The sequence below is a fragment of the Paenibacillus sp. G2S3 genome (assembly GCF_030123105.1).
Classification (GTDB): domain Bacteria; phylum Bacillota; class Bacilli; order Paenibacillales; family Paenibacillaceae; genus Paenibacillus_AQ.
Window position 1 is genome coordinate 6,572,435 of record NZ_CP126095.1, and the last position, 115,343, is coordinate 6,687,777.

Sequence of the window (115,343 nt, forward strand, 5' to 3'; positions counted from 1 at the left end):
TGACAACACAATAAGGATCGGAACGCCAATAATTGTGAACCAGAATGTATTCCCCGCCGCCTTTTGAAAGGACGAACTTGCTAATAGGCTCTGGTAATTGGCAAGCGATATCCCTGCCTCACCACTTGGATTCTCAAATGAAAATACAACACTTTGACCAAACGGAATCAAATAAAATAGTGCAAAACCAATCAAACTCGGAGCAAGAAAGCAGAATGCCACAAGAATCTCCTTGCGAGCCAAATATGAAATTCTCACAGCCTCAACCCCCTTTCGAGCTTGTTCCATACAAGCAACATATTTACCGTACAAATAACTATTCTATAGATCAGCTTCGGTATTAATTTGGAGCAATTGTGGAAAAAGTATGGAAAAGCCCGCTTGAAAGAACAACTTTGTTAGAATAATAGATGTATGGGTTAGGAGGTCTGCCTGATGAAGAGCTATCAAATCGCAATCGTTGAAGATGATTGTCATATAAGAGATATCGTTGAGACTTATTTACAGAAGGAAGGCTACAGAACTATATCTTTAGGGTCAGCAGAAGAAGCGCTCATGTTATGGAACATAGAGCGCCCGGATATGTGGATTCTAGATATCATGCTTCCAGGTATGAATGGCTATGAATTCTGCAAACAAATTCGCAAGGAAGCCGAAGTTCCTATTATTATGATCTCTGCCCGTGATGAGGAAGTAGATAAAATCCTTGGACTTGAGCTTGGAAGTGATGATTATTTAACTAAGCCCTTCAGCCCACGTGAGCTGGTCGCACGAGTAAATCGTTTATTCCATCGGCTTAACTCTCTTACTGAAAAATCAGAACAGAGTATAGTCTTTTCAAAATCAAACGACCTCATCATCGACGATCTCCGTCTAGTATTAGATAGTCGTCTGGTGTACTGGCAATCTAAAGAGATTGAAATGACGGTGAAGGAATTTTCCTTGCTTCATACCTTAGCAGCGCAGCCCAATCGTGCTTTTTCACGCAATGAGCTGTTAACATTAGTGTGGGGGGATGACTATTTCGGCAGCGATCGAGCCATTGACGATTTAGTCAAAAGACTTCGTCGTAAAATGGAAGACCTGCCTCTTGAAACCGTTTGGGGCTATGGTTATCGAATGCGCGTGGATGGAGTGAAGACATAACATGAAACTAATCTATAAGCTTCATTTATCATTTGGAATATTACTGGTGTGCGTACTCGTGCTTACAGCTACATTCGTTTATCCCTTACTAATGGACACGCTGATCAATAATCAAAGAGAAGAACTAAGATCACAAGGTAGTGCAATGATGGAGTTGGTCAATTCGTTACCTGTTCAAGACCTAACACCTTCTCAATCAGCAGCAGCTATCGTACAGCCAGCTCAAGAGATTAATAGATCAGTAGATGCGTTACTCATAGAGCCGAATCGTAATATATTATTTAGTACAATGACTGAAGCGCAGACACAGACATGGTTACCGCTCATTGAACAGTACTCAAGTCACAATCAGCAGGGCTTCTGGCAAAATGGACAGGAGAAATATATTGTTGAGACCTTAACTTCTAATCCACAGAGTCTTGATCCAGCAAGTGCTGTGGCCCCAGCCACACTTGTCTTGTCTACACCGCTAAGCAAACTTAAATCATATCAATCAGAGCTTTTTACAAGAATGATGTTCATTATGGTGATTGGGGGAACTATTGCCTTTGGCCTAAGTTTATTTATTACCAAACGTCTAGTTACTCCTCTTGAGAAATTAAAGCTTGAGCTCAAAAAAGTTGAAAAACGTCATTTTGATGAGGTGCAGCTTATTCAAACTGGCGGAGAAATTGGTGAGGTAGCCCAAAGTGTCCATCATCTCGCTGGAGAACTTAAGCAATACCATCATGCTCAAAGGCAATTTTTCCAGAATGCTTCTCATGAGCTTAAGACCCCACTAATGACTATTCAAGGTTATGCTGAGGGAATTCGAGATGGTATTTTCACCGGGGATCGTGCTGACAATGGTCTCGATGTAATCTCGAGCGAATGTGAACGGCTTAAGGGCATTGTCACAGAGATGATCTTGTTAGCCAAGCTTGAAAGTGAAGATGGTATTTTTGATCAAGAAGAAGTGTCGGTTAAACAATTAATCGATAAAACCGTCGATCGAATACGTCCATTAGCTATAAATGAGAAAGTTGACATCAAGGTAAGGTACGAAGTGGATAACCCGAGCAAACTTCATATTCATGGAGATTCGGAAAAACTATTACAAGCGGTACTAAATATTATGAGTAATGCGATCAGGCATGCATCACAAGCCGTGGATATAGAAACTTCAGAGCAGGATGGACAAGTGCAAATCGATGTCATTGATGATGGTGAAGGTATTCCTGATCATCTACTGCCTCAGCTATTTCAGCGTTTTATTAAAGGTAAGAATGGAGAAACAGGACTTGGCCTCGCCATTTCACGTGCAATTGTTGAACGGTGTGATGGGGCTATATCCGCTCATAACGGAGAGCATGGTGGGGCTATATTTCGAATGAGTTTTCCTTCAAAATAAATGTCATTCTGATACCTAAAGACTGTCGTCGAATCGAACGAATTGTTTCTATAATGCCGCCACACAGCTCCATACTTTGCATGACTTTTTTGGTAAAGAGCCATACTAACCCTCACAGACTATGACTATCCCGAAGGAGAGTACTGATGAGCGAACAACAATGGCTGATTCCAGCAACCAAGGGATTGGGCTTCAAGTTGGACAAAGGACAGATTGTCCGGGTAACCGATGTAGAGGGAGAGCAGGTAGCCGATTTCGCTGCTTATAACGCCGTTCGCCCTAATGAGCGGATTGACCCCGGTGTAACGATAGATGCTCTAGGCAAGATGAATGTGCTCCCGGGGGACATCCTCTATTCCAACCAATATAGACCACTGCTTACGATTATTAAGGATACTGTGGGGCGCCATGATTTCATTAATTCCGCCTGCCGTCCCGAGATGTATGAGGTGCTGTATAACAAAAAGGATCACGCCAGCTGCTACAATAACCTGAATGAGGCACTGGGAGAGTTTGGACTGCCTGCTCCCGATCAGCATTATCCATTTAACCTCTTCATGAATACTGTCATTGATCCTTCTGGAAAAGTCAGCGTGGAGCGTCCTCTCTCAAAAGCCGGCGATTATATTGAGTTGCGGGCTGAGATGGATCTGATCATTGCCATATCGGCATGTCCATGCTCCGAAAGTGTCTGCAACGGGTACAAGTGTACACCGATTGCCGTGGAGATTGTTTAGAGTATGTCGCAAAGAGAATAGCGCCCGCCAGGCTCGTCTTCTAACTTACCCACTTCTTGAATAGAATGACTTGTACAAGTTAACATCTCATTCAAGGAGCGATGACCATGAATAGCTTTATCACCTATATAGTACTCGGCATTTCATTATCTGCACCTATTGGTCCCATCAATGCAGCCCAGCTTGACCGGGGAGCGCGGATGGGATTTTTCCAATCCTGGATGATTGGACTGGGGGCCATGTGTGCAGATTTAGTGTATATGCTACTCATTTACTTTGGATTAGCTCACTTTCTGAATACCCCGTTTATGAAAACCTTCCTGTGGACATTCGGCAGCTTCGTTCTCCTGTATAGCGGAATTGACACTTTGAAAAATATCAATGCCGTGCCTGGATCCGCCTCGCGTGGTGCACAGACCGGCACTAGCGCCTTCCGTTCTGGATTTCTAATGGCACTGATGAACCCACTCAGCATTCTTTTCTGGTTAGGCATTTACGGCTCCATTCTGGCCAAAAGCATAGAAAATCAACATTTCGATCAGGTACTGTGGAACAGCATGGGTATCTTTGTTGGCATCCTACTCTGGGATGTGGTGATGGCGATGCTGTCTAGCTTCTTTCATCGGTTCACCGGCCCTTCTATGCTCCGGTTCATTTCCCTTGCCGCGGGAATTTGCCTTCTTGGTTTTGGCATCTACTTCGGTTCTCAGGCATTTATACAGTTGTTTGGCTAATAGGTTCAACCAGCAAGAGCCTTCCTGGGCCTTCACCTATCTCCCTCCCTTCGCATAGGATGTTTTGAACTTAACGAGGAGGGTGTTTTTGAATGGCCCATTTGAATACAAAGGTCTGGCTGGATGAGCATCTAGCTGAGCTGCCGTACTGGCAGCAGGATGCTTTTTCCCAATTTACATCTATGATTGCAGATCCCGAAGGCAAATATCCCTGTATCCCGGGACGGCAGGGGTTTCTGTCCAATAATTTACGTTTTGGCTTCGTAGCTGATCCGCGAAACGAAGATTCGACTATGGAAGTCGCTCATTTCCTTCGTCAATATGGCGAATGCTCGCGGGATACCGGTAAATATGCCTCTCTTGTCCTGTTTTTTGAAACACCGGCAGATCTGGCAGAAGGCTACTCCATTGAGGAATATGAGAATTTGTTCTGGTCCATTCTGGGCCGCGTCAGTGCGGTGGACACGGTGCCCTGGCCGGATGAAATTTCTACAGATCCCGCACATCCTTCGTGGGAGTTCTGCTTTGATGGACATCCTTATTTCGCGTTCTGCGCAACCCCGGCACATGAGCTGCGGAGAAGCCGCCATACCCCTTATTTTGTCATTGCTTTTCAGCCGCGTTGGGTGTTCGAGAATATTAATGATTCTACCGCATTTGGCCGCAACATGAAGAAGCAGATCCGCAAGAAGCTCGCTGACTACGACAGTGTTCCCGCACATCCTTCCCTTCAATGGTATGGGCAGGAGAGCAATTTAGAATGGAAGCAATATTTTCTGCGAGATGACGAAAGTGCACCGTCTAAATGTCCATATACTTATATGAAAAACAAGTTCAAAGCAATAGGAACCAAATTCCACTCTTAAGCGCTTATGAGGTTTGTCTGCGTTTTTTCAAGAGGTGCTCCCTAAACCAGGTAATCAACGCAATGACACAGATGATCACAAGGCTGGACCAGAAGCCGGGACGGCCACCTTTTTCAAAAAGTGTACCTGCCACGGCAGCAATGATCAGCACCATAGCGACTATGGATCTAATCCAACCGCCCATCTTTGGTTTCAATAACTTAAGGAATGAGGCAAGGATGAATAGCCATGTGTACAAAATAACTAGACCTGCCGCTGTGGTGATATGCTCAAAAATTTGCTTTGGCAGAAACAAGCTCAGTACAATTGTCACGCACAGGCCCAGCATGTTGATACCAAGTGCGTAGAGCGGCATCTTTCTTTTGCCTTTGGTCACCGCCAGCCAAGAAGGAGCATCTTTATCCTCAGCCAAGGTCACCAGCATAGTCGAAACCGCGTACAATGAAGCCACTAAAATGGAGAACCCGGCCACGATCATTACCCCGTTCAGCACATATACAAGAATAGGTAGTCCCATCGCTTCAAGCGCAGCAATAATTGAGCTTTGGTGAGGCGTAACTTTCTCAGGGCTTACGAATAATAGGGCGAGTCCAATCGACAGTACATACAGCAGGGTCACGCCTAGCAGCATAAACCTGCCTGCTTTTGGAGCTTCTTTCGAGTCCCGGAGATCTGAAGCCATAAAGCCCATGACCTCAATGCCGCCAAAAGCATAGAACGCATAAAGTAATCCTTTCCAGGCACCCATCCATCCTTTATTCAGCCATGCTGCCGAACTGTGAATCGTATCCCAGTTCCCCCTTCCTCTCAAAAGGGCAACTACGGCGACCACGATGAACATCAGCACCGCGGCGATTTTAATCATGGCGAATAGATTTTCCGCTTTGTTAATCCCTTGGCTACCTAGAATAATGACCAGCAGACCCAGCACGGCATAGACGGCAGTAAAAATCCAAAGCGGCCAACTCGGAAACCATACCCGCGAGAACAGGCCTAAGGCAGTCAAGGTGCTGCCAAGTATTAGAATTTCTGAACACCAATACATCCAGCCCATGCCGAACCCGGCCCAGCGGCCAAAAGCCTCTTTGGCATAACTACGAAAAGAGCCCTTTTGAGGATTCTGCATAGTCATTTGGGCCAGCGCCTCATAGACGAACAGAGTTGCCACAGCAGCCACCACAAAAATAACCAGCACCAATAATCCGCTTTTACGGATAGCGATGCTGGAACCAAGAAAAAACCCCGTGCCAATCGTGCAGCCTACACCAAATAAAGTAAGCTGCCACCAGGGTAGCTTGCCAGTTGGAGTACCCATATGTATATCCTCCCATCTGTTCTTACTATGCGTTTTAGGGTGTTATTTTATTCTGGTGTAGGCTTAGGAAGGCAAAAGAAAACCCGACTTCTGTTCAATAACGAACGAAGTCGGGTATTTTACAATTTTGAGATCCGTAGTACCCTAGTTGTTTAGGGGCATCTGTGGAGATCCGGCAGCCGGAACATAAGCATCCAGCATCTGTTGTATTACTGAACCCTGAAGCTGCGGAACCTGATAATAGGCATGTTTGTTCTGATAAAGAAACAACTCATATGCCATTTCAATAAAATGCTGCACCTGTGAAGCCAATACCCGGCGCAGCGCTGGGTTCGTCACTTCAGGTGACGACATGGCCAGCAAAGAGGCATGGGATTTGATTAGACCAAGCATATACCCGCTGACGCCCCCATCTTTCACATCCGCTAATGACGCGTTGGGCTTCTTCGGCTGAGCAGGCTGGAGACCGTAAACCGGCTGTGTCATATTCGGGATAAGATAGGTAGCCGTTTCCTGGCTTGGCTTTTGCCCTGTCTTAAAGCATTGGCAGGTCAAGTTGTATTGTTCCAGCATGAAATTGTACTGTCGATCCAAGATAGACAGTAGCTCTTGATCCTGAACAAAGGTTCTGAATATCATGAACTGATCCAGTAGATTGATCTGGCAGGACAATACCTCGTGCACATCGAACATTTCGTGGGCGCCGTGATCTTGCTGCTGTCCCCCCATCGTTATACTTCCTGATAGTGGTTGCTGCTGCAAATTACATTCTCCTTTGCTCTTAGATGAGTACCCTCTATAATATGAAGGACAAGATAGCCAATTATGCATGCAGTTATATTTACATCCCTCCATATCTAAGTCAAAGTGACTCACTTACTGCAACCTTCTTATTTTGAACCCGAAGATTCCTTCTATGTGTCGTGAATAATCCGAAGTAGCCTAGCGTTACGAGGATACAGATTATAACATCAACAACAATCAAGTTCTGATAATTCCCAAAATAATCGAAGGATAGGCCTCCGATTAATACACCTACTATACCGCCGCCCTGGTGCATGAGAAGTAGAATACCGGTATGTTTTCCTTTACCCTTTGCAAACTCATTAATGACAAGCATTCCACCTGGTAATGCACTTAAGTAGGTAATTCCGAACGCTATAGCAAAAAGAATAGGTGAACTTCCCAAGTGCATAAAGAGGAAAGCAAAACCTATAATACGTATGCCATACAATAGAGACATCATCATTAATTTATTGTATCGGTCCAGAAAATAGCCGCAAATGAGTGCCCCCGTGATTTCCATAATACCAAGGATGCTCATAGATAAGGCGATCATGCTTGGTGATACATCTGCCAACTGATGTATGGCTACCAAATTCATCTCGACGGATCCCATATTGATACCGCAGGTGAACAGCGCAATCGCGACTACGACAAAGATAGGAAGAGAAATAAATTTTTTGGACGGTGGAGTTACTCTAGGTGATGTATCTTGACCTTCGACTTCTATTGAACGATCCGAAGGAGCTCTCTCCGTATTTTTCTGTTGTAAACTCTTAATTCCTAACCAAATTACGGGAAGTGTTACACAAACACCTAGGATAAAAGAAGCCATAAAGGCGTTTTTCCAAGTCAGCCAGTCCATGGATACGAAAATGGGTGTAATAATCGCTAATCCTACAGAAGAGGCACTCGCCAGCAAAGCCATTGCTTTAGCCCGATGATGCCGAAACCATTCAAACATCAATATATAATTCGTCGTCGCCCCAATACCTGCCAAACCAGAGATAACACCGTATCCAATAAAAAAGACAATAGGATGGTGGTCTAACACGACAATACCAGTACCCAAAGTACTCATGATTGCACTTAACATTAGTATCTTCTTTGTGCCATAACGATCCACGAGCCAGCCCCCCAAAGGCGCGCATACGGCTACGATGAATAAATTGGTGGACCATGCCATTGAGATGAATCCCCTGCTAATCTGTAAATCCGTCGATATTTGCACCTGAAAAAAAGACAAGCTGAAGCGAGTCAATGCACCAATAAATCCAATAACCCAGAGAGATCCTAATCCAATCCATGCATACCTGGATTCCTTAAACCATGTCGTTTCCATTATGGTTTCCACCCCTGTCTATTATAAAAGATACCGATCGGTATCTTTTATAATAGCATAGATGCTTTTCTTTGCAACAGAATAATTTCATTTGATATACTACGTGTACATATACAATTAAGGACGGAGGATGACAATGGAAAAGGGTGAGAAGACTCGCAATTACATCATAGCTAAAGCCGCTGAACTGTTTAACCAGAAAGGATATTCGGGCTCATCCTTATCTGATATAACTGAATTGACAGGCATTAAGAAAGGTGGAATTTATCGTCATTTTTCCAGTAAGGATGAGATTGCATATGAAGCCTTTAGCTATGCGGGTAGTATTGTAGGGGCCCAACTAGCTCATGCCATTAGTCAGCAAGAAACGGCCTCTGGCAAGCTATTAGCTTATTTACATGTGTACGAGAAAGTAGTTGAAGCGCCACCCTTTATTGGGGGGTGCCCGCTCCTCAACACGGCTATTGAAAGCGACGACAGCCATCCAGGCTTACGTGAAAAAGCCCAGCAAGCCCTAATAGGCACACTGGAATCCAAAAAGAAAATCATTTCTGAAGGTGTACAAAGTGGTGAATTCAAAGCAGATCTCGACATTGAGGCACTAGCTACCTTCTCCCTTTCCATCATGGAGGGCGGCATCATGATGAGTAAGCTCGAGGGCAATAATCGGCATATACGGATGAATATCAAGAGCTTTGCTGCTTATTTAAAAAAAGAGTGCCTACGTGAACCTAGTTAGTTCATTCAAATTTTTTTTAACATACAAAGATTTTAAAATAAAAAGGAGCTTCGTCACTACTCACGAGGCTCCTTTAGCTTATTCTTAGTTCCTTAACTTTATTTATGCTCCAACCACTGACATTCTGTGATTTCTATTTCTGTGAAAGTTGCTTTAAATGAAGAATCCTCTGGGCTACAAGCATATAAACCGAAGTTGATATGCTCATTCCCTTCAAACAAATGAAAAATACGCATCTGCTTAAAGGTAATTCCATCTAAAGAGCTTTCAACGCAGAAGTCACTCTCACGTCGACTTAATCTGTAGTACATTGTTTTTATTGTTGCGTCGAGATCTGTTGTTGCCCAGTCTGAATATCCGTGATTCGTAACCACACTACCCAATCTTTGATATTCTTCATTCTCGTATTCAATCGATGCCTTGAACCAATTGTCACTGTCCTGATAAATAATTACTCCACACTGGTCAAATCTATGAGCGCTGTCAAAATCAGTTTTCACTATAAAAGAAAAGTATTTCTCATCCGTCTTCATTAGCAGCGCAGGTGCATTATCGTTCCTGAACCCATAATAGGTGCGTTGCCAAAAATCCGTATTAGGCTCAGTTATAATTTCAATCTTCTCATCTGTAATAGAAAAAGTGTTTACTGGATACTGCCAAAAAAGATTTTCTTTTATAAAATTCATTTCACCGCTCCTTATCTAACATGTCTTATAATCACTTTAACGGAGTGACTTTAGCTTTACAACTCTCCTTCAAGAAAGTTAATAAGCTGAAAATGCTTCAACTCACGTTGAATATTGCATACACATTCAAACAAAGGGAGATGTTCCGACAATGAGTGCTTATGATGTACATATCGGCAAGCTAATCAGTGGAAGACGGGAATTGGATGGCAGTGGAGGCTATATCCTCTGTACCCCCGATAAGAAAATCATTGAGATGGATTCGATCAGCTCGACTGATGGTATCGTTGTGAGTTCCAAAGACATTGAAGACGCCTTATATGAATTTTGTAAATCTGCTTTGAGGAATTATATCGCGGAGGGGAACAACAAGGATGTCTACACCTTTTCCATTTATACGGATACGTATCACGGAGACTATCTAATATACATCAACAATCTGGAATGTTTGAACCAAAGTGTAGAGGAAGCCCTTGAACATAATCGTCAGCGGTATCTTGAAAGAGAAAACGACCACTATAACCTGGCCCGCGAGCAGCTTTATCAGGAATTCAAATACGCAGAAGGTGACTACACATTCATGTATGAAGAAATACCTGAGCGGCTTCAGAAGTGGCTGAGTATTCTCTACTGTATCAACATGGAAGAGCCCCGATATCTCGCAATCGAAGAAGACTATATGTTGGAGAAAACACTTGGAGATTCCCAGCTCTTCCTGATAGCCATTGATGTGATTCATCGTTTGGAGCATGACCTTCAGCAGCTCAATCGTACCGATGATTTCATCGCCTACGTCTCTGCGGCGGATGGTGTCGGAGGAGATCTTCTCACCACCAGTCAGTTGCTTCGAAAATGCGTTAGCGAGGAGCAGCTATATAAGGCGATGCCTAATGTAAACGAGAAGGACGAAGCCTTCCGGATAGCCGTCAACGCAGTGCAGCAGAAACCGCTTAAAGGGCAAGTTCTTCATTGGGTTACCGTCATCGAGCAGGGTGAATTCGGTGAGGGCAGCCCATACAGCTTCTGGAAAACCGACTACGAAGCGTACGAGCAAATGATTGGACTCGGCGAACCGGCTGTCTCTTATATCAGAGAGCATTTGAATGGCGAACTGAAACAGGATACGAGGATGATTCTGAAAATGGTGCTAGAGGATTTGGATAAGGGATTTTAAAATAAAAAGGAGCTTCGTCCCTACTCACGAAGCTCTTCTTTATAATCTATGATAATTGTCCCTCTTTACCCTTGAATGTCTCTCCTGGCATCTTGCTCGGCGAGAATCTCTTTGTCCTCCGCGTTATCTCTCGTCACTTTCTGAACGCCAACGGCGCTATATGAGATCAACACAATAACAGCTATATAATACCCCTTTACATTCAATTGAAATGGAGCATTGTACAGACCAATAAAGAACATTACATACCCAATAACCAAGCCTGCAAAAGCCATAATTGTGAAAGCCCCTGTATTTCTCATCCTGTGTTTCGGATTTTCTAGCTTAATTTCTTTATCCTCTGAGTTGTCTCTAACGACCTTTTGCACAACGATACAGCTAATCGTAATTAACACCATGCAAAGCAAATAATACCCTTTCACGTTCAATTCCCAATCGTCGTTGTACACCCCCAAACAGAATAGAAAAAGACCTGCAGCCAATGCAAAATACGATACCCCTGTGAAAGCAGCTGTGTTGCGTTTACGATACCTCTGATTCATCCGACGATTCCTCTCCCAATACAGAATTGAATGGTGTTATAACCTTCTTCACTATACCGTGGAACATCGGTAAAATTCTACCATTAATTAGATTGTTTTGGGAAAATACAAAGAGGACGGTCTCCGTCCCAGGCAATTCAGGACTAAAGCCGCCTCCTATATTTTCTGCAACTTTATGATTTAGAAAAAATGCTACTCCCTCTCCTGATCCACCAATTGCTGCTGTGCGAGACGAATCATCTCGCGGACCATCGACCCACCAATTTTTCCGCCAATCTGACCCACTGATTCTGTACTCAAATGTCCATTCTCACCGTGTTCTAATGGGATACCAAGTTCTTTTGCGACTTCATATTTCACATCATCAGGCCGCTCCGGATCTACATCATAACCCTCGCGCCGCATCACCTCGGCTTTAAACGTTTGCATTCCGCGATTGACTCCTGGCACGGCATATTTCCTGTTTCTTCTGGACATCCCTTATCCCCTCCTAAAACATGTTGTAAGTAACATGCCCGGAAATCGGAACCTCCACCCCTGTTGATTTGCTCCGATTATTTCCAAGAGGGCGCTGAAAGGCCAACTGTTGTCAGGGTGCTTGCCCTCTGTTTCTTATACATAAATTTTGCTTGAAGGTGACGTTACGTCACCTGCTATACTAACTGAGAACAACATGCTGGAGCAATCGATTGGATGTGAGGAAAGGATGTACAAAGAGAACTATTTAACGACAGGGCAGCTTGCAAAGCGTACAGGAATAACGGTCAGGACATTGCGATATTACGATCAGATTGGGCTTCTAATTCCAGAAAATCATCATGCGGGATCGATAAGATCTTATAACATGAAAGACCTAGAAAAATTGCAGCAAATTCAAACGTTGAAATACTTAGGGCTATCACTTCAAGAAATAAAAGACATCTTAGATGCAGAGTCGCTATCCATAGGGGAGATCAGACATTCATTACAAGCACAGCTCGATGTTCTACAGAGAAAAATCACTCATACGGAGCATGTAGTTCATGCAATACGAGATGCTATGCAAATGTCGGTCAATCGGTCTGATTGGAACCACTTAGCAAATGTTATTCAAACCTTACAGAGTAAGCAAGATTGGGGGGAACAGTATCGGACGGCAAGCCGCTTGCAAACGCGGATACATCTTTATGACAAGTTCAGTACAAATCCGCAAGGCTGGCATAATTGGGTGTTTGAACAACTGGAGGTGCACCCTGGAGCCCACATTCTAGAGTTAGGTGGCGGCGATGGGACCTTTTGGATAAGAAACGCCGAACGAATTCCAAGCAGCTGGCGCATCACACTTACTGATATTTCGAGCGGGATGGTAGAAGAAGCACGTTGCCGCTTAGGAAGTAAAAGTTCACAGTTTAAGCTCTTATCTGTTGACGCGCAACAAATCCCCTTCCATGATGAGCATTTCGATGTGGTTATCGCTAACAACATGCTGTATCACGTGCCGGATATCCCTAGAGCGATCCACGAGATACACCGCGTCCTAAAGCGAGGGGGTATAATATGCACCTCTACAATGAGCACTCAACACCTACAAGAGATTGAGCACTTGGCGGTCTCGTTCGACCCCGACCTTCATGTATTGGATCAAGCTATTAAACGATTTAATCTGGGTAACGGAGGAGACCTGCTATCTTCTTGCTTCTCCGATCTTCGGTTACTACGTTACGACGACCGTCTGTTAGTCGACGAAGCTGAACCCCTGATTGAATATATGATATCGACCCCGATGAACGCAAAAGAGCGACTTGTCGGTGCGGCTATAGACGAATTTCTAAAACACGTCAATCGGCTTCTACAGGAGAATGGAGCTCTCGAAATGACTAAAGAAAATGGGGTTTTCCTAGGGAGGAAATGAGATGAAGGCACAGCATTACAACCCAAGAGTACGGATCGTAAAAGAGGAACTTCTATCAGATAACTGGTACACCTTAAAGAAGATCACATTCAAGTATGAAAAAGAAAATGGACAATGGGAGACACAATCCCGTGAAGTGTATGATCGAGGCAACGGAGCGACCATTCTACTCTATAATCGACACAAACAAACCATCGTACTTACGAGACAATTCCGAATGCCTACTTATCTAAACGGCAATGTGACTGGAATGCTTATCGAAACCTGCGCGGGGCTACTCGATAAAGAAACACCAGAAGAAAGTATTCTGAGGGAAACGGAGGAAGAGACGGGGTACCGTATCGATCGAGTGCAGAAAGTTGGCGAGGTCTATATGTCACCAGGATCTGTTACCGAAACCCTGCACTTCTTTGTAGCTGAGTATAGTGATGTCATGACAAAAGGTCCGGGTGGGGGACTTGAGGAGGAACAGGAAAATATTGAAGTAGTGGAACTTCCGTTTGCTCAAGCGCTTGACATGGTCCAAAGCGGCGAGATTCGTGATGCTAAGACGGTAATGCTGCTCCAATACGCTCAGATCCAAGGTCTCTTGAAGGTAAAATCGAAACCGCTGCACATCCTCATCGCTGGCCCATATCGTTCTGGAACCAATGATGATCCAATATTAATCGAGGAAAATGTCAAATACATGAATAAAATTGCTCTTCAAGTTTACGAGGCTGGGCATATGCCTGTGCTGGGGGAGTGGTATGCTTTGCCTCTTATTGCTACAGCCGGTTCCACTAATCTAGGAGACGACGTTTTCAACCGAATTTTCCATCCATCTTCCATTCGCCTGCTTAATTACTGTGATGCCGTGCTTCGAGTTGGAGGATCATCTCAGGGTGCCGATGAAATGGTACAGGTTGCGCAAGAGAAAGGATTGTTGATTTACGAACGGCTGGATGAACTTCCGTTAATTTGATAACAAGCCTTTGTTCCTGTCTGATGATGCACTTCTTGATTTAAGTCAATGCCCGCCATACTACTCCTAATTACAATGAAAATAAAAAGTCCTTTAGGAGGCTATATTAAGGCTATCTCAGAAAAAGACCTATCGAATCAGCGAAAATCCGCTCTAACTGCTGGAATCTCTCTTATCATCATGACCCTTGCCTCATTTTTTTCGTATGGCTTTGTCCATGGGAATCTTGTAGTGCAGGGCGATGCCAGCGCCACATTCAACAATATCGTATCATCAAACAATCTTTTCAAAGGTGAAATCTTGGGTTGGATCATCATTATGATTACTGACATCCTGGTCGCCTGGGCGTTTTATGTGTTTCTAGAACCGATTAACCAAAAGCTATCATTACTCGGCGCCTGGCTTCGTCTAACCTATTCCGATATATTGGGAGTCTCTATACTTAACTTGATAGTTGTGCTGCTGCTCACGGGAAATACAATCGACTTTCCCTCATTAAAAATCGAACAGACTCAAGCATTTATAATGTTATTTCTGGATGCATTTCAATTGATCTGGTCTATGGGGTTGGTCGTTTTTGGCGGGCATCTGGTAATTGTGAGTTATAGAACTAGGTTTTGGGATATGGCTACTGCTTAGAGGAGGAAAACTCCCCAAAAATGTATGACTTTCTTTTTAGTTACCACTGGAATGAACCCGCTTCTTAATTCTGCTCAACGACTCTGGTGTCATCCCCAGATAGCTGGCCAATTGATGCTGAGGTACGCGAGTGAGTAAGTAAGTGAGGTCTTTTTTTGCAACAAGGCTTTATAACGTTCTTCAGGATTGGAAGCGATAAATGAAGTTAATTCGTCCTGCACCTCACCTAAGTTCTCCTCTACCATTTTGCGGATCATCGTTTCCAATTGCGAGTGTTTGTGAAGCATATCTTGTTCCGCATTAAGTTCACCAACCACCAATGTACTATCTTCTAGACAGGTTAAGGTGTATGCAGAGGGCTTATTTTCTTGATGCCGATTAAAAATCGAAGCCGCTTGCTCTTCCGTGTAGAAATTAGATGTGACTTCTTTGCCCGATTCATCTATCGAGTACTGCCTAACACAACCTTTTAACACGAAAAAACATTTTGTGGGAACAATCTCTCTCCAATCTTCCGAAGCTAATGGCCCGCTTATGATGCGCTTGAAGCTATTTAGGCTCCCGTGAGGGAGTCTCTTTCCTAATTATACTAGCTCATACTAAAACAAATCCAACCTCTCAACTCTTTATACGCCGCTCGGCTGTGTCCGCTAGCACCTTCATATACGATCCATCTCAAAAAACAGGGAGGCCCAACAGCCATTTCATGACTGTTGGGCCTCCCTTATCGTGTATATTACTTGTTCGCTAAGAAAGCATCGATTTGCACTTGCAGCTCGGCTTGGATCTTATCAATGCCAGCTGATTTCAGCTGTTTGTTCAAATCTGCAAGGCCTTTGTCGATATCTTTAATTACGCCGTACTCAAGCGGAATGGCATAGCGGAGCATTACATTGCCCACATTGGCAATTTCCGTCTTCACTTTGCTATTGTCGAATACAAAGGTTTCAAGGGCATAGTGGTAGACGTTAGCTTCCCAGCCCTTAGCCAGATCGTTAGCTTCTTGAGGGAATGCTTCATTGTCAAGGTTGAGTGGCGAGTTGAAGTTCCAATTAGAGAAGCCGGTAAAGTTCGGATTTTTGTCGAGTGCTTTATATTTGGTGTCGCCAACCGGTTCATAGTGCACGCCACTAATTCCGTACATCATCAGGTCGTGCAGTTCTTTATCGTTTTGCATCAGATCGATCAGCATCAAGGAACGTTCTACATTTTTGGAAGTCGCATGAATCGACGTACCGTTTTGTGTAGAAATCGCCACTGATTTTTTCTTCCCTTGGTTAATATCAGCCAACGCAACTTCATAAGGAGAATTTTCTTGGCGCATCAAGGCCATGAGTGCTCCAAGTGTTCCGTTATTATGCGTAATTGAAGCGGTTTTGCCTGCTTTAAAATCCGCTTGATGATCATTTTTACTGTTCAGAACGTTTTTCGACCAAGCATTGTTATCAGCGAGATCTTTGTAATACACGAGTAGATCTTTGAACTCTTGCGTTTCATAGACGTTAAAGACTTTACCTGTTTCATCGGTCAATTTGAAGGCAAACGGAAGATCTAGGTCAAACATATTCCATTCGTTTTGCTGCTTCAATAATACACGGTCCAAGTTATGATACTTCCAGTCCCCCGTTTCCGGAGTGAACGGTGTAATTCCTTTTTCCTTTTCTGCTATCGTCTTCAAATAAGTAGCATATGCTTCCGGGCTGTTGATTTCGGGAAGATTGTATTTCTTACGTAAATCTTCACGATAGAGAATCAGCTTTTCAACAGATTCCCCTCTGTTTTGTGGAACCATGTACAGTTTGCCGTTTACTTTTGCCTGATCCCAGCTCACATCTGACATAGCTTCCTTAGTTTTTGGCATATATTTGGTAATTAGCTCATCGGTTAATTCTAGAAATCCGCCTTTCAGCGCCTGATCATTATAACCGGCCCAGTTTGCTGAATAGATGAGGTCAAAATCTTCATTTGCCGCTAGCTTCAGTGGATATTTTTGAGCCCAGTCAGACCAGTCCAAGAACTCGCCCTCAAGGGTCGCATTAATTTTTTCTTTCAGTTTCTTGTTAATTTCAGCAAAAACACTATCATAGTCTACGGGTTTAGGCCCTACAAAAATCATTTTTAGCTTTACTTCTTTAGAGGTGTCTATGGTATCTGAAGCTTCGGCTGCATTCGTTGCACTCGCTGTTTCTGTAGGCTCACTTGTTACCTCAGAGGCATTATTTGTAGCCTTAGCGGGCGCATTGGCCTTGTTGTTGCCGCCACATGCGCTCAAAATCATTACGAAGGTTAAAACGAGTGCGAGCATAATGAATCTATTTTTTCTCAGCATTTCAAGCCTTCCCCCTTGTATTAATTATATTGATAAACCGGATATCCCCGGGTTCATCCTTTCACAGCGCCAATCGTCAAGCCTTGGACGAAATATCTTTGAACGAATGGATAAGCTAGCAAAATCGGACCAGTCGCCACAACCGTCATTGCCATCTTCAAGCTCTCGCTTGGGATCGATGTGGTTACGACTGCACCTGCACCCATCATGGCTTTTCGCATGCCGTCCATATTTCCAAGCATTTTGTACAAATAATATTGAAGCGGCATCAGCTTCTCATCGGAAATAAATAGAAGGGCATTGTACCAGTCGTTCCAATAGGCAAGAGCCAGAAACAAACCAATAGTCGCTAGCGCCGGCTTGGAAAGAGGCAGGATTAGACGAGCGTAGATCTTAAAATCGCCTGCACCGTCAATTTTAGCCGATTCTACGATTGCTTCCGGAATGCTGCCCATAAACGACTTCATAACAATGATGTAGAAGACGTTGAGCATCATCGGAATCACTAAAGCCATCAGTGTATCTTTGATATGGAGGTAGTTGACCATAAGCAGATACCAAGGAACCAGACCCCCGTTAAATAAAGTTGTAAAGAAAAAGAAGAACGAAAATTTATTACGCCATTTAAAATCTTTTCTGGATAGCGCATAAGCCGTCATCGAAGTCAGAAACAAACCAAATAGTGTGCCTATTATAGTAACCCCTATGGTCACCATATAGGCTTGAATCATCTGGTCGGGATACTTAAACAAAATGCTGTAGGCTTCTGTTGAGAAGGCCGTAGGTATAAATTGATAGCCATCTGTTAATATTTTTGACTCTTCCGTCAGCGATGAAGATACGACAAGTATAAACGGGAATATACATAAAATTGCGAGAAAGATTAGGGATACATAACCAATACCCGAGAATATTTTACGATCGAGCTGCTTCATATCGTTACCTCCATTATGAAAACTGTACCTCTGATGCGGTTAGAATAAGGCGCGGTCTTTATCGTATTTACGAACAGCATAGTTTACAGTCATGATCGTTGCGAAGCCAAGAACGGACTGGAAAACGCCAGCCGCAGCCGACATGCCGATATCATTCGAAGTAATCAGCGATCTGAACACGAAAGTATCGATAACGTCCGTCGAAGAGAACAACAAACCGTTATTGCCGATCATGTTATAAAACATCCCGAAATCACCGCGGAAAATATTCCCGACCGCCAGCAGCACCAAAATAATAATTGTCGGGTAAAGATTTGGAATCGTCACTTTCCGGATCCGCTGAAAAATATTGGCGCCATCGATTTCAGCTGCCTCATACTGTTCAGTATCTATGCCCGTAATCGCGGCCAAGTACATTACTGTTCCGTATCCAAGGCCTTTCCAGGCGGACACGAGAACTAGGATATACGGCCAGTAGGCAGGCGTATTGTAAATATCAATAGGTTCTAGCCCGAGTCCTCTAAGGAGTGCGTTCACAGTACCAATATCATAATTGAGCAGGTTATAGGCAATCGCGCCGACAACTACCCATGAAATAAAGTAAGGAAGAAATAGCGCCGACTGCGTAATTTTGCGGAACCATTTGCCGCCGACCTCAAACAACATAATCGCTGCAAAAATTTGCAAAGAGTTATTCACTACGATAAATGCAATATTGTATAAAGCTGTATTTCGTGTTACCCGCCAGGCATCTCCTGATTCAAAGAAAAAGCGGAAGTTATCGAACCCGTTCCAGGCACTTCCAAAAATACCGCCCGCGTAATCATAATGCTTGAAGGCAATAATAATACCCGCCATTGGGACATAGGCAAACAAAAGAAAAAAAGCAACCGCCGGAGCCAGCATCAGCAACAGAACCCTATAGTTTTTTAAATCGCTCCAAAATGTATGCCCTTTCATCTTTGCACCCCTTTCTTCTCTATATCTCTCATTATAAAAGGACGGCGGCGGTGAGATAATTCAGCGAAACAACTAAACATAATACTAATTCAACGATTCATAAACAATTTCGATAAAAAAGAAGCCCCTGTTCCATATAGAACATGAGCCTCCCCAATAAGTAATCGATTCAGATTTTATTTTTCTTCCGATATTCCCCTGGCGACATCCCCATATATTGCTTAAATTGCCTATTGAAATAAATAATGTTCTTATACCCGGCTTGTTCCGCAATCTCATATACTTTTTTCGTTGGATCTTCGAGCAGCTCGCATACCCGCTTCATACGTAGTTCACTTAGAAAATCGCTGAAGAGACTGTTGGTTTCGACCTTGAACAAATGCCCCAGATAGTTAGGCGTAAAATCGAAATGTGCCGCGACTTCGTTCAGCGTTATTTTTTGATCTAATCTTTCTTTCACATACTCCGTTATTTCATCAATTAACTTACGCTTTTGCCTTTGGCGTTTCAAATAAAGCAGCTCCGACAGTTCAAAGAATCTTCTTCTCAGCCACGAGAGGATATCATGTACCGTTTCGAACTGGAACAACACAAAAGGATGATGAGAATCCCAATTCAAAATCTCGTACAAATGCTCATTCATTTGCTGCAGATCAGCATGAAGCTTAGAGGTAATCCGGATAATGATATCGTAGATGTCATTTTTCTGGGAGATCGGGCTGTCTCCGGCAAATAGCTGAAGCAGGCAATCATCAATAGTGGTAAGGTCGTAGTCGAGCATAGCTTTAAGCATACGATCCACAATAACCTCTAAGTCCGAAGCCATTTTTTCCTTTGGAGACCATTCCGAGGCATCTTGGATCAGTCTATTCTTCCCTACGATCCATTTAATGCTTAATGCGGCCTGAGCCTGTCGGTAGGAGTCATGCAGCTTGATCGGGTCGGTTGTGTACATTCCTCTTCCGATCGTAATCGAACAGGAGAACTCCTGATAGAACACCCGAATCAACTCTTCCAGCAAAGCTGTAAAATATTGTTCCTGAACTGCAGCAAGGATCACAAAGTGATAATCATATGTCGTAATCACCATGCCCAAATTTTGATCCTGAGCAAACTTTCGGATAAACTGATTGGCAGTGCTGCTCCATAAACTCCGCTCTTCTTCCGTCCAGGTTTGGATTTTCCGCGCCATGTCGTCGATTTCAATGATGGCAACCGCCGATGCACCTTGTAAGTATGGCGTGAGAACGTTGTGAATGTGCGTCTCAACCTGTCCCGGTGCAGCCTCGTTAAACCAACGCAGCAGCAACTCCTGATTAACAAGCGTTAGCGTTTCCGACAAGGAAGTACGCTGCGTCCTCTCTTTCTCAATCTTGGTACAGAGTTCGGTCAGCGTCTCGTTCAGCTCATCATCATCCACAGGCTTAAGCAAATAACTGTATGCGTTCAATTGAATTGCTTCTTTGGCATAATTAAAATCCTGGTGTCCGCTAATAAAAAGAATATGGACCTCAGGATTAATCTCCTTCGCTTTCCGTGCAAATTCCACGCCTGACATAATCGGCATACCGATATCAGAGAGAATGATATCAACAGGGTGCTGCTCCATCATTTTCAGAGCGGCAAACCCGCTCGTTGCCGTTCTCACGCTATGCAAAGGCAAATGATCACTGCCGGCTACACGCCGTCTAAGCCATTCCAAATCGATTACTTCATCATCCACCAGCAGAACATTGATCTCCATCGCCATACTCCTCACTCCCCCATCACTTCCCTGATTTCTGCATTTTCCACCGGTAAAATAATTTGAACTGTCGTTCCCGCTCCAAAATAACTGCCGATTTGAATGCCGAAATCACTGCCGTATCGCAGTTTAATTCGCTCTTCCACATTTCTCAGGCCGTAGCTACCTGGTTGGTATGCGCTTGATCGCATGTTTCGAAGTGTCTCCGGTCGCATGCCGATCCCGTTATCAATGACCTTGAGTTCGATACGGTCACCCAGCCGCTTTCCAGTAATACGGATCGCAATGGTCTCCCCGAACCAGGCGTGCTTGAATATATTCTCCACAAACGGCTGTAAAATCAGCTTAATAATAGGCACCTGTAAAATTTCCGGATCGACATCATAATAAACCTCAAAAGCATCCGCATATTTTACTCTCTGAATTTCCAGATACATCCTCACCTGCTCCAGCTCATTTTCAAGAGAGATATATACATGCCCATCGTTCAATGTGAGTCGATAAAACTTGGATAGGCCTTGTACCATCTGCGTAACCTTCTCCACTTCCCCCATATTGGCCAGACTGCCGATGGTGGACAGTGTGTTGTATAGGAAATGTGGACTGATTTGGGCTTGAAGCACATCCAGCTCCGCTTGCTTTTTCTGAATACCCTGCACATAGACGTTCCGGATCAGTTCCTGAATACTCGTCGCCATTTGATTAAAGCTATTAGCTATATAGACAAATTCATCGTTGCCCGGAAATCCAATTCTTTTATAAAAATTGCCCTCCTGAAACGATCGAACCAAATACACAATCCGCTTAATTTTTTTGCCAGAAATACGTGCAACTAGAAAACCGATAATAGCCATTACCAAAAAACTAATAGAACAAACGGTGCTAATTACCTTCCGCATTCTACTAGCGTCTTTGTTCAAATAAGAGTGCGGTACCCGCGCCTCAATGACATAGCTAGATACCGGAATATCTTCACTAATGATCAAATAAGCGTCTTGTTTCCTTTGTTCATCGACAACACCCTGTTCATACAGCGTCAATCCTGTAGCCCTATCCATTAGACGGAGGTTAATCCCCTGTTCAGTAGGAAAGGTATCAAAATTACCAAAGAGCTCATCAATCCTCGCCGTAACGCGAATATATCCGATAATAGCAGGTGCTGCCTTGGAAGACACAAGCTTGCGAAAATATGAAATATTACCGAGTTCACGGTCCTTGTCCGCTTGAAGCCACAAGCTGTCTTTGTTATTTGCAATGATTGACTTAAACCACTCCGTATTCTCGATCACCTGATCAGAAAGAACATAATAATCACTTCTACCGATGGGCGTCGACATATCATCACCGGTAATTTCAAGCATCGTCTCATTGACCGTAAAAAGCGCAAGTCTCAGCTTATTCCCATACAATTGCAGAGGTGCTTTCATATAAGGAACGATATCATCTCTCATTTTGAGCATATTTTCCAAAGGATCTCCTCTGAATTGAAGAGCATTCTGGAAATTCGTATTCAGAAACAGCGAGTTGGTCATACGTTTGATTTCATCTGTCTGGTATTCAATGTTGTTCCTTGTCTGCTTTAATGCGGTCCGGACATTCGTTTCCGCCATTTCAGTCCTGGACTCTACGAGCATTGTATAGGCTATATAGCCAACCAGTACATCTGTCAGCAATACAAGAATGAGATACGGAATCATCATCTTATATGTGAACGGAATATACTTTTTACTAGACAGTTTCCTCTCCATGCGCATGCTCCCTTATATCCGTATCCATGACAAATGCTATTTTCACCCATTCTACAACGAAAAGAAAGCGGTTACTATATCTTGTATCTGGAAACTTTGCTTTATAGTAGCACTCTGTTTTCCAAAATATTTTTCAAGCTGATATGAGATTTGGAAGGTCCAAACTTTATCAGGTGATCTTGAAATTCAGCAAGCGCCTCAATCGATGAGGTCTGTACCTTAATAAGATAATTATATTCTCCACTAATGCGGAACAAATCGGTAACTTCCATAGCATCGCTGCAAAAATCAGTGAGCTCTTGGCAATGTTCTGTTTTGATTAGAATAAAAGTAGTCGTCCCCCGGTTCAGATCCCGCAAATTAAAAGCTGTATGATACCCCGAGATGATGTTCCTTTCCTCCAACTTAATGATTCTTTCTTTAACGGATGGTTGTGACATCGAAACCTCTTTGCTAATTTGTGAAATGGGCATTCGAGCATTGTACTGCAGTAATTTCATAATCTTTTTATCAATATCATCCATAAGATGTTCCATAGCAATCGCCTCCTCGCCCTATTTTATAAAATAAACCCGTTCAGTTAAAATACCTTATATTCAATAACCATGTGAGTATAAAACACTTATCTTATATATGTATCTCCTATTTTAATCCAACTATAATAAATAGTACATTAGATATAGGAGTGATTAATAATGAGCGTAAAAGGTCTTGCACATATAGCGATTCAAGCCAAAGATTATAAAGCAACAATTTCATTTTATATCGACGTTTTAGGGTTCAAGTTAGGTCATCATTGGAGTCTGCCCTCCTTTCAAATCAAAGAAGCATGCATGTTGATTTCACCTGACCAAAAGACCTGCATTGAGATTTTTGATAACGATGCAGTCATTGCCGCCCAAGGAAAAAAAGCCTTGTCTGAGGAAGAAGTAGCTCACGGAGCACTCTTACATTTTGCCTTCTACGTGGATAATGTCGATGAAATGTACCAAAAAGCCCTTGCTCATGGAGCAAAGGCTTTTATAGCACCAGATTCGCTTTCTCTTGGTGAACCACCTCTCCTGATCAAGAACGCGATCGTTCACAGCCCCAATGGGGAAGTTATCGAATTTCTTGAAGAGGTTGATTTTGATATGTCTAGTACGACCAATGTAAACTAAAATGTATCCACTCAGCACATTGGCAAATAACAAAATACAAATAAGGAGCCTTCTCATGTTGAGAAGGCTCCTTTCTACTAATTATTCAGTTGCTCTCTTGCTTAAATCATTTAGTCTTAATTTTAAAAATTCAAACTATTATTGTGTGCGATCCGTCCTAAATACTCGGCGCTTTCTTTCACTTTACGTTCTTGTGTGCCTCTATCTACTCCAATAATCCCGAATGTCATCGAATATCCTGAGTTCCACTCAAAGTTATCGAAGGATGTCCAGTACATGTACCCTCTTATGTCGATCCCCTCTGCCAAACAAGCCTGTACGCCTTCTAACCCCCTACGAATAAATTCAATCCGACGACTGTCATCATCTGTAGCAATTCCATGCTCCGTAATAATAATGGGGATATGTAGCTCTTTCGCTACTTTTCGAATGACATTCCCAAGCGCTTCAGGGTAGAACTCATATTTCATTTGTGTGAGCTTTGCTCCATCCGCAGGCTTGACCAGACCATTCGGACCGTAAACCTCCCTGGTATAGTTTTGAAGCCCAAAGAAGTCATCCCCTTTCACTATATCTGCATACTCACCAAAGTTATCTTTCCATTTCTTCTCGGCGAGTGCTTCACCACCCGGGATCGACTGAAAATCGGAAAGGGCCATGGATAAGCCTACCTGAATGTTAGGCTGTATACCCTTGATAACTTCACGTGCTTTCAGGTGTGCCTCCTTAAGGATGCTGATACTTGCTTCATCAGAGATCATATGAAACGTGAAGTATTGGTCCACTGTAGTTCCACAGAGCTTAGCCGCCGATTCTCTCCATTTAGGCGAGGACCAGGATTTGGTATCAATTCCTACAGGGGGAATAACTCCGATATTGGAGAAAACATCCCGTAACATGATCGGAAGATTTACTTCATTGAAAGTCAATACATAGGGGATTAAATCGCCCAGTTCACGGATAACAACCTCACAATAGGCTGAGAAAAGGTCAGGAATATTCGGATTAGCCCATCCTCCTAGTCTCATTAACCATTTGGGAGAAGAAAAATGGTGCAATGCCACAATCGGAGTAAGTCCAAACTCATGACAGGTCTGCAACACATCTCGATAATGAAGGATAGCAGAACGTGAAAATTGTCCGGATTCCGGTTCAATCCTCGACCATTCCAAGGAAAAACGGTAGGCTTTCAAGCCTAAACTAGCCATAAGGGCAATATCTTCTCGGTACAACCGATAGTGATCAACAGCATCGCCTGATTTATCCAAATAAGGAGAACCCTCTGCGTGTTCCTCTGCCCAAAAATCACTGTTCGTATTGTTACCTTCTACTTGGTAAGCTGCCGTAGATGAACCCCAAATAAAGTTTACAGGAAATAAATTCTCCACAATCAACACTCCTAATCCTAATTTATTCTATATTTTAAAGTCCCGATTCGGACAACTACACGAACCTTACCACGTGAATGGCTCTTGCAGTTTCCGTTAAGGTCTAGGACTTCTTATCATTAGCCAAAGCTTGCAGCTCGGCCATAATTGCAGGATATTTCTTATCCAGACTATAAATAGACATCAACACGATTTGCAGTACAGCCAATACCATTGGAACATATATAAACAAATTCTTAATGGATAATAGAGCCATATCCGATTGAACTTCAAGCCCACCTACATATCCTCCGAAGGCTAATGTCCATCCAACAACCGCTCCTCCCAGCCCACTACCGACTTTCGATGCTACGCTGTGTCCGCTATAAATTAAGCCTTCCGTGCGAACTCCGGTTTTCCATTCCCCGTAATCCACAGTATCAGCAAGCATGGCTGCACCTGTGGCAACGGCTGGAGCTATTCCAAGTGTCTTCAATATTGTACTGATCATAATGACTTGAAAGCTTGTTGGGTCTACAAGAATCAGTAACGATCCAACCAAGGAGATACAAGCTCCTATTAGAGCTGCATTTCTTTTTCCAACCTTCTTAATGAGAGGTGTTGAGATGATCATGCCGACCACAATTGGCACCAACCCAGCAAGAGATAAGGCTCCGACAAGAGCCGGATTATGCAGAATGTATTGCGCGTAATAGATATTTAGCGCCCCGCTAACCCCCGAGCTTAGGAAAATCAGCGTGGAGAATGGAATAACAATTAACCAGAACTTATTCCGCAGCAAAGCCTTAAAACCCACTCGGAATGGAATAGCCTTCTGTACAACAATTGGTTTTACGCGCTCCTTCGTTGTTTTGTACGTAATGGCATATAGGAGTGGAGAGATAACCCCGATGATCACAAAGGTTAAGAACCAACCCATTTTTCCACCACCGAATGTGTTTATCATAGGCATGGCGAAAAAACTAATGAGAACCCCTCCTGAAATGCCTAAGACCATCCGAGTTATACTAAGCAAAGAACGTTGATAAGGGTCCTGTGTCATAAGCGAATTCAAAGCACCATAGGGAATATTAATGGATGAATAGATTAAACTGACAATGAAATACGTGAGCGACGCATAGACAATGGCACCTGTGTGGCCTAATTCTGGTGCTGTAAACAAGATCATGACCGACAAGCCGAACGGCACAGCCATCCATTTGATCCAAGGTCGAGCCTTGCCATGCTTACTCTTCGTCCGGTCAACCAAAGCACCGATGCCTACATCAGCTACCCCATCTAGGAGTCGAGTAACCAGAAGGATTGTACCTACAATACCTGCTGAAATTCCAACAATGTCTGTATAAAAAAAGGTGAGAAAGGTTGTAATAGCCGTCCAAATAATATTTGTAGAAAAATCACCTATCGCATATCCAAAACGTTCTTTCAACGATATCTTTGTATAAGCATCCTGAGCTCCGTTATCTAATATAATCGCTTCGGTTCCCATCGCCGGTGTAGCCATCTTTTGTCCCCCTAAAATCATGATTAGCTTCAAATTGAACCTTTCACCTCATGTGATTAAACCCTCCTTCACCACCTATTTTAGCAAGCGTTTTCATTTATTTTAATGCTAAAATCCAACCACATTAGTGCTCGTTTCAAAGATTTAATTTTCACTGTTCTGAAGCCATTCATAAAAATAAAAGAAGCTCCTCTCTTTCTTAGGAGCTTCCAAGTAAACTAATTTATCACGCTATTGAGGTAAAACATATATTGAACTATAATTTAAAAAGATATATCATGCTGGTTTCAAAGAATAGGAGCCTTCCAATGAATAATAGTGAATTACGATCCTATTTGATATCCAACAACCTTAGAGATGTGCCAGATTGGGAACTTATTAAAAACACATATAACGCTGAAACGATAGAGGTAGATGGTCAGACGGTTTATATATTTAACTTGAGTTTTGATATGGCCTATACACCCATTGAGGATAACATTGTTATTTTTCAATCCGTGCCTTCCTCGGTAGTCCCGCTGCATATTCATCAATACATCGAATTGATTTACGTCTACCAAGGAAAATGCACAGTGGTCATGCAAAATGGGGAAATCAACATGCATGAGGGCGGAGTCATCATCATTGATAAGCAAACCCCTCACACACTAAAAGGAATGTCAAACTCGGATATTGTCATCGATATCAAGCTAAAACATGATTACTTGACCTCAGGTTTTCTTAGCCGTTTCACAAAAAAAAGCACTATCTCTCAATTGTTGATAGACTCTCTGATCGATTCTCGAAGAGCAAATAATTATCTCCACTTCCCCTTAGAAAACGGCTCTAAAATCGTAGAAATCATGCAGAATATAATGTGTGAATATTTCGATCGAGATTTTTGTTCCACGGATATGATTGACTCTTATTTATTCGTTTTTTTTACAGAATTGATTCGGAACAGTAACACCAAGACCAGTATCGAGGCCGGAAATATAAGTCAGAAAGATTCTATTGTTATTGACTTTCTAAGATATATTGAAAAGAATCATCGTGATTGCACCCTCACCAAAATGGCTGCGCACTATAAATATCACCCTAACTATATCTCAGCTATGCTCAAAAGAGCGACCGGGAAGTCGTTTAAGGAACTTCTCCAGATTGAACGGTTGAATAAGGCCGTCATCTATTTGTCCAATTCAGAACTTCCCATCCCTGATATCGCAGAGGAAGTCGGGTATTCAAGCGTCTCCTTCTTCTTCAAAAAATTTAAAGAAGTCTACTCCCAAACACCCAACAAGTATAGAGAAAATAAACACTAAAAGAACCTGACATCCGGTCATCAACAGCAAGCCGTGCGGACAATCTTATTACACTTCCTCATACAAAGAGGTATCCAAGGCTTGAATAAAGTGTGACCAATGGCCTGTCGTGTACAGCAGAAGCCGATGCATCGCGCGCGTACAAGCTGTATAAAAGAGTTTACGTTCGCTCTCCCGATGATACGTCTGCGTAGAAGCATCGTAGATTAGCACAGCGTCGAATTCTACGCCTTTAGCAAGATACGCGGGAATAATTAGCGTTCCCTTCTCAAAGGTGAGCGTCTCCTTCGTAATAAGCCGCAGATTTTCGCCCCCCTGTGCAAGCAATGCTTCATAGGCTTCGCGGCTTTCCGCAGCAGTTTTAGTAATAACGGCAATGGAGTCGAGACCTTCGGCCATAAGCGCCGCAAGATTCTCTTTTATCTGTACCGCCCGCTCCACGTCATTGCTAGCCTTCACTAGGTGCGGCTTCTCGCCGCCCCTTTCAAAAGGTACAATCTCTTCACGAGGTAGCAGCGCCTTCGTAAACTCCACAATCTCGCGAGTCGAACGATAGCTTCGGATTAAACGAAACAGGTTCGTTTCCTCTTCACCATAAAGCCGGATCAAAGGAGAATTCACCTCTTGCAGATTCGTCGCTTGCGGGAAAATCGCTTGACTGAAATCGCCGAGTACTGTCATGCTGGCACGGGGAAACAATTGCTTGAGAAACGCGAATTGGAACGGCGAATAATCCTGTCCTTCGTCAATAAATAAATGCCGCACCATTGTATTCGTGCGTGAACCCTCGATAAGCTCTTTTAAATACAGGAATGGGGTCTCATCCTCATAAAACAGCTCGGTACGGCTCAACTTTTCCTTCGTCTGCTTGCAGATTTCTGGCCACTCCTCAGGCACTTCGATCTCACCCGTCATTTTCTGATAAGTGCCTTCATCACTAAATAACTGCTCGTATAATCCAATCGTATCTATGAACTTCAACCGTTTGGCATCTCGTCTCAGCGGTTTGAAGTGCTCCTTCACGATCATGCGACGCAGCAGCTCATCTTCCTGCGAACTAAAATCAAAGACATTCTCTTCCCCGTCCTTCTGAGTACGAAAATCACCATAGATTTCAAGATACTGCTCTGTAAAATCGAAGACAGCTTCTTCTCGCCGGTACTTCTTAAGCACCTCACTGTAAGCTTCGGCATATTGATCGTTGTCGAGGTAATCGACCTCATCTTGAACCCACGGTGCCTCCATTTCCTGACGCTCTAGCTTAGTCAGCTCGCGCAGCAGCCACTCACGTAATAAAGCGACGCGATTAGCCAATCGTATAGAGCTGTCGTAGCTGTAAAACTGCGATTTCATTTGCTCCGCAGTAATCAACTCACGTTCCCGAAAACGGATACTGTGGAACAGCATACCTTCTTTGCCTAACCATAACGCGTAGCTTTGGAGAGCATGCAAGAAAGCCTCAGAAGCCTTATATTGCATCCCCGTTAACCGTGCTTCATACCCCTGTGAGGATTGTGATGTCAGTACATATTCAATCTGCTCGAAGGGGTCCTCTAGTTGAACTGTGGATCCAAGCCAATAAGCAAGGTACTCCTGAAAGGTCGTTTGCTGCATATTCTCTTCACCCAGCTCAGGAAGCACCGTCGATACATAACTGTTAAACATCGGATTTGGCGAAAAAAGAACGATTTGGTCCGCCTTAAGCCTATCGCGGTGTTTGTATAATAAATAGGCTACCCGTTGCAGCGCTGCGGACGTTTTTCCGCTGCCAGCCGCTCCCTGCACAATAAGCATACGGCTTTTGTCATTACGGATAATGGCGTTCTGTTCCTTCTGTATGGTCGCCACAATGCTCTTCATTTGTGAATCTGCACCTTTACCAAGCACCTGCTGAAGCAATTCGTCCCCGATCGTTAAGCTCGTATCGAACACGTTCTGGAGCTGACCGGAACGGATCTGATATTGCCGCTTCAGCATCATCTCACCTGTAATCTGTCCTCCCGGTGTTTCGTAAGTAGATGGTCCTGGAGAATGATCATAGTACATGCTTGCAATAGGCGTTCGCCAGTCATACACCAGAAAGTCCACACCGTCTGCATCAACGAAAGAAGCCACTCCGATATAAATTTTCTCACTCAAGCTCAAACCGTCTTCTTGAAAATCCATTCGTCCAAAATAGGGGGACGGCAGTAGCCGTTTCATATTCTTAAAACGCTGCACCCGTTGCCGGTGGCTGCGCTCCCGCTCAGATAACAACGCTTCTTGCTGCTTTATACTGTAGAAGGTCTCTTCGAAATCTTCGTCTGTGCTCGTATTGACCGTGACTTCTTCCCAAAACCGCTTGCGAATGTCCACCACTTGATCACGTAGCCCAGTCACTTCTGGTTCTAGTTCTGCGATTCTTGATTGCAGCTTTTCCGTAACCAAATCAAGCCGATCTTGTTCTTGCTGCCAATCCATTACGTTTACCATCTTCACGAACACGCTCCTTTTCATTCTTGTTATAAAGAAGCAAAAATTAAATTTGACAAACTGTTAATCCACATGGTATTATAATATTGTAGATAAGATGTTATACTTATGTTCAAATATGTGAAATAAACAGCGATTATCTTATAATATCACGAACTTTCTTTGCATGCAAATTATTTATATAAGTTAGAAGAACCAGCAGTCTCTGCTGGTTCTTCTTTTTTTGAATGCCAACCTTGGGCGCACATAGAGAATAGACAAAAAGACCGTCCTTAGGACGGTCTTTTTTCTTACTACAGTAAGTTTACTATTTAGTTTGCAGCAGATTCATAATGATGGTCACTGCCTCCGCTCTTGTTGCGGTCTCATTTGGTGCAAATACATTGCCGTTACGTCCGCTCACAATGCCTGATTTCTTCACGGCCGCAACCGCATCCTTTGCCCATGCAGGAATTTGGCTATCATCAGCAAAGCCTGTTGATGCCGCCGTTGTTAATTCTACTCCTGCTGCTCTAGCGATCATAGCTGCTAGCTCCGAACGTGTTATGCTCGCTGCCGGACGGAAAGTAACATCCTCATAGCCGCGTATAATCTTCGCCTCTAAGGCTTGTGCAATGGACTTCTCGGCCCAAGCAGGGATTGTATCTGTGAAGCCCAGCTCCACACCGTTTCCAGTAGGCTTCAGCGCATTCATCAGCATCACCGCAAATTCAGCGCGTGTCACCGCAGCATTTGGTTTGAACGTTCCGTCGGTATAACCCTTGACGATCCCTTCGCTCACCGCTTTTTTAATATTAGCCTCTGCCCAATGTCCCGAGATATCGCTAAATTGAGCCTCAGTTGTCGGTTCAGTAGATGCATTTGTTACCGGTAATCCAGTCGCTTGATCCACTACGAGTACAGCAAACTTCGTAAAGTGATCCACATCTGCAGCAATGCGATTTCCATCTATTTTGCCGCCATTAACTTTCACCCAGCTCTTCTTCACTTCATCATAATAAAAGATCGCTACAGTTTGGCCGCTCTTCACTTGTCCTGAATCGAACACAAAGGTTAGCGTGACTGGTTTACTAAAGTTCTCCGCGAAGTTTTTTAGAACTTCATAGATCGGGCTTACGAGAATCTCATGATTGCTGAGAAGACTCTGCGAATCGAGCAATTTCTCAATCGTTAATGTTAATTGCTTGCCTGAAGCATTAGCTGGAATAGAAATCACAAGCCCATTATCCAATCTGACTTCACCCGCTTGACCTGCAGGAAGCGTCAGTTTCCCGTTGGAGGAGATAACCGGAATTACGACATTAGAGGTACTACCACCATCATTACCACCGTTTCCATTGTCATCAGAACCGTTATCTTGCGCAGCTCTCGTTATTGTTGCTGTGTATCTCGTACCTGTGCCATCTTGGGCAATTACGAATAACTCCAATCGGTTACTACCTACTTCAAGGGGAAGCTCTATGCTTGTTGCCCCACTTACCAAACTTATCGGACCAGCCACAAGTGTATTGGCACTATTGTACACATTCAATGTCAAGGTACCATAAACAGCATCGCTGGCCGTTGCCATCACTGTGAAGTTAGATAAAGAATACGGTACACTCGCTGTATAATCGTATACACTTCCGCTCACTGTTTGATCCAATGTTATGCCGCTCAAATTCAAGCTATTCAAGCTTGCACTAGAACTTAATGTTGTAAACGTAATCTCTTGTCCATAGCTTACTCCGGTTGCATTCACTGCATAGGCACGTACATGATAGGTAGATCCAGCTTGAAGTCCTGCAAGAATTACTGAAAAGGCTCCTGTTCCACCTGATTCAGCTATAACTTTACCATCCTCAATTGTCGGATTAGCACTAGTAGAATATACGATTCCTCGCTCTGTAACCTTAGCGCCACCGTCCGAAGTAATGTTTCCTCCAACCGTAGCTGTCATAGAAGTGATATTTTGTACTTCTTTATCCGTATCAACAATAGCAGGTTCCTCAATCCCTTTGACAAAGCTTAGATAGAAATCATCAATCGATCCCCAGGCACCGCCATCTGCTTTGATATTAGCTCCGATGGTAAGGGTTCCATCGGTAACGAGAATATCCTTGATCTCGGGATTATTCCACTGTGCCCATCCTTTCACACCGGTGTTTACTTTCACTTCCTTACCATCTGTTACAGCAAATAGATTCATATCGGGGTTGGCAGCATCTCCCCCTTGAATAAACATCGAAAGATTATAATATCCCGGCTTCAGACCAGATATAGTCTGCTCCACTCTAAAATCCACTGCTTTCGCAGAGTAGAAATGTAGTGAATAGTTGCCCGTTTTGGCATCTGTAACTTTATTTTGGTAGTCTGTATGTGGAGCATTAACGTCAGCATAGGTGATTTTCCACATGCTTCTATCGCTATTTTCAAAGCCTGCGTTGACGATAAAGTTCTCTTTTTTAATAACTAGAAAAGCCTTTACCACCTGACCGCCTTCCACCGTTCCACCGATCACATAGCTGCCCGCGCCCTTGCTAATGGCTTGCTCAAGCGCAACTTGATCCCAAACCACTGACATCTTGCCGGAACTTCCATCATTGTAAGTAACACTTACGTCTGTTGGCAGATGGATTGGCTCCCCTGCAATCACCGTTATCGAGACATCCTTAATTTCATCTACAGCAATAGGGGCCACTGCGCCTGTATTCACATATTTGAACACATTCAGAGAGGCAAGCGGATGTCCATTAAAATCAAACAAAGCCTGGTTATCAACGGCGCTTCCGCCATACCATTCCCCTGCATCATCAGGGTCATATTCCTTTGCGTAGCTGGATGCCCAACCGGAACCATACTGTTCCCAAATCAACTTATTCTGCTCCAGGTTCTCTTTCGGACCTACCGGAAGCCAAGCAGGCTCCCAATAAAACACGCCAATTCCCGCTTTACCCACATTGGCAACCGCTTCGATCACGTCTCTAACTGAGTTAGCCTGACCTTGAACGCTGATAGGGTAGTTTAAAGTTTGACCTGAGCTTTGCGGCGCTGTATTTCCGTGTCCATCCCCGTCTTCTGCGGTATACGCGTAAGAGGTTTCGGCTACCATTACTTTTTTTCCATAAGTATCGGCTACCTGCTTCAGCACTGCTGTCAAATTGCCTAATGTGCCGTGCCAGAACGGATAATAAGAACTTGCAAACACATCATAGTCCACATTGTTATCTTGCAAATTCTTCGCTATAGTGGCATATCTGCCTGCTGACTCCGGATTTGTAAAATGCAGAGCAACCAGAATATTAGGATTGATCTCCCGAATGGCTTTACTTCCCTCATTAAACAATTGGCTCATCTTCGTCCAATTAGATTCACCAACGAATTGTCCATTCGTTTCATTGCCTACCTGAACCATACCAATATCAATACCTGCATCAAGCAGAGCTTGCAGACTTACTTTGGTATATTCGTAAAGCGCTGTCTTCTTATCTTCAAAACTCAAATTTGCCCATGCCTTAGGCGTATGCTGCTTGGCTGGATCGGCCCAAAAGTCGGAATAATGGAAATCCACTAGCAGCTTCATGCCGTTTGCGGTCGCCCTTTTTCCGATTTCAATCGCGGTTTCCAGATCATTATTGCCACCACCATAACCATTTCCAGCTGTATCAAAAGGATCATTCCATATCCGTACCCGAACGTAATTGACCCCCGCCTCATGTACGGTTGTAAAAATATCCTGCACTTCTCCGTTTTCATTGTAAAACTCGACTCCGCTATTCTCTAAAGAAATAATACTGGAGATATCCACGCCCTTAATAAAATCAGGCTGGAGTCCTTCCACCTTCTTCACAAAAATATCCGCCGGCACCGGCAGGGTCGTATCCGTACTCAACTGTTTCAACTCAAAGCTGTCCAGAAATCCATATGCGCTTGGAGCACCGCTTATGTTCGCACCAACCTCAAGACTCGGGGTATCCTGCTTCAATATAAATTTCAGGCTGAGCGTTCCCCAAGCATTATAGCCAGTGGTAGCAACGGCGGATGCCTTCTCGTCACCCGCAAACAATTCAACATTGCCCGTTTCATTGTCAGTACCGCCCATCGACTTAACTGAGAGCTCATAACTTCCCGCAGGAAGGTTCATTACGGTCTGCTTAAGCATGATTGTCTGCTTCTCAGTAGCGGCTTTGTTCACCCAATATTTGAAAGCATGAGCTCCTTCATCTGGGTTTAGCCAAGTATCGTCGGCATATGCAAAATGCTTAATTTCTACTTGTTCCCAGTCGTAATCCACACTCCATGATCCATCATTCCAAAAACTGTCCTCGAAACCGCCATTTACTATTAAAGAACTGCTCGAATCTGCAGCCAAAGCACTCCTCATATTGAATGAGAATGAACTTAGCAGCAACAACACTGCCAAAAATGCAGAGATACCCTTTTGATTAACTCTCACGTTCTGATCACCTTCCATTCTAAATTTTCAGATGCATATGTGTGCGCCCTAAGTTATGTAAGCACTTACAAATTAATATACCAATAGTTAAAATATTTAGTAACGGATGAAAAGATAACATTTTGTATGCTTAAGCAAGCTTTATAGGATTTAATCTTCATTTTCCATTATTCTGGAATAGATGATATTAAATAGATTTCAGATTTTTTTATTCAAATATAACTTTTTGTATGCCTTCTCCATCTAATCATACAGAGGGCCCTCAAGGAGGAAAAATCATTTGCTGGAAAACGAACTGGATATCAAAAAAGCGCAGAAAGGCGACCACGAGGCGTTTACCCGTCTTTTTAGGCAACTGGAATCCCAGTTGTACAGATTAGCCAAAACCATTCTGCTAAAAGATGAAGATTGCGCGGATGCTCTTCAGGAAACGACACTGAAGGTGTATAAAGGGTTGGCCAACCTTAAACAGCCTAAGTTTTTTAAAACCTGGGTTATACGCATCCTGATTAATGAATGCAATCAGTTACTTCGTATGCGAGAGCGAACTATAGCTGTGGCGGAAATTCCCGAAGAACCGGTCGATTCCTATGTGCATTTTGAAGATTCAGGCAACGTAGACCTGCAAAGCTTCATTAATCAGTTGGACGAATCCCTGCGGCTTGCTATCGTGCTTTTTTATTATGACGATTTATCCATTAAGCAGATTGCAGATGTGCTCGACATCTCCGAAGGAGCGGTCAGGGCACGACTTCATCGCGCACGGAGATTGTTGTCCAAACAGATACATCCTGTGCGGGGGGAGGGTCTTGCTAATGAATAATAACAATTTAGAAAAGCAGATCAGGGAGCTAGGAAAAGCTAATATACAGGAGCTTCCTCCTTTACTACGATCGCGGCAGGATTCGATTTATGCATCGCTCGCCACCATTGTCCAGGACCCTGTGGAAAAGGAAAAGAAAAAACGGATATATCCAAAAATCGCAGCTGCTGTATCTGCAGCGATAGTGGTAAGCGTTATGCTAACGGCCGTCTATCCGCCAGCGTTGGCCAATGCGCTCAAGCAGCTTCCAATAATAGGTGGAATTTTTGAACGGGCAGATGATATAGGATTGCAGGCCGCTCAGCGTCTGGGTCTGATCACCCGACCGAATAGCAGTGATACGCATGATGGAATCACCTTGTCTGCCGAAGAGGCTGTATTCGATGGAAACCGATTGGCATTCTCAGTGAAGCGTGAGGGAGAAGGGCTGGACGGTAAGCTCGCCGGAGTGACGATTGGAGAGGATGGGAAGCCTTTCCTAGGGAAAGGTTCGATAATGTCTGCAGAAGTATTGATCGACGGGGCTTCCCTAGAGCAATTTTCAGATGGTCTCTGGAAAGCTATGCCGTTTCTAAGCTGGATGGAAGGCACGGAGCGCAATACTGCTATTTTTAGACTCGTGGATTACTCGAATTCGGGTATTTCCACCAAACCTTTTCCTGATCGATTTGTATTGACCGTAACCCTTGGCTTAAACGGTATTGATGAACCGTTTGTTCTCCAAATTCCTGCGCGGAAGGCTACCGTCAATAAAATTTCCACACCTGATATACGCGCACAAGTTGGAGGATGGAGTTTGATCCTGCAAAAGCTAGAATATAGTCCATTAACGACTCGTCTGTCGCTCATGCTTGAACAGGACTCAGACAGAGATCACACAGCTTTGAATTTAGTGGGCTTTGAAGTAAAGGATCAGCAAGGACAGGTACTGAAAGATATATCACAGAAAGTCCTCTCGACTTCCAATAGGTCACTTAATGTCGATTTGCTTACTGAGCCGTTTGAGAAACACCCTAATATGCTCACAATCCGTGGCTACCTTTATGAGTTCGAGGATCCAAAAAGTAAGAGTGGCGCATTCAAAACAGACAGTGCTGGAAATCCTGTGAAGCATTATATCGATGGTCTGGAAATAAACGTGCTAGTTAAATAAACACTAAGGAGATTGATATCATGAAGAAAACGACTACGAAATTGTCTGTAATTTTAAGTGCGGCTGTATGCCTTGGAGCGTTGGGAATGCCAGCTTTAGCCCAAGCATCCAGTGTTCAACCCGCTGCTGAGGCTTCCCTGAATACAACAAAAGTCGCCGATTCACACGATCAGCTTACTTTAAAGGGCAGTGCACAGTTTGATGGTAATTATATTAAGATCGATCTGAGCCGTGAGGGATCCCTGTTCTCAGGAATGCTCGCAGGAGTAACCTTGAATGACAAAGGCGCGCCTTATCTTGCAGAAGGAACCATTGTGGGAATAGACGCCAAGATCACTCAAGCAGGAGGAATTGATTTAAAATCACCACGCTGGATCAGTGATGGTGACGCCAACAAGGCGGTTGTTGTATTGCAGACCGGATGGCTAACAGAGCAACAAAAGACAAGCCTGGCTTCCTCTGAATTGAGCATCAGTGTGAAGCTTAACGGAATCGAAGATCCGTATGTCCTAAAGTTTTCTCTCAAGCAAGCAGGAGTAGCGCGTAACATTCAGCTACCAGCTTTGAAGAAAGACAACCAGTTTGAAATCAAAACCACTCGTGTTGCTGTGGGAGAGACTTCTGTGCGCGTTGCTTTAGCAGTTAAAGGGGTTGCTACCCAAGCTCAGGCTTTAGGATATGATATTTATGATAATCTAGGAAATGAATTAGAATATATTGTACGGGAATCTGTTGCAACAACCCAAAATACGGTTTCTGAAGATTTATTGTTCGAGGCGCCTCGCCCGGCCGCAGAATATCTGATTATCAAACCTTATCAAGCCGTATTTGAAAAAGGTACTGCCGGGGCTTATAAAGTAGATGCCAAAGGTAATGTAGTTAAAAATTACAACAAACAACTGGAGATCAAAATTCCTCTGAAATAATAATCGTTATCGCTGCAACAGATCCATATTTATGAGGAAAAAGGAGATTACCTGTTGGCCGTAAGGCCTGAGGTAATCTCCTTTTGCATGGATGAAGCGTAAATGTGCAACTAGTCATTCATAGACAAATCCAGTGTATTCCCTTTACTAATGAAGACCTTGTAATTAGCAATTTTGTCGTTCAGCATCTTCTCTGTCTCTGTTAAATGTCTGATTTGATCTTGAACTGAGCTTCTATGATCTTCCAGAAGATTCAAGCGGGCTTGGCTTGTATGTTCTCCTTCTAAATATAACTGAGCATATTGCCTGATTTGTGAGATGGGCATTTGGGTTTGTTTCAACCTCAGTACAAATCGCAGCCAAGCAAGATGGCTTTCCTCATATACCCGTTCTCCATTCGCATTGCGTACTGGAGTAACGATCCCTTCTTTTTCATAATATCTCAGTGTATATGTGGTTATCCCCAATAACTTAGATACCTCGCTAATCGTGTACATACCAATCCTCGAATCTATTTTTATTTAAAAGTCATCCTGATTATAAAAAACATTTGCCTTAGAGTAAACTCTAACCTATATAATCAAATCGCTGTTAGATCCAATTACATTCTCGTAGAAAAAATAGGAGGAACTCACATGAAATACACTGTAATTACCGGCGCTAGTTCAGGAATAGGTTATGAAACTGCCCTAGCTTTTGCTTCTCGTGGAAAAAACTTAATCCTTGTGGCCCGCAGAAAGGAACAGCTAGAGGAATTACAGTCTAAAATCGCTCGTATTCATCCTAATGTAGAGGTTGTCATTCAAACGACTGACTTATCGGTTATCGAGAATGCTCATACGTTGTATGAAAGCCTACAAGGATACCCCATCGAAACCTGGATCAACAATGCCGGATTTGGGAACTTTGCTTCTGTGGCCGAGCAAGATTTAAATAAAATAACTACAATGCTACATCTGAACATAGAAGCATTAACCATACTTTCCTCTCTATTCGTTCGTGACTATTCTACTATTGAAGGAACACAATTAATTAACGTTTCATCTGGTGGCGGCTATACGATTGTGGGCAATGCCATAACGTACTGCGCGACCAAGTTTTATGTAAGTGCATTTACTGAAGGACTATCTCATGAGTTGAAGAGTCAAGGTGCACCTATGCAGGCTAAAGTGTTGGCACCTGCCGCAACAGAAACAGAATTCGCGAAGCGTGCTTTCGATGTCACGGATTTCGAATATCACGGCGCTGTACGAAAATTCCATACCGCGAAGGAAATGGCTGGATTCATGCTTAATCTGTATGACAGCAATCATGTGGTAGGACTTGTGAATGGCGTGACCTACGAGTTTGAATTGAAAGATGCTGTATTTAATTATGTGGAGAGTACGCGATAGGCTTAGCTCATAAGAAATATGGCCGTCCTTCCACAGACGGCCATGCATACTAACCAAGATATTGACGCTTCCAATCGATTATCTCATCAACAGCTTGGTGAGACCCGCCGGATGTTCGAAAGGAATCTCTAATCGCTGCAACAGCTTTTTGGAATGACGGATGGGTAAGCACACGTTCTACAGCTTTACGTAGTTCAGTTGCAGTTAATTCTTCCATTTGTAATTTAATGCCCGCTCCAATATTGACGACTTGCTCCGCAATGATCGGTTGATCCGCGCTTTGTGGAATAACAATTAGCGGAACCCCGTAGTAAAGACCTTCATGCGCACTGTTCATTCCACCATGTGTAATGAATATTTTGGTGTATTGCAAGACATCCATTTGTGGAACATAATTTTTCACGATGAAGTTTTGAGGAATGTCTCCCAAATCATAGATTTGAGCTTTATTCCCAATCGACATCACAATCGTATAATCCGAATTCCCAAATGCCTCAAAACAAAGCTTATAGAAATCAATGGCTTGGTTGAAGACCGTACCCATTGAAATGTAAATTAGTTCTTTCCCCTTCATTGCAGAAAGTTCAACATGTTCTGGAGTTAATCGCGAGGAAATAGAAGGACCCACAAATTTATACGTTTGGTCGAAGGCCTCTCCATAAGGCTGAAACTCCCTTATCGTATAAACGATGTTAAGTGGTGCAGGATTACAGAACGCTTCGTAAGGAGAGTGAATTTGAACACCATATTGTTCCTTTATTTTTGCGGTCAAACTATGAAATCTATCTTCTACAGCTTTTACTATTTCTGCAGGAGCTTCTGTGTAAAATTGCTCCATGAGTTGATCGAATGATTCCTTTGTCTGTACAAAAGAAGTACAGGAGTTGATTGCAGGAAGCTTAAGAATTTGAGCTATTAAACGTCCACAACCAAACATCGAATCATGGATGATGTAATCAAAATGCTCCCCTTTAATCTGCTCAAGTACACTTGGTATAACTATATCCGCGGTAAGTAAAAGCCCATTGACTCTTTCGAGCAAATAATCCCTTCCACCTGAAATAAAGGCCTTTATAAATTGCTGATCGTCCAATGTCCGTACTATAGCGCCAGTCTCCTCAATACGCTCCCGAAAAGCTTCTATCGAGAAGTACACTACCTCTTCTCCACGAGAAATAAGCTCCTGCACAACGCCAATCGTTGGGTTGATATGACCCTCTGATCCTGCATTAATAAATAAGACACGCGCCAATGTTCTCCCCTCCTCAGCTTTACTATTTTCTAAATTGTACATCCCCTATCTTTCTCAAATCTACGTGTTTCTGCGTGCTTTATTATACAAATAGAAGGAGGCGACGAAAGCGCCCGATGTTCCGCAGATCATATCCATCATCGTGTCGCTCAAACTACCGTTTTGTGAATTTAATCCGAATAGATGATCCACCGTAAACTCATAAATCTCCCACATTCCAGCCATTGCAACAGCAAAAAAGAGTGCGAACCAAATGATGATATTGGAAGGTAAGTCGCCCAGTCCTTTACGCTTAACCATCTTGATTAAGATGAATTGTCCTACGAAAAATAGGATAACTCCAGAAAGCAGATGCTCAATCTTGTCTAAATAAGGGATAACTCCATACATATTGAACAAATTGGCGAGCATCATCGTAATCGCAATAAAGACCAGCACCGAGAATCGTAGTGCAGGAGGCAGTTCACTTTTGGTCCATGTGATTAAGCCCCTAAAGAGTATCAGGACGACAATGATAAGACCCGCTTGAAATGTTTTATCATAATTCCCAATCAGGGCAAAATAAACAATCGATACTCCGCAAATGAGGTAGAGAATCATTTCAAAAAAATAATTGAACCTAAGGTTTCTAGAAGTCTCTTGCATAGCAGTTCCTTTCTGACTAGACATGTTTAATTAATTATCACCCGTTCAAAGCCCCACCATACGACAATCATATCATTAGTTACAAAAAGACTCCCGCGTATTCCCTTAAGCAGGAATATACGGGAGTCTTGAGCGACTGAGAACCTTACATCGCCTTTTCAGCCAAATCGTTAACTAAATTTCTCATCCACTTGCGAGAGTAAATCCGAGCGTAGCCGAAGCCAAAACGGACAACCTCCTCCAGCGAGATAACGAGATACACAAGATAGATAGGCTGCTTCCAGACGTATGACAGTAGAAGCCCGGATGGAACACCGATCAGCCACGTTGCGGTGGACTCCATACTGAACACGAACTTGCTATCTCCCCCACTATTTAGAATGCCGCCAGCTATAATCATATTGGATACTTTAACCCAAAGAAATCCAGCGAACACGATGACGATAAATACACCCATTTGTTTGGCATCCTCGGAGATATTGAACGCCGAGACATACAGCTTTGAGCCTGCCGCAACGATAACCCCGACAATCAAAGAGATAATGACGCCAAGACGAATGAACCTTTTCGCATGATCGAGTGCGATATCCGTTTCATTCGCGCCCAAACGGTTGCCAACCAGTACTCCGGCTGCACTAGCCAGTCCAGATAATAAGCCGATACAAAGTCCTTGCAGTGGAAAGGTAATGGTCATTGCTGTCATTTCCGTCGTCCCCATGCGGCTATAGATGATTGCATATGCTGTTTCGCCCAACACCCAGATCAATTCAGTCAGCAGTAGTGGATAGGTTGTTCCAAAAAAATTGCGGATGAGCGGTTTAGGAATGATGAACAAATTCTTTATCCCGACAGCTCCCGGTAACAGATACCGGTACACGGCACCGATGATTAACAAACATTCAAAAATCCTGGAAATAAGAGTGGCAATGGCCGAGCCCTTCAAGCCAAGCGCAGGAGAGCCGAAATGGCCGAAAATAAGCACGTAATTCAGTATAAGATTCAAAACAACTGTAATTAAGCTCACATACATCGGCCATTTGGCATGCCCCGTACTGCGCAAAATCGCGGAATACATCATGGTGAGCATGACAGGCACAAAGCCGAGCGACATGACTTGAAGGAAAATGAACCCGTCATTTATTACATTCACGTCTGTAGTGAACATACTCAGAAAGAACGGGGAATCGATGAAGACAGCCGCAGAGAACAGGAACGAGAACGCGAAACCGATAATCAGTCCGAGACCCAGCACCTGGGAGACGCTTTTAGAATCTTTCTTCCCCCAAAACTGGGCAGCATAAATGGATACCCCCGTCGATAAGCCGGCCAAGACAACCGCGATGATCCCGTATATTTTGGTGGACATCCCCACCGAGGCAATCGCCACATCTCCAAGCTGCCCGACCATCAATTGATCCGTCAGATTGAGCAATGCCATCAGCAAGCTCTGAAGCGTAACGGGCACAGCGATTTTATACACACTTTTATAGAAATCTTCCTTCTCTGACATGAATCGTTCACAGCCCCCATATTCTCGATTTTCCCAAAATCCATAGCCATTCGCAGTCTATGACTTCGTGTGAAGTTATATCACTTTTTTATAGCGCATGAGTGTGTAGTTATCTTTTGGCTGAATTTCAACGACCTTGAACTTTTTAGTAAAGCTCAATTGCTGATACCCATCTCCATCCACTAAAGTAATGTTCGTAGAACCGCCTATGATGATCGGAAGCTGCATTAGAATAATCTCATCGACGATGTCCTGATTGAAAATATGCCAGTTTAAAAATCCGCCGCCTTCGACCATCAGACTGGTAATCCCATAGTTCTGCTCCAACTGACGCTCAAGCTCCACAAAATCGACTTTATCCTCGCCGCAGATGAGGCAATCCTTCCCTCTTTCCCGGATCTGCTTGATTTTTTCCTCATCCCGTCCTTTCTCGGTCGTGACAATAATCGTCTTCCCCTGATCCGAAAGCACATTGCAATCTAGCGGAATATCCAAGGTAGTGGTCGGAATGATACGGATTGGATTTTTATTCTCCTCATACCGATTAGTAAGAAAGGGATTGTCCGTTAGGATTGTATTTTTGCCAACCATAATGCCCTGCACATTCCCCCGGAATAGATGGATGAATTCCATATCCTCACTGGAAAACAAAGAAAAAAGCTCCTTACTCGAGTTACCGGCTCCCATAGTGAGCTTTCCATCAATCGAAATTTGGCTGAATATCGTTGTTTTCATTTGTTTTCTCCCCGTCTCTTATTAGCTTTTATATGCGCCCCAGGATGCTTGAAGGGTCTGTTCTATTTTGTTCAATGCTTGTTCAGGATTGCTCAAGGGCAACTCGGTCAGACCCGCATTTAGCGCCTCCCATACATGAATCATGAAGGGGTACGTCGGCATTGGCCGTGCGTGATCCAACAGCGATAAAATCTTCTTTTTGTTAGGCGTAGCAGAGGCAGCTAGACGGTTCAGCACCTCTTCCTGAGCCGGAATTCGCTGCACACCCAGCGTCCACATGGTTTGGCACTCATCACTCAGCATAAAATGCGTGAACGATAAAATATCTTCCCGCTCCTCCGATGTTAACGAATGATTCGGGTAAATCAGGCCGATAGAAGAAGACATGGATAACGATTGCTGGTCCTCTATGACCGGAAGCTGGCAGACCGCAAGCCTGTTGTTCATCTGCTTGTCCAGATGGTTATAAATCCACTCTCCACAAATAATGGCGCCGATCTTACCGTCAATGAACTGCTCTAGCAGTCCTGTAGAACCGTCGAGACTGACTAGCACGCCTTGATCCATCTTGTCATGGATGAACTCAAGTGCTTGCTTCATTTCAGGGGTAGCGATATTCGGATTTCCATGCTGAACAGGCCAACCACCGAAAGCCGTAAGGAACGGAATAAACCAATAACCCTGCTGTAAATCTGCTCCAATCGGTACGATACCTTGAGCGGACAACCTCTCTGCCGCCTCTTCGAACGCGTCCCATGTCGTCGGCGCACTGGCGTAAATCTCCGGATTGTAATACACAACCAGATGATTGCCCCGCAATACCGGAATACCATATTGAACACCATCCAGTTGCATCGTTGAAAGGGCCCCTTCGGTCAGTGCATCATCAAATAGCCAGCCCGGTACTTCAGAGTAAAGGCCATTCTCAACATAGGAGGACATATCCGCAGGAACCATCGCCAGATGCGGACCTTGCTGGGTGTCCTTAATTCGGTTCAGGCGCGCAGTCAGCTCCGTAATATTCATCACTTGTGGCGTAATTTGTACGCCGAAGCTTTCTGTATACAGCTTACAAATTCCCTCCAGCACCTCGATCGAGGTATCTCCCGGACCGTCAAATTCATGCCATAACACGATTTCTTTGTTCTTCTTTTCCATCGTTGCCTCTCTCCCTTAACTAACTTGTCTATGATTGTTTACGAGCACCAAAGCCTGATTTGGCCCAAGTAGTAAGCTGTCTAACGTCTGCCCTACAATGCTGCCCGTTAAGGAACTATCCAGCGTCACGGTCATTGGGCACCGCCCAGGTATCGCAGCCTTCAAATCGACTTGGCAGGAAGCATCCGCACTCAAGTTAAAGCAGCAGAGCAGCATCTGTTCCCCATGCATATACCCATACAAAACGGTACCTTCAGGGGATTGAGCCACGAAAAAGTTCTCTGGCTTCACTAGCTGGCACCAATCTTTCTTGAATTCACTTAGCTCCGTCAGTAGCGGTAGCATCGGTGCAGGATTAGTCCAATTAATTTGCATGACGTTAAAAAAAGCGCGAGAAATCTCTTCACCGTTCGTGTTGTCGCCAAGACCACAGTTGAGAGGCTGCTCCTCATTCATTTCATAGCCCGTCGTCACGTAAGGAATTGCGTTCGGAAGAAATTGATTGAATACCGCAATCATCCGAGCAACCTCGACACCACCACGGCTCGTGATCCGGGGAGTATCTGCCGTTTCTGCACAGGCAAACACATGAATATTTAACTCAGGCAGCTCCTCTAAGAATGAAACCAGATTCTCCTTAGTAATCTGAGTCATGACGTTCCATCCGCTGCCAAGCATAATGTTATAGCCAGTGCTCGCTGCCTTCTTGTGGTTACGGTTAAATAAATCCTCGCTAATCAAGATCGCATTCGGATTCATCTCTTTAATCGTGTCAAAAATACGAGTCAATAACGGAATAGGAAGCACATGTCCGATGTCGATGCGAAAGCCGTCAATCCCATACTTTTGGAGATTAAACCGTACTGCTTCCTCCAGCACATCCCACAGCTCCAGATTCGGCTCCTCTCCCGGGTAGTCATTGCATTTTATCGTATCAAAAAGGACATATGGAGCCTGATCCGGACTTATAAGATGTCTCACGTGCGGAGAGAAGTCCTTGTACAGTCGTAAGAACGTAATGTCTGTCCAAATTGGCTGTACATCGTTAATCCAATCCGAATGCGCAGGAGCCGTCGTTATCCCCATCTCTTGCTCCACCAAAGTTAATAGCTCATTTCCAGTTTTAGCAGCCTTCTCCTTTAACTGCTGCCAAAGGATTGGATGAAGTTCATTAGGCGGCGGCGAAAACTTCCGCAGAAAGTCTGCGGTTTCCTGGCTGCGGTAGACCGTCTCCAATTTGTCAGGCGTACACTCCTCAAAAAATCCAAGCTCGGGAATCGGGGGCGGTGCAAAGCCTTCTAATTCCTGCATTTTGATCCAATACACCCAATCAGGATGTTCGTTAATGAACGCACTGTTTTTCGCCGTTACACGGGGAATGAAATCAACAACCGTTTTTATATCAAGTAAATGGCAAGCTTCTACCAAAGCGCTAAGCTCATCATGAATCGTGAATTCTTCCATACCATCCAACAAGCTGTCATGCAGGTTCTGGTCCAAGTGGAATAACGATTGCACAGCGTAAGGTGACCCGATATCCCCCTTCAGATTCAACTTGCTGTACTGGTTGACTGGAAGCATGTATAGAATATTGATGCCCATTTTTTTAAGCAGTGGCAGAATAATAAGAAACCTTAAAAAAGTACCAGATTCGATAGTCCCATCATGGTTGTAATCCCAAGCCGTCGAATAACGAATTAACGAGGAATAGATCGCGCTGTCGTCTAAATTCGTGTGTTGCTTGAGCATATACCTCCACGAAAGCTTGTCTACATACTTCAAATGTTCTGTCATAAAATCATACGGATGCACACAAATTTCACCGTCTTTTTCGAAGAGAACACGTTCATACTGGCACTCGTTCCACACTGTCGGTATCCAAATTGGCTCTACGTCTTTATCTTTGTATGTAGACAAATAGTCCTGAACAAGTCTTAATTTGCTATCTTTGCTCATTAGCAGATCCACCTCTCGTTGATTGTAGTATTACATTTAGGGAACAAAAACCGTCTTAACGGTTTCACTCCCAACCACCTTCAAAGAGTTCAATTCATAGCCGATCAACTCGTCTATCGCAGCTTCATGCTGGCTGAGCCTAACTTTTCTGGTTACCAGTTTTTCAAGTCCAGGTGTTTCAGCGGCAAACCGCAAAGCTTCCTCGAACATGTAGCGGTATTCACCTGCTGCGATAATTTTGATCGCCTGCTGTACGAATTTGGTAGGAGAAAAGGTGTACCGATACTTCGCATTAATACCAAAAGGAACGATGCGGCCTCCACGCTCGATCCACTTCTCCGCCATTTCGAGCTGAGTGCCCACCGTGTCGATAATCACATCAAACTTACGTCCCGCGCAAATTTCGTCTACGGTAGCTTGATTTAATTGGGATGGAGTTAGCGCAAAATCTGAGATTTCTCTAGCAAAAGCCAGCCGATAGGGATTAATTTCCGTCGCTACCGTGAGCGCAGCTTTTGATTTACTCACCATTTGACTTAACAGTCCCATTGGACCCGATCCAAGAATGAGGACCTTATCATCTGCTGTGACATTTGCCTCTTTGAAATTGTGCAGCACACAGGCAAGAGGCTCAATTAATACCCCCGTCTCCCAGCTCATATGATCTGGCAGAAGGTGTGCAAACGTTTGTGCAGTAGAGTAAAAAAAAGTGAACGTCCCATTTCGATTCAAACCAGCAATAGGCATCCCATTTCCATCGGTGCCCGTACATAAGTGCGGCTGTCCCTTCAAGCAAAAATAGCATTCATCACAGCTTAGATTCGGATCGATAACTACGCGGTCCCCCACCTTGACACGGTCAACATGACTGCCAATTTCGATTACTGTCCCTACGGCCTCATGGCCGCGAATGACCCCTGAAACTCCTTCCTCTTTACCGGTTATGACTGCTAGATCTGTTCCGCAAATGCCTGTCATCTCAATTCGGATCTTAACTTCATCCGGAGCTGCAATCTGTGGTTCTTCCCATTCACAGAGCTCCAGCTTATGATTAGATGTCCACACCAGCGCTTCCATACGCATTCTTCCTTTCATTTTTACTAATATCCATTTTCAACCAGAATATATCATACCTCCCATGTAAAAGTAAGGTGAATAATGTCGTAAATTGTTATTGTTTACATTTTAATATAATAATCACATAAGTAAGCGCTTTAAAATGTGGGTAGTATAAACACCTTCCCCGTGAATCAGAGAAGGTGTTTCTTTACTAAGCCTGTTTTTCAGGCTCTTGTTTGAAAATGATTTTAAAGATAGGGTAGAATATCAAGAACGAAATTGTACTATTGATTATCATTGTAATAATATCCGCTATTGTCTCCCCCATTGAACCCATTCCCCATGTGTTAATTAATAAATTATAGATAGGAGCCTTGTAAAATCCTTGTGCCGCGGCAGCACCAATGGTTATAAGAATATACGCTAATACATACCAGAAAGCAGCCTTCCATACGTTACTGTTTGATTTAAATGTAATGGTTCTCTGTGCGAAGAAGTTAATGATCTGTGCAATGCCGAGCGTGATTTGAACGGCAAGAAAATAGCCAAGTCCTCCTCCACCTCCTGATGCAAGTGAACCAGCGGCATAATCGAATACATAATAAGCACTTCCATCAAAGTTATGTCCCAACTGAAAAACTTGAAGGCTTGTAGATAGTAATGATGTCTGTGCAAATATAAGTTTAAATAAAGGCATTAAAACAAATTGTAATACCGTCATTCCAGCACTCAGTATAAAAAATACTATGAACTGTGCAATATTTGGATGCAATCCTTTAAATTTATTCCAAACACCCATCATTCCTGTATTTTTCTCGATATTTACTTCGCTCATACTCTTCTATTTCTCCTTTGAAGCCTAGAAAAAGGAGATACCGTGGTATCTCCTTATCTACACTTCCTATTTGTCTATCGGTTTATCCATTTCAACACCTTCAGGATTTGCTTTCGACTAATTTTCCCCCCAGTAAAACGGTCAATTTGACGAAATGGCATATTCAGAACAAAGTAGACATTATTCGCTAGCAGAGGTTTATTGACTGCTTCGAAAAACTTGTTAAAGAAAAGGACAATATGATAGATTGTCTTTCCCAGTGCGTTCTTATATTTGGCTTGCGCAATCGTGTCGTTTAACCCCAGATCCTGCTTCGGATCCCAATAAGGAGAAGGAGGTTCATAACCCAACAGCCCCTTATATTCCGCTGCCGTTACTTCATGAACATGTCCGCTAAAATAATGCGGGAATTGATCCTTGGTATGTTCACAAGAAACGGAATCTCCGACAAGCGTAATACGTTCCTGCAAAAGAATAGACTGGATCGAACTGCCGATTTGAATGTCGTAAGCGCCAGGCTCAACCGCCCAATCGTGAATCGTCGGATTATAATACGAAAAATCACGTTCCTCCAGCAAGATTGTGACACGCTTACTTTCACCCGGCTCTAAGCTCACCTTTTCAAAGCCTTTTAATTCTCGTTTCGCTCTAAAGATGGACGAATCTTGTTTCTGGATGTACAGCTGCGCAACCTCTTCCCCTGCAACTGTCCCTGTATTGGTAATGGTAAACGAAACCTGATGCTGATCAGCCGTTAAATCCGTATATGCAAAGGTTGTATAGGACAGTCCATATCCAAACGGAAATAACACAGGTTTATTCACGGTATCAAAATAACGGTAACCAATAAAAATGCCTTCAATATGTTCCGCGGTTGCCTCCTTACCCGGATAATAAGGAGCAGAAGAAACATCGCTATAATTGATCGGGAATGTCTCACTAAGCTTGCCACTTGGGTTGTACTCTCCAAGTAAAACACTCTTTAACGCTTCAGCGCTTCCTTGTCCAGATAAATAGGTATGAACGATTGCTTTCACATTTTGTATGAACGGCATTTCAATGGCACCGCCGCCAGCGAGAATTACCACTATATTGGAATTGACTTCTGTTAATGAACGAAGCAATTCGAGCTGGTTCTCACGTAAGCTAAGATTTACGCGGTCAACACCTTCGGCTTCGCTGCCTTCGTCCAGCCCCAAGAACAGCAGAATGGTATCTGCTTTCTTAGCTAACGTAACAGCTTCCTTTAGTAACCGATCATTTTTTCCGCCCATTCGCTTGAAGCCTTTCGCGTGCCCAACAATCGATAAGCCAGATTGACTGAGCACATCGCAGGCGTTGGATAGCTTGGCAGGATTAATAAGCGAGCTTCCAGCACCCTGGTAGCGAGGATTACTGGCGAAATCACCAATAATCGCAACGTTTTTCCCGTGCCTAAGCGGTAATATCTTGTCGTCATTTTTCAATAACACAATCGAACGTTTGGCAGCTTCTATCGCTTTATTGTGATGCTCCTCATAATCAATGCGCAGTGTGTCTTGATCATGCAGTTGGGTAGTAAAGACTAACTCCAACAGACGATCGACAGCGTCATCCAACACTTCTTCCGCCAGCTCATTATTTCTAATCGCTTGCACGATTTCCTGATCCGTAATTCCATTGGTTGAAGGCATTTCCAATTGATTTCCTGCTTTCAACCCTGCAACACGGTCATTATTACCGCCCCAGTCCGTAACGACTACGCCATTAAAATCCCATTCACCGTATAGAATATCCTGTAACAAATCGTTATTTTCATTGGCGAACGTGCCGTTCACTTTGTTGTAAGAGGTCATGATGGTTTTGGGTTGACCCTTCTCAACTACACGTCTGAATCCTTCTAAATACAATTCTCTTAACGAGCGTTCATCCACGACTTCATCAATCGTCATTCGCATATGCTCTTGGCTATTGACCGCAAAGTGTTTAGGACATGCAGAGATGCCGTTCACCTGAATGCCTTTGACCATCTCGCTCGCTAATTCTCCCGTTAAATAGGGGTCCTCGGAAAAATACTCAAAATTTCGTCCGCATAACGGATTCCGCTTGATGTTCAATCCAGGACCAAGCAACACGCTCACTTTTTCGCTAGCTGCTTCTTTTCCAATCGTTTGACCAACTTCATAGATCAATTGTCTGTCCCAGCTATTAGCCAAGGTTGCCGCCGTCGGAAAACAAGTGGCAGGCAGGCTTTTATTTAAGCCTAAGTGGTCTGCCTTTCCGCCTTGCTTCCTCAAACCATGCGGTCCATCGGTCAGCATAATGCTTGGAATCTTCACTCGGTCGATTGCTTTTGTATTCCAAAAGTTTGCGCCAGACATTAAAGATGCCTTTTCTTCTACGGTCATACTTTCGATTAATGCTTTATACTTCAATCTCTTCACCCCGCATGCTTACGCCTATTTTTCGAATAAGTAGGTTTGCAGGATCGTGTACAACACATGATGAACACTTGTGCGAACCCCATTTGTGATTCCTGCAGGATCCTTCTTGTATGCTTGTTTTAATAATTTCTCGTTTTTAATTGGTGTCATAATATCGAGCATGAGGTCATTGCCAGCTACAACCGCATCCGGCGCTTTCATAAATCCAAAGACTGCATCGCTCGAAACAAATCCATCAAAGCCCCATTCTTTACGCAGAACATCATTTAACAAGACGGAATTCGCTCCAGCCCACTTTGTTCCGATGATCGAAAAGCTGGACATTGCGCCTAGAGGGCTGCTGTCTTTGACCGTAATCTCAAACGGCTTCAAGTAAATTTCACGCATCGCTTGTTCGTTAGCCCATATCAGATTACCTGAACGAGCATTTGTTTCTTGGTCATTTAGCGCAAAGTGCTTCATAAAGGCAATAATGCCTTGGTCTTCTGCGCCGTTTATCATAGATGCCGCTATTTTTCCCGAAAGCACAGGATCTTCAGAGAAGTATTCGAAGTTACGGCCGCCTTGTGCTGTACGGTGGATATTCATCCCTGGTGCATACCAGCCTTGAATACCATACGCACGCGCTTCTTTACCGACCGCTTCTCCCATTTGATATGCTAGGTCATTGTTCCATGTTGCAGCAATGACGATTTCAGACGGATATGACGCGGCTTCGATTGGCTTAAAGAAGTAACTAAATCCAGCAGGTCCGTCCATCAACAACGTTTTAGGAACACCCAAACGCTCTACTGCCATCGTTCGATAGGCTCCGTTTGCTACATAATCAATCATTTCGTCCAATGTAAACTGATCCATGAAGTCATTCCATTTCGGATCATCAAAGGCTAAACCTTTCAGATCCTCCAGTACTAAGCCATTATCAGCGCCAACAGTTGGCATTTCCAAATTTGATGCTTCTGGCTCTTTTGAGAATGCGTCGACCACATTTTGCGGCGCTTTATGACTAATATTTTCATCCGAAGGATATGTCTTTTCCCAATCATTCCGTGACAAATACGTTAAATCGCCATTTGCTAGCTCAAAACGATTCTCGTAAGGTGTTCCAGTATCCTTATCCTCTTTGAAAATCTTTTTCTCAGCCAGCTCAAGGTCATAGCTTGCCACGATATCATGTACATTGTGAGCCACTTTAATCGTATATCTGCCTGGGTCTAATACATATGCTTCTTCTACGTTCATATCATAAGAAGCCATCTCTTCCGTTGCGAACGAAAGGGTAAGCACCTCGGATTGACCCGCTTCCAGCAGAGACGTCTTTGCATAAGTGGCCAGTTCGATGGCCGATTTTTCAATGCCGCCTGCAAGATATGGAGCTGAATAATAAACTTGAACAACATCTTTTCCGGCTTTGTCGCCAACATTTTTCACTTCGACTTGTAGTTCAATCTTATCTTCCGACAATGACTGATTCAGGACCTTCCACTCAAAATCCGTGTAGCTTAATCCATGTCCGTAAGGATATAACACGGTATCTCGATAGCCTGCTTCATCATTTAAAAAGAAGGTTTCATAGAAACGGTAGCCCACATAGATACCTTCTTGATAATTGAGGAATGAATACTTCAAATTATCGTATTTGTAGTCTCCAAAGTTCTCACTTGCTGGAGCCGATGAATTGTCATACACGTACGTATCCGTGATGCGCCCCGATGGGTTAATATTTCCTGCAAGAATATTTCCTAATGCGTTGGCACCATAAGGACCAGGTGTTCCTATCCACAATACAGATTTAATGGATTTAAATTCATTTACGAAACCAAGCTCTAAGGCATTCCCCGCATTTACAACGATTGTGACATTTTCAAAGGACTGTGCAACCTTTTCAATCAAAGCGCGCTTATTAGCTGTCAATTTCAACTGCTCAGCGGTCGCATCACTAGCTTCTGTGCTCTCACTAGCAATAACAATAATTGCATTTTCCGAATAGGATTTCGCTTGTGCGATCGCTTCGTCCGATAAATAATCGATTTTAGGTTCATCGCTAGAGTTTCCGCCTAACATACCTTTTACAACTTGAATGACTCCGGTACTCGCCTTGCTACCCACTCCTGCTTTTGCACCAACCTCTTGATACAAGTCATGAAGCTCCGTATTGTACGAAATACCGGCATTTTCTAAGCCTTTAAATAAATTAACTGCACGGGAAGTATCCCCCGCACCCGATCCTCCGCCTCCATAACGTAGCTCTAATGCAGCTAATCCGAAGACGTTAACCTTTTTATCTTTCAAAGGCAGCTGTTTATCATCATTCTTCAATAGAACAATGCCTTCATTCGCAATTTCTTCAGCTATTTTCCCACCTTGATCACGTGCTGCAAGCGCCTCAGGGGTATCCGTTACGGCTGTAATGTGCTTTCCTGTGAGCGCATCGATGATGCTAGAAGCGGTTGCACCAAACTGTACGAACAATAATATGACAACAAGCGCTACGATCGACCAGCCGGCGAAGCGCCTTGGTCTATTTTTAATTTTCTTGTAGCGTTTCTCTTCTTTTTTCATCGCCCTACGATCTTTGCGACTTAGAGCTTTCATCTCCATTTTTGTTTGTTGCTTTTGCTCTTTTCGTAATTGTTTGTCCTGTTCAATCGCTGCTGTTCGTTCCGCTTCCGGTAGCGCTTTAATTTCTTGCTTTCGCTCACGTAGTTTAGCTTTATCTTCCTTCACCTTTTGTACGATTTCACTTTTTTTGGTTTGTTTAGCTTTAAAATTGTCCATCACGGCGACCCCCTCCGGTATCGTCTTTCTTTTTCACAATCATAATATAGCGCTTACATTTTAACTATGAGGATCTTGTCGAAAAAAAAGCTAAATATTGCGATCATCCGATTTTCAAAGAAATCGAAAGAGCAACATTTAGTACTAATCGTTAGTCTTTTCTAGGTCGATCATAAAGATTCCGAATATCGGGACTTCGAACTCAAGTGTATGATTTCCCTTTATTTTCAGTTGCTCTACGCTTCTCGAAGGTCGATTAATCGCATTCCAATACGCAATATCTTCGAAGGACAACTTTTTACATTTTCTTAAATCAGCAAGATCTAATCGCTGATCTATCTGCTCAGTTGTTAATCGTTGCTTGATCAATCGGTATGTCCCTTCAAGGTTTGTAAGTTCCAGCTTCACAAAAACATAGGGACTTTTTGCCTTATGCCAAGCTAATTCCAGTTTTTCCTTATTTTCATTGATAAACAGATGTTGCTCTTCTTCTGGATAAACAGTTAAAATGCGGTAATTATCTTGCTGTTTTGTCACGATACATGAGTTGTTTTTGAACACAATCTCATCAAACAAGCGACTCACAAACTCTGTCGCATACCAATTGTCCTTGTAACGACCATCCGGTGTAAGTAATGAAAGCTTACTTGCCAGCTCATCTGGAAAATACTCAAACAGCTTCGCTGAATCGAGTGATAATGGGGGGAAATAGTGACCTGCAATTTCGTTTTGATTCATTAGGTTTATATATTGCCAGATGCTTGCATTTGCTTGCGCTAGATCCGAATAGGCGTGCAGATAATCATCCTGATCGTAAATCAGCATTCGATCCAAAATACGGTTCTGATCTTGTATGTTTGTATTCTCACCAATGACCCGAATGTAGTCTTCATCAAATAGATAATTAAGCGCAGTTTCAAGTGGGATCTTGCGCATACGGGTCCAGTCATCTATGCAATAAACGGCATTATGGCAGGTTATATCGAGCAACATCGCATCTTCTGGCGGTATGGGAAAATGAATGACCACGTTCTTATAGTTCTTAAAAATTGAAATGGCATTCACTAGCGACAGACGCAATTGCCTGCTATTTTTCATTTCATAGAAGCAGCGGAACTCATACATCCAATCCTGACTTGTCATATAATTTTGCTGCAGATGGAGATTCAATTCAGTCATTACCGTTTGAAACCATTCATTATTATGAAATCCCCGCTCCTCCCAATCATCCAAATCTATAGATTGAAATTGAAGGTAGGGAAACATGCCAACAGACACGATCTGCTGCAACATTCGATCCAACTCACCAAATGAACAGACCAGCTTCCCTTCGCTCAACCGTATATCCACTTTTTTAAAAATACGATTGACCGCTACCCACTTCACGCCTAGGCGCTGACGCACTTCGAGCAAACGGCTATCCATAAGTTTACCTTTTACTTTAAGTACATGATTTACCTTTGAGTACTGGCCAATCGTTTTATGCAAATCTAGTTGAACCTCGATGCGATTGGGGGCAATAGATGGGCCAGCCGGTAATTCACCTAACGGCACATACGGCGATAGCAAGGCTAATACATCTTGCGACAGCTCCGCATCGACACGATTCTGCACCGCTCTTATTTGACGCTGTTCACGAAATTCAGCAGGTGAAAGCTCATACCTTATTTTAAATGCCTCGTTAAATGAACGTACATTGGGAAAGCCGTTGGCTAAAGCAATCGTGACAATCTTATCGTTCGTATTTTCCAGCATACGTAAGCTATGAAACAATCGCACTTCTTTGATGTAATTTCCGATTGAAATCCCTAGCTGATTTTTAAAGGAATGCGCCAAGTAGTATTTGCTACTATAAGACTTTTCAGCAATCTCATCCAGGCTGAGTTTGTCCGCATAATTAACATTGATATATGATACAATTTCTTTTACCTTGTCCGAAGTAGCGTGTGCTTGCTCCTTTTCTTCTACCGACCCAAGATACCGGTGCAGTAGTCCGATTAGATGCTTCGAATACCCTTCGATGATATAATCAGAACCGACTCCCGGATAAACCATTTCGACGTACAGATACGCCATACAATTCTTCACAAGCTCATATCCATCTTTTTTGTACACCATCGATAATGGAATGTTAAGCTTAAATGGAGAAAACTCCTCTTGATACTCATTGGTTAGAAACTTTACTGTGAGCGTCGCATTCTCTTCACTGCTAATCACACGAACGATATCACCTTTATTCAAAACGAAAATATCGCCTGTCCGAATCAAAATATCCGAACCGTTTCGCATAATTTCCAGATAACCAGAAAGAACAAACCATGCCGTTAACTCCGTCATAAGTAGAAAATCCACTTCCTCAATCGTTTCGATTGCGGCCAGTACGATTTGATCTGATCCATTTTTCTTCTTATTCAAAATCAACAATCTCCTCTTCCAACATGAAAAAATATGTTACTCTTACTGAGTACGTGACCATGTGTTCATAATTATTGATTATAAACGATTGCTCTCTGAAATCTAATGAAATAGGATGGTGCATCAGATGGTATTTGCATTTTTGTTTATATTCGCTATGTACGCGGCAAGTAATTATTACATCGCGAGAAAGATTTTTAAATGGTTACAACATATATTTCCAAATATTAATGGGATTATATACGGAGTCATCTACAGCTTATGTGCGTTAACAATCATTATTAATTTGCTATTGTCTTCTTCAGCTATTACGACTGATTCAAGTATTGTTAATTTTATTGGTCAATTCGGGGACTATTGGATGGGGATCTATTTCTATATGTTCTTGCTGTTGCTTCTTTCCGACTTAATCTTACTTATTAGTAAATGGATCAAGATCATCCCCTCTCCTGCACCAAAACGTGTTATTTTCCATACAAGATCGGTAGTATTTATTCTAGTCATAGGATTGGTGTCCTATGGAATTTATAATGCGAATCAGATAAAAGAAGTATCGTATCCGATCCAAATACACAAAAGTACCTCATTAGAGCATTTAAATATTGTTCTGATCAGTGACTTACACTTAGGCTACATAAATGATGTGAATTTTCTTGCAGAAGTTGTTGATCGCATTAATGACATGCAGCCGGATATTGTGTTGATGTCAGGAGATATATTTAATGGTAACTACTATGCGCTCTCTAATCCTTCCAAAGGAATAGAATTATTAAATACTATTCAGTCCACCTATGGGGTTTATGCTTGTTTAGGTAACCATGATGCAGGACGATCATACGATGAAATTGTGAACTTTATAGACAAGAGTAACATTAAACTTCTAAATGATGAACATGTCGTTATAGATAATCAATTCGTTGTAGTTGGCAGGAGAGATTCATCCCCTATTGGTGATCAAGGAAATGCTAGAGCAGTGACTTCCGAAGTGATGAGTAACATAGATACAACTATGCCCGTTATCGTAATGGATCATCAACCCACAAATATGATTGAATATGGAAATGATGTCGATTTAATACTTAGCGGACATACACATCAAGGACAAGTATTCCCTGCAAATCTAATCACCAATGCTATGTTCACAGTAGATTACGGACACTATCAGAAGAATTCAAGCAGTCCTCAAGTTATTGTTACATCTGGTGTGGGTACCTGGGGACCGCCATTACGCATTGGTACGAATAGTGAGATAGCACAAATTAAAGTTGATTTTAAATAGACTGAAAATTTTAGACTGATTAAAAAGCGACCAGCCTTTGGACGAGATGTATCGTCATAGACTGCCGCTTTTTTTTGCTCAATAATATAAAAAACATGGAAGAATATCCCGATATTATGGATATAAGAGAATAAATGGAATAAATAAACGAGATAGGGGCGCGTTAATAATGAAGATTCAAGGCTCAACCCAGCTTGATTTAAATGCATACATAAGTTCGAAAAAGCTCGCGGATAAACCGTCCTTAGTCAATTGCACAATACCCGAACTGTCGCATGAGACCGACACTGTGGAAATCAGTTCGGCTTCCAGACAGTTGGCAGCATCCGATATTGTAAATCATTCGGCTACATATTTCGGAACTACCCAAATCAACGATTCGCTTACCCGCCTGCTGGCAGATCAACCCTCGGAAGTGAAGGAAGCTGTCTACGGCATCATTCAATCCAACTTCATTACAGACGTAACCGGAGACGAGGAAAGATCAGCGTTATTAGAATTGGGACTAACTCAAGCGAAGTATATCGCAGACAATTACATGAAGGATGATAAAGCGGCAGAATTTATGAATACGATCCGTCAGATCGGAGCGATCTCTACAACAAGAACGGTAGATCCTGAAACGAAACAAATCCAATACGATACACCACCGCAAAGACCTGTTGGAGCTCCAGATGATTATATGGATTTAAACTATATGATGAAAAAATTCGAGCCCAAAACGCTGGAAAAGCTACAGGAAGCTATTGTGAACGGGAAAGACTGGAGTAGCATCTTACTGAACTTCGCCAAAAATGCAGCAACTCGTAAGGATTGGATTCAGGAATATAAAGAAGATGTAAACAAACAGATCGGCAGTATCCCCAGCGAGAACAGATTCCAAAATGCTTCCACTTCCAGCCTGAGTGTGTTTGTAGGAGATATCAAGGATATGATTACCCAGGCAGGATTTCAAAATAGTGGATTTCTAACAAACAATATAGAAGCTTTTATGCGTACATTGGGAAAGACGCTCTAGAGTTTTGACCACAATAATGAGAAAAATCCACCACCGCATGAGGTGGTGGATTTCTATGCAAACAAGGCCTGAGCAACATAATTCACAAAGGGTGTAAACGTTGCTTTAAATTTTAGATAAGCTTATAAATACCTTCTTTTATACATCAAGGTAATTTGGCCCGCTATGTATTCCGCACTATATTGGCTGCCATCCTTAATCCACCACATAATAATCCCCAGTAGTGATGATGCAATAATATCAAGGGAGACTACTTCTTTAGTGGAATCTATGTTTCTCACGTTTCTTCGTTTCTCGATAGTATTTTTTAATAGGTTAGTCAATTGGTTTTTGAAACCTTTGTGCTCAACCAATACAGCAAAGATTTGCCGGTATTCATAAAAATAGCTCAAAAATGTGACCAGCTGCTCCTGTTCGATGCTGCTCTTCACTTGTAATAGCGGTTCAACCTTCATGGACAGCTCATCAAAGATTTCATGTACAATCTGGCGCAATAAATCTGTAATATCCTCATAATGCAAATAAAACGTTGCACGATTCAGCTCAGCACGTTTGGCGATTTTTTGGACAGTCAATTGAGAAATCTCCACATTCTCGGCCAATAATGAAAAAACAGCATTTTTCAGCATCTTTTTTGAGCGAATGGCTCGTGGATCAACTCTTTTATGTTCGGACATTTCATCCCTCTATTATCGTTTATATAGTTTTTCATCAACTAATTTACCCATTCTGTCGATTAGTCGACATTTTCAATAAAATTGCAAATAGGAATACCGTTTAAATGCTGATAAGATTTATTTTATCGACACTATGTCGAAAAAGCAATGAAGAGAGGCCTGCACCATGCAAAAAGATATTAAGAAAATAAATAAAGGAATCCTACTAACCATCCTAATTTTTGGTTGTTTTTTATCTACACTCAATCAGACGCTTTTAAATGTCGCCTTAAGTAGTCTGATGGATGTATTTGATGTCACGGCAACAACTGTACAATGGATTTCAACGGGTTTTATGCTGGTCAACGGGATATTGATTCCGATTACAGCCTATTTAATGAAACGTTTTACAACACGTCAATTATTTCTAAGTGCCATGTCATTTTTATTAATTGGCTCAATCATTTGTGCAGCAGCGCCGAGCTTTAGTCTACTCTTGGTCGGACGGATGATCCAAGCTGCAGGTGCCGGTATTATAATGCCGCTCATGATGAGCGTTGTGCTCGCGATCTTCCCCGTTGAGAAACGTGGCAGTGCCATGGGACTGCTTGGACTGGCGATGATATTTGCTCCTGCTATTGGGCCGACGCTTGCGGGATTTATTGTTGAATATCACTCTTGGCGCTGGTTATTTATCGGCCTCATTCCACTCGTCATCATTGTTATAGCGTTGGCATTCAAGTATTTAGTGAATGTATCCGAGACGTCTAAGTCTAAGCTTGATGTAGTAAGTGTTCTTTTATCAACAGTTGGATTTGGCTTAATTTTATACGGCTTCAGTAGTGCAGGCAGTAAAGGCTGGGACGATTTAATAGTAATTCTGACCTTAGGGATCGGGATCGTTGTAACGGCCGTATTTTGTATGCGACAAATCAAGTCTGATGATCCACTGTTAAACCTGTCTGTCTTCAAAAATAAAGTCTTTACGATGACTTCTCTTATTAATGTGTTAATTACCATGATGATGTACGCAGATATGATTTTATTGCCTATTTATCTGCAGAATGGTCGTGGTTTTACAGCATTTGATGCAGGACTACTCTTGTTGCCGGGGGCACTCGTAAATGCGTTCATGTCACCCGTCACCGGTAAATTATACGATCGTTTCGGTGCCAAGCCACTGTTCATTATTGGTTTACTCTTTATTATTCCATCTATGTGGGCGGTAACCGATCTATCTGAATCGACAACGTATATGTATTTAATGATTCGTACCATCGGCCTCCGAATTGGATTAAGCTTCATCACTATGCCTCTCAATACGGCTGGACTAAATGCACTGCCCAAACAACTCGGTACGCATGGTACAGCAGTGAACAATACCGTTCGCCAAATTGCCGGAGCCATCGGTACTGCCGTCGTAATTACGATCTATACCGTGCAGGCAACAAGTCATGCGGCCACAGTGATGCAGAGCAACCCCTCTACTACTCCTGAGATCCTTAAATCCCTAGCATCGATTCTTGGGGCGAGTGACGCCTATTACTTTATGATGATATTATCCGTTGCGGCGTTTGTTATAACATTATTTATGCCGATGAAAAGCAAGATCGCGATTGAAAAGAAAGCAAACCTAGTTAGCAAGGAATAACCTCATAAAGTGGAATGTCAAAAGGACAGCGATCAGCTGTCCTTTTACATTATTAATAGCGATTCCCAGCTCACTAGCTACTCTTCTATTAATTTTTCTTTCAGTATGCCGGAGCCGATCCCCCGCTAACTATTAAAATATGCTAGCCTAACTCAAGCTTGATTGCTTTTCCCCTTTTTGCTTCTAATCGAATACAGGATGACTAATAAAATAAACCATAACGGAGTACACAATAAAGCCGGGCGTGTCTCTCCAGCGAACAGCATGATGATCAGTATCCCAGCGAACAAGGTTAGGACAATATAATTAATAGCCGGTGTGAACGGTGCTTTGAATTTGGATTTCGCCTGTAAGTCTGGCCGGGTTTTCTTATACTTAATATGGCAGATGAGCACAATGCCCCACACCCATATAAAACAAATAGCGCTAATCGTTGTCACTATTCCAAAAGCCTGCTCCGGAATAAGTTTACTTAAAAGAGCCCCTACAGATATGACAATTGTAGAAATGAATAACGAGTTACCTGGTACATGATTTTTATTCAGTTTGCCCAAATGAGGTGACGCCTGGTCGTTTCTACTCAAATTATAGAGAATTCGGCTTGTCGAGAACATCCCACTATTACAAGCTGAGGCCGCTGAGGTTAGTACAACAAAATTAATAATCCCTGCGGCAATTGGAATCCCTACTAAAGTAAAGGTTTTTACAAAAGGACTCTCTGCCGGACTGAGCTCCGTCCAAGGATTTATGCATAGCAGGACGAAAAGCGCACCAACATAGAAGAATAGAATCCGTAAAGGAATTTTATTAATCGCTGATGGGATGTTTTTCTCCGGATCCGCTGTTTCCGCTGCCGACACCCCTACCAATTCCACACCGACGTAAGCAAATACAACCATTTGAAAAGAAAATAAGAAGCCTGATATGCCGTTCGGAAAAAAGCCCCCATGCTCCCATAGGTTTCGTATCGTCACCGATCCTGCATCCGTCTTAAACCCAATGATCAGTAAAATGACCCCAAGACCAATCAAGGCGAGAATCGTAATTACCTTAATTAAAGCAAACCAAAATTCGAGTTCTCCAAAACTCTTTACAGTTAATAGATTAAGTCCTAATAACACGACCAGACAAGCGATGGCAGGAACCCACTGCGGGATATCAAACCAGTACTGTACATATACGCCAACAGCAATGACATCAGCCATAGCCGTCATGATCCAGCAAAACCAATAGGTCCAACCGGTAATGAATGCGACCCGTGATCCAAGGTAGTCTTCAGCAATATCCGTAAAAGATTGATAGCCCGCTTTAGATAATAGGAGTTCTCCCAGTGCTCTCATCACAAAAAACACAGCAATACCCACGATTAAATACGTGATCATAATGGATGGGCCTGCCTTCTCTATCGCCTTGCCTGATCCCAAGAATAATCCTGTACCAATGGTGCCACCAATAGCGATAAGTTGAACATGCCGATTAGCCAGCTCTCTCTTTAATTCTGGTTGTGCCATACCTAGTTCCCCCTTGTGAGTACAATAAATTGGAATAAAAAAAGAGAGATTGGATGTCATCCAATCTCCCAGATCGTAAGAATATCAAATAATATTTGCCCTGCTGATAGCGATCAGCATGACAAATACATATTCAGTACTCTTCTGTCCTTTTGCCTGAGATTGTGAACCCTTCGGCGCCGCGGAATTTCCGCAGTCTCTCCAGAAGCTGCTCCAGCTAAAGTGTAATCCTTAGCTATCATAGCTCGTGAATTATGAAGTTGATAAAGCGGTAACGCAGTAAAGCTGTTCTGATATTCTAACATATTACTTGCGATATGAGTGTTAATCAGTGATAAAAGTCTCTTTGTAGTTTGTGGGAATAGGAGTAGTGGAACTCAGATAGGGGCTCCTCATCACTTATCAATTTTAAAAAGTGTTGACACGTGCACATGTATGCATATAATAAATTAAGGGGGTAGTGCCATGGGATTAAACCTTGATTCAAATAAATGTAAAAAGCTGATAGAAGACAATATTGATATTGAGTTCTTCCGAGCAGTATTTGATCCAGTGCGGAGTGAGTTGTTGATTTTTCTTTCTGCAAATGGTGAAATGACAATCGGTGGTATTGCAGAATATTTTCCACAGAATCGTTCAGTTATTTCTCGGCATCTTGATTTCATGAGTCGTTTTGGTATCGTTCAAAGGAGAAAAGAAGGGCGAGAAGTTTATTACAAAACTAATAATAATTTCATTGTAGATAAATTTGAAAAAACAGCTAACAATATGAAAGCACTCATGAATTTGAAATAATGCAGTGCTTTTTATTTTATTATATATATGCACTTGTACACACATATACATGAAAGGGTGTTTATTTTGACACAAACAAAAAGAAAATGGTGGGTTTTAGCCACGGTTAGTTTAACCGTATTTATGGCAATGTTAGATATTACAATTGTCAATGTTGCATTACCAGAAATACAACAAGCTTTTTCATCGAATTTTTCAAATCTACAATGGGTGTTGAATGCCTATACTTTAGTTTATGCTGCAATGTTGTTGCCAGTTTCAAAATTAGGAGACATTATCGGACGTAAAAAAGTCTTTTTATTAGGATTGGGTATTTTTGTGATTGGCTCTTTAGCCAGTGGATTAGCAAGCAGTGATATTTGGTTAAATATCTTCCGTGGATTTCAAGGAATTGGTGGAGCAGCTATGATGTCATTATCATTAACGATAGTTACTTCTTCGTTTCCTGAAAAACAAAGAGGACTTGCACTAGGTATTTGGAGTAGCGCCGTTGGGCTTGCTATTGCCGGTGGTCCGTTGATTGGTGGAGCATTAGTTGATAGTTATGGTTGGCGGTCTATTTTTCTAGTTAACATTCCTGTTGGGATTGTAGCAATTTTACTAGGAATGTTTGTTATTAAAGAAAGTGAAACAAACAAAAATGGAAGAATTGATATTTGGGGACTGATTTTCAGCACAGCCATGATTTTTACGATGATTTTGGCCTTAATTCAAAAGGCGATGAATGGAGATTATGCATGGACTGACTGGCATATTTTAGGTCTACTTGGATTATCACTTATTTTGCTTATAGCTTTTATCGTTACTGAAAGAAAAGTAGCACAGCCCATGATTGAATTATCTATTTTTAGAAATTGGTCATTCAATGGAGCTAATATTGCAGCTTTTGTATTAGGTGCTGGACTATACGGGGGTTTTACTTACTTAACCATTCTTATGCAAAATTACATGGGTTATTCAGCTTTTGATACAGGTGTAAAAATGCTACTCATTAGTGGTTTCACGATAGTTCTTGGTCCAATCGCAGGAATTATCTCAGGGAAAATTGGTAATCGTTGGTTAATCAGTGGAGCACTACTTATCGGTGCAATCGGAATATTTGTTATGCGTTATATGATCAAAGTTCCGTTTGAATGGAGCTATCTGATGCCTGGCTTTATTCTTTTAGGGATTAGCAATGCTCTAGTCAATCCACCTATTACAAATGCTGCTATGGGTTCAGTTGATAAAAAGTATGTAGGTATGGCTTCTGGTATCTTAAATGTCTTTAGACAAGTGGGAATCTCCTTTGGTGTTGTAATGCTAGGAATTAAATTAACGGAAGGTTATAACGATTCGTTGAACACTAATATCATGAATTTAACCAATATTCCTACCGAGTTTAAAAATCAAATGCTGGATGTTTTCCATAAAGCTGGAGCTTTTGCAGGTTCACAAATTTTTGATAGCAAGCAAGCTGAAACATTTAAAGCTATGCCTGCTTTTGATGAAATGAAGACGCTCGTTTTTAATGCTTTTAATTCAGGTATGCAAAATGTAACACTATTGATTGGTATCTTCTTATTAATTGGTACATTCGCAAGTGCAATTTTGATTAAAAACAAAAAGAATACACAGAATGGGAATTAATCTTCTTTCACCAGTTATTCATCTCCCCGACGGCTACGTCGCGTGAGCTTGTGACAGCCAAATAGAGTGGCAAGGTTCGCCTGTTACCTTTAGACACAACAGTGACATAGACTACAGAACGACAATTGGTAGTGGTCTTAACTCTTCATGTTGTTAAGTGGTAAAGCACAAAAATTTCGGCCTACTTATGATACGGTTCACCGCGATGGCTGAAGCGGCATGTTTTTGAAACTGCCGTAGAATTCTTAAGTGTTACAAATACCTTTTGTGGCTCCTCTTTCATGGGAGTTTCCATGCATCAACTCTTCATGGATCGTTTCCATGAAGAGTTCAATACATAGGATTCGTTGTATAGATGTGTCCAATTTATACTAATGGATGTGGTACATAAAGTTCTTCTAAACTGGTAATTTCTTCAGGTTTCAATTTAACCAACAACGCCGAAACGGCATCTTCGAGATGGCTGGTCTTGGTCGAACCGATAATTGGGGCGGTGATCTCTTCTTTTTGCAGCAACCATGCAAGAGCAACTTGTGCGCGTGGAATTCCTTGGTTAGCAGCGACTTCCGCAACTCTCTCTGCTACTTTACGATCAGCTTCTTCCGTTTTAATAAACAACGCTTTAGCTATCTGGTCATTCTCGGATCGTGAGGTCTGTTCATTCCAATCCCTAGTTAACCGGCCTGCAGCCAAAGGCAGGTAAGGAGTGACGCCAACTCCCTCGTCTCTGCAAAGGGGGAGCATTTCTCTTTCTTCTTCCCGGTAGAGCAGGTTTAATCTATTCTCCATAGAGACGAACCGTGTCCAACCGTTGCGCTCTGCAACATGCTGAGCTTTCGCAAACTGCCATGCCAGCATGGAAGATGCTCCGAGGTATCTGACCTTGCCCGCCTTAACTAAATCGTGAAGAGCCTCCATCGTCTCTTCAATCGGCGTATTTGGATCCCACCGATGGATCTGGTACACATCGACGTAGTCTGTTCCGAGTCGTCTTAGACTGTTATCAATTTCGGTCATGATGGCCCTGCGGGAAAGTCCCATAGCATTCGGACCTTTGCGCATCGGAACAAATACCTTTGTAGCTATGACGACTTCGTCACGATGAGCGAAGTCCTTTAAGGCACGCCCGAGGATTTCTTCGCTTGTTCCGTCGGAATACATGTTGGCAGTACTGAAAAAGTTGATGCCCAATTCGAGTGCCCTCTTAATAATCAGTCTGCTTTGCTCCTCATCCAGAGACCATGGAGTATTGCCGCGTTCAGGTACGCCGAAACTCATGGTTCCAAGGCTTAACTTCGAAACCTCTAACCCGCTGCGTCCAAGCTTCACATATTCCATTTAATAACACACTCCTTATATATTTGTAGGGGAAGGCGTTAAGCCTTTAGGTTTCGTGGATCTCTCGGTGATACGTCGCTCGTGATTACATTACCAAGGTAGCTGACGTCTCTCGTTTGAAAATGTGCCCGTCGGACCGTCCTCGTCGAGGAACGCAAGGCGCACGGGATGTTTGAAAGCCGTTTCCTTTGTTGACCCCAGTGACCAAGGCGACAGGTTTATACATTTCCCCTCTCCTTCCTTGCATCATCTGCAGACCCATTAAATTCCTTATCTAGTTGATGTATCAACCTAAAGATAATACCACTCCCTTAAGTTGACATATCAACCTATGGATACATAGTAACACCTTGTGGTTGATGCGTCAACCATGATATTATATTCGTATGGATATAAACGAACTTAACGAAGATGAAATGCGGATATGGAATATGTGGAAAGGCTCCTTTAAACGAATCTTCGGTCGCGTTGTAAAAGAAATGTCTGAACACACAGGACTCTCAGAGGGTGATTTTGGAGTATTAGACCGGCTAGTCCAATTTGGCAATGGTAAGCTTCGCCAACAGGAATTAGCTGACTCGATGGACTGGGATAAGAGCCGACTATCACATCATCTAACGCGGATGGAAAAACGAGGTCTAGTTCTGAGGAAACCTCTAGACACAGATCGCGGTGTTCAAGTCATCATTACTTCCGCCGGAAGGTCAGCCTTAGACGAAGCCCTTCCCATAGTCTCAAAGGCAATACGCAAGCATTTTCTAGATCTATTAACCGATCAAGACATTGAGTCGATTACTACACTGGCGGAAAGAACAACAACATCCTGATTGCTGTTTTTGATGTAAGGAACCGGCCCCTTCCGCCAAAATAGCGGAGGGGGCATTTTCTTTCTTATCGGGCAGAGGGAAGATTCTCCGCAGGCATCCTTGTCACATGTTCCCCTTCCCGATCCGCCACGTGCTTGAACTCCGTTCTGACTATAATCCAAGTTTTTATCACTAAGACCCACCAACCCAAAATGAAAGAAACTTGCCCCTACTTATGATACGGTTCCCCGCGCTGTCTGTAACGGCAAGTTTGAAGTCCATCCTTTACTGCCCGTCAATGTCTACTTCTAAACCGTTTAATCGCATCCTCGGTCACCGGCTCGAAGAGGTTAAGAAGGTTGCCATCGGGATCGCGGAACAGCATAGAACGGTTCCCCCACGGCATCATGGTCGGTTCCTTTACCCAATTATCAACAAATGGCTTCAAGCGCATATATTCAGCTTCAATATCGTCGATGCGGAACTCAATAATGACAGTGCGATTATTGGCCCCCACTGCGGAACCGGCGCCGAATAGCTGCGTCGTCTGGGAGTGGCCGATTGCAAGGGTGCATGATGGCAGAACGAGTTCGGCAAATACGGGCGCAGGTCGCTCTGCCGAAACCCCCATGACTTTCTCATAGAACTCGACGAGACGATCCACGTCGTCAGTAATGATACGTACAGAAGCGAAATTCACAAGATATCATCCTTCCTAATAATAGGTCTGGCTGTGTCCCACAGCCGTTGTAAAACATACTTTTTACTATCTATCTCCTTTACATTTACATGTCCAATTATAAAAAAACGCTACTGACAACGTTATGTCAGTAGCGTTTTACAATTCTTTGGGCTTCCTCACGAATCCAATTTCGGAATGATTCGGGTTCCAACACGATAACGCCCGCTCCCCAGCCAAGCACATTAAAAACAAGCAAGGTTGGAATGCAACTGTTGTGATGCAAAAAGAAGTCGCTTTTATGACAGTGTAGAAATTAATACAGAACCTACAAACCGCGTGGCATCAAACGCTGTAAATCTACACACATCTTCAGGAATTTTCTATGGTTCCTATAAAGGATATAATGTTAGAAAGTAACGAGACTATGTCAAGAAGAATGGTAAGAAATTGTTGGAACGATATCAACAGTTCTACTCTGAACCAGTCACCCCTAAAGATCAATAATTTGTTGTAGACATTTGCTTAACTATCCTCGTTAAAGAGTCCTATTCAAAAATAGAGCCAGACATTCTCCCAAAGAGAATGGCCCGACTCTATATCTGTTAAGATGTGTTTCTATTACCAAAGGTTCAACTTCACCTCATGCAACCTTGTATTAGGATAGCCGATGAATCGACCATACTATATCCGTACTGAAACCAAGGGTTAGACCGTCAGCTTCGTAATATAATCCAACTTCATCACCTGCTTGCAGCTCTACATCACCGGATAGCGTCACCGTCGCACTACTTAGTACGGTCCTTATAGTTAAAATTAACGCCATATTGATGTCCAAGATAGGCATATAACCTTTTATTAAATCAGTGCTGCCATTCTTCTTTACGGTAAAAAATGGATCAATGCCACTTCCTAAGCTTATACTAACTGGAACGTTAGTCTTATAGTTAACAGTTGCATGTATAGCATACTTGCCAGTGGCCGGTGCCGTAAATATCCCTGTAGCAGGATTAAATGCAGGGTTTGCGTAATAAGGGGACGCCTCACTCCAATTCGTAAATAGCGTGCTACTAGCGATTGAGTATGTCGTACCCGTAACAGAAAATCCTTCCGAGGTAAAAGAAGTCCCCGCTGGCCCTGGATCTCCTTGTGCTCCCGCCGGTCCTGCTGGGCCTTGCGCTCCCGCTGGCCCCGGATCTCCTTGTGGTCCCGTCGGTCCTGCTGGGCCTTGTGCTCCCGCTGGCCCTGGATCTCCTTGTGGTCCCGGATCTCCTTGTGCTCCCGCTGGCCCCAGATCTCCTTGTGCTCCCGCCGGTCCTGATGGGCCTTGTGCTCCCGCTGGCCCTGGATCTCCTTGTGGTCCCGCCGGTCCTGATGGGCCTTGTACTCCCGCTGGCCCCGGATCTCCTTGTGCTCCCGCCGGTCCTGATGGGCCTTGTGCTCCCGCTGGCCCCGGATCTCCTTGTGGTCCCGCCGGTCCTGATGGGCCTTGTGCTCCCGCTGGCCCCGGATCTCCTTGTGCTCCCGCCGGTCCTGCTGGGCCTTGTGCTCCCGCTGGCCCTGGACCTCCTTGTGATCCCGCCGGTCCTGATGGGCCTTGTGCTCCCGCTGGCCCAGTCGCTCCGGTATCGCCTTTATCACCCTTGACTCCACTGCCTTTAGAATTCTGCGATTCTTGGTCAACCGATGGCTGAGTACTGATGGTGATGGTTTTCATGGTGGAATTCCATACTACTTTTGCACCGAATAATTCGGCAATAAAACGTACCGGTACCATAACCCGGTTCTGAATGATCTTAGCAGGTTGATCGAGCGTGACCTTCTCCTCTACATCACCGACTTTAATGCTGGCGGTCGGGTCGCCTATAATCAGCGTACCCGATGCATCTCCTTTAAAAACCGCTATTGTTTGTGTAGAACTGTTCCAGTTAAGAGACACGCCGAGCGAGTCTTCAAGGACCCTCAAAGGCATAAGCGCGGTTCCTTTATGGACAACAGGTTCGACGTCACTCGGAATTACGCTATCATTAACGATAATAGAAATCTCGGCCACTTGGCCGACCGGAGCCGCCTGAGCAACAGGAACCACAAACAACGTCATTACAAGCACAAGTACAATAGATAATTGCAGTCTTTTTATTTTTATCACTTTACTTTCCTCCATATTTAGTCAATTCGAAGTAGATACCAGCACCTAAATAATTACGAACAGCATTCAATTGTTCGGCGGTTTCAATCTGATAGGGATCACCTTCAAGTCCCGTTCCTCCAGCAAAGCTCACTGCCTCATATGCCTTACCTTCATCTGTCGCGAACAATCCGGGTATACCACTTAGCACCACTAGCTAGATCTATTATAATGGAACTAATTGTATTTAATAGTGACCGCTGTCATCAGTATTGTCACATGACAAATTAATTTAGTAGTCATTTACCGAAGCCGACAACGGAGATTGTGCGAAGATTCATACTCAAAAGCATAATATTTCGCCCTACTTATGATAAGGTTCAGCTTAACGGGGCTATCGGCGAAAAATGCGAAAGGAACTGCTGCTGCACGGTGATTTGCTTGTTCCGTTCAACTATCGTGCCTATTAGTTGCTCACGCCATATTGAAATGCATGTCGACTTGGGGGTATTTACAGCGGACAACAATATGGTGGTAAAATGTGGTAAAATATAGATGTGAAATATTGGGGGTGAAGTTGTGTATGGCTGAGTACAAAGATAATAGGAAGTTGAAATTTCTATTACGGCACCTAGAATATCATAACACCTACAAAAAACGTTCAATAATTAGGAAGGAAAAGGGGAAAAACTCCTTCATTTTATAGTTGATCATCCCGGCCGCGTCGCGGGGAATCCCCCTCCGCCGCTCAGGGTGCGAGTATCTTCCCCGGGAGGGCGATGTCGATGAGGGATGCTGCGGAGGGTCAGCAGAAGCACGGGCAGCAAGAACATATCGAGACGCTGCCGCTGTTCTCCACCACGGATAAGAACGGACGAATGACTATGCTCCGGCCGGGACGTCGCGTCGGACGCGCGGCTCCGCTGATACCGTGGCTGCTTACAGCCGCTGCACTGTGGGCGCTGACAGGATCCGTGCCGTTCGGCGCACTGTTCGGCATGGCGCCGACACCGGCGATCGGCATGCTCCTCGGTCATCCAGTCACAGTGGGCGTCGCTGTTTTGCTGCTATTCGTCGCGATCGGTACGACCGGTGGAGTGTACTCGCAATCGATTGAGCAGTTCGGACAGACTAGGGTGGCGGGCCTGTTCGCGACGCTATCGGTAACAGGGGGGCTTGCAGCAGTCGCGGGAGTCCTCCTGCTCTGGACGCTGACAAGCGACCTGTCGCGCCCCTTTGACCTCGAGGCCATAGTAACATCGCCGACGATCCCGAAAGAGCTCGGTGCCGTCGTCGGAGCTAGCCTCGCCCTCTGGGCCGCCATCGCGCTCCTGCGGTTGCCCGGCTCTATCGCCCACGCCCAGCGGCGTCAGGCGGACATCGAGCGACTCCGCGTGGAGGGCTCGTCATGCACCGGTACGTTGACCGCCGTGAATTTTACTAACAGTTGGCTCTATAATTTACCGATGTTCACGGTTGAGGTAAATTATATCGTTAACGGTGCTCCTCGTTTCGTCTCAGCACACATGCGCACCAGCGCCGACCGTCGTTCCCGTCGTCGGGTCGCGAATGATCGTGCTGACAGACGATCGTGGAACCACCCACGTGGAGCTGGACCTGGCGAGTGGAGCGGTATTCGAGCCAGACGTGGGTAAGTACGCCCCGTCGGACGGTTGATTTTACGGCCTGAAACAACATGGTTATAAGGAGTTCAGACAACACGGAGCTAGAGCTTCGCTCCAGCATTTTTAACGCAGGACAAATTGGGCGCTCGCTCGGTATTCCTATGAGCAGCAGGTAGCAAGAGAGGTCTTGGAGGATCATACGTTCACAGCATGAAAAATAATGGGTTATTTTCTAATCAGAACGAACTAAAAAACCTCTGAAACTCAAGGTCTCAGAGGTTCTGTAAATTCCTTTATATCACACGCTTATAACATTCCCAAGCGTCCCACCAAGGAAATATTTTTCGCCGTCACTTATGATACGGTTCAGACTACAGGTCTATCGGCGAATCATTAGCCGAAGCGCTTAACCGCCAATACTGGATGATTTATTGTATTTCGATTATTTATTTTACTGTAGACGAAGAAGCTGTTTTTACTCTCAATTTTGCAAGGTTCACCCCGCAAAAACCCTTCACAATTAACCAGACTGCCAAGCTCATCTCGTAGACGCCAACAGGAAGAGCCATCAATCCTTTTACCGCCGAATAGGGTCCGATGATTCCAAACATTTGCAGCAACCCAGCTATAAATACCATAAATGCTGTAATCATTCCGAAAATCGCTAACGGTTTAGGCACATAGCCTGTTCGATAAAGCAAATAACTATACAAACTTGTATTGATGCCCAACATGAAATTTGGACCCAACATAGCCGTCCAGTGATAAATTGCCTGCAGCAACAGCCCTATGGGCTCAAAATTGGTTTTATTTTCTAAGTTAGTTGTATCATAATATGAACTAAGTTGAAACAAACCCAATATACTTACAAGACCCATCGCAATAAAAACAGCTTCCATAAATCGAAAACAAAGATACCCTAATGCAAGATGCTCATTCCAATGCCGAACGTAGGGAAACAGCATGACTGCTGTACCAACAGCCGTCACAACAAGCAAGAGGTCATTTAATACACCGATTAAGACCATCGTTCCCGATCCATTTGCCACGGACATCTGCCATTGTTCTGACAAAACTGGCCCATACAAAACAACCGCTATGATTGACGTCACTGCAGCAAGGATATAAAAAATCCCCAGTATTCTTGCATTCCTTCGGTCTCGAATCATCTTTTTTTCCTCCTAAGAGATAAATTTATTGCTGATGGACGTATGGTATACTCAGAATAAAATGACCTGCAAACACTGATATCAGGAGGTATTATGGACCATAACAAAGTCATCGAACGTGCTTTGATCCATATCGAGGGCCATTTACAACAGTCCTTAACCGTAGAATCCGTTGCCAATACCTTCAACATGTCTAAATACTATTTTCATCGGCTGTTTTCTGCTATGGTGGGCTGTTCGCTAAACCAATACATCCTCTCCAGAAAATTGAATGCATCTTTAACTTTTATTCAAAACAAAAACAGTTCACTGACCGATATTGCTTATCAGCTGGGCTTCGGTACGCAAGCCTCATTCACTCGTGCTTTCAAACGACAATACGGCGTAGCTCCCAGTTCTTTAAAAACAGGACTTACAACCATCTCTCCTGTCCCCATACCTACAGTGGTGAAGAGACCTATCAAAAACATTAACGGTGATATCGTCACGGATTTCACCCTGTCTGAATTCAAGGAGACCAGAATCAGTGGGATCGCCTTTGAAGTGGATTTAGCCAATGATGATTACAAGGAGAAGATTCGCGCACATTCAGAAATGCTGTTGAGTCATATTGATGAAACTATAAAAGGTCCCTGTTATGTCATTTATTCAAACTGTCAACCCGATTCAACTCGGTTTAAGGTGTTGTTTGGGATCCCAAGCAGCATTGAAATTGATAAACCTTATTTTTTCACGGTTGATGTGCCGCAGATTTTTTGTGCCAGGTTCAACTATTGTGGTGAAATACTTGACATTGGGGATATACTGAAAAGCGACTATGCCAGATTTTTAAAGATCTCCAGGCAGGAAACGGCAGAAACCGATATTGAACTTATTCAAGCTTTTAATGACGTCCATCATCTGGATTCGACCTACCATATCTATGCACCAATCAAAAAACTCCCTACTGATTCTTATTTGTAAGATCGCGGCTCGCTTGTCATTCTGTCTGCTCCTTTCTTTGCTCGAATTTGATCATTTCTTTTCTGCAAATAAAATAACATAACTGGTTTCGCTCCACTTTCCATATCTTGCTGTAATTAAGAACGAAAAAAAATGCACCTCTCTCGAGATGCACCCTGTTCAACTTCTATCAACTCATATACTATCAACTCATTAAAGAACTATTCCACAAATCCTTCAACATTCTCCAAGCTTTACACGGCAAAATTTTTCGCCGTCACTTATGATACGGTTCCCCCCGATTTATCTTCACCGCGCGATAAATCTGCTCCACCAGCACTAGGCGCATGAGCTGATGGGGCAGCGTCATGCGCCCGAAGCTCATGCGCTGCTGCGCGCGGCGCATGACCTCGTCGGAGAGCCCATGGCTCCCTCCGATGACGAACACGACATGGCTCGTCCCGTAGGTACCGAGCCGGTCAATTTCTGCGGCAAGCTCTTCCGAGCTCCACGGCTTGCCGTCAATCGCGAGCGCAATCACATGCGCCTCGCTCTTTATGTGCGCGAGGATGCGTTCCCCCTCGCGCGCCTTAACAATACCGACCTCTGCTTCGCTTAGAGAGTCGGGTGCTTTTTCATCTGCCACCTCAATCACCTGAAATTTCAGGTACGGTGTCAGCCGTTTAGCATACTCTGCGATGCCATTGATCAAGTACTTTTCCTTCAATTTTCCTACGCCAATAATTTGAATAAGCATAAGTGCCTCCTGTTATAGTCCTCTATAGAAATAGCAAAAGGACGCGCACTGGGCCGTCCCTTGTGGTTTTAGTAATTACCTACCTAATCCTTAGAATTCCTTAAATGTCCTATTCTTCAGACAATCCATCCACCTATTTACTCTCCTCCCGCTCCTCCATCGCAAAATCCGGTTTTTCCCCAGCTTCGTAAGCACTCAATATAGAATCCAGCAAACCTGGGAATCGTGCGTTAAGATCCTCCGTCCGCAGCGATAGTATGCGCTGAGTTCCTTGAACCCGTGAAAAAACAACCCCTGATTCACGCAAAGTACGGGAATGGTGAGACATGGTAGATTTTGCGATTGGGACGTTGAAGCCGTTGCAGGCCTGCTCTCCATTTCTGTGAATATCCGATATGATATATAAGCGAATCGGATCGCTGAGCGCATACAATACGGAGGCAAGCTGAATGTCCTTGCGATCCGGATGAAATAGTATTTTCATGGATGATTATCCCCTTTGTCCTACTTTTAATGCGAAAAAATATTGGTGTTCCTAATTGCATTTTATATCAACGCATGCTATATTTCAATTGTTCGTAAGTAATCGAACTATTAAACAATAATAAAAGGAGTGCTTCGCACATGACTTCTGTAAATAACCTTTCCGCGAATGCGGATCATGAAGCCTCCGTTCCGGAAGCGACTCTTCCACGGGAAGGCCTGCTGACTCTGCTGTTCAGTATTGCTGTTGTTCTCGTCATCATGAATACAGCCATGTTCAATCTGGCACTGCCTGATGTAACCGAAGCCTTCGGCATTACAGCTGCATCCGCTTCTTGGATTGTTACCGGGTATTCGATTATGTTCTCGATTGCCTCGATCACGTACAGCCGGCTCTCTGATTTTCTGCCGATCCGCCGCCTGCTGGTGATAGGCTTGTTGACGCTAGGCTTTGCGGCTGTGGCCGGCTTCTTCAGCACCAACTTTATCTTTCTGCTTATCGTGCGCATTCTACAGGCGTCGGGCGCGGGCGCAGTAATGTCCTTATCTCTTGTGCTGTTTACCCGCTATGTCCCGCAAGCCCGTCGCGGCAAAGCGATGGCGACGATTATGTCAGCCGTTTCACTCGGCCTAGGCCTTGGTCCGGTCGCGGGCGGAGCCATCGTCGAATATCTCGGCTGGATCTGGTTGTTCGCTGTAACGGCAGCTATTTTGCTTCTCGTGCCGTTGTTCCTTATCCTGCTGCCTAAAGAGGTGCCCACCCGCGGCTCCTTCGATGTGCTTGGTGGGCTGCTCTTGGGCGTCGGCACCACCGGTCTGCTGCTGTTCCTGACTAGTGGCCTATGGGTGGCCTTGGTCGCCGGACTTGTCGCCATCGCTTTATTTGTTGGCCGCATCCGCAGCACGCCCGACCCATTTGTAATGCCCGCGCTTTTCCGTAACCGCTCATATCTCGTGCTGGCGGTGGTCGGAATCGCCTCCTATCTGTGCAGCTTCGCCACCTTGTTCCTGTTGCCACAGATTTTGACTCATCGCTTTGGCTTCAGTGCAAGTCATGCCGGGCTTGTGATCTTTCCGGGATCTCTGCTCGCAATCTTCGTTTCCCGTTCCGTCGGACGAATCATCGACCGTTATGGCAATGCGGGGATATTGCGTTTCGCTCCACTGCTTGTGCTGACCGCTACCGTCCTGTTCGCATTCTTCGCTGGGCGGTCCTGGATTGCCGTTATGCTGATCTATATGATTATGAGTCTTGCCTTCACGACGTTGTCCAGTAGTGTTTCCAATGAAATCTCACGGATTCTGCCTTCCTCACAAATCGGCTCCGGGATGGGACTGTTCCAGCTACTGCAATTCTTTAGCGGCGCCTTCAGCGTAGCTATGGCCGCAAGTGCATTGGAATGGCAGCGTGGGCTGCCGCTCCGGGCCGCTTACTCGAACATCTACTGGGGACTCTCTATTGCAGCAATGCTTGCCATCATCTCAGCCATTGTCTACCGCAAGAACAACCGAGGCAGCTCCCTGACCAATATGGCAGATGCAGCAGATGCATAAGATTAATCCTCCAATGCACCTAGATATTATTCCACGCAAAAACACCTTGCGGTCCATTTCCGGGACTGCAAGGTGTTTTTTATAAGTCTTAAAGGTCCTTTAGACCACCAAATATTCAGCGTTCTTCTCACATTGGGTGCATTTTGCCGGCGGGTCCCAGTCAGAGAATTCCGTTTCCTTCAAATCCACTACATCTGGTGCATCTTCATATTCGTCCACAAACAAATCAATAGCTAATTCTACATGTTCTTTACATACTACATACATTCAACCAAGCATCCCTTTCTGTGCCGCTACGGCCTAATACTCCTTCTATTGTTCTACCATACTTCCCACGAAAATGGAACTCCTATCTATCCATTCCAGCGATCTGTTCATCCATTGTCTATATTCTTGCCCTTCACCTAAAAAAGATTCCTCCCACCCCAAAGGGCAAAAGGAATCTTATCACTTAACTCTCTCTATTTTCTATAAATATTATCTCAAACTCTCCATCCTACCCTAGAAACTCCACCGGACGATCCAGCTCATACAATCTGCGGTAACGTGGTTCTTTTTTCATCAGCTCCGCATGGGTTCCACGCATTTCTACCGAGCCATTTTCCATAAAAATCACTTCATCCATCTGCTCCGCACCGACCAAATGATGCGTTACCCAAATTAGTGACTTATCCTTCATGGCTTCGAACATTGTCTTCAAAAGATCACGTTCCGTCCGCGGGTCCAACCCTACAGTCGGTTCGTCGAGTATGACAACAGGTGTATTTTGCAGCAAAATACGAGCTAACGCTATCCGCTGACGCTCTCCACCAGAGAACCGTTGCCCTGCTTCACGAACAAAAGTATCGTATCCATCAGGCAACGAGGAGATCAACGTGTCCATTTTGGCTAAGGCGCCAGCTTCTTTAATGGCTTGTTCAGAAGCCTTCGGATCACCCATACGAATATTGTTAGCTACTGTAGTATCGAATAAATGTGGACTCTGATTAAGCACCGCTATAATAGAAGGAATATGCTCGCCATAGACATCTGCAGCGATTCCATTAATCGTAACCGAGCCGTCAGAAGGCTCAATAACACCTTGAATAGCCTTTAATAACGTCGATTTACCCGCACCACTTCGGCCGATGATCGCAATCTTTTTACCTTGTGGAATATCGAGGCTGAGATCGCGAACCGACCAGTTAGCCTCTGAACCATACTGGTAACCTACATTTTCGAGCTTGATGTGAGCACTCTTCATGGCCTGAGGCAGAGCATCGACTACAGTTGCTTTTTCAGAGACGATGTTCTGCTCAGTTCCATTTACACCAGACAATCGCTCCAAGGAGTTACGGTACTGCGGGATTTTCTCCACCGCTTCAGACACTGGCAGAAAGGCATCTGCTACAGGAAAAACAACCAATACGAACGCCGCAATCAATGTACCCGCAATAGCACCATCTGCAAACTCTCCAGCGGCCCAATACAGCATAGAAAGCACGCCAATCCCAATTACCGCTTGCCCAATGAACGTACGAAGACGTGCCCAGCTGCGCAGCGCTGCATCGGTTTTGGCTACTTTTCTCTCATCTGCTTCATAAGTGTCTACGAACTGGCTTTGTCGTCCACTAATGACCCAGTCACCCATGCCAAGCACGGCGTCAGTCAGCTTTTGGTAGAGACGATTACGCTCTACTTTTACTTCACGTTGGCGCTTCTGTGTTAATAACAGAGATAAGAACGGTAGCACCACTACTAACACCAATATATATAGAGCCATCAATAGCGCAAAAGCGATATCAAAAGTACCCAGTGCAATCACAGCTGCTCCATAAATCAGCAAAGCGATGACACTTGGAAATACGGTGCGTAGATATACATTTTGCAAATATTCAATGTCATCGGCAAGCATCCCGAGAATATCCCCAGTACGGAAACGTGACGACAGGAACAAAGCCTGTGGCTCCAAAATATTGTACAAACGCACACGCATCTTAGATAGAATTCGCAAAATCGTGTCATGCCCAACAAGACGTTCCACATAATGAATTACAGCCCGACTCGTTCCGAACGTACGCACACCCACAATCGGTACATAGATCATTAGGATATTTTCGACGGGTGTAGACGCTTTTGAGATCAGAAATCCTGAAGTATACATTAATGATGAGGCTGTAAAAATCGTCAACGCCCCAAGCACAATAATAAGCACAAAACGCCAAAAATATGACGATACATAAGGAGCAAACCATCCTTCACGTTTCAATGGATTCCCTCCAATTGCGACCCAATCAACTCATAATACGCACCCTTGCGGGCAAGCAACTCCTGATGGGTACCGATTTCTGCCACTTGTCCTTGCTTCATTACTACAATAATGTCCATATCAAGCATCCAATGCAGGCGATGTGTAGCCAGAAAGACCAGCTTTCCTTCAAAAAGAGGCACCATCGTCTCCTTCAGCTCATATTCCGTCTCAATATCCAGATGTGCCGTTGGCTCATCTAATAACATAATCGGACGACTGCTGAGTAAAGCTCGAGCCAGCGCAACCCGCTGCTCCTGCCCACCACTGAACGAACGACCTCCGCCGCCGATCATCTCATCAAAGCCATTCGGAAGGGTTGCCACCAGCTCCGATAATCCGGTAGCTTTCACAGCTGCAGCCACAGCTTCCATAGAAGCTTCAGGGTAATAGAAGCGAATATTATCAGCCAATGTACCACTAAAAATATAAGGGCGCTGCGGGATATACGAGGTCTGCTTTCGCCAAGCCTCATCCGTTAATGCGCTAACCTTTGTACCGTTTACTGTGATATTTCCTGAAGTAGGGTGTAAGAAACCACCCAAGATATCGACTAGTGTAGATTTACCGGCCCCACTCTCTCCGATAATCCCAATTTTGCTTGCTCCTTTAAATTGCAGGTTCACCGCTTCCAGCGAAGAAAGACCAGCTTCCTCGTATTTCACACTGACATCATTTAATGTAAGTATGCTATTTTTATGCCAAGTGAATATCTCTTCTGATGTTTTCGATGCTGATTTCAATGCTTGGTTACCATTAGAGCCTACTACTTCAGCTTTCACTTCATCCTGATCTATAATGCTCTTCATTGCCTCAGCGGCTTCCTTCCCATCGAGAGTAGCATGGAAATCCGAACCTACCAATCGTACAGGCAAAAAATATTCCGGCGCCAAAATTAGAATGGTTAAGCCCGTAACCAGTGTCATCTGATCGTTGACCAGACGCAAGCCGAGACTTACCGCTACGGAAGCTACTGATAACATCGTAAAGAAGTCCAGCGCGAACGAAGACAAAAAGGCTACTCGCAGTGTACGCATCGTCGCCGAGCGATACCGATCGCTGACCGTCGCAATACTGGTGCTATGACTACGACTGCGGCCCAGAAATTTAAGCGTCTCTAGCCCACGGAGGGAGTCTACGAAATGATTAGATAAGGTGCGATAAGATTTCAGCTGACGGTCCATCTGCTTACGAGCCGTCATCCCGATCAAGATCATAAAAACAATAATAATCGGCATGGTGATCGTAAGAATAATTCCACTCGCGGTATCCATCGTGTAGATATAAATAAGTACCAAAATCGGTGTAATTGACATCCCTACCATTCTAGGGATAATCGCTTCCAAGTATGTGCGGAACTTTGTTACGCCTTCCAACACTAGTGTAACAAGATCCCCGGTTCCACGCCCGCCCACCATTCTGGGTCCAAGCTGGAAAAGCTTATCCATCATTTCCCTCCGCATGTTGCTGCCCGTTGCTTCCGCAAAGCGGTAAGAGATACGGCTCATCAGCATGGCGCAAGCATGGCGCACTAGAAATGCAAGAAGGAACAATAGCGAAGTAGCCCATTGTTCCTTCAGAGGTTCTCCCGCAAATAGCGCAGAGATGACTTCTGCCAGCCATTTGGCCAGCAGAAGTATGGACATGCTTTGCACCAGGGTAAGGAGGCCAACGATCAAAAAGACCGGCTTAACTCCTTTATACCCAAGCAAATTTTTATCCATTAGTATTCAAGATGCTCCTTCTCGTGAACGCGTTTATGAAAGACAAAGTAACTCCAAATTTGATATCCCAATACGAATGGAAGGATGGTCAGTGCCACAATCGTCATTACCTTTAAAGAGTAATGTCCCGAAGCCGCATTGGTGATTGTCAAATTAAAAGCTTGATCAATTGAACTAATCATAACACGTGGGAATAGTCCTACAAAGATAGAAGTTACGGACAATGCTATTACCGCTCCTGTCATACCAAAAGCATAGCCATCCTTCTTCTTCGTCATGAAATAACCCGATAATATGAACGCGATAATTCCCAGCGCTACTATAATCATAAGAACTAAACCACGTTGTTCGAAAATATCAGTCATATAATAAGTCATTACCACGAAAGCAAGCAATAAAGCCCCAAGTGGCAAAAGCAATCTTTGCGCCATCTTTCGAGCGCGAGCCTGTAGATCTCCCACTGTACGCAACGTTGTGAACATGAGACCATGTACCAAACAAAGAAGGACAACAGTCACACCAGCTACTACGGTATACACATTTACGATATCTGTAAAACCTGCGTACATTTGCATATCCCCATCAATCGGCAAACCTTTGATGAAGCTGGCGAACACCACAGCAAGGAGGAACGGTGGGAGGAAGCTGCCGAAAAAGATACACACATCCCAAGTTTTTTTCCAAGCTACGGAATCCCGTTTACCTCTAAATTCAAAAGCAACACCACGTGCAATCAAAGCTAATAAAGCGAAGACAAAAGGAATGTAAAATCCACTAAATAATGTTGCATACCACTCAGGGAAAGCCGCAAACATTGCACCCGCGGCTGTGATTAGCCATACCTCATTTCCATCCCAGAAGGGTCCGATCGAGTTAATCAGAATCCGGCGCTCAGTATCATTCTTAGCGAGAATTTGTGTTTCCATCCCTACGCCGAAATCGAAACCCTCCAGGAAGAAGAACCCTATAAACAGAACTGCAATGAGCACAAACCACAATTCATTAAGAGAAATCATTGGGCGCCCTCCTCGTTATATGGATCATGCGAATCCCCGTGATCGTTATCCATCGCATAAGGACCTTTTTTAATCACTTTCATAAACAAACCAATTAGAACTAATCCGAGAATGGCGTAAATCGCTGTAAAAGAAATAACAGAGAATAGAACCTGACCACTCGTAATATTAGGCGACACACTGTCTTCCGTTGTCATCAGTCCGAATACCGTCCATGGCTGACGCCCGAATTCGGTCATGACCCAACCCGCTGTATTCGCGATTGGAGGAAGCAATAGTCCCCATAACATAAACCGCATAAACCAAGTATTTGGACGGTCCATCTTTTTGCGCCACATTAAATACATTGCGTACATACCCAGTACAATCATTAGCGTCCCTGCTAGAACCATGATCCGGAAACTCCAGAATGTCGTACGTACAGGCGGAATATAGTCACCGGGGCCATAGGTTTGCTCATACTCAGCTTGCAGCTCAAGCATACCTTTAACTTCACCGGAAAATTTACTGTATGAAAGGAAGCTCAGCATATACGGAATTTGAAATTCTCCAGAACTTTCTTGCTTCTCAGGATCAATCTTTGCCCATACAGTCCAAGGTGCCGGGTCACCACTCTTACCCCACAATCCTTCGGAAGCCGCCATCTTCATAGGTTGAGTTTCAACCAAATACTGTGCTTGCGCATGACCTGCCACCGCTACACCAATCGAAGAAATGATCCCTACGATTGCTGCAATTTGAAAAGATTTCTTAAAGAAAGATACATCTTGTTTCTTCAATATCTTATACGCACTAATACCCGTTACAAGGAAGGCACCTGTTGCATACGCAGCAAGAACCGTGTGCGGAAATTCAACCAGCAATTGTCCGTTCGTAATGAGCGCGAAGAAATCATTCATTTCTGCACGTCCATTATTTATCGCAAATCCCACAGGATGCTGCATAAAGGAGTTCGCTGCCAGGATCCAGAATGCGGATAACATCGTACCGAATGCTACCAGCCAGATGGACAACAAGTGCACTCTCTTGGACACTTTGTCCCAGCCGAATATCCAGATTCCAATAAAAGTAGACTCCAGAAAAAAAGCTGCCAATGCTTCAACTGCAAGTGGAGCCCCGAATACATCACCCACAAAACGTGAATAATCAGACCAGTTCATCCCGAACTGAAATTCCTGCAAAATCCCTGTAACTACCCCTACTGCAAAGTTGATGAGAAACAGCTTTCCCCAGAACTGCGCCATTCTTTTGTACTCTTCATTGCCTTTTCTAACGTACATGGTCTCCATGATCGCAATCAAGAGCGCTAGTCCGATTGATACCGGTACAAAGAAATAGTGGAATATTGTCGTCGACGCAAATTGTATACGCGACAGCATTACTGTATCCATATTTTTCCCTTCCTTCTCCCCTTTTCGTTAATTATATTGTGTCAAAAATTTAAAGCTCTTTTTGTGATAAAAGTCACACAAAGGGGTGCATTTAACGGTGAAATTCAAATGATTTGTGACAAAAATCACAATTTACCTTAAAAAAAGCAAAAAAAATAAGACGGTTTGACCGTCTTGAAGTTGTTCACTGCTCTATAACAAGCTTGACTCATAAAGGCATTGGTTAGGTAATGGAAATACCCTTCTTCAGCGATTTGAGATCGCCATTCGAATTAAGCAATTGTGGTAGCATCTTCGTGCTGCGAACCATTGGAGAGTCACATAGACGGCAAGAAGGCGCATGTTCAAATGCGAAATTATCCCTCATCCATCCGTTGCATCCATCATTGGTACACGCCCAAATCGCGGTATTTTCTTCCGGTATTTCTTCCAAAGGTTTCTTCCGGTAGTTCATTGCCGTTCCTCCCATCCTGTAAGTCAATAGTGACTAACTAGATATAAAAAGACCGTCCCAACTTTCACAAGCTGGGACGGTTTCTTCTATTATTACAGTTTTACAACGTTTTCGGCTTGTGGTCCACGGTTGCCTTGAACAACGTTGAATTCAACGCGTTGGCCTTCGTCCAAAGTTTTGAAGCCGTCGCCAGTGATTGCGCTGAAGTGAACGAATACGTCGCTTCCGCCTTCAACTTCGATAAAACCGAATCCTTTTTCTGCGTTGAACCATTTAACTGTACCTGTTTGCATGTGTGTTACCTCCACAAATTTAAATTAATATGTTCTTTTTATCTTCAAACAAAGAAAAAATTCACACATTGAAAAAGGTTGTATTACCAAATATAGCAGCCCTTTTCAATGCGAAAATTAGGGACTAAATGTATGATTGATATCATATTACCACACCTGATTAGCAAAGGCAAGCTGGCATCCGTATATATCCGGTTCTACCCTAATAAGTATTACCTTCCAATGTAAGGGTTGCCAGTCAGCCCAAAATTCATTAAATCAGCTTATAATTGCCATATTTATGAAAAATTTAGAAGAAACAAATCCCCGATAGCGATACAGAGTATCACTATTTCAGGAAGCTCTACCTTCTCAACCGAAGGGGTAGTCCGCTCTACTTGTCATTACTGCTATATCATTATATGCCGACTTCCAGCATATTATTCCTCCGGTTTTTCAAGAAGTTTAACTGTCGTCTGATTGACTTTACCATTTCGATAATAGGTAATCTTTAGATCCTCACCAATCTTTGTCTGATTATATAAATACTTGCGAAGGGAAAGCGTGGATGTAATAGGTTCATCATTAAATTTCGTAATTACATCATTAAACTGTATTCCAGCTTCCTTTGCAGGTCCAACAGCATCCAGAACGACTACCCCATCCTTAACATTATTCGGTAGGTTCAGTTCCTTGCGTTGGTCCTCTGCGAGAGGAACGTAAGGGTTGTTTAAATCTACGGAATATACGCCTAAGTAGGAACGAGCAATACGCCCTTTATCAGCCAGTTCATTAGCGGTATCTATGACATGGTTAGCTGGAATAGCAAACCCCAGCCCCTCTACACCTGCATCCGAGATTTTCATCGTGTTAATGCCGATGACTTTACCATCCAAATCCACAAGTGCCCCACCGCTATTGCCTTCATTAATTGCCGCATCGGTCTGAATGACCTCTTGCTCCCAATCATATACACCGTCCTGATTCAAGGATACGGGAACCTTCCGTTCAGTATAGCTGACAATGCCCGAAGTTAGTGTGTCCCCAAGTCCTAGAGGGTTACCGATGGCAATGACCGTTTCACCTAGACGAAGCTTCGAGGAGTCCCCGAGCTCTGCGATTGTATTAATACCCTTGGCGTCAATAGAAAGAACCGCGATGTCACTCACTTTATCCGTTCCAACGAGTGTAGCTTTACGTGTCTCACCATCCACTGTTACGACCTCAAGATTGCCGGAGTCTTCGATGACATGGTTATTAGTAATAATAAATGCTTTATTATCTACCTTTTTATAAATCACTCCAGACCCTAATGCTGACTCATCCAGAATGTTCAACTCTTTATTATCTTCTTTATGATTGATAATACTTACTACTGCAGGACGAACCGTAGCAGCGGCTTGAATGATACGGTCAAACGGATCACTGCTTGGGGCAACCTCCCCAGTTGTTACTACCGACTTTGGAGCAGTTTCGTGACTCACTTGTCCAGTAAGCACACTGAATAAAAACACTGCCACTACAGCACTTATTAAGGAGCAGACGGCGGATATTTGCCAAGTGGATAAGCCCTTGCGCGATCTTCGCACAGAATGCTTGCGGTTAGCAAATGATCCCTTTGATGCTTCATCCCCTCTGGACCGTGATACTTTAGTTGAATAGAAATCGTCATCAAACAATCCCACCGAAAATCTCCCCCTTCTATTGCCAACCGTTCACAGTATCTAAAACCTGAACCTCTAGCAATCACGTTCCAAGCATAAACGCCTGCAGCGCCCTTTATTACAACCGTTTCTCGTAAAATATAAGAACTTATAGGTACAAAATTTATATATTCTTATATTTGAGCATGTATCTCTGTATCCTTTAGACTCCAATAATCATTAAAAAGTTTCACTTTATCCATTAACCACACAATAGTTTCAGTTAATCGAAAGAAACTTAGAATCTTTCAATATATCTTCTCTACTAGGAATATTTTGTAACTTAAAAGACTACACTAATAGAAATGTTCCTTGAATTTAGAGTTTGCTTATCACGTCTATAATTGTATCACAGGCAACCCTCAATTCGTGATTTTCCTGAGGTAAAAAGCCTGCGAATTTTTTACAGCTCCAGTTCTGTTTTTACTACATTAGGAGGTATAATTATGAACTCTTTTTCCACAAGTATGGATCTGGTGGAGTTTATCGGTAAGCTTGGTGATTTGAAGGATGAACACTACCATATGACCCTTGCCTTCAGTGCTATGATCGAATTAATGATCGATAAAGGGCTGATCTCCCGCCAAGAATTAGAACAAAAAACTGCCGAGCTTGATCAGCTTATGACAACTGGCTCAACTTATCCCATGGCGTAGGTTGATCATAATACGTATCGCAAAGCTTAAACTCACTATCCTTGAAGAAACAGCCCCGATCCTCCATTGCGCAACGTACCGACATTTTAGCCAAATCCATCATATTATGATCCCGACTTAAATGCGCTAAATAGGTACGCTTGGTCCGTCCTGTGAGAATTTCACTTAGTGCTGCTCCGGCTGCTTCATTAGAAAGGTGACCCATGTCACCAAGTATACGTCGTTTCGTATTCCACGGATAACGTCCCATCCTCAGCATTTCAATATCATGATTCGCTTCCAGCACCAATACGTCCGCATCTGAAATTGACTCTCTTACCTTGTCGCTAACATACCCCAGGTCTGTAGCTACACACAGCTTTTCTTTTCCATCAAAAAAGTTGTAACCCACCGGCTCCGCGGCATCATGAGAAATTGCAAACGATTCTACTCGCAGACTACCAAAATCTTTATGCTGTCCCGACTCCATAATGATCCGGTTATAATCGGGTATTTTTCCAATGCCTTTTTCAATGGCTCCCCAAGTATTGGTGTTCGCATAAATCGGAAGATCGTATTTACGTGCCATTGCCCCGAGTCCTTTAATATGATCGGAATGCTCGTGTGTGACTAGGATCCCGTCTATATCATTACCCGTTAGCTCGCGCATGGCCAACAGCTCATCGATCCGCTTGGCACTTAGACCCGCATCAATCATAAGTGTTGTCTCCCCGTTCCGTACCACCGTTACATTTCCGGTAGAACCACTGGACAGTACTGTAAATGAAATCCCCATTTTCCTTACTCCTTCTAATCTGTTGTCTTCGGACTGATGATGTCCGCACTTATAGCATCCACATAATAGGCATTGCCGTTCTCCAGCATGAACCGCCACATTGGCGACGCTACCTGACTTTCGGAGTTGAACAGCTCACCATAATACCCAAGCTCAATCTCCTTCACTACGGAGTCTGCCGGAAAATATTTTTCAATCAAACTGCTAAGCGCTTGCGATGCCGGCAGTACCTTCTGTTCTTTATCGCTACTGCTTGCCCCTATTTCAATCTTCGGCGAGCGGAAAGCTACAATCTTCTGATCACTATTAATCAGCTCTAGTCTTACTCGGAATAGAGACCACTCATTCTGAACTAGCGGGTGAAGAACGAATTTGCCAACTTCGCTTTCTTGTGAATCAAAACGATAATTTGCGATGTCGGGAATCTGATTCTCAAGCGCCTTACTAAGGTCGGAGAATGAAGAATAGATCAGCTTGCTGTCTATAGGAACATCTAATTTAATCGGTGGTTCATTCTGCTCTTCAGCAGAATAACGATAAGTAATATTAGGAAGCTGCGGGGTAGACGCCGGAATCGGACACAACACACGAATCCCTTTCTGCTCCATTACCGCTTGGGTTTCTTCGGAGAGGGAAGTGAAATCGAGATTGGCACTAACCTGATCGCGCAAATCAATCCACAGCTGATAACATAGCAGCAGATTTAGACCTAAAAAAGCGCAAATCAGTACATTTTTGGCTCTTCCCCAATCCATACCCTTACCTCCTAAATGTTATATGAACGACTTGTAGATTAATTTAATGTAAGAACGCTACCGTCAATAAGCGTAACCTTCCAGACTGGAAGCAGCTGCAGCTTGTCTTCTTTCACTACAGGTACATACGCTGGCGTCAAATCCTTCACGCCCGAAGTTTTGCTGACTACAGACAATTGATTCTCTAGCTCCACGCCTCCAGATAGCTCTACAATTTTCTTCTCTGCTTTACTCTCATCAATAAAGATTAAAGAGCGTTCATAAGAGGATACGGTACCTTGCTGCAATTCCAGATTAATTACACCATACTGCAGCTGCGAATTACTCATAATCGGATAGGAGCCATACGGATAGGAGCCGTAATATTGTTGAAAAGAGACCTTTCTCTCCTGTCTCCCCTCCTCGGTAGCTTCAAGACGATAGGTTCCGTTCCATCCACCATGTTGGTTCACAAATTCTACAGCTTCAAGCGCATCCTTGGCAGGTGTACTGTCTCCGGCTGGAAGTGCGGCAGGATCGCTATAGCTCATCCAATTCCGTTCCTTATCGACCTGAAGACTCCGTTTGCTGTCCGTATAGATCTCCGAGCCATTTTTCTCGCGAATATATCTAGTACTTCCAACATCGAAGAAAAGATTGTTCTGCATTTGTTCTATGGTATACATGCCTGAAGGCATCTCAACCTGAACCAGAGAAATCTTACTGTCTGGCAAATAATAATCTCCGTCTACTGACTTGTAAGGCGTCCAGTTCTTACCGAAATCCACATGCTGCTGCACGTCTTGCACGGTTAAATCCGCTTTTGCCGCTTCATATATGATGTCGCCTCTTGTACTAAAGAAAATAGCATGCGCTTTGGAGTCATTCTTAATATTATAGATCCAAATGCGATCGATGCTTTCTCCTTCAAATAGGGAATCGGGCGACAGCTGCATAACCCGCTGAAGTAACGTTACCGGAATGCCGGATCCGAACGAAAGCTCAATACCCGGATTCTCATTGCGAATCTTATCCCAATCATAATCCTGTACCGAGTGCCGCTGGAAGCTTTCAAACCCGCGCCCTTTTAACCGATTCATAATTAAGCTATAGAACGTTGAGTCTGGATAAAAAAGCGTATGCTTGTTGTCGCCCATATGGATGATCATTTTGTCAGGGTATAGCAGGTTCTCAACCTTTTCCTCCGGTCCCATATTGTCTGTCTTCACATATAGATTCTCGGAGAGTACCGCTGAGTCTGCACCAGGCAAGCGATAAATCAAATAGTAACTCTCAACAAGGCTTCCCAGCACGAGCAAGGCTAGAATCCATGACTTCAATCTCTCCTTCATGCCTCACTCCCCCTTTGCTCATTCAGAGGTAGCGTAAAGGTTACCTTAGAGCCTTCATTAAGCTCAGATTGCAGGGAAATAGAGCCTCCATGGGCTTTGACAATTTCCCGGGCAATGGAAAGGCCAAGTCCGGTGCCTCCCATATTCCGTGAACGCGCCTTATCCACCCGATAAAAACGTTCAAAGATCCGCTCGATGTCTTTTTTCGGAATACCAATCCCGGAATCACGTACAGAAATGGAGAGCATTCCATCCTCACTTTTCAAGGCTTCCAATTCAATCGTACCGCCTTCTGGCGTATATTTTAATGCATTGGAGACCAAATTCCCCAAGACCTGATCGATTTGATCACGATCGAGCCATGCTGTGCTTACATCCCTACGGACCCTTGTACTAATGTCGATCCGCTTCTGCCGAATCTGAAAAGAAAAGCGGTCTGCTACATCCTCTAGCATTTCAGTAATATCCGTCTGCTGAATTCTGAGAAGTGCCTCCTTGGAATCCAGACGCGACAGATGCAGTAGATCCGTAACCAGACGAATCATACGCTCGGTTTCGTTACGAATAACCCCAACAAAACGAACCGCTAACTGCGGATCCTCAAGCGCTCCATCATCGAGTGCTTCCACATAGCTCTTAATCGTTGTAAGTGGTGTTCTTAGTTCATGTGAAACGTTCGCCACGAACTCTCGGCGTGATTCCTCCAGGTTCTCTTGCTCAGTTACATCCTGCAGTACAGCAATCGTACCGGCAATGCCGCCTTCACGGCGATGAATCGGAGTAAACGTCACTCTCACGATATTAGAATCTTCTCCACCCATATGTGTCAGATGAAGCATTGCAGACTGGGCATTTCCTTTAGCCAAGGAACCACTCTGCTCATAATCGAGACCGAGCAATTTGTCCAGTGGAGCACCCTCCGGCAATGGACCTTCTGTTCCCAGCATAAGTGCTGCTCGAAGGTTCATCAGAATGACTACACCATTCTCATCCGTGGCTACAACACCGTCGCTCATGTTCGTCAGAATGGAGGTGAGCTTCTCCTTCTCTTCCTCATTCTGCGAGAGCGCCTCACGCAATCTGCCGGTCATATAATTAAATGCCTGACTGAGTTGTCCAATTTCATCGTTGCCTAGTACGGGCATTTTTCGATTGAACCGGCCCTCAGCAACAGCTGTTGCATGCCTAGTCATTTCTTTAATCGGCTGCGTAATGGTATGTGCAAGAATAACACATAGGACAACTGTCAGTCCCAAGGCTAACAGCAAACCAGAGATGAATACACTGTTGATCCTGCCCATGGTGGCATATAAATCTTTCATGTCAGCAGCAATATAGATTGCTCCTACTACCTTGTCACCAGAAAGTACCGGCTTGGCCACAACCTTTTTACGCACATTATCATCGGCAATAATATATTCTTCATTATCGCTGATCCCCTGCAAGGCACGATTCACTACGGTCTGAGTGTTACGCTGTCCCACATAGTCGTTCTGCGAGGGCACGGAGGTGGTGATGATTTTGCCGCTAGCATCAAGGACTTGAATCTCGGCCCCGTTAATGTAGAGATTATTGACCATACCTCGCAGACTTTCTACAGCCGTTTCCTCGTCCGCGGTACCAGCCTCACTGCCAAATTTATCAGCAGTCAAGATGGACAGCATCTCCGCACGTGCTTTAAGATCCTTCGTGAAGTTATCCGTTAACGAGTTCTTCATCGAGCTGACAAAATAGACTCCAATTAACTGCATAGCTATCAGAATCAGCAGCACATAAATAATAATAAGCTTGGCCTGAATTGTCCGGAAAAAGGACCACCACTTCATCACAGTCCTCCGCTTTTAGGGCTATGCATCAAATAGCCAAGTCCGCGCCGAGTATAAATATATTCCGGCTTGCTGGGATTCTCCTCAATTTTCTCTCTTAGACGACGGATCGTCACGTCTACGGTCCGCACATCACCGAAATACTCGAATCCCCACACAGCCTGCAGTAAATGCTCCCGGGTCATTACCTTACCCGCATGTTTGATCATATAGTAGAGCAACTCATATTCACGATGCGTCAAATCAAGCGGTTCCCCGCCTTTATATACCAGATACATATCCGTATCAATAAACAAATCAAAATGATAAATGCCCTGCTTGTTCTCTGCAGGCTCACTCGTCACTCCTGCCTGTGACGGTTTGTGCTGTCTCCGCATTTGGGCTTTAACTCTGGCGAGCAGCTCACGTGTACTAAATGGTTTGGTCACATAGTCATCCGCGCCAAGCTCTAGGCCAAGCACCTTATCAATCTCTCCGTCTTTGGCAGTAAGCATAATGATAGGAATGTCCAAGTGTGCAGAACGAACCTCACGGCAAACATCCATCCCGTCCTTGCCAGGTAGCATAAGATCAAGCAGCATAAGATCAGGCTTTTTGGACAATGCCAGTTCCACTGCGCTGTTACCATCAAAAGCACAAATAACCTCGTAGCCTTCTTTTTCTAGATTAAACTTCAATATATCAGCAATAGGCTGTTCATCGTCTACTACCAGAATCGTTCCCATCTGCATGTCTCAGCTTCACCTTCCTATCCCTACTTAAAGATCATTCCTTTATTTTAACATACCTGTCTTACCGTCACATCCTACGAAATAAGGAATCGGCTTTCCCAGCAAAAAGAAACAGCTATATCGTCATTCATATATCAAAAACAAAATAAAAACCGCTCGAATTTGAAGTGACCCCTTAAAGTTAGACAGGTATATAATTAAGCGACTTGTTGGGCCTGAGTTCGGTACTGTACCGGACTCAGGCCTTTTAGTTTTGCCTTAATTCGCTTGTTGTTGTAATAATCGATGTATTTTGATAGCTCTTGTTTGAAATGTGTGATACTTTCGAATTCCTTTAAATATAGAAATTCAGATTTCATGATACCAAAGAAGTTCTCAATGACGGCGTTGTCGTAGCAATTACCTTTACGGGACATACTTTGCTTGATATCGCGTTCTTCAAGGGCATGACGATACTGCTTCATCTGATAGTGCCAGCCTTGGTCAGAATGAATAAGGAGGTTATCTTCATCGGTTAATCGACGGAATGCTTGATCTAACATCGTTGAAACAAGCGAGTAGACCGGTCTTGAACCGATTGTATACGTAATAATCTCACCATTATATAGATCTAGGATTGGAGATAAGTACAGCTTTTCTCCAAATAATTTAAACTCTGTAATATCCGTAACCCACTTCTCATTTGGATTCTCAGCGTGGAAGTTACGTTCTAATATGTTCGGTGCGAGTTTGCCAATCGTCCCTTTATAGGAACGATATTTCTTCATACGTACCACACACTTTAAACCCAATACCTGCATCAAGCGTTGTACCTTTTTATGATTTACATGGTGTCCTCGATTCACTAACTCGTCACGAATACGACGATAACCATAACGCCCCTCATGCTCCTCGTAAATCGCTTGAATAACGTCTTTTAGCTCCTTATCTCTATCGGGCATACCAAACGTTTTTACCACGAAATAATACGTACTACGAGGGATATCTGCTAGCTGTAGGAGTGCTTTCACCGAAAATTCGTTCCTTAGTTCATAGACTACTCGTGCTTTGTCTTGTTTGGTGATTTTTCCTTGTTTTGAACTAAGGCATTCAACTTTTTTAAATATGCATTTTCCATTCTCAAACGCTCTACCTCTGCTTGTAATGCCTCAACAGACCCTTCTTTTAACGTTTGAATCTTTCGTTTATTAGGTTCTTTTTTCATGGATGGACGCCCCTTCTTCTTTGGTTGTAGGGCGTCCATTCCATGTAACTCTAAGCTTCTATGCCAGCTTAAAATGGTACTATGACTCGCGATATTAAATATCGCAGCCGTTTCTCTAATAGACGTCCCGAATTCGTTCATATAATTAAGTACGTCTAGTTTAATCTTTGCAGGATATGATGTATAGCCCTTTTTAAAAGCTTCTTCACCATGATGCTCATATTGACTAATCCAGTTTGAAAAGACAGAATGGTGAATCCCGATTGATTTTGCAATGGTTTTCAAGCTCTCGGATCCCTTTTTATAACGCATAACGGCTTGGATTTTTTCGTCTGTACTGTACCTGGTCATAAAAAAACTGCACCTCCAAATGTTAGTTGTGTCTAACAATTGGGGTGCAGTTCAATTTAATCGAGCAGTTGAGGTTAAAGTATGAATTATTGCAAATATTTCATTGGATTTACTGCAGTGCCATTCTTCCGAATCTCAAAATGCAGATGTGTTCCCGTCGAACGTCCAGTATTGCCCATTACGCCAATCTTGGCGCCTTGCTCCAGGCGCTGTCCCGTAGAAACGGAGATACTATTTAAGTGACCGTAATAAGTCTCGTATCCGTTACGGTGATCCACGATAACCACATTTCCGTATCCACTCTTCACACCTGCAAAAATTACGGTTCCGGCATCAGAAGCTTTAATGGATCGGTTCCCAGATACCATATCTAACCCCTTATGGGCACGGCTCCAGCGCTCACCGAAACTACTAGTAAGGGTTGCTCCGCTTACTGGCCAACTGAACATGCCTGTTCCTTCACCAACAACCTTCGTTCCTCGATAAACAACTTCAGGTAGCGATGCTTTTATAACGGTCTGGCCCAACCATTCTTCTTGTACGACCATTCCATTTTTCTTTGTTAACCGATACTGCATTTCTTTAAGGCCAGTTTGTCCTGGACGAACGACCTTGCTTTTGCCTGCCGGTAACTGGTCACTTTTACGCACGATCACTTCAGGTTCTGTAACCACCTGCTCTGACACTTGCTCTACAGTAACAACTGTAACATCTGGCTGTGGTACCTTCAGCTTCAGCGTATCTCCAATCTTCAACGTTAGCTCTTTCACATCAGGGTTATTACTATAAATCTCTTTTTGTGTAATTTCAAACCGTTTGGCAATCCCCGAAACCGTATCGCCCTCTTGAACGTTATAGAGAAGTGGAGCTTCCTTACCCTCGGTAAGTGTCTTGACCGCTTCCTCCACATCCAATACTTTATTAGGATCTGTTTTTATAGGAACAATAGAGACCTCTTCACTAATCTTGACTGACTCCACTTGTTTAGCAGCTGTTGCTTTCGCAGCACTTGAACTTGAGGCAGCTGTTCTTGTGAGCTTACTAGCCGTTGCTACTTCAGTTTGCGGAACATAATGATTCTTTACCCCTTCAAGCACCGCATTTGCGGTCTCTTGATCCTTAACAATGCCAACGACCTTACCATCTACCAATAATTGTACACCTACGGCATAGGCCTTCAGCATTCCATCTAATTTATTAAGCGTTGCTTCACTATCAACTTCCGGCTTGTACGCTTTCTCCTGTTTAATTGTAATGCCTTCTGTCTGAAGCACCATCGCTCTATCCGGATACTTGTCCTGATATTCCTGTTGCTTCTTATCATACAGCTGATTAAGCTGTGTCTGATCGTTAAGCTTTCCGATCTCCTTACCCTTCACCAACACTTGATAGTAGGTTTCAGTATTGGCTGCTACATACTTTTTCTCTGCACCAATCAACACAGTGGTTAGAAGTACTAGACCAACAGCTCCCAAAATCCAAGAGCGCCGGAATCTACGAGTCCCTTTTTCTTGATGAAAGTGTGTGGAGTCGTGATCGAAATTGTGGCTCTGCTGAACATCTGCTCCGGATTCTGCTGTGTTGCTATCCTGCAGTTTCCCCATCCGGCGCATGAACTTAAATCCCTTCATGAAACTCTCCCTTTCAGTCCGCTCTATCACTTCGAAACGAGCGGCCAAGCTAGTTATACGATCTCGATTATATAGATTACGACCATGAATATTTCTGCTTATCCTAGTTCTAAATTCCTGCTTCTAATGGACCCTCAAAAAAGGTTACAAGAGGTTACAAAAAATTAACCCTTTGACATCCTTGTCTAATGTACCATAGCTGAGCGAAAAATTTCAACTTTACACATATAAAAAAACCCACGAAAAACGCGGGTTTTTTGCGCAAATATGAAAATTTAACCTTTTTCTTGTGTCTATAAATTGACAATTACTATCATTACTACTGAGATCCTGTAGTTGGTGTAAGCATTTTCATTATACTCTCGTATTCATCAGGATCAACATATTTAGCAATGACTTGCTGCAGCTCCTTAACCTCATCCTCCGTTAATCCATCCTCCATAGCTGTAGATATTTTTTGCATCTCGTCCTGTGGTAGTTTGGACATCAAAATATTGAATATATTTACCTTCTCCGCTGAAGGAAGATTGTCTTTTAAGTCACCTAATGCCTCAGGTGTCATAACCAATTGCTGATTCTCTGAACTTCCACTTTGGCTTTCGTTAGTAGAAGACTCATTTGAGGCTTGGCCCATAACCGGTAAAGCATCCTCAGGTGCCTTTTCCTCCACCGGCTCCCCTGCATCTTTTGCAGGCGTATCCTTACTGTTATCCTTATCCTTGTTTACCGTGCTGCCTGTTGTCGTCGCTTCTTTATTCGCTTTATTAGAGTCCGATTGGCTATCCATGCCAATAATACTCTTGACCATCCCACCTAGACCTGGGCCTGGACTATCCACTTTAATATCGAAGCTTGCCAGCACCGACTGAATATATGCATTTACAACCACACCTGTGGTTAGAATTGAAAGTGTACTTGCGAGTATTACAATTAGACATATTCCCAGTGCACGCTTCACGATCTTCATCTTCGTCTCTCCTCTCACCTATGTTCAAGTCTATCCGGAATATTATTTCCATGTTTTTCTATACTCCCAGTATTGACTAGAACCGGCTTCGGGAAACATAAGCGTAAAAGTAAACATAAAAAAAGAGACCTCTCGCGAGGTCCCTTATAAATGACTAAATTTATTTAGATATAAATTGGCGTTACTTGATTTGTCTGCTCACGGTTACGGCCTACTGAGAAAATAGCGATAGGAATTCCTGTAAGCTCAGACACACGCTCAACATATCTACGTGTATTTGCTGGCAGATCGTCCAATGTTTTTGCAGAAGTAATATCTTCGCTCCAGCCTGGTAGCTCCTCATATACCGCTTCACACTCTGCCAGCATCTTAAGGCTAGCTGGGTAATGCGTGATTACTTCACCACGGTATTTGTAGCCTGTGCAGATCTTCACAGTCTCAAGTCCGCTCAGTACATCCAGCGAGTTAAGAGACAAGCCTGTGATTCCACTTACACGACGAGCGTGACTTACAACAACACTGTCGAACCAACCTACACGACGAGCACGTCCTGTAACAGTGCCATATTCATGACCTGTTTCACGGATATAATCACCAGTTGCATCGTTCAGTTCTGTAGGGAATGGGCCATCTCCAACACGAGTAGTGTAGGCTTTAGCAACCCCGATAACCTGTTTAATCTTGGAAGGTCCAACACCAGAACCTATGCATACGCCCCCTGCAGAAGGGTTAGAAGAAGTAACAAACGGATACGTACCTTGATCGATATCAAGCATTACCCCTTGTGCACCTTCAAACAATACTTTGCGGTCTGCATCAATGGCTTCATTAAGAATGACCGAAGTATCAGTCACATAGTTACGCAACACTTCCGCGTATTCCAGATACTGAGTCAGAATCTCTTCAACATCAAGAGCTTCTGCGCCATATACTTGAGTAATCACTTGGTTCTTCTCTTCCATCAGGTGACGGAGTCTCAACTCGAATTCCTCAGCATCCATCAGATCAGCAATACGGATACCGTTACGTGCAGCTTTATCCATGTAACATGGACCGATACCTTTACGTGTTGTACCAATCTTGTTTGGACCCTTGCGGTCTTCTTCCAGAGCATCCAGTACCATGTGATATGGCATAATAACATGAGCCCGGTCGCTGATTACTAAGTTCTTAGTATCAAAACCGTTCTCATGAATATAATTAATTTCTTGGATCAAGGCAGCTGGATTAATAACCATCCCGTTACCAATTACACAAGTCTTTTCTTTATAAAATACACCAGAAGGGATCAAGCTGAGCTTAAACTTCTCACCGTCAATCAGAATCGTGTGACCGGCATTATTGCCCCCTTGATAACGGGCAACCACATCTGCACTTTCCGCTAGAAAGTCAGTGATTTTCCCTTTACCTTCGTCTCCCCATTGTGTTCCCACGACGACTACCGTTGACATGTTCATTCCTCCGTAGGTGCTAGCCAGCACCATTATTTTTCATAATATGGGCCCTGTACGTCATTCTTATGTACGTAGCCCTCCGGACTCCAAGCGGATTTACCCACTAAAGGACAATACTCAGTGTAACAGCCGTTTTTTTCAAAGTCAAATAAAACGAACGATTACACAAAGAAATGTGCAATCGTTCGGATATTATACATGACAGGTTACCCAGCAAATGGTTCTGCATGTGCTCGCTCGTAGTTAACGAACTTGTTGAAATTTTTGAGAAAGACAAGCTCTACTGTCCCTACAGGACCATTACGCTGTTTAGCTATAATAATTTCAATAATATTTTTCTTCTCAGTGTCCTGATTGTAATAGTCGTCACGATACAGGAACGCAACAATGTCGGCATCCTGCTCGATAGAACCGGATTCACGCAAGTCACTCATCATCGGTCGTTTATCCTGACGTTGTTCCACACCCCGGCTAAGCTGCGACAGGGCGATAACCGGCACGTCCAATTCACGAGCGATCTGCTTCAGTGTACGGGATATATCCGAAACTTCCTGTTGACGGTTTTCCCCGCCTTTACCTCGGCCCTGAATGAGCTGCAAGTAGTCAATGACGATCATTCCCAGGCCCTTTTCCTTCTTGAGCCTCCGGCATTTCGCACGAATATCCGTTACAGTAATCCCAGCTGTATCATCGATATAAATCTCCGCCTCCGATAGGGACTGAATGCCCATAGTCAGCTTCGACCAATCATCATCACTCTTGAAGTCACCGGTACGCATAGTATTCGCATCCAGATTAGCTTCGGCACAAATCATCCGCTGTACTAGCTGCGGCGCAGACATTTCCAGACTAAATATGGCAACCGTCTCTTTAGCACGTACGGCCACATTCTGAGCAATATTTAGCGCGAATGCTGTCTTACCTACAGAAGGACGGGCTGCAACAATGATCAAATCATTGCGCTGGAATCCATTAGTCATATGGTCTAAATCCACAAATCCCGTTGGAATACCGGACATGCCGCCCTTATCTTTATTCTGATGAAGGAGTTCAACCTTATCAAATACTTCCATCAAAACATCGCGGATTGCAATAAATCCACTACCACTGCGCCGGTTAGAGATTTCAAGAATTCGCCGCTCAGCATCACTCAGCATATCGGCTACATCTTCGCCACCGGTGTAACCCTCGCTTACGATCTGCGTCGCTGTACGAATCAAACGCCGTAGCATAGCCTTTTCTTCAATAATCTGCGCGTAGTATTCTACGTTAGCCGCAGTAGGCACAGCATGCGCCAGCTTAGCTAGGTAGCTAACACCACCAATATCCTCGAGCTCTCCCTTGTCCTGCAGTCTAGAAGTAAGCGTAACAAGATCAATCGGCTGGCTCTCTTCTCCGAGCTGCACCATCGCCTCAAAAATCATTTGATGCGCTTTATCGTAGAAGTCTTCGGTATTCACCCGTTCCATTGCAGTAATGAGCGCTTCATCCTGCAACAGAACAGCACCAATTACCGCTTGCTCCGCCTCAAGATTCTGCGGGGGAACCCGATCGAAAAAGAGATCTCCACCCATGTTACTCCTCCGTTACCTGAACCTTAAGGGTAGCCTTTACTTCAGTGTGTAATTTTATACTTACTTGAAACACTCCCAAATGGCGAATCGGTTCTCCTAGCTCAATCTTGCGCTTATCGATGGAAATGCTTTGAGTGGAAGCTAGCGTTTCAGCAATTTGTTTGCTCGTGATTGCGCCGAATAGACGGCCGCCTTCACCTGCTTTTGCTTTCATAGTCAGTGTAAGCTCATCTATCTTCTTGCCCAGTTGCTGAGCTTCTTCTTTTTCGTTATCTTTACGGCGTTGTTCAGCAGCTGCTTGATTCTCAAGCGTCTTCACATTGCCTTCCGTTGCCGGACGAACTAATCCACGTGGTAATAGGAAGTTCGAAGCATAACCTTCGGATACCTCTTTAACCTGACCTTTTTTACCTTGACCCTTAACATCTTTTATGAAAATGACCTTCATTCGAATAAACCCTCTTTCGATTCGATTTCAGCCAGCACCTGCAGCAGTCTGGCTTCTGCTTCTTTACATGTCCCTTCTAGCTGTACCGCGGCGTTCGATAGATGCCCACCGCCACCCATTTTTTCCATCACAACCTGTACATTCATACGCCCAAGTGATCGAGCACTAATGCTTATCAGGCCGTCTGGTCGCTCGCTAATGACAAATGAAGCGACTACGTTCGTCATCCCAAGTAATGTATCCGCAGTCTGAGCGATAAGTAGCTGTGGAATCTTCATACCTGGTGCCGTCACTACCAATGCAATTTGATCATAAATCATACGCGCATGTTTGATAATTTCAGCTTTTGAAATATACTCCTGTAAATCCTCCTTCAGCATACGCTGAATAAGAACGGTATCTGCACCATTTCGGCGCAGAAATCCTGCAGCTTCAAATGTACGCGAACCCGTATGCAGTGCAAAGTGCTTCGTATCTACAGTAATTCCCGCTAAGAGCATTGTAGCATCCAACGGACTAATCTTTACCTTCTCATGGATATATTGAAGCAACTCTGTCACCAGCTCACAGGTTGATGAAGCATAAGGCTCTAAATAGACGAGTACAGCATCGTTGATGAATTCTTCACCTCTACGATGATGATCCACCACCACAATTCTACTGGCATATTGCACAAGCCGCGGTTCCATTGTCATAGACGCCTTATGGGTGTCCACAACAATAAGCAGTGTATGCTCCGTCATCACTTGTATGGACTGCTCCGGTGTGATGAATGTCTTAAACAATTCATCATCCTTCCGAATCTGCTCCATCATGTTCGTTATGGAAGGATTAGGAGTCTCCATCACAATGCTAGCCTCTACATTATACATCTGTGCGGCCCTCAGAAGGCCAATCGCAGCACCGACAGCATCGATATCTGGAGTCCGGTGGCCAAGGATCAGCACACGGTCGCTCTCCTGCATCAGATCACGCAGCGCATGCGCAATGACTCTTGCACGCACTCGTGTACGCTTCTCCGCAGCATTACTCTTTCCACCATAGAAAGACAACCTCTGGCCTGCTTTTACAGCAGCCTGATCTCCGCCTCGGCCGAGCGCCATATCCAAACTAGATTGTGCTAGAGCGCCTAGCTCGCTTGCAGAGTCCGCTCCAAACGCCATGCCAATACTCAGTGTCATGGGCACTTTAAGATCGGCTGTCATTTCCCTAATCTCATCAAGAATAACGAATCGACTTTCTTCCAGTGCTTGTAGGCTACGATGATTAAGTAGCATTAAATATCGTTCCGACGAGAGACGACGCAGATAAACATCGAACTGTTTACTCCATTCGGTGATCTCACTCGCTACCTTAGCGATCAGAGAAGTACGCTGTTGATCATCCATTCCTTGAGCGGATTCATCTAGATTATCCATCATCACTATGCCGATCGCCAGCTTCTCATCTTCATAACGTTCACGCAGCACCACAAGCTCAGTAATGTCATACATGTAAAGAATACGTTCACTTGGAATAATGACGGCTTGATAAAATCGTTCATCCACAGTGAGCTCAAGACGAGTGTCGTGCAATGCACCTTCTTTGAGGACATCCCGTTTTCCCGTTACATTCGTCGTAAAGAAAGACTGCATATCCGGCAGTAATTCCTGCAATGGTTCCCCAACTAAAGACTTGCGAGCAAAGACATCACCGGCATAACGGTTATTCCATTCTACTGTTCGATCCTCGCTAAACAGAATGATTCCGAGGGGGAGCATGCTAACTGCTTCTCCCTCCACTCGCTTAATACGAAAAGTTAATCCATTAATATATTCCACCAGATTACGGCGGAACGTAATCTCCGTCTTCAGCATATAGAAGCATAATGTACCTGCCAGAAACAGGCTAACGACCCCAAGAGCCCAGTTATAAATACTAACAATTATAATAAGGGCCAACAGCAGCATGAACGCCCATACGGTATGATAGCCGTGCCAGCGTCTTTGCAGAAATTTAGGCATGAACTCTCACCCTATCGTTTCGATTTCGTCACATACTCCCGCAGTGGGAAAGCAAGATCAATAATACCAATAATGCGTAGCGGCGGCAGTAAAATGACCGGTATTGCTAGCAGAATGGCAGCCATCTTGTTCCATTTGCGTTCATGCGCCAGGAAGAAGAAAAATCCAATCGCCTGAATCATAAAGCCAATTCGTAGCAACGGCAGCAGATTGGCAGAAATCATGAGGATGTAATTATTCTCCGATCCTGAGAAGAAGAGCTGAAGAACCACACCAATCAAATAATACCAAATAAACGATCTAGAAAGTCTCCACTCACGAGCAGGCTTCATCTTAGGCACTGCATAATTCATACTGTTCAGAATCGGACGAACAATAGAATGCGTAATGACAGCTATCATGAAAGAACTTACGATTAGAGTCATGGGGATCATTTGAACCGTCATATGACTTAGCTTGTTTACATCCTCAGTCGTAAACCCAAGGTCAGTAAACAATGGATTAGCGGTACCAAGATCAGACAGAGGTGAGTTAACCATCTGCAGCACATCGTTCACATAGCTAGACAGATCAAAATTAAATAACGCCGTACCGAGTAATAGGAGTAGCAGGAATTCTCCAAGAATTGTAACTGTACCTGCAATCACGGTGGACACTGCTGAGGCATGTCTTTTATACCAACGCCCCATAACCAGAGCAGGTATTAAGAAATACGCCGCTATCAGCACATAAATAGGTGTAATCAGACCAACAATCAGCAACACCGGCAATACGTGTAGAACGAATTGTTTGGTGTTCAGCGTAGTGAATAACACTACTGCCGGAACAATCATAAACAGGGTAGTGATGATGAGCAATGGAGTCGTTAAACTAAGCAGCAAAAGTAAGTATGCTACGCTCCAAGCCACAGATGACCAGCGAAATTTCAACAGTATTCACCTCTTACGCATATGTTCTTCTAAAGCAGATATATCTTGATACCATTCTTCCAGTTGATGCCCTTCCTGCTTATGCTTTCTGAGCTTCTCCAGTAGCAAGTCATCTAATTGACGATAGGGAATTCCTAGTCTGCGGCCCAAAATATAAGAGCTCATAATCAAACTAGCCAGGCTGTCCCCCACACGGGTAGTACTGCCCTCCCATAACGCTTTAAATAACCGTGAAACTTGGTCAATCACTTCTGTTTTTAACCATTCAATTACCTTGGCGCGTTTAGCAACATCCAGATCCTTCGGCACATTGGACACGTCTCTCTACCTCCGGCAAAAAGCTTTATTCTCCATTATAGCATAAAAAATTCCGTGTCACACAAGGGCGCCCCGCGCACCTTAAGTATGCGTCAACGAGGGATGAACTAGTACTTCTTACATTTTTAAAAAAGACCTGCTTTCCGTTATCGCCGGAAATACAGGCCTTGTTCCGATTGCTTCTATTACCGCGAATAAATGGGGCTATAATGACTCTTGTGATTGTTTTGATACAAATTTCTCACAATATTCTATGACTTGACTACGGCGCACGATGCCAATAAACCGGTTCATATCATCGACTACAGGAACAAAGTTCTGTACCTTAGCCAAATTAATCAGATCTTCCATATCCGCATCAATCGAGACAGGTCTGTTATTCATCCTTAACGGCAAATCTTTAAGTAAGAATTTTGAAGCGTTCTCGAAAGTAACCTTGCCCTCGGATTCCTTCATATACCATAGCAGATCACCCTCTGTAACCGTACCTGCATATTCTCCATTTCGGTTCAGAATAGGGACAGCAGTATAACGGTGATACTCCATCCTCTCCAACGTTTGGCGTAGCGTTGAATCGATCGTTACGCAAGCCACTTCCTGTTTCGGAAGTAAAAAAAATGCAATATTCATCTCTTGATCCTCCTCAAAGAGTTCCGAAGGAATTACGGTTCTTTAACTTCCTTTTACTGCCATGCAAAATTATTACTACGTGGCAGCTTAATAATAGTTCCAATACATTATAGCATGAAGACAGTAAGCAGCAGCCATAAGAATGTGAATGGCTGCTGCAATTATTTATATGAGTTTGAATGCTACTTTAGAATTATTGCGTAACGGCTGTTGATTTAGGCTCAAGTGCATTACTTGCTTTTCCAGGCTCAATTAGTTGATCTACAGGTGTTGCTGCACTCATCCAGTTGTCAATCATCGCCTTAGCTTCGCTCAAATCCTCTTCATCAACGATATCGTAATAAACACCATCCATACGTTTACCTTCACCCATAACTGTGAAGCTTGAGATATCCATGCCTTTTCCGCCCATGAATTTTTTGGCTAGACTAATGATCATCGAAGGCTCTATATCAGTTTTGAAATTATCTCCCATGATATCCAGCAACTTCGGAATATTACCAATTTGACTGATGGATAACATTTTATTCGCTACGACATCAATAAAAACCTGTTGACGCTTGGTACGGTTAAAATCACTATCTTCACGATAACGCGTATAGTTCAGCGCTTCTTGTCCGTTATAAAGCGACTTTCCAGCTTCAATTGTAAACTTTTCATGATCCTTACCTTTGTTCACAATGTCTTTCTTAATCGGCAGCGGAACGCCTCCAATAGCATCTACAGCATCCTTGAGTCCTTGGAAGTTAATGGTGGCATAATATTGAATATCATGACCGAGCAGCGCTTCTAGGGAATCCTTGGCCATCTGTTGCCCTCCGAAAGCATAGGCATGTGTAATCTTATCCTTTTTATTATCCTTATGACCTATAATTTCCGTATACGTATCACGCGGAATAGAAATAAGCAGGATCTTATAATCCTCCGGGCGAACAACAGCGTACATCATGGTATCAGAACGTGCCGTTTCATTATCGCGTTGATCGGTACCTAGCAACATAATTGAGAACGGATCGCTTTTGTACACAACAGGTTCTGGCTTAACCTTGTTATCATCCTTAAGTGGCTGATAAGATTCTTCCTTCAGCTTAGTTTCAACCCGATCAGACAAAAAGAGGTCGAAAGCTAATACAGCCAAAGAATTACGGAACAGAAATCCTCCCGCTATAATAACAACAAGAACAATGAGGGCGATATATCTTTTCTTTATTTTTTTCATCTTTGATTCCTTCATTTTTGATTCCTTCTTTATTGTAGAATAATTGCTTGCCATATATATAATGCTTCCTGAATCTTTATCAGGCAGTCATGACTTTATTTCTCACGGCGATCAGCTGTCCCTTATTCCATTATCTTATTGTCCCCCCTTTCAGGAAATTCAGGTCATTCAAAATTATAGAAAAAAAAGTTTTTTGGTGGTCCTAAAATAATGTAGGCTAAAACAATATTTCTATTGTAATCACTAAATGGATAAAAAGAAACCACAAATAACGACATAAATAGGGAAAAAGCACCAAACCAAGTAATAAACACTGGTATGGCGCTCCAACTTTAGTTCCTAATTATGAGCGGATGTATCATATGTTTAACCTTATCTCCGTGTTGTAAACCGCGGAAAAATCCGTAATCAAATAATTTGGCTGCCCCTTCAAAACGGCTCTCATAGGTTTTTGCCCCCATAACGACTGCAATAAGCCTATGACCATCCCGCTGAGCCGAGCCTGCAATGCAATATCCGGCCCGGTTATTGTGTCCAGTCTTTAAACCATCTGTACCCTCATAAGCATAAGTACCACCCATAGCAGGAAGCATGAAATTGCTGTTACTTACATATAGACCCTTATCTTTCAAATGCATTTGTGTACGGCTAGAAATATTGAGAATATCCGGATGATGATAGATTAGTGCGGCAGCCAATTTAGCGGTATCGCGAGCTGTCATCATAGTCTCACCGCTGATATGCATATTCGGAGCAGTGAAACCAAGATCCTTACCTGATAGTCCTGTTGTATTAGTAAATATTGTATTGGGCGATAAGCCTAGACTACGCGCCTTGTCGTTCATCATTAGCACAAAAGAGGCTTCTGAACCAGAAATATACTCAGCCAAAGCAACAGTAGCATCGTTGGCAGAATATATAGCGATTCCTTCAAATAATTCTCTTATGCTATAGAATTCTCCCCGCTTCAATGAAAGACTTGCGCCGCCCATTGTACTTGCATAAGCACTAATTGGGACTCTATCCTCCCATCTAATCATTCCAGAGGAGATCTGATCCAGCACAATCATTTCTGTCATTAACTTAGATACACTGGCCGGTGGCATGGGTACATCGCCGTTTATATCCACCCATATATCTCCAGTATCCATATCTAGAAGCACCGCTGATTCTGCGTCAATATTCGGTTTAAACCCAAGCCCCGTTGGCCTCCACACCGCAATCAAGACAACGACTAAAACAGCTGCAATTGTCCCCACTACTATCCGTCTCTTCATCGTTGTCATCCTCCATACTATATATGACGAATGAAACTACAATTTGATTTCACTTTTCACAAAAAATTATTATTTTATTTTTCGTCCTCTTCCTTAATCCACCATTTATATGGGTCAATAATCGTACTTATAGAGTTTACACGAACGCCTTGCAGGCGCTTATTTACTGGAACAATGGCTTTACGTTCAGCAAAGAAGATCATAGGTACCTCTTCATTGACCAGCTTCTGCCACTCATAATATATTTCTTTACGATAATCCATATCGTATGCTTTCATACTTACGCCTTCACGAATCAGCTCTTCATTGCGCTCTGAAGACCAGCGTGGATAATTCCATAGATCATTTTCTCTCCATAGACCTGTTGGATCAGGATCACTCGCTAGCCCCCACACTCCGTAAAATAATTCGATAGAAGGATCGTCGGCTTCCACTGCGTCGTAGAAGGTGTGGAATTCCTTTAATGCTCCACCGTTTAGCTGTACATCGAGTCCAACGTCACGCCAATTTCTTAAAATAGCATTGGTACGTAGCTCTGCTGTTTGACTGCCTTGCATAGAATCAAAATGGATCATCAGCTTCTGGCCCTTTGGGTCTTCCCGTAACCCATCACCGTCTAGATCTAAGAAACCAGCCTCATCCAGCAGTTCCTTGGCCTTAGCAGGATCATATAGATAAGCATTAATCTCAGTATCAGGGATCTTCGCCCAGCTTGTACTAGATATTGGAGTCTCTACAGGCTCAGCTAGACCGTGGGAATATGCTTTTATGATTCCTTCACGATCTAAGGCATAATACATAGCTTGTCGTAATCTTTTGTCTTCAAATTTAGGGTTATCCATTACGATGGTCTCGGTTTTCGTATCCCAATGCCCGAATTTAAAACCTATATATTCATAGCCTAGCTCAGCGGTTTGCAGGATGTTTACATTCTCCAATTTATTTAGATCATCATAAGCATCCCGAGGGGCTGACTCTATATCAATTTCTCCTGTTTGAAAGCGTTGAGCCACTTCTTTGTCGTCAAATACCTTATATACTACGCCATCCAATAGCGCCTTGCCCTTATAGTATTGATCAAAACGTTTCATTTCTACCCTCTCGCCAGGCTGAATATGTTCAACCTCAAAAGGGCCAATACCAATAGGAGATTTTCGCATCTGGTCACTCTCGGGCATATCTTTAACGGCGACTCCAGTATAGTATTTTTTATTCATCGGATAAGGCCACAGACTATCGATAGTGTTTACCCGTGCAGCAGTTACTGTTATTTTCAAAGTATAGGGATCTATAACCTTCAAGCCCGATATGCCCTTCGCTTCTCCATTATGATAAGCTTCAGCACCCTGAATCATTTCAACACTATAATAATGCGAGCCCGTATAATCTGGACTAGCGATAGTTTCAATCGCAAATTTCCAATCCTCTACCGTTAATTCATCACCGTTATGCCAACGGATTCCCGGTTTGATTTTAAAGGTAAATACTTTATGATCATCAGATTCCTGCCAAGAAGCGATATTAGGAACCGTCACTAGTTCATCATTTACCTGAAACATTGGCTCAGTAATAAACTCCAGCACATGAAAATCATCTTCACCTTCATAAAAAGCAGGCTCAAACAAGCCAGTAAACGGTGAGGAGAATCCGTAGGTAACTACTCCACCAGCCTGTGGCTTTTCCTCTGCCAAATTATGTTGTAAAGATAATGAATGATTGCCTGAAGTTGCTCTACTACATGCTGACAATAGGGTCGCCATCACGAGCAGTGTTAACAACAACCTGCATATTTTCTTATTATTCATGTGTTTCTTCCCTTCTCTAGTTGAACGTATATCTACATTTAAGCTATGGAATATAAATATTTTTACTGTAACAAAGTTTTATGGCCGTTACAATAACTTCTAAGCCCTAGGCCTTTACTCCTGCTTGAAATTCGCATATTTCGTTATATCTATAAAAAAAGACCTGCCTCATGGACAGATCTTCATTGAATCTATTCTTCATCTCTGTGCGTAATCGTTAAGCCCTCGACATGTTTACGCTGCATCAACTTGCGCTTTTTACGAGTATCCTTACTCTCAAAAATAATATCAAAGTCATATTCCTCCGGGTATAACTCTTCTTTTGAAAGATAGGGCTTCAACCGCTTATGGTTAAATCTCATTTTTTGCTTCTGGATCATCACTCCAACCATTCCTAAATGATCTCTCTTCTCATATACGATCCCTGTCCGGCCGAGTGACGTTACCAAAACTGCATCTCCAATTTCAAATGGAATCAGCTTCTCCTTGCTGCGGTCAGATGAAGTAGCCTCTTCTTCTGCGTTACCATGTTCCTCTACTGTGAGTGCATCATGTCCTTGCTCTCCCTCTTTGCTGAAAAGACTTCCCCATGCCTCACCGCTGCCTTTCTGTAGCCTTTGTTGCTGCGCCTCTACAATTTCCCATGACCGCTTGATAACGTTATCCTGTATACCCAGCTTTTTAGCGATCTGCAGAGCGTAACTTTCCCCCGCTTCGCCAATCGTCAATCGATACAGCGGCTGTAGCGTTTCTTTGTCGAATTCCATTCGTGCGTTTTGAAAGCCCATCGTTGCGGCAGCAAAGGCTTTTAACTCATTAAAATGTGTGGTAACAATAATATTCGCCCCTTTACGGCTCAGCTCTTCCAGAATCGCGATAGAGAGCGCAATGCCTTCCCCGGGATCTGTACCAGCCGCTAGCTCGTCAATGAGCAGCAGCACCCCTTTAGATGCATCTCTCAGCATTCCCTCAATACTCTTCATTTGCGCGGAGAATGTGCTGAGCGATTGTGCCAGACTTTGTCCGTCACCGATTACACTGATCACATCCGTAAAAATAGTAAATTCGCTTCCCTCCTCGACCGGAATCAACAGCCCTGATTGAGCCATGATCGTCAGCAGCCCAATTGTCTTGAGAACCACCGTTTTGCCACCTGTATTCGGACCTGTAATGATTAGGGATTTATAACCCCTACCAACTTCCAAATTGATTGGAATCATCCCCTTCAGCATGGGATGCCTGCCTCCATTCATCTTTAGAAAACCTTTGGCATTCAGAGCAACAGCAGATGCCCCCAGCGTTCGTGCATATTTAGCTTTGGCGAAAATAAAATCATACGTGCCCGTAGCCTCAATATTAAGGTGCAGGGCGGTCTGTTCCTGTTCTACCAAGCTAGTCAGCATGCTGAGGATTACAGCTTCTTCTCGCGCCTCTTCTCCTAAAAGCAAATCAAGCTCAATTTGGAGAGCAGCGATCTCGTCTGGTTCAATAAACACCGTCTGTCCACTTGTGGATTGATCAAGCACCGATCCTTTAATTTGTTTATGATATTCCCGTTTTACGGGGATAACGTAACGCCCACCTCGCTGACTATAAATATTTTCCTGCAAAATCGATTGATGACGTGACATAATCCCGTCGATTTTTTTATGAAGACGTTCTTTAGCCACTACGATCCGTTTACGAACTCGCTCTAGCCCCTTACTCGCTCCATCATCAATCGCCCCAAAACGGATACAGCGGTCAATAGCCTCCCTCACATGATTTAACTCCATCAACGAGGATGCATATGCAGCAATCCGTGGAGCGCTCTGTTCTTTAGAGGCCATATATTTGCGCAGTTGACTACAGCTCTTAAGGAATGTTGCAACTGCAGTGAAATCTTGCTCACTGTACAAATATCCAGTCCCCATTAATGACATGATCAACTCAATGCCTTCTAATGAAGGAATGGGTACACTCGATCCTCGTTCCAGCAGTTCTTTAGCTTCAGAAGTTTCCTCCATTGCTCTTTGAATCGTCGGCAAATAGGTCATTGGCATAAGCTCTTCTACAGCTTTTTTTCCTACATAAGATACTGCGTGGCGACCAAGCTCGGTTTTAATGATTTCGTATTCCAGCATGTTTAGACTTTGTAAATTCATAGCAAATCCTCCTTCAAATCTCTATTAGTTTGGGTTTAACTCTCCATAACGCAAAGAAGGGCAAAGAATGCCACTATGGCAGTCCTTGCCCTTCTTTTTATACTGATGTTCTCTATCGTCCTAAGGCCCCGAAATAAGAATAGGTGCCGAAAAACAAAAAAAACGTGCAATAAGAGCACGGTTAATTACAAAGAGAACAACAGCCGTAAAGAGGCCATTTGACGCTTCGTGTGTTCTTAACTAAATCATCCACCCGTAAGGAACAACAGACTGCTGCGTAGTACGAACTCAAATAGAGCACGTAATCGCCTCAAGACGAGCCTGCTAAAGCCTTCCTAATCAAGTGTTATGAAATTGCTAGTTAAGAACGGTCACCAACATCAAAATTTCCCCTTTAGTTATAGGATAGCTGTAATTTAACACATAACCATTCGAACGTCAAACGATTCAACGCCCAAATGATTCCATTTCAGATTACCCCACTATTAATGCTTCCTTTTCTGCATACAAAAAAGCAGCCGGTTTCCCGACTGCTTTTATAAAACGTCCTATTCCGTTGTGTAAGGAAGCAACGCGATTTGACGCGAGCGTTTTACAGCAATGGTAAGAGCGCGTTGGTATTTTGCACTTGTACCTGTTACACGACGTGGCAAAATCTTTCCACGTTCGCTGATGAACTTCTTAAGAAGTTCGGTATCTTTATAATCAATGTGAGTAATCTTGTTCACAGTGAAAAAGCAAACTTTTTTACGCTTGTTGCGTCCACCACGACGTGCCGGTCTTTTGTCGTTGTCGGCGCCTTCTCTTGGTTTAAAAGCCATATTCTTTTCAGTCCTTCCTAATTAAAATGGCAAATCATCATCCGATATATCAATCGGTTTACCATCGCCCGAAAAAGGATCTTGAGTATTGTTGTTACGCGAGAAATTATTGTTGTTATTTCCGCGTCCAGCGTTACCACCGCCACCATATGCTGGCTCTTCAGGCATACTACTTGCACCACTTGAAGTATTTCCACCTTCACGGCTCTGTGAAGATTCCAGGAAACGAACATTATCAGCAATAACTTCAGTTACGTATACACGTTTGCCTTCGTTATTCTCATAATTCCGCACTTGGATGCGTCCTTCCACTGCTGTCAGACGACCTTTGCGCAAGTAATTGGCACAGGTTTCTGCTAGCTGTCTCCAGGTTACAACCGGGATGAAGTCTGCCTCACGTTCACCGTTCTGGCCCGTAAAGTTACGATCTACGGCTAGCGTAAATTGCGTTACGGCAACACCAGCGGGAGTATAACGAAGTTCCGGGTCACGGGTCAACCGTCCGATCAAAATGATACGGTTCAACAATTCTGGTCCCCTCCTTTAGAGCGATTCATTACAAAGCTTGTCAAGATCTTAAGCAACGTCGTTCGTAATGAGATAACGAATAACTTCGTCAGAAATCTTCATAAGACGTTCTAATTCAGTAACTACTGCAGGTTCTGCATTGAAGTTAACCAAAACATAAACGCCATCACGGAATTTCTTGATCTCATACGCAAGACGGCGTTTACCTTGCACTTCGTGCTTTGTAATTTCCCCGCCATTGGAGATGATGCCTTGGAATTTATCGACTGCTGCTTGAACAGCTTCTTGTTCAATGTCAGGACGAATAATGTACATCACTTCATATTTGCGCATAATTTTCACCTCCTTATGGTCTGAGGCCCCTAATCACGTCAGGAGCAAGGAACGAGCACAAACATAGACTCGCACCTGATTAATATACCAAAATGAACAGCAGAGTGCAAGCAATATTAATACAGGACAACCCCTCCCCCTCTTTTTACATGAAAAAATCACTACCTGCGCACAATAATTACGAATTCATCTACACTAAAAAAGGAGGAATAATAATGGGTGAGAAGACGGAATATGAAGAAGGCGACAAAGCCCCCAATCCAGGCATGTATACAGAGGTAGGCGAAGCGCGAAGCTTCCATACTGAAATCTCGAATCCACAGCACATTAAAATGGAAAAAGGGGACACCTTCCCTGAGACCACCAACAAAAATCGGAAGTGGAAAAAGGTTGAAAAAGCACGGGTGCATTAATTAAAAATAAATGTGTATAAAAAAAACGACATTACACATACTATACTCAGGCAGTACAAAAGAGAGGTGTGGTTCCGTTGGCCGTCGTAGACGAACACAATCACAGGAGATCTGATTCAGCATCTATTGTAAGCTGGGAAGAGTAGTGGGTTATTGCCTTAAAAAAGCATTAACCTCAGCAACGCCTAAATCACTTTAGTCGCTATAAACAGAGAAATTCCAACATCATTGATGTACTGCCTCCTGAAGAAGGACCCGAAAGGGCCCTTCTTTTTGCGTTATATATGATCCTGTTTTATCCGCTATTATAGACACAAAAAAACCTCCGTTACAGGAACGAAGGATTCATTAAATGTTATATTATGCTTAAGTGGCGGAGAGGGTGGGATTCGAACCCACGCACGCTGTGACACGCCTAACTGATTTCGAGTCAGCCCCCTTGGGCCTCTTGGGTACCTCTCCGCAGCAAAAATAATTGTATCATGCAGACATGCCATTTGCAAGCTTAATTATTGTCTGTATTTTCCTCTACAGAGCGCAGTACCTTCTTCATATTCTTCTCGAATTTAGCACGGGGAATCAGAACACTATGCTGACAGCCTGTACATTTAATTCGGATATCCATCCCCATGCGAATAATTTCCATTTCATTAGATCCACAAGGATGCTGCTTCTTCATTTGCACTATATCCCCAAGCTGAAAAACTTTACGTTCCACTATTCTTCCCCCTCTTCTCCTTCTTGTGTAGCTGCAACTTGCCGTCTTGATCCAGTGTTTGGCGATGCTGTTACTTCCAGTGCATTTTCTGTCTTTGCAAGATCTATTTCAGCTTTCGCCTCTGCTTCTGCTTTCTTACGCGCTTCCTCTTCAGCTTGAGCCTGTTCCAGCATGCTCTGTTTCTCTAATGCCTGCTTTATGTCGTTCTGAATTTGTCTTTCTGCTGCTTCTCTTGCATTAGGAGCACAGCTAGCTGCTATGCGTATTACATATTCCGAGGTACTCATAGACTGTATACCGAGCACATTAGGGTAAGCAAGCACATTGGAGTTACGCTCTTCTATTCCTTTTAGCGCCTCTCCAATTAATCCTAAAGTAGCTTCCAAGCTTCGCTCCATTTTCACAGGAACATCGACTACAGCCAAAGCATTAGAAAGAGAGTAATTCGTTACATTCGTAATTAGTCCATTAGGGATAATAAATACTTCTCCAGTAGTACTAAGTAGTCTTGTTGTTCGCAATCCGATTAATTCTACAGTCCCTTTATAAGTACCTGTCTGAATTACATCACCTACCGCAAATTGGTCCTCCAAAATAATAAAGAACCCTGTAATAACATCCTTCACCAGACTTTGTGCTCCAAAACCTACTGCTAAACCAAGCACACCAGCTCCAGCCAACAAGGGTGCTAAATCGAAGTGGAACTCTGAAAGAACGAGCATGATCATCACAAAATTGCAGATAACCGTTACTACATTTTTCATCAATTCCCCTACCGTAGTAAACCTTCGTGTGTTAGACAGGAGTCTGCCTCCGGTCTTACGTTCGAGCGAACGATCAATAATATTAGAAACAATTTTAATGATAACCCTGGTTAATAGGAAAATAACAAGAATCCGCAGACCTGCGAATAAGACATCAGCCCACATATCAGCATCGCTAAACCAATTCCACACCTTATCTTTAAAACGCAAAGCATCTTTTACAGCATCACCTTGAGTAGTAGCCTCCAATATCCACCTATTCATATCGTGTATTCCTCCCTACCTCTCAATCAGTATGTAGCTCTCGTTGTGTTTTCCGTAAATACCTCGTATTTCAATATTCTGTTCTATAACTATCTTCTGTACCTCTTCCAGTGCACTTTGATAAAACTGAATTGAAATTGCGCAGCCTGCAGTGATCTCTTTCGGGGTTGGGAATATATCAATTTCAATCTCCGCATACTCAAGCAGCATTTCAGCACGAAGCGCCTGCTGGGTAGAGTCAAACGCGATCAACATCTCATCCTGCATATACGTTACGCCTCCCATAGGTTTATCGTCCTATCTCTTGTCGCTGTAGTATAAAACCCCTCTTCTATCCATATACTAGATACCATCAAATAGAATCAGCTTCAGAAAGGAAGATGGTATGAATTTTTCATCCAAAGCTACATCAGCGCAAGAAATGTCCTGTTTAAAAATATCACATACAGATCCCGATATCTATTCTGCGATTACGCACCGACTACTTTTTCACTTTGCACGCACACGTCCGGAGACACAGATTGTGGTTGTTTGTGTGGGGACGGATCGATCTACAGGTGACTCGCTTGGTCCTCTCGTTGGTACGGCATTGTCTCGTTTTCATAGTCCACTGTTTCATTTATATGGAACTCTTGAAGAGCCTGTTCATGCTGTTAACCTGGAAGAAACTCTATCCCTAATTAATGAAAGATATAGTAACCCCTTTATCATCGGTATAGATGCTTGTTTAGGTCATTCTACTAGTGTGGGCTGCATTCAAGTTGTTGAAGGACCTCTAAGACCAGGCGCTGGTGTAAATAAACAATTGCCGCCGGTTGGAGATATCCATTTGACTGGAATCGTTAATGTCGGCGGCTTTATGGAGTATTTTGTATTGCAGAACACGCGCTTAAGTTTAGTCATGCGACTATCTGATATTATCGCTACGAGTCTATATTCTGCTTTAAAACAATGGAATCTTCATGCTAGGTCCGCTGCAACGCGAGAGTAACAACTTCTTTTTCTTCAGGTGATAGGACATACTGTGATTCACCATTCTGCATAGGTTTAGAATAAATGTAAGAATTCTCACGATTATGAAGACTAGTTAATACAATACCACTGCTGTTATCATCCAGTATAGCGACTGAGAAACTCAAATCATTGCCACGTTCACCGAAGGCGTTATAACGCTTCAGCGCAATATTGGACTTCATGCCACGTATTCTAGTTTGAGTAGCTTCTAATACGGCTTTTTGCTCACGTTGTTCTTCTTCCAGCATGTCGCTTTGGTTCTTCAGATCAATCAGAAGGCCTTCCAGATCCTCCACACCGCTCCCAGCCATCATGGCCTCATATTTACGCCGCATTGCACGTAGCTTAGCCCCCTGGGCGATCACAGTGATTACCAGTACCAACATAATTACTGTAAAAGCAAACACAAACCACTGCAACTGCTCACTAATTAATTGATTTAATTCAGACATGAATGGACCATCCTTTTTATTCATCTGCTGCGGGCATTGCCATATAACTCATCCATAGCAGCCAGCATTCTGCTTATATTATGCTCTGTCGTATCTACACCTACACTTGCCCGAACAGCACCACTCTCTAGCGTGTCAACAGCCTTATGTGCCAAAGGGGTACAATGCATACCCGCTCTGACCGCTATTTTATACTCACGATCTAGACGATGAGCAATATTCGCCGATTCTTCTCCATCCACTACAAACGATACAATACCAGTTCTTGGCGCCCCTAGTGAGGGTCCTAATAGTCTAATGCCTGGGATGTGGGACAACCCCTCCATTAGCCTTTGAGTTAATGCCCATTCTTTTTCATGAATCATGCTTATCCCTAAAGATTGTACCTTTTGAACACCTGCTAGTAAACCGGCAATCCCTACCGTATTTTGCGTCCCTGCTTCATACCGATCTGGACGAACAGAGGGCTGTTCAATATTTTCAGATTGACTACCTGTCCCTCCATACATTAAGGGTTCAAGATCCAAATCAGGTGATATATAAAGTCCGCCAGTTCCTTGTGGTCCAAGTAGCCCTTTATGCCCCGGAAAAGCCAATAAGTCGATATTCATTTTTTTAACATCAATATCAAGTGAGCCTGCGCTTTGAGCTGCATCCACTAGAAACACAGCACCATGCGATTTAACGATATCGCCAATATCACCGATAGGCAGTATACTTCCTAATAAATTAGAGCTGTGATTACAAATCACCATTTTGGTATTCGGCTGGAAAGCATTTTTGAGTTCTTGTAAATCCAATTGCCCTTCACGATCCACTTTTAGATAATCAACTTCTATCCCTAGTGTCTTACGCAAGTATTCCAGCGGTCGCCTCACAGAATTATGTTCTGTCATCGTTGAAATCACGTGATCTCCCGCTTTAAGCGTCCCTCTGATCCCCATATTCAAACTCATCGTAGTATTATGGGTAAAAGCTATATTTTGCGCATTAGATACACCGAACAACCCAGCCAGTACATTTCGCGTCCTTACTAACACTCGGCCGCTCCCCATCGCCAGCGAGTAATTACCTCTGCCAGCATTTGCTCCTGACTGTAGAGCATTTACCATCGCAGTTGCAACCTCAGGTGGTTTAGGCCACGAGGTAGCCGCA

102 protein-coding genes, 1 tRNA gene, 2 pseudogenes and 1 riboswitch (2 of these 106 running past the window's edge) are annotated in these 115,343 nt (G+C 43.6%); of the genes and pseudogenes, 28 read left to right on the forward strand and 77 right to left on the reverse strand.

Annotation, left to right across the window (positions count from 1 at the left end; translation table 11 throughout):
- Nucleotides 1–258 carry the 5' portion of a carbohydrate ABC transporter permease gene (locus tag QNH28_RS29050; protein ID WP_283909583.1) on the reverse strand. 609 nt of this gene lie to the left of the window's left edge, so the window shows 258 of its 867 coding nt (coding positions 1–258); the start codon lies at nucleotides 256–258; the stop codon falls past the left edge of the window.
- A 177-nt stretch (nucleotides 259–435) separates the two neighbouring features.
- On the opposite strand from QNH28_RS29050, the gene QNH28_RS29055 reads away from it, so the two are divergent.
- The 5 genes from QNH28_RS29055 to QNH28_RS29075 all read left to right on the forward strand — a co-directional run bounded on the left by QNH28_RS29055 (nucleotide 436) and on the right by QNH28_RS29075 (nucleotide 4,873).
- Nucleotides 436–1,146 carry a response regulator transcription factor gene (locus QNH28_RS29055; protein ID WP_283909584.1) on the forward strand — a complete coding sequence of 237 codons (711 nt, stop codon included), beginning with the start codon at nucleotides 436–438 and terminating at the stop codon, nucleotides 1,144–1,146.
- A 1-nt stretch (nucleotide 1,147) separates the two neighbouring features.
- Nucleotides 1,148–2,536: a sensor histidine kinase gene (locus QNH28_RS29060; RefSeq protein ID WP_283909585.1), complete on the forward strand. Its 1,389-nt coding sequence runs from the start codon at nucleotides 1,148–1,150 to the stop codon at nucleotides 2,534–2,536.
- Nucleotides 2,537–2,682: 146 nt separating this feature from the next.
- On the forward strand, nucleotides 2,683–3,273 hold the full coding sequence (locus tag QNH28_RS29065) for a DUF1989 domain-containing protein (RefSeq protein ID WP_283909586.1): 591 nt from the start codon (nucleotides 2,683–2,685) through the stop codon (nucleotides 3,271–3,273).
- A gap of 107 nt (nucleotides 3,274–3,380) precedes the next feature.
- Entirely contained in the window at nucleotides 3,381–4,007 is a 627-nt protein-coding gene (locus tag QNH28_RS29070) for a LysE family transporter (RefSeq protein ID WP_283909587.1), read from the forward strand.
- Between the two features lie 92 nt (nucleotides 4,008–4,099).
- Nucleotides 4,100–4,873 (forward strand): YqcI/YcgG family protein, encoded by a 774-nt coding sequence (locus tag QNH28_RS29075; RefSeq protein ID WP_283909588.1) that lies wholly within the window; start codon nucleotides 4,100–4,102, stop codon nucleotides 4,871–4,873.
- A gap of 4 nt (nucleotides 4,874–4,877) precedes the next feature.
- Here QNH28_RS29075 and QNH28_RS29080 read toward each other — a convergent pair whose 3' ends face one another.
- The 3 genes from QNH28_RS29080 to QNH28_RS29090 all read right to left on the reverse strand — a co-directional run bounded on the left by QNH28_RS29080 (nucleotide 4,878) and on the right by QNH28_RS29090 (nucleotide 8,313).
- On the reverse strand, nucleotides 4,878–6,188 hold the full coding sequence (locus tag QNH28_RS29080; protein ID WP_283909589.1) for an amino acid permease: 1,311 nt from the start codon (nucleotides 6,186–6,188) through the stop codon (nucleotides 4,878–4,880).
- 144 nt (nucleotides 6,189–6,332) lie between these two features.
- Nucleotides 6,333–6,917, reverse strand: a complete 585-nt coding sequence (locus QNH28_RS29085) for a spore coat protein (RefSeq protein ID WP_283912292.1) — start codon at nucleotides 6,915–6,917, stop codon at nucleotides 6,333–6,335.
- A 133-nt stretch (nucleotides 6,918–7,050) separates the two neighbouring features.
- Nucleotides 7,051–8,313, reverse strand: coding sequence for an MFS transporter (locus QNH28_RS29090; protein WP_283909590.1), 1,263 nt, complete (start codon nucleotides 8,311–8,313; stop codon nucleotides 7,051–7,053).
- A 136-nt stretch (nucleotides 8,314–8,449) separates the two neighbouring features.
- On the opposite strand from QNH28_RS29090, the gene QNH28_RS29095 reads away from it, so the two are divergent.
- Nucleotides 8,450–9,052 (forward strand): TetR/AcrR family transcriptional regulator, encoded by a 603-nt coding sequence (locus QNH28_RS29095; RefSeq protein ID WP_149645512.1) that lies wholly within the window; start codon nucleotides 8,450–8,452, stop codon nucleotides 9,050–9,052.
- Between the two features lie 98 nt (nucleotides 9,053–9,150).
- On the opposite strand, the gene QNH28_RS29100 is transcribed toward QNH28_RS29095, so the two are convergent.
- Nucleotides 9,151–9,738 carry a DUF1349 domain-containing protein gene (locus tag QNH28_RS29100; RefSeq protein WP_283909591.1) on the reverse strand — a complete coding sequence of 196 codons (588 nt, stop codon included), beginning with the start codon at nucleotides 9,736–9,738 and terminating at the stop codon, nucleotides 9,151–9,153.
- A 151-nt stretch (nucleotides 9,739–9,889) separates the two neighbouring features.
- Between QNH28_RS29100 and QNH28_RS29105 the strand changes: the two genes are divergently transcribed.
- Nucleotides 9,890–10,912 carry a hypothetical protein gene (locus QNH28_RS29105; protein WP_283909592.1) on the forward strand — a complete coding sequence of 341 codons (1,023 nt, stop codon included), beginning with the start codon at nucleotides 9,890–9,892 and terminating at the stop codon, nucleotides 10,910–10,912.
- A 65-nt stretch (nucleotides 10,913–10,977) separates the two neighbouring features.
- On the opposite strand, the gene QNH28_RS29700 is transcribed toward QNH28_RS29105, so the two are convergent.
- The 3 genes and pseudogenes from QNH28_RS29700 to QNH28_RS29115 all read right to left on the reverse strand — a co-directional run bounded on the left by QNH28_RS29700 (nucleotide 10,978) and on the right by QNH28_RS29115 (nucleotide 11,931).
- Entirely contained in the window at nucleotides 10,978–11,214 is a 237-nt protein-coding gene (locus QNH28_RS29700) for a YiaA/YiaB family inner membrane protein (protein ID WP_349655079.1), read from the reverse strand.
- Nucleotides 11,215–11,271: 57 nt separating this feature from the next.
- Nucleotides 11,272–11,454 (reverse strand): annotated as a pseudogene (locus QNH28_RS29705) (YiaA/YiaB family inner membrane protein); the annotation flags it as partial.
- 192 nt (nucleotides 11,455–11,646) lie between these two features.
- The gene (locus QNH28_RS29115) at nucleotides 11,647–11,931 is read right to left on the reverse strand and encodes an alpha/beta-type small acid-soluble spore protein (RefSeq protein ID WP_076285007.1); all 285 of its coding nucleotides are present in this window, start codon (nucleotides 11,929–11,931) and stop codon (nucleotides 11,647–11,649) included.
- Nucleotides 11,932–12,079: 148 nt separating this feature from the next.
- Between QNH28_RS29115 and QNH28_RS29120 the strand changes: the two genes are divergently transcribed.
- From QNH28_RS29120 to QNH28_RS29130, 3 genes are all read left to right on the forward strand, one after another.
- Nucleotides 12,080–13,345: a MerR family transcriptional regulator gene (locus QNH28_RS29120; RefSeq protein ID WP_283909594.1), complete on the forward strand. Its 1,266-nt coding sequence runs from the start codon at nucleotides 12,080–12,082 to the stop codon at nucleotides 13,343–13,345.
- A gap of 1 nt (nucleotide 13,346) precedes the next feature.
- Nucleotides 13,347–14,309, forward strand: coding sequence for a GDP-mannose pyrophosphatase NudK (gene nudK, locus QNH28_RS29125; protein ID WP_283909595.1), 963 nt, complete (start codon nucleotides 13,347–13,349; stop codon nucleotides 14,307–14,309).
- Nucleotides 14,310–14,384: 75 nt separating this feature from the next.
- Nucleotides 14,385–14,948 (forward strand): DUF4386 domain-containing protein, encoded by a 564-nt coding sequence (locus QNH28_RS29130; protein ID WP_283909596.1) that lies wholly within the window; start codon nucleotides 14,385–14,387, stop codon nucleotides 14,946–14,948.
- A gap of 36 nt (nucleotides 14,949–14,984) precedes the next feature.
- On the opposite strand, the pseudogene QNH28_RS29135 reads toward QNH28_RS29130, so the two are convergent.
- The 7 genes and pseudogenes from QNH28_RS29135 to QNH28_RS29165 form a co-directional block, all read right to left on the reverse strand.
- Nucleotides 14,985–15,445 (reverse strand): annotated as a pseudogene (locus QNH28_RS29135) (Crp/Fnr family transcriptional regulator); the annotation flags it as partial.
- Between the two features lie 239 nt (nucleotides 15,446–15,684).
- Nucleotides 15,685–17,277, reverse strand: a complete 1,593-nt coding sequence (locus QNH28_RS29140; RefSeq protein WP_283909597.1) for an ABC transporter substrate-binding protein — start codon at nucleotides 17,275–17,277, stop codon at nucleotides 15,685–15,687.
- Nucleotides 17,278–17,330: 53 nt separating this feature from the next.
- Nucleotides 17,331–18,212: a carbohydrate ABC transporter permease gene (locus QNH28_RS29145; protein WP_283909598.1), complete on the reverse strand. Its 882-nt coding sequence runs from the start codon at nucleotides 18,210–18,212 to the stop codon at nucleotides 17,331–17,333.
- Between the two features lie 39 nt (nucleotides 18,213–18,251).
- Complete coding sequence (locus QNH28_RS29150; protein WP_283909599.1) at nucleotides 18,252–19,172, reverse strand: ABC transporter permease; 921 nt, start codon at nucleotides 19,170–19,172, stop codon at nucleotides 18,252–18,254.
- 169 nt (nucleotides 19,173–19,341) lie between these two features.
- Nucleotides 19,342–20,922 carry a response regulator gene (locus tag QNH28_RS29155; RefSeq protein WP_349655026.1) on the reverse strand — a complete coding sequence of 527 codons (1,581 nt, stop codon included), beginning with the start codon at nucleotides 20,920–20,922 and terminating at the stop codon, nucleotides 19,342–19,344.
- 5 nt (nucleotides 20,923–20,927) lie between these two features.
- Nucleotides 20,928–22,664 carry a sensor histidine kinase gene (locus QNH28_RS29160; RefSeq protein ID WP_283909600.1) on the reverse strand — a complete coding sequence of 579 codons (1,737 nt, stop codon included), beginning with the start codon at nucleotides 22,662–22,664 and terminating at the stop codon, nucleotides 20,928–20,930.
- A gap of 101 nt (nucleotides 22,665–22,765) precedes the next feature.
- Nucleotides 22,766–23,200, reverse strand: a complete 435-nt coding sequence (locus QNH28_RS29165; protein WP_283909601.1) for an Lrp/AsnC family transcriptional regulator — start codon at nucleotides 23,198–23,200, stop codon at nucleotides 22,766–22,768.
- 159 nt (nucleotides 23,201–23,359) lie between these two features.
- On the opposite strand from QNH28_RS29165, the gene QNH28_RS29170 reads away from it, so the two are divergent.
- The gene (locus QNH28_RS29170) at nucleotides 23,360–23,824 is read left to right on the forward strand and encodes a VOC family protein (RefSeq protein ID WP_283909602.1); all 465 of its coding nucleotides are present in this window, start codon (nucleotides 23,360–23,362) and stop codon (nucleotides 23,822–23,824) included.
- A gap of 122 nt (nucleotides 23,825–23,946) precedes the next feature.
- Here the strand turns inward: QNH28_RS29170 and QNH28_RS29175 are convergent, their stop codons facing one another.
- A complete protein-coding gene (locus tag QNH28_RS29175) occupies nucleotides 23,947–25,212 on the reverse strand; it encodes a glycoside hydrolase family 1 protein (RefSeq protein ID WP_283909603.1) in 1,266 nt (421 codons plus the stop codon).
- Between the two features lie 103 nt (nucleotides 25,213–25,315).
- Nucleotides 25,316–26,716, reverse strand: a complete 1,401-nt coding sequence (locus QNH28_RS29180) for an MFS transporter (RefSeq protein WP_283909604.1) — start codon at nucleotides 26,714–26,716, stop codon at nucleotides 25,316–25,318.
- A 308-nt stretch (nucleotides 26,717–27,024) separates the two neighbouring features.
- On the opposite strand from QNH28_RS29180, the gene QNH28_RS29185 reads away from it, so the two are divergent.
- Nucleotides 27,025–28,017 (forward strand): AraC family transcriptional regulator, encoded by a 993-nt coding sequence (locus tag QNH28_RS29185; RefSeq protein ID WP_283909605.1) that lies wholly within the window; start codon nucleotides 27,025–27,027, stop codon nucleotides 28,015–28,017.
- A 48-nt stretch (nucleotides 28,018–28,065) separates the two neighbouring features.
- Here the strand turns inward: QNH28_RS29185 and helD are convergent, their stop codons facing one another.
- Nucleotides 28,066–30,489 carry an RNA polymerase recycling motor HelD gene (gene helD / locus QNH28_RS29190; RefSeq protein WP_283912294.1) on the reverse strand — a complete coding sequence of 808 codons (2,424 nt, stop codon included), beginning with the start codon at nucleotides 30,487–30,489 and terminating at the stop codon, nucleotides 28,066–28,068.
- A 307-nt stretch (nucleotides 30,490–30,796) separates the two neighbouring features.
- Nucleotides 30,797–34,852, reverse strand: coding sequence for a glycosyl hydrolase 53 family protein (locus QNH28_RS29195; protein WP_283912295.1), 4,056 nt, complete (start codon nucleotides 34,850–34,852; stop codon nucleotides 30,797–30,799).
- 352 nt (nucleotides 34,853–35,204) lie between these two features.
- On the opposite strand from QNH28_RS29195, the gene QNH28_RS29200 reads away from it, so the two are divergent.
- Genes QNH28_RS29200 through QNH28_RS29210 form a run of 3 tightly spaced genes read left to right on the forward strand, consistent with a single transcriptional unit; the run spans nucleotide 35,205 to nucleotide 37,826 of the window.
- Nucleotides 35,205–35,747, forward strand: coding sequence for a sigma-70 family RNA polymerase sigma factor (locus tag QNH28_RS29200; protein ID WP_283909606.1), 543 nt, complete (start codon nucleotides 35,205–35,207; stop codon nucleotides 35,745–35,747).
- Nucleotides 35,740–36,900: a DUF4179 domain-containing protein gene (locus tag QNH28_RS29205; protein ID WP_283909607.1), complete on the forward strand. Its 1,161-nt coding sequence runs from the start codon at nucleotides 35,740–35,742 to the stop codon at nucleotides 36,898–36,900. Before QNH28_RS29200 ends, QNH28_RS29205 begins: the two co-directional genes overlap by 8 nt.
- Before the next feature lie 20 nt (nucleotides 36,901–36,920).
- Nucleotides 36,921–37,826, forward strand: a complete 906-nt coding sequence (locus QNH28_RS29210; protein WP_283909608.1) for a DUF5643 domain-containing protein — start codon at nucleotides 36,921–36,923, stop codon at nucleotides 37,824–37,826.
- Nucleotides 37,827–37,936: 110 nt separating this feature from the next.
- Here the strand turns inward: QNH28_RS29210 and QNH28_RS29215 are convergent, their stop codons facing one another.
- Nucleotides 37,937–38,323, reverse strand: coding sequence for a MerR family transcriptional regulator (locus tag QNH28_RS29215; RefSeq protein ID WP_283909609.1), 387 nt, complete (start codon nucleotides 38,321–38,323; stop codon nucleotides 37,937–37,939).
- A gap of 138 nt (nucleotides 38,324–38,461) precedes the next feature.
- Between QNH28_RS29215 and QNH28_RS29220 the strand changes: the two genes are divergently transcribed.
- The gene (locus QNH28_RS29220) at nucleotides 38,462–39,220 is read left to right on the forward strand and encodes an SDR family NAD(P)-dependent oxidoreductase (protein ID WP_283909610.1); all 759 of its coding nucleotides are present in this window, start codon (nucleotides 38,462–38,464) and stop codon (nucleotides 39,218–39,220) included.
- Nucleotides 39,221–39,269: 49 nt separating this feature from the next.
- Here QNH28_RS29220 and QNH28_RS29225 read toward each other — a convergent pair whose 3' ends face one another.
- From QNH28_RS29225 to QNH28_RS29275, 11 genes are all read right to left on the reverse strand, one after another.
- Complete coding sequence (locus tag QNH28_RS29225) at nucleotides 39,270–40,472, reverse strand: macrolide family glycosyltransferase (RefSeq protein WP_283909611.1); 1,203 nt, start codon at nucleotides 40,470–40,472, stop codon at nucleotides 39,270–39,272.
- Nucleotides 40,473–40,532: 60 nt separating this feature from the next.
- On the reverse strand, nucleotides 40,533–41,141 hold the full coding sequence (locus QNH28_RS29230; RefSeq protein WP_283909612.1) for a DUF2238 domain-containing protein: 609 nt from the start codon (nucleotides 41,139–41,141) through the stop codon (nucleotides 40,533–40,535).
- Between the two features lie 121 nt (nucleotides 41,142–41,262).
- Nucleotides 41,263–42,627 carry an MATE family efflux transporter gene (locus tag QNH28_RS29235; RefSeq protein WP_283909613.1) on the reverse strand — a complete coding sequence of 455 codons (1,365 nt, stop codon included), beginning with the start codon at nucleotides 42,625–42,627 and terminating at the stop codon, nucleotides 41,263–41,265.
- A gap of 75 nt (nucleotides 42,628–42,702) precedes the next feature.
- Nucleotides 42,703–43,362 carry a dihydrofolate reductase family protein gene (locus tag QNH28_RS29240; RefSeq protein ID WP_283909614.1) on the reverse strand — a complete coding sequence of 220 codons (660 nt, stop codon included), beginning with the start codon at nucleotides 43,360–43,362 and terminating at the stop codon, nucleotides 42,703–42,705.
- A 21-nt stretch (nucleotides 43,363–43,383) separates the two neighbouring features.
- On the reverse strand, nucleotides 43,384–44,520 hold the full coding sequence (locus QNH28_RS29245) for a sugar ABC transporter substrate-binding protein (RefSeq protein ID WP_283909615.1): 1,137 nt from the start codon (nucleotides 44,518–44,520) through the stop codon (nucleotides 43,384–43,386).
- A 15-nt stretch (nucleotides 44,521–44,535) separates the two neighbouring features.
- Entirely contained in the window at nucleotides 44,536–46,476 is a 1,941-nt protein-coding gene (locus tag QNH28_RS29250; RefSeq protein ID WP_283909616.1) for an alpha-amylase family protein, read from the reverse strand.
- A gap of 36 nt (nucleotides 46,477–46,512) precedes the next feature.
- On the reverse strand, nucleotides 46,513–47,571 hold the full coding sequence (locus QNH28_RS29255; protein WP_283909617.1) for a zinc-dependent alcohol dehydrogenase: 1,059 nt from the start codon (nucleotides 47,569–47,571) through the stop codon (nucleotides 46,513–46,515).
- A gap of 175 nt (nucleotides 47,572–47,746) precedes the next feature.
- Nucleotides 47,747–48,370 carry a hypothetical protein gene (locus QNH28_RS29260; protein ID WP_283909618.1) on the reverse strand — a complete coding sequence of 208 codons (624 nt, stop codon included), beginning with the start codon at nucleotides 48,368–48,370 and terminating at the stop codon, nucleotides 47,747–47,749.
- 74 nt (nucleotides 48,371–48,444) lie between these two features.
- On the reverse strand, nucleotides 48,445–50,793 hold the full coding sequence (locus QNH28_RS29265; RefSeq protein WP_283909619.1) for a beta-glucosidase family protein: 2,349 nt from the start codon (nucleotides 50,791–50,793) through the stop codon (nucleotides 48,445–48,447).
- Nucleotides 50,794–50,808: 15 nt separating this feature from the next.
- The gene (locus tag QNH28_RS29270) at nucleotides 50,809–53,571 is read right to left on the reverse strand and encodes a glycoside hydrolase family 3 N-terminal domain-containing protein (protein WP_283909620.1); all 2,763 of its coding nucleotides are present in this window, start codon (nucleotides 53,569–53,571) and stop codon (nucleotides 50,809–50,811) included.
- Between the two features lie 144 nt (nucleotides 53,572–53,715).
- Nucleotides 53,716–55,986, reverse strand: coding sequence for a helix-turn-helix transcriptional regulator (locus QNH28_RS29275; protein WP_283909621.1), 2,271 nt, complete (start codon nucleotides 55,984–55,986; stop codon nucleotides 53,716–53,718).
- Between the two features lie 127 nt (nucleotides 55,987–56,113).
- On the opposite strand from QNH28_RS29275, the gene QNH28_RS29280 reads away from it, so the two are divergent.
- The gene (locus tag QNH28_RS29280) at nucleotides 56,114–57,265 is read left to right on the forward strand and encodes a metallophosphoesterase (RefSeq protein ID WP_283909622.1); all 1,152 of its coding nucleotides are present in this window, start codon (nucleotides 56,114–56,116) and stop codon (nucleotides 57,263–57,265) included.
- 169 nt (nucleotides 57,266–57,434) lie between these two features.
- Nucleotides 57,435–58,283, forward strand: coding sequence for a hypothetical protein (locus tag QNH28_RS29285; RefSeq protein WP_283909623.1), 849 nt, complete (start codon nucleotides 57,435–57,437; stop codon nucleotides 58,281–58,283).
- A gap of 122 nt (nucleotides 58,284–58,405) precedes the next feature.
- Here QNH28_RS29285 and QNH28_RS29290 read toward each other — a convergent pair whose 3' ends face one another.
- Nucleotides 58,406–58,960, reverse strand: a complete 555-nt coding sequence (locus tag QNH28_RS29290; protein WP_283909624.1) for a TetR/AcrR family transcriptional regulator — start codon at nucleotides 58,958–58,960, stop codon at nucleotides 58,406–58,408.
- A 166-nt stretch (nucleotides 58,961–59,126) separates the two neighbouring features.
- On the opposite strand from QNH28_RS29290, the gene QNH28_RS29295 reads away from it, so the two are divergent.
- Nucleotides 59,127–60,590 carry a DHA2 family efflux MFS transporter permease subunit gene (locus QNH28_RS29295; RefSeq protein WP_283909625.1) on the forward strand — a complete coding sequence of 488 codons (1,464 nt, stop codon included), beginning with the start codon at nucleotides 59,127–59,129 and terminating at the stop codon, nucleotides 60,588–60,590.
- A 152-nt stretch (nucleotides 60,591–60,742) separates the two neighbouring features.
- On the opposite strand, the gene QNH28_RS29300 is transcribed toward QNH28_RS29295, so the two are convergent.
- Complete coding sequence (locus QNH28_RS29300) at nucleotides 60,743–62,101, reverse strand: amino acid permease (RefSeq protein ID WP_283909626.1); 1,359 nt, start codon at nucleotides 62,099–62,101, stop codon at nucleotides 60,743–60,745.
- A gap of 134 nt (nucleotides 62,102–62,235) precedes the next feature.
- A riboswitch (glycine riboswitch) is annotated at nucleotides 62,236–62,316 on the reverse strand.
- Nucleotides 62,317–62,566: 250 nt separating this feature from the next.
- On the opposite strand from QNH28_RS29300, the gene QNH28_RS29305 reads away from it, so the two are divergent.
- Both QNH28_RS29305 and QNH28_RS29310 read left to right on the forward strand, forming a co-directional pair.
- Nucleotides 62,567–62,896, forward strand: a complete 330-nt coding sequence (locus tag QNH28_RS29305; RefSeq protein WP_283909627.1) for an ArsR/SmtB family transcription factor — start codon at nucleotides 62,567–62,569, stop codon at nucleotides 62,894–62,896.
- A gap of 66 nt (nucleotides 62,897–62,962) precedes the next feature.
- Nucleotides 62,963–64,525: an MFS transporter gene (locus QNH28_RS29310; RefSeq protein WP_283909628.1), complete on the forward strand. Its 1,563-nt coding sequence runs from the start codon at nucleotides 62,963–62,965 to the stop codon at nucleotides 64,523–64,525.
- A 366-nt stretch (nucleotides 64,526–64,891) separates the two neighbouring features.
- Here QNH28_RS29310 and QNH28_RS29315 read toward each other — a convergent pair whose 3' ends face one another.
- Nucleotides 64,892–65,863, reverse strand: a complete 972-nt coding sequence (locus QNH28_RS29315) for an aldo/keto reductase (protein ID WP_283909629.1) — start codon at nucleotides 65,861–65,863, stop codon at nucleotides 64,892–64,894.
- Nucleotides 65,864–66,249: 386 nt separating this feature from the next.
- Between QNH28_RS29315 and QNH28_RS29320 the strand changes: the two genes are divergently transcribed.
- Nucleotides 66,250–66,690: a MarR family winged helix-turn-helix transcriptional regulator gene (locus QNH28_RS29320; protein WP_042193018.1), complete on the forward strand. Its 441-nt coding sequence runs from the start codon at nucleotides 66,250–66,252 to the stop codon at nucleotides 66,688–66,690.
- Between the two features lie 274 nt (nucleotides 66,691–66,964).
- Here QNH28_RS29320 and QNH28_RS29325 read toward each other — a convergent pair whose 3' ends face one another.
- The 4 genes from QNH28_RS29325 to QNH28_RS29335 form a co-directional block, all read right to left on the reverse strand.
- Entirely contained in the window at nucleotides 66,965–67,369 is a 405-nt protein-coding gene (locus QNH28_RS29325; protein WP_283909630.1) for a VOC family protein, read from the reverse strand.
- 127 nt (nucleotides 67,370–67,496) lie between these two features.
- The gene (locus QNH28_RS29795; protein WP_481858418.1) at nucleotides 67,497–67,592 is read right to left on the reverse strand and encodes a WCX domain-containing protein; all 96 of its coding nucleotides are present in this window, start codon (nucleotides 67,590–67,592) and stop codon (nucleotides 67,497–67,499) included.
- A gap of 414 nt (nucleotides 67,593–68,006) precedes the next feature.
- Nucleotides 68,007–69,497, reverse strand: coding sequence for a stalk domain-containing protein (locus QNH28_RS29330; protein WP_283909631.1), 1,491 nt, complete (start codon nucleotides 69,495–69,497; stop codon nucleotides 68,007–68,009).
- Nucleotide 69,498: 1 nt separating this feature from the next.
- A complete protein-coding gene (locus tag QNH28_RS29335; RefSeq protein ID WP_283909632.1) occupies nucleotides 69,499–69,666 on the reverse strand; it encodes a hypothetical protein in 168 nt (55 codons plus the stop codon).
- 595 nt (nucleotides 69,667–70,261) lie between these two features.
- Between QNH28_RS29335 and QNH28_RS29340 the strand changes: the two genes are divergently transcribed.
- Nucleotides 70,262–71,131: a hypothetical protein gene (locus QNH28_RS29340; RefSeq protein WP_283909633.1), complete on the forward strand. Its 870-nt coding sequence runs from the start codon at nucleotides 70,262–70,264 to the stop codon at nucleotides 71,129–71,131.
- Nucleotides 71,132–71,547: 416 nt separating this feature from the next.
- Here the strand turns inward: QNH28_RS29340 and QNH28_RS29345 are convergent, their stop codons facing one another.
- On the reverse strand, nucleotides 71,548–72,270 hold the full coding sequence (locus QNH28_RS29345) for a DUF4386 domain-containing protein (RefSeq protein WP_283909634.1): 723 nt from the start codon (nucleotides 72,268–72,270) through the stop codon (nucleotides 71,548–71,550).
- 93 nt (nucleotides 72,271–72,363) lie between these two features.
- Between QNH28_RS29345 and QNH28_RS29350 the strand changes: the two genes are divergently transcribed.
- Nucleotides 72,364–73,233, forward strand: a complete 870-nt coding sequence (locus QNH28_RS29350) for a helix-turn-helix transcriptional regulator (RefSeq protein ID WP_283909635.1) — start codon at nucleotides 72,364–72,366, stop codon at nucleotides 73,231–73,233.
- A gap of 256 nt (nucleotides 73,234–73,489) precedes the next feature.
- On the opposite strand, the gene rlmH is transcribed toward QNH28_RS29350, so the two are convergent.
- Together rlmH and QNH28_RS29360 are read right to left on the reverse strand one after the other, a co-directional pair.
- Nucleotides 73,490–73,969, reverse strand: a complete 480-nt coding sequence (gene rlmH, locus QNH28_RS29355; protein ID WP_283909636.1) for a 23S rRNA (pseudouridine(1915)-N(3))-methyltransferase RlmH — start codon at nucleotides 73,967–73,969, stop codon at nucleotides 73,490–73,492.
- Between the two features lie 133 nt (nucleotides 73,970–74,102).
- Nucleotides 74,103–74,453: an ArsR/SmtB family transcription factor gene (locus QNH28_RS29360; RefSeq protein ID WP_283909637.1), complete on the reverse strand. Its 351-nt coding sequence runs from the start codon at nucleotides 74,451–74,453 to the stop codon at nucleotides 74,103–74,105.
- Nucleotides 74,454–74,593: 140 nt separating this feature from the next.
- On the opposite strand from QNH28_RS29360, the gene QNH28_RS29365 reads away from it, so the two are divergent.
- Nucleotides 74,594–76,006, forward strand: a complete 1,413-nt coding sequence (locus QNH28_RS29365; protein WP_042193021.1) for an MFS transporter — start codon at nucleotides 74,594–74,596, stop codon at nucleotides 76,004–76,006.
- A gap of 99 nt (nucleotides 76,007–76,105) precedes the next feature.
- Here QNH28_RS29365 and QNH28_RS29370 read toward each other — a convergent pair whose 3' ends face one another.
- The 8 genes from QNH28_RS29370 to QNH28_RS29405 all read right to left on the reverse strand — a co-directional run bounded on the left by QNH28_RS29370 (nucleotide 76,106) and on the right by QNH28_RS29405 (nucleotide 84,835).
- Nucleotides 76,106–76,273 (reverse strand): CxxH/CxxC protein, encoded by a 168-nt coding sequence (locus QNH28_RS29370; RefSeq protein ID WP_076120603.1) that lies wholly within the window; start codon nucleotides 76,271–76,273, stop codon nucleotides 76,106–76,108.
- A gap of 229 nt (nucleotides 76,274–76,502) precedes the next feature.
- Entirely contained in the window at nucleotides 76,503–78,254 is a 1,752-nt protein-coding gene (cydC, locus tag QNH28_RS29375) for a thiol reductant ABC exporter subunit CydC (protein WP_283909638.1), read from the reverse strand.
- On the reverse strand, nucleotides 78,251–80,017 hold the full coding sequence (gene cydD, locus QNH28_RS29380; protein WP_283909639.1) for a thiol reductant ABC exporter subunit CydD: 1,767 nt from the start codon (nucleotides 80,015–80,017) through the stop codon (nucleotides 78,251–78,253). The genes cydC and cydD overlap by 4 nt, the downstream gene beginning before the upstream one ends.
- The gene (gene cydB, locus QNH28_RS29385) at nucleotides 80,017–81,033 is read right to left on the reverse strand and encodes a cytochrome d ubiquinol oxidase subunit II (RefSeq protein ID WP_094869748.1); all 1,017 of its coding nucleotides are present in this window, start codon (nucleotides 81,031–81,033) and stop codon (nucleotides 80,017–80,019) included. Before cydB ends, cydD begins: the two co-directional genes overlap by 1 nt.
- Nucleotides 81,030–82,424 carry a cytochrome ubiquinol oxidase subunit I gene (locus tag QNH28_RS29390; RefSeq protein ID WP_283909640.1) on the reverse strand — a complete coding sequence of 465 codons (1,395 nt, stop codon included), beginning with the start codon at nucleotides 82,422–82,424 and terminating at the stop codon, nucleotides 81,030–81,032. The genes cydB and QNH28_RS29390 overlap by 4 nt, the downstream gene beginning before the upstream one ends.
- 223 nt (nucleotides 82,425–82,647) lie before the next feature.
- The gene (locus QNH28_RS29395; protein ID WP_042131698.1) at nucleotides 82,648–82,878 is read right to left on the reverse strand and encodes a cold-shock protein; all 231 of its coding nucleotides are present in this window, start codon (nucleotides 82,876–82,878) and stop codon (nucleotides 82,648–82,650) included.
- Between the two features lie 92 nt (nucleotides 82,879–82,970).
- Nucleotides 82,971–83,171 (reverse strand): cold-shock protein, encoded by a 201-nt coding sequence (locus tag QNH28_RS29400; protein ID WP_019914582.1) that lies wholly within the window; start codon nucleotides 83,169–83,171, stop codon nucleotides 82,971–82,973.
- A gap of 419 nt (nucleotides 83,172–83,590) precedes the next feature.
- The gene (locus QNH28_RS29405) at nucleotides 83,591–84,835 is read right to left on the reverse strand and encodes a S1C family serine protease (protein WP_283909641.1); all 1,245 of its coding nucleotides are present in this window, start codon (nucleotides 84,833–84,835) and stop codon (nucleotides 83,591–83,593) included.
- A 464-nt stretch (nucleotides 84,836–85,299) separates the two neighbouring features.
- On the opposite strand from QNH28_RS29405, the gene QNH28_RS29410 reads away from it, so the two are divergent.
- Nucleotides 85,300–85,509, forward strand: coding sequence for a hypothetical protein (locus QNH28_RS29410; protein WP_042131700.1), 210 nt, complete (start codon nucleotides 85,300–85,302; stop codon nucleotides 85,507–85,509).
- Here QNH28_RS29410 and QNH28_RS29415 read toward each other — a convergent pair.
- From QNH28_RS29415 to rpsF, 22 genes are all read right to left on the reverse strand, one after another.
- Nucleotides 85,475–86,284, reverse strand: coding sequence for an MBL fold metallo-hydrolase (locus tag QNH28_RS29415; protein WP_283909642.1), 810 nt, complete (start codon nucleotides 86,282–86,284; stop codon nucleotides 85,475–85,477). The genes QNH28_RS29410 and QNH28_RS29415 overlap by 35 nt on opposite strands.
- Nucleotides 86,285–86,298: 14 nt before the next feature.
- A complete protein-coding gene (gene yycI / locus QNH28_RS29420) occupies nucleotides 86,299–87,039 on the reverse strand; it encodes a two-component system regulatory protein YycI (protein WP_283909643.1) in 741 nt (246 codons plus the stop codon).
- 38 nt (nucleotides 87,040–87,077) lie between these two features.
- Complete coding sequence (locus tag QNH28_RS29425; RefSeq protein WP_283909644.1) at nucleotides 87,078–88,370, reverse strand: YycH family regulatory protein; 1,293 nt, start codon at nucleotides 88,368–88,370, stop codon at nucleotides 87,078–87,080.
- Nucleotides 88,367–90,196, reverse strand: a complete 1,830-nt coding sequence (gene walK, locus QNH28_RS29430; protein WP_283909645.1) for a cell wall metabolism sensor histidine kinase WalK — start codon at nucleotides 90,194–90,196, stop codon at nucleotides 88,367–88,369. The genes QNH28_RS29425 and walK overlap by 4 nt, the downstream gene beginning before the upstream one ends.
- Nucleotides 90,196–90,927: a response regulator YycF gene (yycF, locus tag QNH28_RS29435; protein WP_283909646.1), complete on the reverse strand. Its 732-nt coding sequence runs from the start codon at nucleotides 90,925–90,927 to the stop codon at nucleotides 90,196–90,198. Before yycF ends, walK begins: the two co-directional genes overlap by 1 nt.
- Nucleotides 90,928–91,124: 197 nt before the next feature.
- Nucleotides 91,125–92,482, reverse strand: a protein-coding gene (locus QNH28_RS29440; RefSeq protein WP_283909647.1) for an IS3 family transposase whose coding sequence is annotated in 2 segments (ribosomal slippage) — nucleotides 91,125–92,029 and nucleotides 92,029–92,482 — 1,359 coding nt in all. Because the reading frame shifts where the segments join, the coding sequence is not laid out codon by codon here.
- A gap of 86 nt (nucleotides 92,483–92,568) precedes the next feature.
- Nucleotides 92,569–94,113: a M23 family metallopeptidase gene (locus QNH28_RS29445; protein ID WP_283909648.1), complete on the reverse strand. Its 1,545-nt coding sequence runs from the start codon at nucleotides 94,111–94,113 to the stop codon at nucleotides 92,569–92,571.
- A gap of 319 nt (nucleotides 94,114–94,432) precedes the next feature.
- On the reverse strand, nucleotides 94,433–95,080 hold the full coding sequence (locus tag QNH28_RS29450) for a hypothetical protein (RefSeq protein WP_283909649.1): 648 nt from the start codon (nucleotides 95,078–95,080) through the stop codon (nucleotides 94,433–94,435).
- A gap of 164 nt (nucleotides 95,081–95,244) precedes the next feature.
- Nucleotides 95,245–96,531 carry an adenylosuccinate synthase gene (locus QNH28_RS29455; RefSeq protein ID WP_060626292.1) on the reverse strand — a complete coding sequence of 429 codons (1,287 nt, stop codon included), beginning with the start codon at nucleotides 96,529–96,531 and terminating at the stop codon, nucleotides 95,245–95,247.
- A gap of 209 nt (nucleotides 96,532–96,740) precedes the next feature.
- On the reverse strand, nucleotides 96,741–98,108 hold the full coding sequence (gene dnaB, locus QNH28_RS29460) for a replicative DNA helicase (protein ID WP_042131710.1): 1,368 nt from the start codon (nucleotides 98,106–98,108) through the stop codon (nucleotides 96,741–96,743).
- A 1-nt stretch (nucleotide 98,109) separates the two neighbouring features.
- Nucleotides 98,110–98,556, reverse strand: a complete 447-nt coding sequence (gene rplI, locus QNH28_RS29465) for a 50S ribosomal protein L9 (RefSeq protein WP_042193036.1) — start codon at nucleotides 98,554–98,556, stop codon at nucleotides 98,110–98,112.
- Entirely contained in the window at nucleotides 98,553–100,559 is a 2,007-nt protein-coding gene (locus tag QNH28_RS29470; RefSeq protein ID WP_283909650.1) for a DHH family phosphoesterase, read from the reverse strand. Before QNH28_RS29470 ends, rplI begins: the two co-directional genes overlap by 4 nt.
- A gap of 11 nt (nucleotides 100,560–100,570) precedes the next feature.
- Nucleotides 100,571–101,488 (reverse strand): DUF2232 domain-containing protein, encoded by a 918-nt coding sequence (locus QNH28_RS29475; RefSeq protein WP_283909651.1) that lies wholly within the window; start codon nucleotides 101,486–101,488, stop codon nucleotides 100,571–100,573.
- 6 nt (nucleotides 101,489–101,494) lie between these two features.
- Nucleotides 101,495–101,797 carry a MazG-like family protein gene (locus QNH28_RS29480; RefSeq protein WP_170880353.1) on the reverse strand — a complete coding sequence of 101 codons (303 nt, stop codon included), beginning with the start codon at nucleotides 101,795–101,797 and terminating at the stop codon, nucleotides 101,495–101,497.
- A gap of 213 nt (nucleotides 101,798–102,010) precedes the next feature.
- Nucleotides 102,011–102,436, reverse strand: a complete 426-nt coding sequence (locus QNH28_RS29485; protein WP_042193039.1) for a CBS domain-containing protein — start codon at nucleotides 102,434–102,436, stop codon at nucleotides 102,011–102,013.
- Nucleotides 102,437–102,629: 193 nt separating this feature from the next.
- Nucleotides 102,630–103,670, reverse strand: coding sequence for an LCP family protein (locus tag QNH28_RS29490; protein ID WP_179085792.1), 1,041 nt, complete (start codon nucleotides 103,668–103,670; stop codon nucleotides 102,630–102,632).
- A 317-nt stretch (nucleotides 103,671–103,987) separates the two neighbouring features.
- Entirely contained in the window at nucleotides 103,988–104,932 is a 945-nt protein-coding gene (locus QNH28_RS29495) for a D-alanyl-D-alanine carboxypeptidase family protein (RefSeq protein ID WP_283909652.1), read from the reverse strand.
- Nucleotides 104,933–105,006: 74 nt separating this feature from the next.
- Entirely contained in the window at nucleotides 105,007–106,737 is a 1,731-nt protein-coding gene (gene opp4A, locus QNH28_RS29500; RefSeq protein ID WP_283909653.1) for an oligopeptide ABC transporter substrate-binding protein, read from the reverse strand.
- A gap of 191 nt (nucleotides 106,738–106,928) precedes the next feature.
- Nucleotides 106,929–108,881, reverse strand: coding sequence for an endonuclease MutS2 (locus QNH28_RS29505; protein ID WP_283909654.1), 1,953 nt, complete (start codon nucleotides 108,879–108,881; stop codon nucleotides 106,929–106,931).
- A gap of 548 nt (nucleotides 108,882–109,429) precedes the next feature.
- Nucleotides 109,430–109,702 carry a 30S ribosomal protein S18 gene (gene rpsR, locus QNH28_RS29510; RefSeq protein WP_036651767.1) on the reverse strand — a complete coding sequence of 91 codons (273 nt, stop codon included), beginning with the start codon at nucleotides 109,700–109,702 and terminating at the stop codon, nucleotides 109,430–109,432.
- A 21-nt stretch (nucleotides 109,703–109,723) separates the two neighbouring features.
- Nucleotides 109,724–110,230 (reverse strand): single-stranded DNA-binding protein, encoded by a 507-nt coding sequence (gene ssb, locus QNH28_RS29515; RefSeq protein WP_036677780.1) that lies wholly within the window; start codon nucleotides 110,228–110,230, stop codon nucleotides 109,724–109,726.
- Nucleotides 110,231–110,278: 48 nt separating this feature from the next.
- Nucleotides 110,279–110,563 carry a 30S ribosomal protein S6 gene (rpsF, locus tag QNH28_RS29520; RefSeq protein WP_036677776.1) on the reverse strand — a complete coding sequence of 95 codons (285 nt, stop codon included), beginning with the start codon at nucleotides 110,561–110,563 and terminating at the stop codon, nucleotides 110,279–110,281.
- A 215-nt stretch (nucleotides 110,564–110,778) separates the two neighbouring features.
- Here rpsF and QNH28_RS29525 point away from each other — a divergent pair, with 215 nt between their 5' ends.
- Nucleotides 110,779–110,976: a YjzC family protein gene (locus tag QNH28_RS29525; protein ID WP_042131720.1), complete on the forward strand. Its 198-nt coding sequence runs from the start codon at nucleotides 110,779–110,781 to the stop codon at nucleotides 110,974–110,976.
- A 371-nt stretch (nucleotides 110,977–111,347) separates the two neighbouring features.
- On the opposite strand, the gene QNH28_RS29530 is transcribed toward QNH28_RS29525, so the two are convergent.
- From QNH28_RS29530 to QNH28_RS29545, 4 genes are all read right to left on the reverse strand, one after another.
- Nucleotides 111,348–111,438: transfer RNA gene (locus tag QNH28_RS29530), tRNA-Ser, on the reverse strand.
- Between the two features lie 43 nt (nucleotides 111,439–111,481).
- On the reverse strand, nucleotides 111,482–111,694 hold the full coding sequence (locus QNH28_RS29535) for a DUF951 domain-containing protein (protein ID WP_076120612.1): 213 nt from the start codon (nucleotides 111,692–111,694) through the stop codon (nucleotides 111,482–111,484).
- Complete coding sequence (locus QNH28_RS29540) at nucleotides 111,694–112,722, reverse strand: mechanosensitive ion channel family protein (RefSeq protein ID WP_283909655.1); 1,029 nt, start codon at nucleotides 112,720–112,722, stop codon at nucleotides 111,694–111,696. Before QNH28_RS29540 ends, QNH28_RS29535 begins: the two co-directional genes overlap by 1 nt.
- Before the next feature lie 15 nt (nucleotides 112,723–112,737).
- Entirely contained in the window at nucleotides 112,738–112,989 is a 252-nt protein-coding gene (locus tag QNH28_RS29545; protein WP_283909656.1) for a putative Se/S carrier protein, read from the reverse strand.
- Between the two features lie 118 nt (nucleotides 112,990–113,107).
- On the opposite strand from QNH28_RS29545, the gene yyaC reads away from it, so the two are divergent.
- Nucleotides 113,108–113,713, forward strand: coding sequence for a spore protease YyaC (gene yyaC / locus QNH28_RS29550; RefSeq protein WP_283909657.1), 606 nt, complete (start codon nucleotides 113,108–113,110; stop codon nucleotides 113,711–113,713).
- Here the strand turns inward: yyaC and QNH28_RS29555 are convergent.
- Both QNH28_RS29555 and QNH28_RS29560 read right to left on the reverse strand, forming a co-directional pair.
- On the reverse strand, nucleotides 113,688–114,188 hold the full coding sequence (locus QNH28_RS29555) for a DUF4446 family protein (protein WP_283909658.1): 501 nt from the start codon (nucleotides 114,186–114,188) through the stop codon (nucleotides 113,688–113,690). The two genes, yyaC and QNH28_RS29555, sit on opposite strands and share 26 nt — an antisense overlap.
- Nucleotides 114,189–114,208: 20 nt before the next feature.
- Nucleotides 114,209–115,343, reverse strand: partial view of an aminotransferase class V-fold PLP-dependent enzyme gene (locus QNH28_RS29560; protein ID WP_283909659.1) — the 3' portion only. Its footprint extends 26 nt past the window's final position; only the last 1,135 of its 1,161 coding nucleotides appear in the window; its start codon lies beyond the right edge, outside the window — the gene reads right to left on this strand; it ends in the stop codon at nucleotides 114,209–114,211.

Excerpts from the sequence above, each read along its gene's own strand:
- QNH28_RS29055 (WP_283909584.1), top strand. The coding sequence starts at position 436 with ATGAAGAGCTATCAAATCGCAATCGTTGAAGATGATTGTCATATAAGA.
- QNH28_RS29060 (WP_283909585.1), top strand. The coding sequence starts at position 1,148 with ATGAAACTAATCTATAAGCTTCATTTATCATTTGGAATATTACTGGTG.
- QNH28_RS29065 (WP_283909586.1), top strand. The coding sequence starts at position 2,683 with ATGAGCGAACAACAATGGCTGATTCCAGCAACCAAGGGATTGGGCTTC.
- QNH28_RS29070 (WP_283909587.1), top strand. The coding sequence starts at position 3,381 with ATGAATAGCTTTATCACCTATATAGTACTCGGCATTTCATTATCTGCA.
- QNH28_RS29075 (WP_283909588.1), top strand. The coding sequence starts at position 4,100 with ATGGCCCATTTGAATACAAAGGTCTGGCTGGATGAGCATCTAGCTGAG.
- QNH28_RS29080 (WP_283909589.1), bottom strand. The coding sequence starts at position 6,188 with ATGGGTACTCCAACTGGCAAGCTACCCTGGTGGCAGCTTACTTTATTT.
- QNH28_RS29085 (WP_283912292.1), bottom strand. The coding sequence starts at position 6,917 with ATGGGGGGACAGCAGCAAGATCACGGCGCCCACGAAATGTTCGATGTG.
- QNH28_RS29090 (WP_283909590.1), bottom strand. The coding sequence starts at position 8,313 with ATGGAAACGACATGGTTTAAGGAATCCAGGTATGCATGGATTGGATTA.
- QNH28_RS29095 (WP_149645512.1), top strand. The coding sequence starts at position 8,450 with ATGGAAAAGGGTGAGAAGACTCGCAATTACATCATAGCTAAAGCCGCT.
- QNH28_RS29100 (WP_283909591.1), bottom strand. The coding sequence starts at position 9,738 with ATGAATTTTATAAAAGAAAATCTTTTTTGGCAGTATCCAGTAAACACT.
- QNH28_RS29105 (WP_283909592.1), top strand. The coding sequence starts at position 9,890 with ATGAGTGCTTATGATGTACATATCGGCAAGCTAATCAGTGGAAGACGG.
- QNH28_RS29700 (WP_349655079.1), bottom strand. The coding sequence starts at position 11,214 with ATGAGAAATACAGGGGCTTTCACAATTATGGCTTTTGCAGGCTTGGTT.
- QNH28_RS29115 (WP_076285007.1), bottom strand. The coding sequence starts at position 11,931 with ATGTCCAGAAGAAACAGGAAATATGCCGTGCCAGGAGTCAATCGCGGA.
- nudK (WP_283909595.1), top strand. The coding sequence starts at position 13,347 with ATGAAGGCACAGCATTACAACCCAAGAGTACGGATCGTAAAAGAGGAA.
- QNH28_RS29130 (WP_283909596.1), top strand. The coding sequence starts at position 14,385 with ATGAAAATAAAAAGTCCTTTAGGAGGCTATATTAAGGCTATCTCAGAA.
- QNH28_RS29140 (WP_283909597.1), bottom strand. The coding sequence starts at position 17,277 with ATGCTGAGAAAAAATAGATTCATTATGCTCGCACTCGTTTTAACCTTC.
- QNH28_RS29145 (WP_283909598.1), bottom strand. The coding sequence starts at position 18,212 with ATGAAGCAGCTCGATCGTAAAATATTCTCGGGTATTGGTTATGTATCC.
- QNH28_RS29150 (WP_283909599.1), bottom strand. The coding sequence starts at position 19,172 with ATGAAAGGGCATACATTTTGGAGCGATTTAAAAAACTATAGGGTTCTG.
- QNH28_RS29155 (WP_349655026.1), bottom strand. The coding sequence starts at position 20,922 with ATGGCGATGGAGATCAATGTTCTGCTGGTGGATGATGAAGTAATCGAT.
- QNH28_RS29160 (WP_283909600.1), bottom strand. The coding sequence starts at position 22,664 with ATGGAGAGGAAACTGTCTAGTAAAAAGTATATTCCGTTCACATATAAG.
- QNH28_RS29165 (WP_283909601.1), bottom strand. The coding sequence starts at position 23,200 with ATGGAACATCTTATGGATGATATTGATAAAAAGATTATGAAATTACTG.
- QNH28_RS29170 (WP_283909602.1), top strand. The coding sequence starts at position 23,360 with ATGAGCGTAAAAGGTCTTGCACATATAGCGATTCAAGCCAAAGATTAT.
- QNH28_RS29180 (WP_283909604.1), bottom strand. The coding sequence starts at position 26,716 with ATGGCTACACCGGCGATGGGAACCGAAGCGATTATATTAGATAACGGA.
- QNH28_RS29185 (WP_283909605.1), top strand. The coding sequence starts at position 27,025 with ATGAATAATAGTGAATTACGATCCTATTTGATATCCAACAACCTTAGA.
- helD (WP_283912294.1), bottom strand. The coding sequence starts at position 30,489 with ATGGTAAACGTAATGGATTGGCAGCAAGAACAAGATCGGCTTGATTTG.
- QNH28_RS29195 (WP_283912295.1), bottom strand. The coding sequence starts at position 34,852 with ATGAGGAGTGCTTTGGCTGCAGATTCGAGCAGTTCTTTAATAGTAAAT.
- QNH28_RS29205 (WP_283909607.1), top strand. The coding sequence starts at position 35,740 with ATGAATAATAACAATTTAGAAAAGCAGATCAGGGAGCTAGGAAAAGCT.
- QNH28_RS29210 (WP_283909608.1), top strand. The coding sequence starts at position 36,921 with ATGAAGAAAACGACTACGAAATTGTCTGTAATTTTAAGTGCGGCTGTA.
- QNH28_RS29215 (WP_283909609.1), bottom strand. The coding sequence starts at position 38,323 with ATGTACACGATTAGCGAGGTATCTAAGTTATTGGGGATAACCACATAT.
- QNH28_RS29220 (WP_283909610.1), top strand. The coding sequence starts at position 38,462 with ATGAAATACACTGTAATTACCGGCGCTAGTTCAGGAATAGGTTATGAA.
- QNH28_RS29230 (WP_283909612.1), bottom strand. The coding sequence starts at position 41,141 with ATGTCTAGTCAGAAAGGAACTGCTATGCAAGAGACTTCTAGAAACCTT.
- QNH28_RS29235 (WP_283909613.1), bottom strand. The coding sequence starts at position 42,627 with ATGTCAGAGAAGGAAGATTTCTATAAAAGTGTGTATAAAATCGCTGTG.
- QNH28_RS29240 (WP_283909614.1), bottom strand. The coding sequence starts at position 43,362 with ATGAAAACAACGATATTCAGCCAAATTTCGATTGATGGAAAGCTCACT.
- QNH28_RS29245 (WP_283909615.1), bottom strand. The coding sequence starts at position 44,520 with ATGGAAAAGAAGAACAAAGAAATCGTGTTATGGCATGAATTTGACGGT.
- QNH28_RS29250 (WP_283909616.1), bottom strand. The coding sequence starts at position 46,476 with ATGAGCAAAGATAGCAAATTAAGACTTGTTCAGGACTATTTGTCTACA.
- QNH28_RS29255 (WP_283909617.1), bottom strand. The coding sequence starts at position 47,571 with ATGAAAGGAAGAATGCGTATGGAAGCGCTGGTGTGGACATCTAATCAT.
- QNH28_RS29260 (WP_283909618.1), bottom strand. The coding sequence starts at position 48,370 with ATGAGCGAAGTAAATATCGAGAAAAATACAGGAATGATGGGTGTTTGG.
- QNH28_RS29270 (WP_283909620.1), bottom strand. The coding sequence starts at position 53,571 with ATGGACAATTTTAAAGCTAAACAAACCAAAAAAAGTGAAATCGTACAA.
- QNH28_RS29280 (WP_283909622.1), top strand. The coding sequence starts at position 56,114 with ATGGTATTTGCATTTTTGTTTATATTCGCTATGTACGCGGCAAGTAAT.
- QNH28_RS29285 (WP_283909623.1), top strand. The coding sequence starts at position 57,435 with ATGAAGATTCAAGGCTCAACCCAGCTTGATTTAAATGCATACATAAGT.
- QNH28_RS29290 (WP_283909624.1), bottom strand. The coding sequence starts at position 58,960 with ATGTCCGAACATAAAAGAGTTGATCCACGAGCCATTCGCTCAAAAAAG.
- QNH28_RS29295 (WP_283909625.1), top strand. The coding sequence starts at position 59,127 with ATGCAAAAAGATATTAAGAAAATAAATAAAGGAATCCTACTAACCATC.
- QNH28_RS29300 (WP_283909626.1), bottom strand. The coding sequence starts at position 62,101 with ATGGCACAACCAGAATTAAAGAGAGAGCTGGCTAATCGGCATGTTCAA.
- QNH28_RS29305 (WP_283909627.1), top strand. The coding sequence starts at position 62,567 with ATGGGATTAAACCTTGATTCAAATAAATGTAAAAAGCTGATAGAAGAC.
- QNH28_RS29315 (WP_283909629.1), bottom strand. The coding sequence starts at position 65,863 with ATGGAATATGTGAAGCTTGGACGCAGCGGGTTAGAGGTTTCGAAGTTA.
- QNH28_RS29320 (WP_042193018.1), top strand. The coding sequence starts at position 66,250 with ATGGATATAAACGAACTTAACGAAGATGAAATGCGGATATGGAATATG.
- QNH28_RS29340 (WP_283909633.1), top strand. The coding sequence starts at position 70,262 with ATGAGGGATGCTGCGGAGGGTCAGCAGAAGCACGGGCAGCAAGAACAT.
- QNH28_RS29345 (WP_283909634.1), bottom strand. The coding sequence starts at position 72,270 with ATGATTCGAGACCGAAGGAATGCAAGAATACTGGGGATTTTTTATATC.
- QNH28_RS29350 (WP_283909635.1), top strand. The coding sequence starts at position 72,364 with ATGGACCATAACAAAGTCATCGAACGTGCTTTGATCCATATCGAGGGC.
- rlmH (WP_283909636.1), bottom strand. The coding sequence starts at position 73,969 with ATGCTTATTCAAATTATTGGCGTAGGAAAATTGAAGGAAAAGTACTTG.
- QNH28_RS29360 (WP_283909637.1), bottom strand. The coding sequence starts at position 74,453 with ATGAAAATACTATTTCATCCGGATCGCAAGGACATTCAGCTTGCCTCC.
- QNH28_RS29365 (WP_042193021.1), top strand. The coding sequence starts at position 74,594 with ATGACTTCTGTAAATAACCTTTCCGCGAATGCGGATCATGAAGCCTCC.
- QNH28_RS29370 (WP_076120603.1), bottom strand. The coding sequence starts at position 76,273 with ATGTATGTAGTATGTAAAGAACATGTAGAATTAGCTATTGATTTGTTT.
- cydD (WP_283909639.1), bottom strand. The coding sequence starts at position 80,017 with ATGGATAAAAATTTGCTTGGGTATAAAGGAGTTAAGCCGGTCTTTTTG.
- cydB (WP_094869748.1), bottom strand. The coding sequence starts at position 81,033 with ATGATTTCTCTTAATGAATTGTGGTTTGTGCTCATTGCAGTTCTGTTT.
- QNH28_RS29390 (WP_283909640.1), bottom strand. The coding sequence starts at position 82,424 with ATGGATACAGTAATGCTGTCGCGTATACAATTTGCGTCGACGACAATA.
- QNH28_RS29395 (WP_042131698.1), bottom strand. The coding sequence starts at position 82,878 with ATGAACTACCGGAAGAAACCTTTGGAAGAAATACCGGAAGAAAATACC.
- QNH28_RS29400 (WP_019914582.1), bottom strand. The coding sequence starts at position 83,171 with ATGCAAACAGGTACAGTTAAATGGTTCAACGCAGAAAAAGGATTCGGT.
- QNH28_RS29410 (WP_042131700.1), top strand. The coding sequence starts at position 85,300 with ATGAACTCTTTTTCCACAAGTATGGATCTGGTGGAGTTTATCGGTAAG.
- QNH28_RS29415 (WP_283909642.1), bottom strand. The coding sequence starts at position 86,284 with ATGGGGATTTCATTTACAGTACTGTCCAGTGGTTCTACCGGAAATGTA.
- yycI (WP_283909643.1), bottom strand. The coding sequence starts at position 87,039 with ATGGATTGGGGAAGAGCCAAAAATGTACTGATTTGCGCTTTTTTAGGT.
- QNH28_RS29425 (WP_283909644.1), bottom strand. The coding sequence starts at position 88,370 with ATGAAGGAGAGATTGAAGTCATGGATTCTAGCCTTGCTCGTGCTGGGA.
- walK (WP_283909645.1), bottom strand. The coding sequence starts at position 90,196 with ATGAAGTGGTGGTCCTTTTTCCGGACAATTCAGGCCAAGCTTATTATT.
- yycF (WP_283909646.1), bottom strand. The coding sequence starts at position 90,927 with ATGCAGATGGGAACGATTCTGGTAGTAGACGATGAACAGCCTATTGCT.
- QNH28_RS29445 (WP_283909648.1), bottom strand. The coding sequence starts at position 94,113 with ATGAAGGGATTTAAGTTCATGCGCCGGATGGGGAAACTGCAGGATAGC.
- QNH28_RS29450 (WP_283909649.1), bottom strand. The coding sequence starts at position 95,080 with ATGAAGATCGTGAAGCGTGCACTGGGAATATGTCTAATTGTAATACTC.
- QNH28_RS29455 (WP_060626292.1), bottom strand. The coding sequence starts at position 96,531 with ATGTCAACGGTAGTCGTCGTGGGAACACAATGGGGAGACGAAGGTAAA.
- dnaB (WP_042131710.1), bottom strand. The coding sequence starts at position 98,108 with ATGGGTGGAGATCTCTTTTTCGATCGGGTTCCCCCGCAGAATCTTGAG.
- rplI (WP_042193036.1), bottom strand. The coding sequence starts at position 98,556 with ATGAAGGTCATTTTCATAAAAGATGTTAAGGGTCAAGGTAAAAAAGGT.
- QNH28_RS29470 (WP_283909650.1), bottom strand. The coding sequence starts at position 100,559 with ATGCCTAAATTTCTGCAAAGACGCTGGCACGGCTATCATACCGTATGG.
- QNH28_RS29485 (WP_042193039.1), bottom strand. The coding sequence starts at position 102,436 with ATGAATATTGCATTTTTTTTACTTCCGAAACAGGAAGTGGCTTGCGTA.
- QNH28_RS29490 (WP_179085792.1), bottom strand. The coding sequence starts at position 103,670 with ATGAAGGAATCAAAGATGAAAAAAATAAAGAAAAGATATATCGCCCTC.
- QNH28_RS29495 (WP_283909652.1), bottom strand. The coding sequence starts at position 104,932 with ATGAAGAGACGGATAGTAGTGGGGACAATTGCAGCTGTTTTAGTCGTT.
- opp4A (WP_283909653.1), bottom strand. The coding sequence starts at position 106,737 with ATGAATAATAAGAAAATATGCAGGTTGTTGTTAACACTGCTCGTGATG.
- QNH28_RS29505 (WP_283909654.1), bottom strand. The coding sequence starts at position 108,881 with ATGAATTTACAAAGTCTAAACATGCTGGAATACGAAATCATTAAAACC.
- rpsR (WP_036651767.1), bottom strand. The coding sequence starts at position 109,702 with ATGGCTTTTAAACCAAGAGAAGGCGCCGACAACGACAAAAGACCGGCA.
- rpsF (WP_036677776.1), bottom strand. The coding sequence starts at position 110,563 with ATGCGCAAATATGAAGTGATGTACATTATTCGTCCTGACATTGAACAA.
- QNH28_RS29525 (WP_042131720.1), top strand. The coding sequence starts at position 110,779 with ATGGGTGAGAAGACGGAATATGAAGAAGGCGACAAAGCCCCCAATCCA.
- QNH28_RS29540 (WP_283909655.1), bottom strand. The coding sequence starts at position 112,722 with ATGAATAGGTGGATATTGGAGGCTACTACTCAAGGTGATGCTGTAAAA.
- QNH28_RS29545 (WP_283909656.1), bottom strand. The coding sequence starts at position 112,989 with ATGCAGGATGAGATGTTGATCGCGTTTGACTCTACCCAGCAGGCGCTT.
- yyaC (WP_283909657.1), top strand. The coding sequence starts at position 113,108 with ATGAATTTTTCATCCAAAGCTACATCAGCGCAAGAAATGTCCTGTTTA.
- QNH28_RS29555 (WP_283909658.1), bottom strand. The coding sequence starts at position 114,188 with ATGTCTGAATTAAATCAATTAATTAGTGAGCAGTTGCAGTGGTTTGTG.